Below are 112,067 nucleotides of genomic sequence, written 5' to 3' on the forward strand. Positions count from 1 at the left end.
CAGACGCGTTCGAGCAGCTGCGCGCCCACGTCCGCCAGCTTGCCGAGCAGGGCGTACAGCACGATAGCCACCACCACCACGTCGGTCTGCAGGAATTCACGGGCGTTCATCGCCAGATAGCCGATCCCCGAGTTGGCGGAAATGGTTTCGGCGACGATCAGCGTCAACCACATAAAGCCGAGGGCGAAACGCACCCCGACCATGATGGAGGGCAGCGCGCCGGGCAGCACCACCTGGGTAAACAGCCGGAAACCGCTCAGGCCGTAGCTGCGCGCCATCTCCAGCAGCCCGCGATCGATATTCTTGATGCCGTGATAGGTATTGAGGTAGATCGGGAACAGCGTACCGAGCGCCACCAGAAAGATCTTGGCGGACTCGTCGATGCCGAACCACAGTATCACCAGCGGGATCAGCGCCAGATGCGGCACGTTGCGGATCATCTGCACCGAGCTGTCGAGCAGGCGTTCGCCCCAGCGCGACAGGCCGGTGATAAAGCCGAGGATCAGGCCGATGCTGCCGCCGATGCTGAAGCCGATCAGCGCGCGCCAGCTGCTGATGGTCAGATGCTGCCACAGTTCACCGCTTTTGGTCAGTGACCAGAAGGCGGTGATTACCGCGCTGGGCGCCGGCAAGATGCGGTTGGAAAGCCAGCCGGCCTCAACGGAGATTTGCCAGATAACCACCAACGCCACCGGCAACGCCCAGGGCGCCAGCCGGTTCAGAATGCGTTGCGTATTTTTCGCCATCACGTTGCTCCTCAGCTTTGTGACACTTTTTGCGGGACGTAAATATTGGCCACCACTTCCCCCTGCGGCCGCAACGGACGCACCTGCGCCGGCGCTTCGTTTTTCACCAGATCGAGATGCGGGAACAGCAGCTCGCCGACGCGATAAGCCTCTTCCAAATGCGGGTAGCCGGAGAGAATAAAGGTGTCGATCCCCAGATCGGCGTATTCCTGCATCCGCGCCGCTACCGTTGGGCCATCGCCCACCAGCGCGGTGCCGGCGCCGCCGCGCACCAGGCCGACGCCGGCCCACAGGTTCGGACTGATCTCCAGATTGTCTTTCTTGCCGCCGTGCAGCTCGGCCATGCGCCGTTGCCCTACGGAATCGAAACGCGCAAAGGCCTGTTGGGCATTGGCGATGGTCTGGTCGTCCAGATTAGCGATCAGCCGGTCGGCGGCGCGCCAGGCTTCTTCGGTGGTTTCCCGCACGATCACGTGCAGACGAATGCCGAAGCGCACCTGGCGGCCTTTGGCCGCCGCTCTGGCGCGCACCTGCTCAATTTTCTCTTTAACCTGCGCCGGCGGCTCTCCCCAGGTGAGGTACATCTCTACCTGCTCGGCGGCCAGATCCTGCGCGGCATCGGAAGATCCGCCAAAATAGAGCGACGGGCGCGGCTGTTGCACCGGTGGGAACAGCAGCTTGGCGCCTTTCACCTGAATGTGTTTGCCGTTGAAATCAACGGTTTCCCCTTCCAATACCCGGCGCCATACCTGGGTAAACTCGGCCGAGGCCTCGTAACGCTCTTCGTGGTTGAGGTGCAGGCCTTCCGCCGCCAGCTCTTCCGGATCGCCGCCGGTCACCAGGTTAAACAGCGCGCGGCCGTTGGACAGGCGATCCAGCGTCGCGGCCTGCCGCGCCGCCAACGTGGGGGAAATAATGCCGGGGCGCAGCGCCACCAGGAATTTCAGCCGCTGGGTAACCGGGATCAGCGACGCGGCCACCAGCCAGGAGTCTTCGCAGGAGCGGCCGGTGGGGATCAGCACGCCGCCGAACCCCAGGCGGTCCGCCGCCTGGGCAATTTGTTGCAGGTAGCCGTGATCGACGCTACGCGCGCCTTCAGCGCTGCCCAGGTAGTGACCGTCACCGTGGGTGGGCAAAAACCAGAAAACGTTAAGGCTCATCGTTAGTTCTCCAAAATTATTGCGCGCTTGGGCGCCAGATGCGTTGCGAGATATCCACTTTCACCGGCACCAGGTGGTTGGCGTAAAACAGATCGGCGGTTTGTTGCTGGGCGGCGATGGTGTGCGCATCCAGCGGCGTGATGGCGGTCGGGGGGCGATGGTCCAGATAGCTGGCGATCACCTTTTCCGGCAGCCCCATGGCGTTGGCCAGCAGCGTGACGCTCTGCGCGCGGTCACTGCGGGTGAGCGCGTCGGCCTGGGTCAGCACGCCCAGTACCTGGCTGATAAAGGGGCCGTTGGCTTCGACGTAGGGGCGTACCGCCAGGTAGAAGGAACCGGTTTGGTTGAGATCGGTGCCGTCGCCGAGCACCCGCACGCCGCCCTGCAGCAGCGCGGCGGAATAGTAAGGATCCCAGATCGCCCAGGCATCGACGTTGCCCTGCTGAAATGCGGCGCGTGCGTCGGCCGGGGTCAGATAGACCGGTTGAATATCGGTGAATTTCAGCCCGGCCTTTTGCAGCGAACGCAGCAGCAGATTGTGTGAGCTGGAGCCCTTCTGGAAGGCAACCTTATGGCCTTTCAGTTCGGCGACGTTTTTGATCGGGCTGTTTTCCGGTACCAGGATCACTTCCGCCTTGGGTTTGGGCGGTTCGACGCCGACGTACAGCAGGTCGGCGCCGGCGGCCTGGGCGAAGATCGGCGGGATATCGCCGGTGCTGCCCAAATCGATGCTGCCGACGTTCAGCGCCTCCAGCATTTGCGGGCCGGCCGGGAATTCAATCCAGCTGATTTTTGTGGCGGGAAAACGCTTCTCCAGCAGCTGATGGCTTTTTGCCAGCACCAGGCTGACCGATCCTTTTTGGTAGCCAATACGGAACTGGGCGGGATCTTGTGCGCTGGCGGCGTTAGCCCACGCCAGCGACAGCAGGCCCATCAGGGCGGTGGCGCCAAACCAGTGCCGCAGAACAGATCGCTTCATATTGATGTCCTTTTCCGGGGCGTTTCAGGCGGTCTGTCTGGCCGACAGGGGGAGGGGGACCCTCAGAGAGGGCGGCTTGCGGCGGCCCAGCGCCAGGTAGAAGCTTTCCAGCGCCTCCTCCAGCCGGCCGGCGACGCCGTCCGACAACGTGACCTGTTCGCCGCTGAGCTGCACCTGGCTGTCATCGGCGAATACGCCGTGCAGCACTTCCTGCGCCTTCAGCGCCGCCAGTACCGGCTTCAGGGCGTAGTCCACCGCCAGCATATGGCCGACGGAACCGCCGGTGGCCAGCGGCAGCACCACCTTGTGGTCCAGCGCGCGCTCCGGCAGCAGATCCAGCAGGGTTTTCAACGCGCCGGAGAATGAGGCTTTATAGACCGGGGTGGAAATCAACAGGCCGTCCGCCTGCGCCAGCTGCTCGGTGAAGGCTTTGATAGCCGGGCTGTTAAAGTTGGCGTACAGCAGGTCTTCGGCATCGAAGTCGTGCAGGGTATAAGCGATCACCTCTACGCCTTGTTGCCGCAGCCAGTTCTGGCTTAGGGTAAGCAGGCCCGCCGAGCGCGACGGGATGCGTGGGCTGCCGGCCAGTGATATAACGCGCATTACCACTCCTTATAACTAAATGTTAGGTTTAATTAGAAAATGTTCAGGAAGTGTTTTAAAGCTAACAGCAAAGGGGCGCGTTTTTTAAATCTCATTTTTTGATTTTGATATGCGTAAAAGCGGATTTGCTTCAATTTCAGCGCAGGGCAAGAAAACGATTGCGTAAAAAGGCCTTTTTTTGCCTTTAATCAATTCCAATTGGGCCGGGGATACCGGATAATACGCCCCCGGTTTGCAACCGGGAAATCAGGAGAGTCCATGTACTACCCCATCATCAGGAAAGCGTTGTTCCAGCTCGATCCCGAGCGCGCGCATGAATTGACCTTTCGCCAGCTCAGCCGCGTTACCGGCACCCCATTAGAGTTTCTTGTTCGCCAGTCCGTGCCGACCAAACCGGTCAGCTGCATGGGGCTGTCGTTTAAAAACCCCCTGGGATTGGCCGCCGGTCTGGATAAAAACGGCGAGTGCATCGACGCGTTCGGCGCCATGGGTTTTGGCCATGTCGAAGTGGGCACCGTGACCCCGCGCCCGCAGCCGGGTAACGACAAACCGCGCCTGTTTCGGGTGGTGGAGGCCGAAGGCCTGATTAACCGCATGGGATTTAATAACCAGGGTGTAGACAATCTGGTTGAAAACGTTAAGAAATCTCATTTTGGCGGCATTCTTGGGATCAATATCGGCAAGAATAAAGACACCCCGGTCGAGCAGGGTAAAGACGATTATTTGATCTGCATGGATAAAGTTTATCCTTATGCCGGTTATATCGCGATTAACATTTCGTCACCCAATACCCCGGGTTTGCGATCCTTGCAGTATGGTGAAGCGCTGGACGATCTGTTAGCGGCGATTAAAAATAAGCAGCAGGAATTACATGCGCGCCATCACAAATATGTGCCGGTGGCGGTAAAGATCGCGCCGGATCTTTCTGAGGAAGAATTGATCCAAATAGCCGACAGCTTGGTGCGGCATAATATCGATGGAGTGATCGCCACCAATACCACGCTGGATCGTAAATTGATCCAGGGATTAAATTATTGCGAACAAACGGGCGGCCTCAGCGGGCGTCCGCTGCAGTCGCGCAGCACCGAAGTGATCCGTCGCCTGTCTACCGAGCTGCAGGGGCGCCTGCCGATTATTGGCGTGGGCGGGATTGACTCGCTGACGGCGGCGCGCGAAAAAATAGCGGCCGGGGCGACCCTGGTGCAAATTTATTCCGGGTTTATCTATCACGGCCCGCGTTTGATTAAAGATATCGTTACCCATATCTAATATTTTTCCTTTCATTTTATCTCGGGGGTTTATTTCTGCCCCCAGCTCGTCTATATTTTGTTCGTTAGCATAAATATCGTTCGCGGAATTATCCGATGTTTAAGCAACTTTATCGGTGATAAAATCACCTTTTAGGGTAAATACGGCGTTGGCATAGGCAGCGGGAAGGATAAGAGATGAAGATAAAACCTGACGATAATTGGCGTTGGTATTTCGACGCCGAACACGATCGGCTAATGCTGGATTTAGCCAATGGTATGATCTTTCGCTCGCGCTTCCCGGCCAAAATGTTAACGCCGGACGCCTTCGACGAATGCGCTTTCTGCGTTGACGACGCCGCGCTTTATTTCACCTATGAAGAACAGTGCAAGCAGGTCAAGCTCAGCCATGAACAGCGCGCCGAGCTGGTATTGAATGCGCTGGTCGCCTACCGCTTCCTCAAGCCGCTGATGCCGAAAAGCTGGCACTTCTCGCAGCAGCACTACCCGCTGCAGCCGAAGAACGGCGAGCTGGCGGCGGTGAAGGTGATGGAAAGCGGCGTCGAAGCCCGCCTGCTGGTGGTGGAAGCCGGCGATAACGCCAGCCTGTGCTTGTTGGCGCAAAATCAGCTGTCGGTGGCCGGCCGCACCATGGTGCTGGGCGATGCAATCAAGGTGATGCACGATCGTCTGAAGCCCTGCGCGCAGGACGAATCTTCCGCCCCGGCTTACGACAGGGCGGTATAAACAGATTACGCCAGCGTCAAATCGCTCTTCGGAATACAGCTGCAACAAAGAATGGTGCCGTCGTTGGCCAATGCGCTTTGTTTCAATGGCGCGACTTCGCCGCTGACCAACGTAATGCGGCAACTGCCGCAGATACCCGCCCGGCAAGAATAGGGCACGCGAATCCCCTGCTGTTCCAACTGTTCGAGTAATATTTGCTGGTTATTGCCGGTAAACACCTTGCCTTCATATTCAATGGTCAGGCTGTGCGCGCTGTCCTGCGGCGCGGCGACGCTTTCCACCACCATGCCGACGCCATACGGGCGGGGCGGCTTGGTCGACAATACCTCCACCGGATCGCCAACGCGGATAATGCCGCTGTTGCGCGCAATCATATTTTGGCCAAAGTCGATGTCGCCGTTATCGGCGGTGCGGAACTTCTGCAGCGTGCTCAGCGGTTCGCCGCTCGGGTGCTTGCGGCCGCGTTCGGTGCTGACGGTGGTCAGCACGCAGCGGCTGCAGGGCTTCACCAGCTCGAATATCACGTCGCCGACGCGGATCACCTGCCAACCGTCTTCGGCCCAGGCGCTGGCGCCGGTGACCACCAGATTGGGGCGAAACTGCTCCAGCTTGATGCTGCCGGGGCAACGTTGCTGCAGATCGTTGAACGAGGCCTGATTAATCAGCAGATAAGGATAGCCATCGGCGAACGACAGCGGAATTTCCGGGTGTTTCTTTACCCGGCGGGTGAGTTCCGGCCCCAGCCAGCGCAGCTGCACGTCGCGCTGGAAGTAGCCGCTCAGCCAGCGGTTGATCGCTTCCGGCGCAATCAGCGCGGTGAAATGGTTGCCCCACACCTCGGTAGGCTGCGCCTCGGCGGTGAAATCGCTGAAGCGGATGGCGGCGCTTTCGCCGTCCGGCGCGGTCAGGAACAGGCCGTCGGCCAGCAGCGCCGGGGTGAACAGCACCATCTGCGGGTATTGGCGCGCGGTAATAAAGGTGCCATCCGGCTCGGTGATCATAAAGGTGCGGTCGAAAGCCAGGCCGCTGCTGGAAACCTGTGCATGGGAAAGCTGCAAACCCCGCAGCGATTTAACCGGATGAACGTAGAGTCTGGAAAGCGTGATCACCCTTATCTCCGTGCGATTATTAAATAGAAGGGAGCAACTTTATGACAAGCGGTGCGGATTAGCTATAATGCGCAACAATTTTCTTTTTGGTGATAAGTACGATATGAACTCTCTGTTTGCCAGCACGGCGCGTGGACTGGAAGAACTGTTAAAAAGCGAGCTGGAGCTGCTTGGCGCTCACGACTGCAAAGTGGTGCAGGGCGGGGTACATTTTCAGGGTGACGATCGTCTTCTGTACCAAAGCCTGCTGTGGAGCCGCCTGGCCTCGCGCATTCTGCTGCCGCTGAACGAATTCCGCGTGCACAGCGATCTGGACCTGTACCTTGGCGTGCAGGCGATTGACTGGACCAGCATTTTTGGCGTGGATAAGACCTTCGCCGTACATTTCAGCGGCGTCAATGAAGAGATCCGCAACAGCCAATACGGCGCGCTGAAGGTTAAAGACGCCATCGTCGACAGCTTTACCCGCAAAATTGACCAGCGCCCGACGGTCGCCAAGCAGCAGCCGGATATTCGCGTCAACGTGTTCCTGCAGCGCGACATGGCCAGCGTGGCGCTCGATCTGAGCGGCGAAGGCCTGCATCAGCGCGGCTACCGCGATCTGACCGGCCAGGCGCCGCTGAAGGAAAACCTGGCGGCGGCCATCGTACAGCGTTCCGGCTGGCAGCCGGGCACGCCGATGCTCGATCCGATGTGCGGTTCAGGCACCTTGCTGATCGAAGCGGCGATGATCGCCTCCGATCGCGCGCCGGGCCTGCACCGCCAGCACTGGGGCTTTACCGCCTGGAACGGCCACAACGCCGAGCTGTGGCGCGAAGTGACCACCGAAGCGCAGGTTCGCGCGCGCCGCGGCCTGCAGGAAACCACCTCACGCTTCTTCGGTTCGGACATTGATCGCCGGGTGATCGAGATGGCGCGCGGCAACGCCCGCCGCGCCGGCATTGCCGAACTGATCACCTTCAACGTCAGCGACGTCGCCAAACTGACCAATCCGCTGCCGGAAGGCCCGGCGGGCACCGTGGTCAACAACCCGCCGTACGGCGAGCGTTTGGAAAGCGAACCGGCGCTGATCGCCCTGCACAACATGCTGGGCCGCATCATGAAGAGCGCCTTCGGCGGCTGGCAACTGTCTCTGTTCAGCGCCTCGCCGGAGCTGTTGAGCTGCCTGCAGCTGCGCGCCGAGCGGCAGTTCAAGGCCAAAAACGGCCCGTTGGACTGCGTGCAGAAAAACTATCAGCTGGCGGCCAATCCTCAGGGAGCCGGCGGCGTGCAGGTGGCGGAAGATTTCGCCAACCGCCTGCGCAAGAACCTGAAGAAGCTCGACAAATGGGCCAAGCAGCAGGGCATTGAATGCTACCGACTGTACGATGCCGATCTGCCAGAATACAACGTGGCGGTGGATCGCTACGGCAGCAAGGTGGTGGTGCAGGAATATGCGCCGCCGAAAACCGTCGATGCGCAGAAGGCGCGTCAGCGCCTGTTCGACGTAATCAACGCCACGCTGGCGGTGCTGGAATTGCCGTCCAACCAGTTGATCCTGAAGACCCGCGAACGGCAGAAGGGCAAAAACCAGTACGAAAAGCTGGCGCAGAAGGGCGAATTCCTGCTGGTGGAAGAGTTCAACGCCAAGCTGTGGGTTAACCTGACCGACTATCTCGACACCGGGCTGTTCCTCGATCACCGCATCGCGCGCCGCATGTTGGGCGAGATGAGCAAGGGCAAGGACTTCCTCAACCTGTTCGCCTATACCGGCACCGCCAGCGTGCACGCCGGGCTGGGCGGCGCGCGCAGCACCACTACGGTGGACATGTCGCGCACCTATCTGGAGTGGGCGGAGAAAAACCTGCGCGCCAACGGCCTGACCGGCCGTCAGCACCGGCTGATCCAGGCCGACTGCCTGTCGTGGCTGAGCAACGCCGACGAGCAGTTCGACGTGATCTTTATCGATCCGCCGACCTTCTCCAACTCCAAGCGAATGGAGAACAGCTTTGACGTACAGCGCGACCATCTGGCGCTGATGAAAGATTTGAAACGGTTGCTGCGCCGCAACGGGACCATCATGTTCTCGAACAACAAGCGCGGCTTCCAGATGGATCTGGCCGGTCTGAGCGCGCTGGGTCTGGAGGCGAAAGAGATCACCGCCCAGACGCTGTCGCAGGACTTTGCCCGTAACCGTCAGATTCACAACTGCTGGCTGGTCACCCACGCCGGCGAAGGAAAATAATTACTATGTCGTTAATCAGCATGTCCGGCGCCTGGCTGTCCTTCAGCGACGCGCCGCTTTTAGATAACACCGAAATTCATATTGAAGACAACGAACGCGTTTGCCTGGTGGGGCGCAACGGCGCCGGTAAATCCACCCTGCTGAAGATCCTCGGTAAAGAGATCCCGCTGGATGACGGCCGGGTGATTTATGAGCAGGATCTCATTGTGGCGCGCCTGCAGCAGGATCCGCCGCGCAACATCGGCGGCAGCGTGTTCGACTTCGTGGCCGAAGGCGTCGCCGAGCAGGCCGAGCACCTGAAGGCGTATCACGCGATTTCTCACCTGGTGGAAACCGACCCGAGCGAGAAAAACCTGACGCGCATGGCGCAGATTATGGAGATCCTCGACCATCAGGGCCTGTGGCAGCTCGACAGCCGCATCAGCGAAGTGCTGTTGCAGCTGGGGCTGAACGGCGACGCCGAGCTTTCTTCGCTTTCCGGCGGCTGGCTGCGCAAGGCGGCGTTGGGCCGCGCGCTGGTCAGTTCACCGCGTGTGCTGCTGCTCGACGAACCGACCAACCACCTGGATATCGAAACCATCGACTGGCTGGAAGGCTTCCTGAAAGAATTCCAGGGCAGCATCGTGTTCATCTCCCACGACCGTTCGTTTATCCGCAATATGGCGACGCGCATCGTCGATCTGGATCGCGGCAAGCTGGTGTCCTGGCCGGGCAACTATGACCTGTATTTGCTGAGCAAGGAAGAGGCGCTGCGGGTGGAAGAACTGCAGAACGCCGAATTCGACCGCAAGCTGGCGCAGGAAGAAGTGTGGATCCGCCAGGGCATCAAGGCGCGCCGCACCCGCAACGAAGGCCGAGTACGTGCGCTGAAAGCGTTGCGTACCGAACGCTCGGAGCGCCGGGAGGTGATGGGCACCGCCAAAATGCAGGTGGAAGAGGCGGTGCGTTCCGGCAAGATTGTGTTCGAGCTGGAAGACGTCAACTATCAGGTGGGTGACAAAGTGCTGGTGCGCGGCTTCTCCGCCCAGGTGCAGCGCGGCGACAAAATCGCGCTGGTGGGGCCGAACGGCTGCGGCAAAACCACGCTGCTGAAACTGATGCTCGGTCAGCTGAAGGCCGACAGCGGCCGCGTGCACTGCGGCACCAAGCTGGAGGTGGCCTACTTCGATCAGCACCGCGCCGATCTGGATCCGGAACGCACGGTGATGGATAACCTGGCGGAAGGCAAGCAAGAGGTGATGGTCAACGGCCGCGCCCGCCACGTGCTGGGCTACCTGCAAGACTTCCTGTTCCACCCGAAACGCGCGATGACGCCGGTGAAAGCGCTGTCGGGCGGCGAGCGTAATCGCCTGCTGTTGGCTAAGCTGTTTCTGAAACCCAGCAACCTGTTGATCCTCGATGAACCAACCAACGATCTCGACGTCGAAACGCTGGAATTGCTGGAAGAACTGATCGACGGCTATCAGGGTACCGTGCTGCTGGTCAGCCACGATCGTCAGTTTGTCGACAACTCGGTGACCGAGTGCTGGATCTTCGAAGGCAATGGTGCGATCAGCACCTTCGTCGGCGGTTATTACGACGCGCACCATCAGCGCGCTACCGCCAAACCGATCCGTCAGGCGGCGCCGAGCCAGAGCAAACCGGCCGCCGAGAAAAAAGCCGAGCAGCCGAAGAAACCGGCCGCCAAGCTGAGCTATAACCTGCTGCGCGAACTGGAACAGTTGCCGCAGCGTCTTGAGCAGTTGGAAGCGGAAATTGAGGCGCTGCAGGCGCAAATGAGCGATGCTGACTTCTTCACGCGCCCGCACAGCGAAACGCAGGGCGTGCTGACGGCGCTGGCTAATGCCGAACAGGCGCTGGAACAGGCGTTCGCCCGTTGGGAAGAGCTGGAAGCGATGAAGAACGGCTGACCGTTGTGAATGCCGCCCGCGCGCTGCTGCGGGCGGTATCGCCGTACCGGTGAGCAACGTTATTAAGGAGGAATATGGTGTGTTCCCACGAAAATCACAAGCAGCATAGCCCCAAGGTGCCCGGCGCACCGCGGCAGGATAACCTGATGCTGTGCCCGCAGTGCGACATGCTGGTGGCGTTGCCGCCCCTGGCGTTTGGCACCAAAGCGGTGTGCCCGCGCTGCAAAACGACCCTCAGCACCCGCTGGGAAGAGCCGCGCAAGCGGCCGATAGGCTACGCCCTCAGCGCGCTGTTCATGCTGCTGCTGGCCAATATTTTCCCGTTTATCAATATGCGCGTTGCCGGTCTTGGCAACGAAATCAGACTGATTCAAATTCCTCAGGTGATGGTGGCTGAAGATTATGCCAGCATGGCCACGCTGTTTATGGTGTTCGTGCAGCTGATCCCGGCGTTTTGCATGCTGGCGATCATTCTGCTGTGCGCCAAAGTGCGCATGCCGCTGGCGTTGAAAGAGTGGATGGCCAAGATGCTGTTCCAGTTTAAAACCTGGTGCATGGTGGAAATCTTCCTCGCCGGGGTGCTGGTCAGCTTCGTCAAGCTGATGGCCTACGGCGATATCGGCATCGGCAGCAGCTTTGTGCCTTACTGCCTGTTCTGCCTGCTGCAGGTGCGCGCCTTCCAGTGCGTGGACCGCCGCTGGCTGTGGCAGGACATCGAACCGGCGCCGAAGCTGGATAGCCCGCTGACCGTCGGGCTTACCGGCATGCGCCAGGGCGTGCGCTCCTGCCGCTGCTGCACGGCCATCCTGCCGGCTGACCTGACCCACTGCCCGCGCTGCCACACCAACGGCCACGTGCGCCGCCGCAACAGCCTGCAGTGGACGCTGGCGCTGCTGGTGACCTCGATCATGCTGTATATCCCGGCCAATCTGATGCCGATTATGGTCACCGAGGCGCTGGGCAACAAGATGAATTCGACCATCATGGCCGGGGTGATCCTGCTGTGGGGGGAGGGATCCTATCCGGTGGCGATGGTGATTTTCATCGCCAGCATCATGGTGCCGTCGCTGAAGATGCTGGCGATCGGCTGGCTGTGCTGGGACGCCAACGGCAAGGGGAAAAACCGCGCCGACAGCGAACGCATGCATCTGATTTATGAAGTCGTCGAATTCGTTGGCCGCTGGTCAATGATCGACGTGTTTGTCATCGCCGTACTCTCGGCGTTGGTACGTATGGGACAATTGATGAGCATCTATCCTGCAACCGGTGCGGTGCTGTTCGCCCTGGTGGTGATCCTCACCATGTTCGCCGCCATGACGTTCGATCCCCGGCTGACCTGGGATCGCGTAAATGACACAATAAAAAAGGAGCCGCAAGGTGACGGAAAATAATCATAGCGTCGCGGACGTTGAGAAGATCAAGCGCTGGTCGCCGGTGTGGATTATCCCCATCGTCACCGCCTTGATCGGCGCCTGGATCCTGTTTTACCACTTCAGCCATCAGGGGCCGGTGGTAACGCTGGTCACCACCACCGCCGAAGGGCTGGAAGCGGGCAAAACCAAAATCAAAAGCCGCAGCGTTGACGTTGGCGTCGTCGAGACCGTGACGCTGAGCGACGACCTGAGCAAGGTGATGGTGCAGGCGCGCCTTAATGCCGGCATGGATAAGCTGCTGCGGCAAGATACCGCCTTCTGGGTGGTGAAGCCGCAGATCGGCCGCGAAGGGGTTTCCGGCCTGGGTACGCTGTTGTCCGGCGCCTATATCGAGCTGCAGCCGGGCACCAAGGGCAAGGACGGCAAGGACGATTACCAACTGCTGGATGCGCCGCCGCTGGCCTCACCGGACGCCAAAGGGCTGCGCATCGTGCTCGACAGCGATAAATCGGGCCAGCTCAACGCCGGCGACCCGGTGCTGTTCCGCGGCTACCGCGTCGGCTCGGTGGAAACCAGCTATTTCGATCCTAAAGCGCGCGCCATGCGCTACCAGCTGTTTATCTCTGCGCCTTACGACCAACTGGTGACCAGCAACGTGCGTTTCTGGAAAGACAGCGGCGTGGCGTTCGACATGTCGGCACAGGGCATGCGCGTGGAAATGGGCTCGTTGGCGACCCTGTTCAGCGGCGGCGTGAGCTTTGACGTGCCGGAAGGTTGGGATCGCGGCGAACTGGCGAAAGAGAAGGCGGAGTACCAGCTGTTCGACAACCAGCGCAGCATTCAGGATTCGCTGTATACCGTACATAAAGACTACCTGATGTTCTTCTCCGACTCGATCCGCGGATTGCAGCCGGGCGCGCCGGTGGAGTTCCGCGGCATTCGCCTCGGTACGGTGGCGCAGGTGCCGTTCTATAAAGAAGGTATGGCACAGCGCCTGGACAACGATTACCGCATTCCGGTGCTTATCCGCATCGAGCCGGATCGCTTCCAGAAGCAGCTGGGCGGCAACTTCGATATCGAAGGCCACCTGAAAGACGCAGAATCCCGCGGCATGCGCGCTTCCCTGAAGTCTGCCAACCTGCTGACAGGCTCGTTGTACATCGATCTGGACTTCTATCCACAGGAGAAAGCCTGGAAGGGGCCGCGTGAGCTGTTCGGTTACCCGCTGATGCCAACCACCAGCGGTGGCCTGGCGCAGATCCAGCAGAAACTGATGCAGACGCTGGACAAGATCAACGCGATGCCGATCAATCCGATGATCAACGAAGCGACCAAAACGCTGGCGGAAAGCCAGAAAACCATGAAGTCGACCCAGCAGACCATGAAGTCGCTGAACGACATCATCTCCAGTAAAGAGATGCAGGCGCTGCCGCAGGACATGCAGAAAACGCTGCAGGAACTGAACCGCAGCATGAAAGGGTTCCAACCGGGGTCACCGGCCTACAACAAGATGGTAGGCGACATGCAACGTCTGGATCAGGTTCTGCGTGAACTGCAGCCGGTGCTGCGCACCCTGAATGAAAAGAGCAACGCGCTGGTGTTTGAAGCCGCCGGCAGCAATGACCCTCAGCCGAAGAAGGCCAATAAATGATGAAATGGATCCCGGTAGCCCTGGCGCTGTTGCTCAGCGCCTGTAGCAGTACGCCACAGAAAACCTATTATCAGTTGCCGGCGCTGGGCGTGCCGGCGCAGGTAAGCGGCAGCGGCGCTTCAACCCGCCAGCTGTGGCTGGAGCACGTTGGCGTGGCCGACTATCTGGCGCAAAACGGCGTGGTCTACCAGACCAACGACGTGCAATACGTGATTGGCCAGAACAACCTGTGGGCCAGCCCGCTCGACCAGCAGCTGCAGCAGACGCTGGTCACCAACCTGAGCAGCGCGCTGCCGGGTTGGGTGGTCTCCTCCCAGCCGATGAGCAGCGATCAGGATGTGCTCAACGTCACCATCAGCGGCTTCCACGGCCGCTTTGACGGCACGGCAATCATTCGCGGCGAATGGGTGCTGAATCACCAGGGCCGGCTTACCAAACGGCCGTTCAACCTGGAGCTGAAGCAGAGCGAGGACGGCTACGACGCACTGGTGCGCGCTCTGGCGCAGGGGTGGCAGCAGGAAGCTCAGGCCATTGCCGCGCAGGTCGGCAGCTTTTAGTCATAATTTGCTCTAAAATCGTCTAATCCCCGCCGGCGCGCAATATCGATATAGCGCGCCGGCGGGGATTTTTTATTGATATCAATAAATTAGTTATTTTCCGCCCTATCAGCCACTTAGCCTCTTCCTCGGATGTAGCTCACAAATATGACATTGGCGTGAATTTTGCGCATTGATCTTCACGCCATTTAGCGCTATTGCTTAATCGTGGCTGCGCAAAAAGCAGCCATTGTTTTCTTTCCACCAGACCAAAAATGAGGGAAACGAGGCATGAAGAGACAGAAACGCGATCGTCTGGAAAGGGCGCATTCGAGAGGGTATCAGGCAGGCATTTTAGGGCGTTCCAGGGAACATTGTCCCTACCAATCTTCGGTGGACGCCCGGTCTCAATGGCTGGGAGGTTGGCGAGAAGCCATGGAGGACAGGGCTGTGACCGCTTAAGCGGCTCTCTGTCAAAAAAAGGAACAACCTCCGCCACGCGCGGAGGTTTTTGTTTCAGCGGCCGTCACCCCTGCCAGCGTTTCAGCAAAATACTCGCGTTCACGCCGCCAAAACCGAAGCCATTGGACAGGGCATAGGTGATGCTCATCGGTTCCGCCTGCTTCGCCACCAGATGCAACCCTTCCGCCGCCGGATCGGGGTTATCCAGATTCAGCGTAGCGGGGGCGATTTGATCGCGCAGCGCCAACGCGGTGAAGATGGTTTCCAGCCCGCCGGCCGCACCCAGCAAATGACCGGTCGCCGATTTGGTCGAGCTCACCGCCACGCCGCCGTCCGCACCGAACAGATGCCTGATGGCGTTAATTTCCCCCAGATCGCCCACCGGCGTTGAGGTGGCGTGAGCATTCAGATGCTGAACTTCACCCGGCGTAACGCCCGCCTGCTTCAGCGCAATCTTCATCGCGCGGTAGGCGCCGTCGCCGTCTTCGGCGCCGGAGGTCATGTGATAGGCGTCGGCGCTGGTGCCATAACCGACGATTTCCGCCAGCGGCGTTGCCCCGCGCGCCAGAGCATGCTCCAGGGTTTCGATCACCAGCATGCCCGCGCCTTCACCCATCACGAAACCGTCACGCGCGCTGTCGAAAGGCCGCGAGGCTTTCGCCGCCTCATCCGCCGGGGCAGTGGACATGGCGCGCGCGGCGGCAAACCCCCCGAGGCTGACGGTATCAATCGCGGCCTCGGTGCCGCCGCACAGGGCGATATCGGCCTCGCCATTGCGGATGATGCGTACCGCGTCGCCGATGGCCTGCACGCCCGCCGCACAGGCGGTAACCGGGGCGCCTATCGGCCCTTTGAACTGATGCTTGATGGAAACGTGACCGGCAGCCAGATTAACCAGGAACGACGGAATGGTGAACGGCGACAGGCGCTTGGCGCCGCGGCTGTCGGTGGTACGCACCGCATGGGCGATAGCCGGGAACCCGCCGATGCCGGAGGCGATCACGGTAGCGGTACGTTCTTGCTTGTCTTCGCTATCGGCGGTCCAGCCGGCCTGGCGGATGGCCTCGTCGGCCGCCGCCATGGCGAACAGGATAAAGCGGTCCATTTTCTTTTGATCTTTGGGGGCGACCGATTGGTCAGGATCGAAACCCGCCTCGGGATCCTGCTCCAGCGAAGGCACCTGCCCACCGACTTTTACCGCCAGATCCGCGACAATGGCCTCCGGCAACGGCCGAATGCCTGATTGCCCCTGCAGCAGGCGCTGCCAGATGGCCTCGACACCGCACCCCAGTGGAGAAACGGCGCCCATGCCGGTAATGACGATACGACGACTGTTCATAGTGACTCCTTGGACGATTCAGGGAAAAGGGTAGCGTAATTTTGCTGCATCATGGCCGCGCGCTGGCGCATGCCTTCGCTGGCCGCCGGGCCGGCAGCCAGCGTGACGTGCTGCTGAGCGATCGGTTGTTGAGTAAGGCTGTCGATCAGTTGCACCTGAACCGGTTGCCCATTGCGGCGATCGACCAGTTGGGCGCTGATGCCGTCATCCGCCAGATGGGTATTGCCCCACTGGAACAGAGCGGCCAGCACCGGGAAAAAATCCCGGCCGCGTTCGGTCAGCAGGTACTGATAGCGTACCGGGCGCGTCTGGTAACGCTGCTTATGCAAAATGCCGCTGGCCACCAGGTCTTTCAGGCGGCGCGTCAGCAGGGTGGGCGACAGCCCCAGACTTTGCTGAAATTCATCAAACTTCGACAGCCCGTGGAACGCATCGCGCAGTATCAGAATGCTCCACCATTCGCCGACCCGGCCCAGCGATCGGGCAACCGGGCAGGGCGCAGTATCAAAACGGGTTTTTCGCATGTCGCACCTCACAGTTACTACATTTATTGTAGTAACTGGCTGGCCGTTATAAACCTGAGCGCTGCCGCTCAACAAAAAATAACGGCGGGGAAATAAAAACGGCGGCCGGGAAGGGCCGCCGTCGCTGCGGTTAGAACGCAGCAGTGTCCTTGAACAGGCCCACTTTCAGATCGCTGGCGGTGTAAATAACCTGGCCATCGACCAGCACTTCACCATCGGCCACGCCCATAATCAGCTTGCGGGTAATGACGCGTTTGAAGTTGATGCGGTAGGTGACCTTTTTCGCGGTCGGCAGCACCTGGCCGGTGAACTTGACCTCACCCACGCCGAGCGCGCGGCCTTTGCCTTCGCCGCCCAGCCAGCCGAGGTAGAACCCAACCAGCTGCCACATTGCGTCCAGGCCCAGACAGCCTGGCATCACAGGGTCGCCGATAAAGTGGCAACCGAAGAACCATAGATCCGGATTGATATCCAGTTCCGCTTCCACATAGCCTTTGTTGTGGGTACCACCGTCTTCGGTCATCTTGACCACGCGGTCCATCATCAACATGTTACCTGCCGGCAACGGCGGGCCACCGGCGCCAAACAGCTCGCCACGGCCGGATGCTTCGAGGTCTTCTTTCGTATAGGAGTCGCGTTTATCTACCATGTTCTCAGTAAGCCTTATTTTAATGAAGGACGCAGATTAGCTAACACGTGTACGCTGAACAAGTCCGATCAGCCGTGGTTGAACCAGTTGAGCCAACGAAGTGGCCACGGCCTGCGGCGTTCTTGCGGGTTCACCTGCGCGATTCGTTCCTGAATGGCAGCTAACAAATTCGGCTGCTGCTCATCAGAGTAGGGGTAACCCGTCAGTAATGGCAAGGCCTCTGCGGCGCTGTCGACGGCCCACAGATGGAATTGCCCTTCGCGGACTGCGTCGACCACGTCCTGACGCAGACACAGATGGCGCACGTTGGTGGCCGGCATGATAACGCCCTGTTTGCCGGTCAAACCGCGGCGCAGACAAACTTCAAAGAAGCCTTCAACCTTTTCGTTAACGCCGCCGATCGGCTGCACGTTGCCGAATTGGTCGACAGAGCCGGTAACGGCAACCTGTTGGGTGATAGGCTGCTGCGACAAGGCGCTTATCAACGCGCACAGCTCAGCCAGCGAGGCGCTGTCGCCATCCACTTCGCCATAGGACTGCTCGAATACGATCGAGGCGGAGAAGGGCAGCTGTTGATCCAGCTCCAGTTCGGAGATCAGGAAGGCCTGCATAATCATCATGCCTTTGGCATGCAGATTGCCCCCCAGCTCGGCTTTGCGCTCAACGTCGGTGAATTCGCCGTCGCCGAGGTGGACGACGCAGCTGATGCGCGACGGCTCGCCGAAGCTGCGCGGGTGGCCGGGGTAATCCAGTACGGAAAGCCCGTTAATCTGACCGACCACTTCACCCTCGGTTTCAATCAGGATTTGGCCCAATTCGATCTCGTCTTGCATCCGCTCGGCGAGATAGCTTTCGCGCCATTCGCGCGCATTCAACGCGGCTTCGAAGGCTTTGGCCGTGATCTGCTCCTCTTCGGCATACAACGCCGCTTCGGCCAGTTGTTGGCTAACCCACAGCGGAGACAGCGGCAGAATGCCCTGATCGCCGCTGTAGCGCACCGCCTGAATCATCAGTGGCGGCCAGGCATCGGCAGCCAACGGCGGCAGTTGCTGTTCGGCGATCACGCTGTTGACGTAACCGCACCATTGCGACATGTCTTCAGCCTCGGTGAGCTGCAGATCGTCTTCGTATTCGCCGTAGACCGCCTGTTCGCTGAGCTCGGGTTCGATATCGTGAAAATCGGCCAGGCCATGACGATCGCCCACCACGATCAGACGAAGTTCCAGCGGCATCGGAGGAATAGCCACCGGCAGCGGGCGCGTCTCATCCGGGGAAACCCAGTGGAACTGGCGTTGAGTGATCATCTGCTTCAACCGCAGCCACAGCAGCGGCTGCGCCAACAGAGAACGGGCCGAAAGGATCAGCACGCCGCCATTAGCCTGGTGTACCAGGCCTGGTTGCAGGCTGATTTCGCCGTTATGGATCCTGACGCAGCCAAACAGCTGTTCCGGCTCTACCCATTCCTGGAATACGCAGGCGCCGCCGGCGGCGAAAGGCTCAGCGCCAGTGGCGGCGGCTTCAACGCTGACGTTATTGCCCTGAATCACATAATGACTGCCTTTGAAGGCGGCGTTTTGCGGCTGCAGCTGCTGCACGGCGCGGGCGATGAGCGCCAGATATTCACGCGTCTCCTGCGCTTTGAGCAGCATGAAGCGCGGGGGCGACTGGGGGTGGCAAAATAGCGTCAGCGCGTTCTCCAGCCGAGGCTGGATAGCGGCAAAGGACACGGGTGCCAACTGAGCGGCGGTATCAAATATCGCCTGATAAGGCGTTACGTCCGGCAACAGAGATTGCCATTCAAGTCGGTTATTGGTCAAAGTGTTAGATGCAATCGTCAAAAAGGGAAAGGGCGATTATACAAGAATAACGCCAGCTTGATACATGCAGAGTGGCAGTTGGTGTCAGGGAGTTTGACATCGCGCGGCGACTGTGCAAAAAACAGTCTAAAAGGCGGTTTAATTGCCGGGGAAATTTGGCGTAAAGCTGTTATGCTTAATAAAGTTACGCGGTCACTGAAGAGCTCAAGATGAAATATCAGCAACTGGAAAATCTGGAGAGCGGTTGGAAATGGAAGTACCTGGTGAAGAAGCACCGGGAAGGGGAACTGATTACCCGCTACATTGAAAACAGCGCTGCTCAGGAAGCGGTGAATGAGCTGCTGAAGCTGGAAAATGAACCGGTAAAAGTTCTCGCATGGATCACTGCTCATATGAATCCGGAACTCGACAACCGGATGAAGCAAACAATCCGCGCTCGGCGTAAGCGTCATTTTAACGCAGAACATCAGCACACGCGAAAAAAATCTATCGACCTGGAGTTTTTGGTTTGGCAACGCTTGGCTGCGTTGGCCCGGCGCCGCGGGGCAACGCTATCAGAAACCGTAGTGCAGCTGATTGAAGATGCCGAACGCAAAGAGAAGTACGCCAGCCAAATGTCGTTGCTGAAAGAGGATCTCAAGGCGATCCTCGGTAAGGATCCGGAATAACCTGACCTCTTTTCGGTTTCCGCCCCGCAACGAATGCCTGCCGATGAGTTTTGTACAGGCAAAAAAAAACCCCGCTATGCGGGGTTTTTACTAAGAGTGGTCACTTAGCCCTGTGGCTGAGTCACAACGTCTTTGATACCTTTAACTTCGATCTCTACGCGACGATCTGGTGCCAGGCAAGCGATCTGTGCTTTGGTAGCGCGGCCAGATTTGTAGCCACAGGTGTTGCCAGTGACGGAATCAGCTTCGCCCATACCGCGTGCAGAGATTTTGTCTGACGGGATGCCTTTAGAAACCAGGTAGTCAACAACGCTTTGTGCGCGCTGCTCGGACAGTTTCTGGTTGTACTGGTCAGAACCAACTGCGTCGGTGTAACCCAGAACTACAACAGAACCGTCTTTAGGATCCATGGAGCTCAGCTGAGTGTACAGCTGGTCCAGAGCCTGTTGGCCTTCTGCTTTCAGAGTAGATTTGTTGAAGTTGAACAGCACGTCAGACTTCAGGGTGAAACGCTTGGTTTCAACAACTGGAGCCGGAGCCGGAGCTGGTGCTGGAGCAACAACATCATCCTGACCGAAACGGTAAGAAACACCAACGCTCAGCATGGTGTTGTCTGGGCGTGCGCCGACAGTACCTGCATCACCGATGTTGCTTACGAATTGGTAGTCCAGGCGAGTAGCCCAGTTTTTGGTCAGTGCGTATTCAACACCAACTGCTGCCAGCGGAGAAACGCCGGTGTCGTGGTTGCCGCCGTTAGAACCGACGCCATCACTGTCTGCACGCCATACCATGCCGCCCAGGCGGGTGTAGATGTCCAGATCGTCAACAATTGGGTAGCTCAGTTTAGCTGCCAGTTGAACGCCTTGAGCTTTGAAAGAACCAGTGTTAGCACCGGTGTATTTCATACGACCTAACCAGTCGTAACCCATTTCAAAGCCCAGGTATTGGTTCGCCTGATAACCCAGGAACGCACCAGCACCGATTTGGTCTTTACGTGCATCGTTATCTACGCGGTAACCGTTGCCGTAGAAACCAGTGTCATGGTACTGGGACCAGCCCAGTTTAGCACCGGTGTACCAGGTGTTATCTTTTGGGGCGGCTTGCGCTACGGTAGCGAAACCGGCCAGTGCCACTGCTAATGCGATAGCTGTCTTTTTCATTTTGCGCCTCGTTATCATCCAAATAGGCAATGAGCTTTAAAGCTGTTTTAAGCCCTTGGTTAAATTCCTTCGCCAAGGTTTGAGCCCTCTTTGTTACTCGGCCAGTTTTTCTGACGTTATAGAGCAACCTTGGCGATGTAAAGTCTACAACGTGGCGCGAAAGTTACAAGTGTGATGTGATAAAGCTCTAAAAAAAAACACAGAATTATACATATTCGCTAACGCCAATCGGCAAAAAACGGGGCGATTTATTGAGCGATTTTTTTCGGGAAACCGCAGCCGGACTAGCTTCGTGAAGGATCCCGCAAAGGTTCCCTCTGCGGGGGATAAAAATGATGGGAAAAATCCTAAATTTACTTAATGATACAAAGAAGAGTGAATTTTTAGGGTGGAACACTGTCCGTGGATCGGGTTTATGTCGCGTTGTGGACGCATAATAAAGCCGTACGCATTACCCAATTCTGCCGCACGCCCTAATTTTAGACGATCTTCCTCCGTCAGCTCGGGTAACCAGCCGAGAACCACGCTGTAATTGCCCGTCAGCAGTGCTTTTTCCATGGCTTCAACCGTTGCCATCGGGCTGATTTGGCTCAGCTGCACCATTTTCTCGACCGGCAACCCGGATTGCTGCAGCCATTGCTTGCTTAATTTTTGCTGCGGAGTGAGCCACAAGAGCCAGCGTGACTGCCTGCCGAGCTGCTGCAGCAGAGGCAGCAGTAATTGCGCGACTGCGGGCTGACGCTCATTGTAAACAAGTTCACTGATAAGGCCATTTTCGTTGCCGGCATCCGCGCGCTTGGCAGCATTGTTAACCGCGATCGCACCGCGGTTGAAATGGGGTTTGTAAAGTGATTGAGTACGCATAAAGTATCCCGCCTGCAGTGTTACTGTATGTTTATACAGTATACCCGCCAACCAATAAGATCAACCCAAATTTTCGTAGCACCTCGCATAATTGCGATCATTTTTTATACCGACGTTTTTTATCGTTGGCATGTTTGCAGATAGTGCGTATTTTCCTAATTAGTTGTTCACGTTACCTTTATTTCATTGATGTGAGAAATGATACGTCTATAACCTACAAGGGAGTTTCGTTATGAAAGGGATATCAGCAGGCAGGATCGCGCAGGCGAAAGCGTGTTTTTCCGCATTGGGGCGCATCACGACACGCTCACAGTTCGGCGGCTATGGGCTGCTGGCGGAAGGCGTGATGTTCGCGGTGATAGCGGAAGGCGAACTATACCTGCGCGCGACGGATGGCCTGGAACCCGCATTCCGCGCCCGCGGCATGGTGAATATGGTTTACTCCAAGCGAGGGGTGCCGATTACCATGCGTTACTACTGGGTGAATGAGCGGCTTTGGCGCGAAAAAAACGAACTGATTGGCCTGGCGTGGCAGGCCGTCAGGGAGGCGCGCCGTGAACAACGGGTCAAAACCGGCTGCCACGGGCGATTGAAAATGCTGCCCAATATTGACATCAATATGGAGCGCCAACTGTGGCGAGCGGGCATACGCAATGTCTACGATCTGCGGCTGCACGGTGCCAAACGCAGCTATCTGCGGCTGTTGCAGCAGCAAACCAATCTGGGGTTGCGGGTGCTGTTGTCGTTAGGCGGGGCCATCGCCGGATATCATCAGGCCGCTTTGCCCGCCGAGCTGCGCAGCGAGTTGATCGAATGGTTTGAGCATACGGCGGCGATGCGTCGTCATGGGCACGACCCCCTGATTAAGGGCCGCGGCCCGGCCCTTAATGATTAATCAGCCTTATTGATGCGGGTGTGCAGTGCGGTCAGCTCCGGCAGCAGTTCAAGCACTAAACCGATTTGTTGCAATACCAGTTGCTCTTTGCTTTCCGGTTCAGGTACGGCGTGCCGGATGCGTTCCGCGAGGTTTTCCAACGCCAGCGCAATGCGTGAACCGTTCTGTTCTTCCTGATGCAGCGCCCCGTCAACGTAGCAAACGGCATCATTCAGTAAATCCAGTATTGCGGGGTTGCTCAGGCGCTCACGGTGCGCGCCGAGCGCGGAGATATAGCTCAGCAGTGTGTGGTTGAGGCACAGCAGGCGGAAGGCGGCTTCCTGCAACGCTTTGTCTGCTTTGGGATCGGCGGACATATTAGAAATGACCGAGGCCAGTTCGGCGTCGCTGTTGTGCGCGTCCCGCCGCGCGATCCGGTAAGGCAGCCCGTTATCTTTGCCCTGATGGTATTGCACCAGAATGGCGTCCAGATAACGGCAGTTGGCGTTCAGCGTTTTATCAACCACGGCCGGCAGTTGGCGGAATTTCCAGTCCGGCCAGATAAAGCTGACCGCGGCCCAGGCAATGGCGCAGCCCAACAGGGTGTCGTAAACGCGCGGCGCCGCCACCTCGAAGCCTTCGCCCAGCAGGTTGAAACACAGCAGCACCAGCAGGGTGATAAACATGGTGGCGTGCGCATATTGCACGGTACGGAACGCGAAGAACAGCACGCCGGTGATAACGATCAACACCAATTGGCCTTCCAGAGAGGGCACAAAATAGAGGATCGGCAGGCCAATCAAGATGCCGGCCAGGGTGCCGATAATGCGCAACGCCAGGCGCCGGCGGGTTGCGTTGTAGTTTGGCTGGCAAACAAACAGGCTGGTCAGCAGGATCCAGTAACCATGCTGCATGCCGGTCAGCTGGATAAAAGCGTAGCCGATACACAGCACGGCCGACATGCGAATGGCATGGCGGAACAGGGCCGATTGCGGCGTCAGGTGGCGGCTGATGCGCAGCCGAATGTCGCTCCAGCCGGTCAGGCGATCGTCGGACAGGCTATTTTCTTCCGTTTGCCCATTAGCCAGCGCCTGCTCTGATTCGATATTGGCCAGTTGGGCGTCGATCGCGCGCAAATTTTTCAGCAGGTGCGCCAGCGCCTTGGCCAGCTCCGCGTTTTCCCGCGTGGCGGCGGCGCGTGCCAACGCGTCTTCGATGCGGTTGAACGCCGGTTCAAAGCGTGGGTTATGCTGGTATTTTTGCCTCAGCAGGATCGATTGCGCCAACTGACGACAAGCGCGCGCCTGCATGCTCAGCAAGCGCTGAAAGCGGAACAGGATATCGCTGTGGCGAAATTGCCGGCTCAGTGCCTGATACTGAACGTGAGAAGAACTGGCCCGCTCGTGAATATCTTGCGCGACAAAGTAATAATGCAGCGTGCGGCGGGTACCGCGCTGGCCGCGATCGCCTTTCAATCGCGTCAGCAACGAAGCCTTGGTCTGATTGAGCAGCGTCACCAACGCACTGTTGGCCATCGCGACCTCCATCCAGGGCAGATCGGCGTCGCGCTCGGCGTCGGGGTCGAACAGGTTGGCTTTGGCGTCCAGATAGTTCGCCAACTGATCGTAGCAGCGCGCCAGGTTCTCCTGCAGCGGGCGGATAGGGAAGATCACATGGCCGGTCAGCGTCAGCAGGTTGTACCACAGCGCGCCGATCACCAGCAGCATCGGCTGTTGGTACCAGGCGTCGTACATTGAGGCGCCGAGCATGGTGTATACCGCGATCAGCAATGCGCCGAAGGCGATGGTGGCGTAGCGTTGCCCCAGCGCGCCCAATAAAATAAAGCCGCAGGTGGAGGTGGTTAAACCGAGGGCGAACAGCCAGGGGTAAGGAAACAGCAGCTCAATTGAGGCGGCGGCGATAAAAAAGCACACCAGCGTGATCAGCAGATTGCGTAATCTGCCGGCCAGGCGATCGTCCAAATCGGTCAGGGCTGCGGCGACCACCCCCAGCGTCAGAGGGATGGTCAGCTTGGGTATTCCCAGCCACCATGGAACGGCAGCCGCCCCGGCCAGCGCAATGAAAATGCGTAAATGGTAAAGCAGGTTGCTGTTGTAGGCGTAGCGGCGCACTGCAGGTGCAAAAGAGAGCACGAAAAACTCCTCAAACGGAGAAAAAATTAACGCTGTTGATACTGGCGACGGGCATTTTCGGTACGGGCCTGCTGGGCCATTTCAACCGAGACCACGCGGCGGCCCACCGGCCACAGGGCGATGGCGGCGATTTTGAAGTTGGCGATGCCGACCGGAATGCCGATAATGGAAATACACTGCACGATGCCGGCTGCAATGTGCGACAAGCACAGCCACCAGCCGAACAGCACCAGCCATACGATGTTCAGCAGCGAACCACCGGCTGAGAGCAGCAGGTTGCTTTTTTCCGGGTAAAGCTCGTTGACGTGGATCGCTTCATTGCCGAAAGGCAAAAACGACAGCTTGGTAATCTCCCAGCAGGAGCGGGTCAATGGCAGGGTAAAGATCAACAGGACGCTGAACAGCGTGGCGATCAGCCAGCCCAGGGTGGTGAAAAAACCGCCTAATACAAAATTAAGAATATTCAGTACAGTACGCATAGTCGTCATTCTGCTCTAATGATGGCCAAACCGCGATGCGGTAGCGTTCGCTATCAAAACGCCAAATCTATTCTACCCTTTTTTTAGCGCTAGAGTGCCACTGCTTATCGCAGGTAAACTGGCAGACATCCGTTATTTATTCTCAACATAGTCATGGCGCGACGATATGGAACTTAAAGCGACATCGCTGGGCAAACACCTGGCTCAGCACCCTTACAACCGCGTGCGGTTGCTGCATGCCGGCGTTGAGGTAAGCGGCGAGAAGCATGAATACCTTATTCCGTTCAATCAACTGATACAGGTCCGGTGCAAACGCGGCATCGTTTGGGGCGAGCTGGAGTTCGAGCTGCCGGATGAGAAAGTGGTGCGGCTGCACGGCACCGAATGGCAGGAAACCCAGCGGTTTTATCACTATTTGCAGCAGGCCTGGCAACAGTGGAGCGCCGAGATGAGCGCAGTCAGCGCCGGCGTATTGCAACAGCAGGTAGAGCATATCCAGCGCATAGAGCAGCAGGATAAATGGTTCAAGAAGTCCGAGCTGGGCAAGCTGCAGCAGCAGATCCGCCAGTCTTTCGAGGCGTTGCCGATGCCGGTAGCGCGATTGGATGAATTCGACAGCTGCCGTGAAGATTATCGGCTATGCCTGCAGTGGCTGCAGCAGGGGCTGCGCAGCATTGAACGGCGCAACCGGCAGTGGACCGAGCGCATGCTGGAAACCCACCACGACTTTTTCCAGACGGTCGAAACCTCACCGCTTAATGACTCGCAGAGCCGGGCGGTGGTGAACGGTGAGGACTCGGTACTGGTGTTGGCGGGCGCCGGCAGCGGCAAAACCTCGGTGCTGGTGGCGCGCGCCGGCTGGTTGCTGCGCCGCCAGGAAGCCGAACCCGGGCAAATTTTGCTGCTGGCGTTTGGCCGCCAGGCGGCCGGCGAAATGAATGAGCGCATTAAAGAGCGGTTGGGGGACGTCGGCATTCAGGCCAAAACCTTCCATGCCCTGGCGCTGCAAATCATCCAGCAGGGCAATCGCAAGGTGCCGGCGATCAGTAAGCTGGAAACCGACAGTAAAGCGCGGCGCGCGCTGTTGATTGCCAACTGGCAGCAGCAGTGCGCGGAGAAAAAGGCGCAGGCCAAGGGCTGGCGCCAATGGTTGATCGAAGAGCTGGAGTGGGAAGTGCCGGAAGGTGACTTCTGGCAAGATAAACGCCTGGCCGATCGCCTGGCGAGCCGTCTCGAACGCTGGTTGGGGCTGATGCGCATGCACGGCGGCAGCCAGGCGGAAATGATCGAGCAGGCGGACGAAGAAATCCGCGATCTGTTTTCAAAGCGCATCCGTCTGATGGCCCCGTTGCTGAAAGCCTGGAAAAGCACGCTGAAAGAAGAAGGGGCGGTAGACTTTTCCGGCCTGATCCACCAGGCGGTCAATGTGTTGGAAAAAGGCCGCTTTGTCAGCCCGTGGAAGCATATTCTGGTCGATGAGTTCCAGGATATCTCACCGCAGCGCGCCCAGCTGCTGGCGGCGCTGCGTAAACAGAATAAGCAAAGTTGCCTGTTTGCGGTAGGGGACGACTGGCAGGCGATTTATCGCTTCAGCGGCGCCGAGTTAACGCTGACCACGGCCTTTGCCGCCAACTTCGGCGAAGGGGCGCAGTGCGCTCTGGATACCACCTATCGATTCAACGAGCGGATAGGCGAAGTGGCCAACGGCTTCGTGCTGCAGAACCCGCACCAGTTGAAAAAACCGCTGAACAGCCTGAGCAAAGGCAACAAAAAGTCGGTGGTTATCCTGCCGCAGGAACAGTTGGAAGCGCTGCTGGACAAACTGAGCGGCTACGCCAAACCGGACGAACGCATTCTGGTGTTGGCGCGTTATCACCACCTGAAGCCGGAGGCGCTGGCGAAGGCGGTTACCCGTTGGCCGAAACTGAACCTCGAGTTTATGACCATTCACGCCAGTAAGGGGCAACAGGCGGAATATGTGATTATTGCCGGCCTGCACGAAGGCAGCGATGGGTTCCCGGCGGTGGCGCGTGAGTCGGTGCTGGAGGATGCGCTGTTGCCGCAGCCGGAGGATTTTCCGGATGCCGAAGAGCGGCGTTTGCTGTACGTAGCGCTGACCCGCGCCAAACACCAGGTTTGGTTGCTGCAGGATCGCGAACGCCCCTCGGTATTTGTCGAACAGCTGCACGATCTGGGCGTGCCGCTGCAGAAAAAACCTTAAGGCAGGCCTGGCGCCCCAAGGCCAGGCCGCCGGCGTTACTTCAGGCGTTCCTGCAGATAACGCTGATAGTCGGGTATCGCGATATCCACGGCGTTTTTGAACAGCGGCGAGGCGATCAGGAAATCTGCGGTGGAGCGGTTGGTGGCGACCGGGATATTCCATACCGTCGCCAGTCGCAGCAGCGCTTTCACGTCCGGATCGTGCGGCACCGCATTCAGCGGATCCCAGAAGAAGATCAGCATGTCGATTTTACCTTCGGCGATCAGCGCGCCAACCTGCTGGTCCCCACCCATAGGGCCGCTCAGCATGCTTTGCACGGGAATGCCGCTGGCGCGCTGGATCAAATTGCCGGTGGTGCCGGTGGCGTACAGCTGATGTTCCGCCAGTATGGCCTTATGATCTTCAACCCACGCCAACAGCGCCTGTTTGCGGTGATCGTGCGCCACCAGCGCAATGTGCTTGCGCGCGGCGATAGTGCGGGTGGTGAATTCCATCATGGTGTCCTTCGCTCATCGGATGATGTGCGACAGATTACTGAAACTGCTTTTCACTGCCTAGCCTTTACACCGCAAAATGCGAATAAAGCGCGCCTTTAATCCGGCCAGGCGCGCTGGGGTTAACGGGCGGGTTGTTTATTGGCCCAGCGGAGAAAACGTTTTTGCGTTTCTTTATCCGCCTGCTGAAACCAGTATCGCAACATCTGTTCTGAAACGTTTTCGCCTTTCAGCGTCACTGTGGGGGCATTTAGCGGCGCGCCGGCCAGCGGTGCGCCCAGCGCGGCGGCGCGCGCCTGAGCAAAGGCCGGCACCGAAGCGGGGCGGTTTTGGCGATTGTAGTCCGACATCACCTTCTCCAGGTCGGTATTGAAGGTTACGCTGTCGGGGTGCAGTACGTCATGCCTCATGGGCAGATCGTTGCCTTTGGTATCGATTACCTGGTAGTTCAAGGTTCTGTCGAAGCGTTGGGCATCACGCTCGTTTTCTATCCGCGGCAGTGCGATCGCCACCGCACTGACGTTCTGGGTGTTGAAAGTCGCGATAAGCGGGAGGGAAACGTAGGCGATCTGATCTTGTTGACCGGAACGCACGGATTTGGTGACTTTAAACAGCAGCTGATGCTGCCCACCGTCCAGTTCGAGGCTGTCGGCGCCTTTTAACAACGAACCTGTCATTTTCTTGCCGTCGACCGCGAGCAGGTCGATGTCCGGGGAGAGTTTCAGGGTCGTAGCCGCGGCCGGCATGCTGATACTGAGTAATGCCGCAACCACCAGACCAAATTTCATCATTATCTCCTTATAAAGTGACATAGCCATAAGTGTTGAACAGGACACAGATTGTGTCAAAATTTTTCAATACGGCCCGCTGGTTTACATTTTTACATATTTAAACGCATTTAGACATATCAATGCCGTTCGCATCGTGATTGCCTCAGACCCTGAAATCAGCGCAGAGTTTCAGCCGCGCGGCATTTAGCCGTATCGGTTACACTCAGGTCAGAAAACTTTCGTTGATGACGAGGAGCAAACTATGCAAGACCATGAGATTGCTGAACTATTGCAACAGGTAAAAACCATCGCCCTGGTCGGCGCCAGCGATAATCCGGCGCGGCCAAGTTATGGCGTAATGGCCTATCTGCTGGCTCAGGGCTATCAGGTAACCCCGGTCAGCCCCAAGCTGGCGGGGCAAACGCTGTTGGGCCAGCCGGCGTATGCCAGGCTGGAGGATATTCCGCATCCGGTGGATATGGTGGACGTTTTCCGTAACTCGGAGGCGGCTTATGCCGTTGCGCAGGAGGCGATAGCTATTGGCGCCAAGGCGCTGTGGCTGCAAATCGGCGTGATCAACGAACAGGCCGAGGCGCTGGCCGCAGAGGCGGGGCTGAAGGTGGTGATGGATCGCTGCCCGAAAATCGAAATCCCGCGTCTGGGGTTGGAGCGCTGAATAAAAAAGCCTGGCGCGAGGCCAGGCTTTTCAGGTTTCTCAGGTCTTGGCGCATTTAGTTGCGCAGCCGTGGCGCCTGTAGCTGGTGGCGGATAGACTCCGCCAGTTCATCCAGCGATGGCTGTTCGGGGTGGGCGTCCTGGGGCTCGCCGTCCAGCTGGGCTTCCGCCAGATAGGTGTGCACCGGTTGGCCTTCCTCGTCCTCCATCACCACGTGGTACCAGGGGGCAAAACGCAGATCGGCGTTTGCCGCGATATCGTCAGCTTTAGGTTGTTCCAAAGAGTATTCAGGGTCGATATCAATAACCACCCCCAAATACCCCAGCAGTTTATGCCGAACCTGTTGTCCTATACCGAATTTGCTGGCAATCATGATGACCTCCTGAGAAACAGTGCCTTGCTCTCTATATGAGGGCAAAACAGCGTATTTCAAGTTACATCACCCGACACGCAAACCCTTTCAAGTACAGCCCTTCAGGATAAGTCGCGATAACCGGATGATCGGCAGCCTGTCGGAACTGCTCTATAAATTGTACATCACGCCCGGCATCTACAGCGGCGTCGGCCAAAATTTTCTGGAACAGATCGGTCGGCATCAGCCCGGAGCAAGAGAAGCTGAGCAAAATGCCGCCCGGGTTCAGCAGCTGCAGCGCCAACATGTTGATATCTTTGTAACCGCGGCAGGCGCTGGCCAGCTGGTTTTTGTTTTCGACGAACTTCGGCGGATCCATGATAATCAGATCGAATTTTTCGCCCTGGGTGCGGTAGTTGCGCAGCAGTTGGAACACGTCATCACGGACAAATTCCGCTTTGCTGAGATCCAACCGGTTCAGTTCGACGTTTTGTTTGGCGATATCCAGCGCGGCCTGCGAGGTATCTACGCTGATTACCTGCTCGCAGCCGCCCATCAGGGCCGACACGGCGAAGGCACCGGTGTAAGAGAAGCAGTTCAGCACCCGGCGGCCGGCGGAGTAATTGCGCGCGGCCAGGCGGCTGTCGCGTTGATCGAGGTAAAAACCGGTTTTATGGCCCTGTTGAATGTCCACCAACAGCTTCATGCCGTGCTCGGTGATAGGCAACAGATCGGGCGGCAGATCGCCCAACACCGGGCCTTGCGCCAGCGGCAGGCCTTCTTTTTTGCGCACCGCAACGTCGGAGCGATCGTAAATCGAACATTCCGGGTAGCAATGCTGCAGCGCGGAGAGCAGGGCGGCGCGTTGGTATTCTGCGCCGGCGGAGAGCAGCTGCAGCACCAGGAAATTCTGGAAACGATCGATGGTAACGCCCGGCATGCCGTCGGATTCGCCGGCGATCAGGCGATAACCGTCCAGGCCATCGCGCTGCGCCACCCAGTCGCGCCAGCTTTGCGCCTGCTGTAAACGGCGAATAAAGAAGTCGATGTTAACCTCTTCATCCTGCTGGAAGGTCCAGACGCGTGCGCGGATCTGCGACTCAGGGGAGTAGGCGCCGCGCGCCAGCCATTTGCCCTGGCTGTCATGAATATCGATGGTTTCACCGGAAAGGGCTTTACCCTCAACGCGTTGAACGGCACCGGAGAACACCCACGGGTGGCGACGAAGCAAGGATTTTTCACGTCCTTTGGCGAGATACAGGCGTACGGTCATAATTAAGAATGCTGCCAGCTAGATAAAAAGGGTGACACCGCCGTGCGGGCGCACGGAAAATGCCATAACGAAATTGATTAGGAGCGGATTATGACACAAGTTTGCATTGCTGCGTACGTGTATGGCGTCGTGCAGGGCGTGGGTTTCCGCTACAGCACCCAACATCAGGCCACGGCGCTGGGGCTAACCGGCTATGCGCGCAATCTCGATGACGGCAGCGTCGAAGTGGTGGCCTGCGGCGAGCGGCCGCAGGTGGACAAGCTGGTTGAATGGCTGAAGCAGGGCGGCCCGCGCAGCGCGCGCGTCGATCGCGTGCTGGTGGAGCCGCAGGGTGTTGCAGAGTATCAGGGGTTCAACATTCGCTATTAGCGGGTCAGATGCATTTCACCGGTTTCGGCAGGCCGGCGATCTTGGTGGCCTGTTTGGCTGGGCCTTTCGGGAACAAACGGTAGAGGTAGCGGCTATTGCCTTTTTCTTCGCCGTATTTTTGCGCCATCGCCTTGACCAGCATGCGGATCGCCGGCGAGGTATTAAACTCTTGGTAGAAGCCGCGGACAAAACGCACCACTTCCCAGTGCGCCTCGGTGAGTGCGATCTCTTCTTCGGCGGCCAGCAGCGGCGCCAAACCTTCATGCCAGTCCGCGCTGTTTTTCAGGTAGCCCTGCGCGTCGGTCTCGATAACCTGACCTTCAAACTCCAACATACTGCCTCGGTAACGGATAATTCGGAACGGCGGCCAGTTTAGCAAACTTTTAGCCTAGCCAAAAATAAAGCCCCGCCGGAGCGGGGCTTTGGAAACTGCGGTAGTGCGGGATCAGTTGCTGCGCGCGAAGCCCAGAATGCTCAGCAGGCTGATGAACATGTTGTAGAGCGAAACGTACAGGCTGACGGTAGCGCGGATGTAGTTAGTCTCGCCACCGTGAATGATGTTGCTGGTTTCCCACAGGATAGCGCCGGCGGAGAACAGGATGAACAGCGCGCTGATCGCCAGGTGCAGGGCCGGGATCTGCAGGAACAGGTTGGCGATAACCGCCACCAGCAGCACCACAAAGCCCGCCATCATCATCCCGGACAGGAACGACATGTCCTTACGGGTGGTCAGCACGTAGGCCGAGCAGCAGAAGAACACCGCCGCAGTGCCACCCAGCGCCAGCATGATCAGATCACCGGCGCCGGCATTCAGGAATGAGCTGAGGATCGGGCCCAGCGCGTAACCCATAAAGCCGGTCAGCGCGAAGGCGGCCAGAATGCCCGCCGGGCTGTTGGCCAGTTTGTGGGTCAGGAACATCAAGCCATAAAAGCCGACCAACATCAGCAGCAGGCCCGGCGCCGGCAGGCCCAGCATGGTGCTGGCGGTGGCGGTCAGGGCGGAGAAGGCCAGCGTCAAAGACAGCAGGAAATAGGTATTGCGCAGGACTTTATGCGTGCTGAGCAGCGAGTCGCGCGCGGAGGATGAGACGACAATGCGGTCCATAATGATCTCTCTTATCAGGTCATCACAAAATTAGCCCCGATGATAGGCAGCGCAAGCGTTTGATTAAAGATTGTTTACCAATCTTTACCCTTAGTTATCATTGCCGCAACGGCGAGCGCCGGGCGCCGATTTATTAAACGCTTGCGCGCCATGCGGTGGTTTTTCGCGCGGTTGAACAGCCTTGGGCTTTACAAGCGGATCCGCTCTGTTTATAGTTCGGCTCGTTGCGGAGGGGTGGCCGAGTGGCTGAAGGCAACGGTCTTGAAAACCGTCGACGGGAAACCGTTCCAGAGTTCGAATCTCTGCTCCTCCGCCATATATTCTGACCCCGCGCTCTTATGAGCGCGGGGTTTTTCGTTTGGGCGTTTTTTACCGCCGCCGATTTAAACGGCTGCGGTGTTAAAGAGGGCGTCACCCGCCGTAGCTCACCGCAGCGAAGGCCGCAGGGATCCTGCCGCTTTTTCGCATTTTGCCGGCAAGAAGTGGGATTCCCAACCGAAAATTTAGGGTATCATAGCCTCAGATGGGGCGGACGCCGCTCTTATCGTCTGCGCTTAACCCTTTCATGGAGATAGAGATGAACTGGTATCAAGTAGCATTGTGGACCATGATCTTTCTGAAGTCCGGTGCATTCCTGGTTTTCGTCTGGTGGTGGATGTTCAAACGCGCAACCAAGCCCTATGTTCGCCCGGAAGGGGTCGAGGTTGACGAAACGCCCTATGATGAAAAGCTGACGATGGACGAGGTCATGAAAAAACACGGGATTACTCGTGTTGAAAAACAACTTTGATACGGGCGCCTGCAAGGACGTTAACCCAATGCCCCGCGCTTTCTGAGCCCGGGGTTTTTTGTTGGCGCATGCCGACGGCGGCCAGTGGGACGTCATTCCACATCGATATATATCAATGGTCAGTTAAAAATATATACTTTCATTTAAATAAAAGTCTGTATTGAATCCTATTTGCGGCTGTGGCTATATCGGTGCGGTGAGATGTCATGGCTAGCCCGGTATCAAAAATTCAGAATAATTCAATCATTAGGGCAGTGTTAATATTTGCATGGATAGGTTTTATCTTATGTTGAATAACATCCATGATAACTCGAGATGACAAATAATTATTTATTGATTTTTAAGTGTTTTATGGGTTGTGTGGCGTTGTGAGCGCCGATGATCGTCTCTTGTTTTTTATATAAGACTTGCTGTACTTATATTGCCTGAAATTAAGCGAGGCAAAACGTATTGTCATTAAGTCTCTCAGGCGATGAGGCTAATTTCTCTTAGTCATTAATGAAAATTATTCCACTCCGTTGTTGCATTTTTTTAATCTTTAGAATTAATATGTGCTCATCAGATGACGATTAGGATTTTTCTGTTATCTGTTCTGTCTTTACATACACACTTAATTATATATAAAAGTATATATCATCATATATAAAAATCAGATAGCAGGATGCTGTCAATACTTTGCTATTGCCTACTCCTCTGCATATTCAGCCTGGTTTGTTGATATATACGGAAATATATATGCAATTTTAGCGTAGAAAGTAATGGAGTTAATTATGATTAAGCAAGGTATCTCCCTGGCGGTATTAGCTGCTGCTTTAAGCTCTGCCAGCGCAATGGCTGCGGATAATGCAGCCGGTGGCGTTATTTCATTTTCCGGTGCTGTCACCGATACCACCTGTACCATCAACGGCGGTAAAAGCGCTGATTTCACCGTGGCATTGAGCCCTATTTCAGTGACCGACGCCGGCACCGTCGTCGGTCCGATCACCAAGAATAAAAAATCGTTCTCACTGACATTCTCCGGCTGTACGCCGGCCGCCGGCACGGCAGGAACGCCGCTGAAGATCTATTTCTCCTCGGCGAATAACATCTCCACCGACGGTAAATACCTGCTGAACGGTTCGGTCAACGAAAGCGATGAGGCAGTAGCGAAAAACGTCGGTTTCTCGCTGGCCGAGCCGGGTTCTTCCACGCCAATTCCGTTAAATGTGCCTTATCTCACTAAAATCAAGGGAGATAAAACCGCACCTGAGTCCGAAACCCTGACGTTGGACGCCTACTATTACAAAACCAATGTCGCTGCCGCAAAGGTTGGCGAGCTGAGTTCCAACGTGACATACACCATTTCCTACCTGTAATTGCAATAACGCGCCAGGCCCGTTTAGGGCCTGGTCTTAGGGGTGATTATGAGACAGTACTTAATTTTTGCTGGGCTATTTCTCAGCAGCGCATGCGCTTACGCCAATATCGTCATCAATGGTACTCGTGTTATTTATCCTGAAAAGAACAGGGACGTTATCGTTCAGCTGGTGAACAATGGCAGCGATCCGTCACTGGTGCAGGCCTGGATTGACGACGGCGATATAAACTCCACCCCTGAAACGGCGAACGTGCCTTTTTTGCTCTCCCCACCGGTAGTGAAAGTTTCCGGAAATAATGGCCAGCAGCTGCGGATACAGAAGGTCGGCGCAGCGCTGCCCGGCGATCGCGAATCCGTGTTTTATTTGAATGTATTGGATATTCCGCCGACGCCGGAAAATTTACAGGGGAGCAATACGCTGCAGCTGGCGATAAAATCCCGCATCAAGCTGTTTTATCGCCCGACGGCGCTTAAACACAGCGTGAATGCCATCACCGACTTCATTGAGCTTCATGCTGAAGGGAGAGGATTTAAGGTAGTAAACAATAGCCCTTATTTCTTCACGCTGGCTAACGTAGATCAGGAAAATAAAAAGCATCTGCTGGTTGATTCCGTGATGGTCGCGCCTTTCTCAAGCGCATTTGCGGCCAGTAACGCAGCGGTCAGTAAGAATACCCTCTACACGCTGATGTATATCGACGACCTGGGGGCTTATAAATCCAGAGCCGTGACTTCGCACTAACGTGAATAAACAGAAATGAAGCTTAAAATAAAAGCGCTTTCGTTACTGGCAGCCTCTTCATTCTTGTCGCTTGATAAGGCATCTGCAATGAAATTCGATACCTCGCTATTGGCCGGCGCCTCCCGTGAATCAGATCTGTCACGTTTTTATATCAATAATGACGTGCCGGCGGGAAAACAGACGGTGGACATTTATGTCAATGACGGGTGGAAGGGCCGATTTACGCTGTTGTTTGGTGAGCGTCGGGATGATATCGGCATCGCGCGGCGCGACGCGGCGGCGCTCGGCATCGATATGTCATCACTGCCTGCCGAAACCGCAGGCGAATACATGCCGGTGCGTGCGCTGGTGCAGGGGGGAAGCTTCGATTTCGAGGTCGCTACGCTGAGCCTGCGGCTGACCGTACCGCAGTCGCATGTGAACCGCGTTGAGGCCGGCTATGTCGATCCCCGCTTTTGGGATCGGGGTGTACCGGCGCTTTTATTGGCCTACAACGCGACTTACTACAACGTGAAAACGCGCAATGGCGATAAAGGGTCGACCGACGACTTTTATACCGGTCTGGAGTCGGGCGTCAACCTGGCCGGCTGGCAGTTTCGCGACAGCAGTTCATTCAGAAAAAACTCGCGGCAGGGCAGCGACTGGCAAAACAATACGCGCTATCTGCAGCGCGGGTTCGCCGGCATCAAATCCAATCTGACGGCGGGGGATTTTTATTCACCGGGCGATCTCTTTGATTCGATCAGAGTGCGCGGCGGCGCGCTGGCCTCCGACATCAATATGCTGCCGAACTCTCAGCAAGGCTTTTCGCCGGTGGTGCACGGCGTTGCGCAGAGCAACGCCCTGGTCAAGGTGCTGCAAAACGGCAACGTCATTTATCAGGAGAACGTGCCGCCGGGGGCATTCACCCTCGACGGCATTTTGCCGACCGGTTCCGCCGGCGATCTGTTGGTGGTGGTGAAAGAGGCCGACGGCCATGAGCAGTCTTTCACCGTGCCGTTCTCCTCGGTTCCCAATATGTTGAAACAGGGCGTCAATAAATACAGCCTGTTGGCGGGCAAGGTGCACCAGGCGAACACCGCTTATGCGCCTTCTTTCGCGCAGGGCACGCTGCAATACGGTTTTAACAATCTGCTTACCGGCTATATCGGCACCATTATCAGCGATGACTATCGCGCTTACCTGCTCGGCAGCGGTTGGAACTTGCCGATTGGCGCGGTGTCGGTCGATGTGACCCAGGCGGCGACGCAATTGAGAGATCGCCGTGAAAACGGGCAGAGCTTTCGCGTTTCTTACAGCAAATTTCTCGACGCCACGGCCACCAACTTTACGCTGGCGGCCTACCGTTATTCGACCAAGGGGTATTACAGCTTTAACGACGCTATCTATAGCCACGAGGGCTATCGTCAGCTGGAGCAGCGCCTCCACGATGAGGAATACCCTCAGACCGGCGGCGCACCCGCCGAGCTGGACATGAATACCTGGGACGCCTTGCGTGCGGCGCGCCCGCGCAACACCTTCAACCTGAACCTGAATCAGCGCCTCGGCGAGGGCTGGGGAACGCTCTATTTTTCCGGCACGCAGCGCGATTACTGGTCGGATAATACGAAAAGCCGGGAGTATCAGCTCGGTTATTCAAACGCGTTCGGGCGCACCAGCTACAACCTTTCCGCCAGCCGGGTAAAAAACTCTCAGCGCGAGGAGGAAACGCGCTTTTATCTTTCTCTGAGCGTACCGCTGTCGATATTTGATAACAGCGCCTATCTCAGCGCGGGGTTGTCGGCCACCGGTTCGCATTACCAGCAAAGCACGGTGAGCCTGAGCGGCAATGCGCTCGAATCGAACCGCCTGAGCTATGCGCTCGCCGGCAGCAATCAAACCGGCGGCAACTCCATGGCGAGCGCCAACGCGGCCTACCGCACCCAGGCGTCAACGCTGGGCGCCTCATACAGCGAGTCTTCCGACTATCGCCAGACCGGTTTAAGCGGCCGCGGCAGCCTGGTGGCTATTCCCTGGCATCTGCTGGCGTCGAACGATATCGGCAACACCATGATGGTGGTGGATGCGCCAAAGGCCAAGGGGCTGATGGTGAACGGCGATGAGAGCATCGTCACCAATGCGGATGGGTTGGCGTTGGTGCCTTACGCCACGCCGTATCGGCAGAATTCGGTCACCTTGTCGGACACCGGCAACAGTTCCGGCGCCGAGATCGTCGGCAATATCGCCAACAGCGTGCCCTATGCCGGAGCGGTGAACTACCTGAAGTTCGAAACCGATCGGCGCCAGTCTTACACCCTGCGGGCTGTTAAACGCAACGGCGAACCTTTGCCGTTTGGCGCGGCGGTTGAGGATCAGGCGGGCCAACCGGTCGGTTTTGTCGGCCAGGCCAGCATGTTGTATCTGCGGGCGGAACGGCTGCCTGCATCGCTGGTGGTGCGCTTAAATGCCGGCCGCTGCCGGATAGCCGGCCCGCAAACAGCGCCGAGCGCCACCACGAATGTTTGCCAGTAAAAGGATAACGGAACGCCATGATCAGGATATTTTCTCTGTTGTTGTTATGCGGGTTGTTCAGCGGCTATGGCCATGCAAGTTGTTACGGTTCCGGCATTCAATATGCCTCGCCGATATTTGTCGATCTGTCGGACAAGCTGACCGAGCAAAACCCGGTCTGGCAGGGCAGTTTTTTCACCCAATACGCCGGGTCATTCAGCTGCTCCACCGGCAACAGCACCTTCGGCTACACCCGCATACTTTCCACCGACAGCAGCAAAGCCACCATATTGGGATTCAGCGACGGCAAGTACTGGGTGCGGGCGGAGATCACCAATAATGTGGACAACAAAGATCTCAAGGGGACGGGCAGGCACTCCGCCGCAGAACTGAACGTGCCGATGGATATCCGTTTTACCCTGGTGAATAAAACAGGTACATCGATAGCCGGCGACACCGCCAGGCTGAACGACGTGTTGTTCGTGACCGATCTTAGCGGCATGTCGCTATGGGAGATCATCCTTTGGCCGGCCAAGCAGTTACTGAAAATTTTAACCTGGCTGTTTAACGGTTTTAACTGGCCTTACGATCAGCGCGATATGTACGGGCAGCCGATGAACATCAAGTATGCGCCCAAGATGACCACCTGCTCATTTGACAACGCGGGGCTGGCGGTAAAACTGCCGACCGTGGGGCTGTCGCAGGTGGGGAAAAACAGCCGTACCGGGCTTACCCCCTTTACGTTGAATCTGAGCTGCCAGAACATGCGGGCAAACGGCACGTCGGATCGGGCGATCGACATGTTTTTATCCAGCAATAACCTGCAGGCGTCAGACAATACGGTGTTGATTGATAAAAATGCCGGCGCGGCAACGGGCATTGGCATTCGGCTGGTAAAAATGGATGCCCCCAATTTGCCGGTGATCATGTCGCTATCCAATATCGAACGCGGAAGCGCGACGTCATTATTCAATGTACCGGCGGGAGGCGCGCTGAACAGCCGTTTCACTATCGGCATGGCGGCTTATTACTATCCTTATAACCTTGCTGAAATGACGAGCGGTGCTATTAACTCATCAGCAACGCTAAATATTATCTATAAGTAATGAGCGATTTTACTTTTTATAATACAAAATGAGTTGTTACTTATACGAAAAATCTTAACATGATAAATGATGGCGAATATTATTACCTGCATAATATTATGTGTAATCCGGATGTCTATGTTGAGGATGAATTGTATGACGGAACAAATCCAGATCGGCGTTAAGGTTGAGAAATCGCTAAAAGATGAGGTTGACGTTATTTTGCGCGGTTTGGACATCAAGCCAACGACGGCGATAAATGGGCTTTACCAATATATTTTACAGCATAGGGAGCTTCCTTTTGTTATATCGACCAGCGTAAAAACGCCGAAGGATATTGCGGGTGAACTGTTTAAAAGCATATTTTCATTACGCAGCACGCTGAGCGTTTTTTTAGATAAAATAAACCTTAAGCAAGGAGTGAGAAGGGGAGAAGTGCTGATCGTCAGAGACATTGTTCACGATTTTATTCTTAGTTTTCGCCAGGGCAGTCAATACATTAACTCATCCCAGTTTGAACACCACGTGATATGGGGCGACGCGGTGCAGGCTGCCGAAGGCGCCTACGATATTTTGTTGAGAAATACCACCTTCACTGAAGATGACATGATGCAGCTCGACGATAAACACATTCGTTTGCTCTCCGATCTGCTGCTCTTATTGTACGGCGCGGTGAGATAGTTTCATTAACACTGGTGGATGGATGTCCGATGCAACAATGGACATCCTTATCGATATTTCCTCAAGCCAAAGGAATGGGCTATGCGCGTGGTGATTTTCACTGACGATTATTATTTGCTTTATGGCGCGAAAGCGCTCTTGAGAACGCTTGGCAGTCTTAAGGTCCTTGGCGTTTATACGCCGTCCGGCTATATCAATTCATCGGTGGAGTATAACGCGGATCTGATTGTCGTCTCTTTTTCATCCATGTTTCGGGTGATGAATTTGCTGTCAATCATGTTTGAGGACACGAATAAGGTGATGGTGCTGGCCGATGTGAAAACGGCGCGATTGCTCAATTTTAACTGTGTAAAGAAAAATATTGGCCGGCAGGCATTTATTGCCGAAATGAGAAGGCTGATTGCCTGCAACCGTGGGCGGAATCTGTCCCCCAGAGAGCTGTTAATTTTGGCCTTGCTGCTGAAAGGCGCGCCGAACACCGGTATTGCAAGGATGCTGGGCATTTCGGAAAAAACCGTCAGCCAGCACAAGGTGAACGCCATGAGAAAGCTGGACGTGAAACATGTTTGCCAATTAATTTGAGGCGATAGCCCACAATAAACCCGCCGCTGCGGGTTAAGGGCGATGCAGGATTTGCGCGCCGCAGCCTTGTTCACCCAACACATCGCCGGGGTTATACAAAGGACAATCCGTGAGCGACAGGCAGCCACAGCCAATGCAGCCATCCAAATGGTCGCGCAGCAGTTTCAGCCGCTGGATCCTTTCATCCAAATCTTCACGCCAGGTTAAAGACAGTTCTCTCCACTGGGCGGCGGTCAGCTTGCTGCCGATGGGAAAACGGCCGAGTGCGGCGCGGATCTCCTCCAACGGGATACCGGTGCGCTGCGCTATCTTGATGACGGCGATATAGCGTAAAACCACCGCAGGGTAGCGCCGCTGGTTGCCTTCGTTGCGCACCGCCTCAATCAACCCTTTGCTTTCATAAAAGTGCAATGTGGATACCGCCACGCCGCTGCGTTTCGCCACTTCGCCGACGGTCATCATCCGTTCGGGATCTTTCGGTTCATTTCTTGCCATTTTCATTCACCCGCTATTGACCTCAAGTTAACTTGAGGTTTTATAGTTCAGGCGGCCGGGTTTGGCAACCGGTATAAAAACGACCTCTGTTCCCGCCCTGGTGGGATGAAAGATGAATTTGGCCGCGAAATCAGGAAGAAAGCGTTATGAAGTACATGACCGAAAAAAAGGCGAAAGCGCCACTTGGCGCGCATCTGGCGCCGTTTACCGGCACCGCCGGCGGGGGCGCACAATGAAACGCGCAATCATTGTTGTGCTGCTGCTGGCGGCGATGGCGATAGCCGTTCTGGCGATGCGCTCCACCGGGCAGCAGGATAAAGGCGCAGCCTATCCGCCGGTGAAAGTGGCGTTGGCGCCGGCGCAGCGCGAGCAACGCGCGCGCAGCTTTGCCGGCGTGGGCGCGCTGGAGGCTGCGCGGCAGGTAGACGTCGCGGCGGAAGTTGGCGGGCGGGTGACGCGGATCCTGTTCGAGTCCGGGCAGCAGGTTAAGGAAGGGCAACTGTTGGTGCAGCTGAATGATGCGGTTGAGCAGGCGGAACTGCTGCGCCTGCAGGCGCAGCTGCGCAACGCCGAGCTGCTGCACGCCAGAATGCGCAAGCTGATGAATCTCAACGCCACGGCGCAACAGCAACTGGATGACGCCCAGGCTCAGCGTGATATGGCGCTGGGCGACGTGCGGCAGATGCAGGCGAAAATCGCGCAAAAAGCCATTCGCGCGCCTTTTTCCGGCGCAATAGGCATTCGCCGCGTGCATGAGGGGCAATACCTCAACGCCGCCGAGACGGTGGTGAACCTGGTGGATGCCGGCACGCTGCGCGTCAACTTCTCGCTGGACGAACAAACCAGCGCCGGGCTGGCCCTGGGGCAGGCGGTGGCGGTTCAGGTCGCCGCTTACCCGGATCGCGCCTTTCCCGCCGCGATTACCGCAATCGACCCGCTGATCGACAAATCGCGCACCGTGCAGGTGCAGGCGACGTTGGCCAACCCGGACGGCGCGCTGAAGGCCGGCATGTACGCCGGTATCCGCGTCACCCAGCGCCAGAGCGTGTCGGTGTTGACGGTACCGGAAACGGCGCTGACCTACACCGCCTATGGCGATACCGTTTTCCTGGCGCAGCAGAATGGCAAAGGCATGACGGTAAAACGCGTTTCGGTCACCGTGGGTGAACGCAACGACGGGCGAGTCGAGATCCTCCGCGGGCTGCGCGAGGGCGATCGCGTGGTGACCTCCGGCCAGCTCAAGCTCAGCGACGGCATGGCGGCCGAACCGGTGGCGCAGGATACCCTGAGCGCCGCACCCGCCGGTTCATCGGGAGATAAATGATGAAGTTCACCGATCTTTTTGTGCGCCGGCCGGTGCTGGCGCTGGTGGTCAGCACGTTGATCCTGCTGTTCGGCTGCCTGGCGCTCAGCAAGCTGCCGATCCGCCAATACCCGCTGCTGGAAAGCTCTACCATCAGCGTGACCACAGAATATCCCGGCGCTTCATCGGAGCTGATGCAAGGGTTTGTGACGCAGCCTATCGCTCAGTCGGTCTCGTCCATCGAGGGTATCGACTATCTGTCCTCCTCGTCGGTGCAGGGGCGCAGCGTGGTGACGGTGCGCATGGCGCTGAACCGCGACTCCAACCAGGCGCTGACCGAGGTGATGGCCAAGGTCAACCAGGTGCGCTACAAGCTGCCGGAGCAGGCTTACGACCCGGTGATCGAACGCTCCTCCGGCGAGGCCACGGCGGTGGCCTACGTCGGCTTTTCCAGCGATACGCTGCCGACGCCGGCGTTAAGCGAGTACCTGACGCGGGTGGTGGAACCGATGTTCACCACCATCGACGGCGTGGCCAAGGTCGAGGTGTTCGGCGGGCAGAAGATGGCGATGCGCCTGTGGCTGGACAGCGATCGCCTTGCGGGGCGCGGCCTGACCGCCGCCGACGTGGCCGACGCGGTGCGGCGCAATAACTACCAGGCGGCGCCGGGCAAGGTGAAGGGGCTGTATGTGGTATCCAACGTGCGGGTGAATACCGATCTCACCAGCGTGGAGGAGTTTCGCGATTTGGTGGTGCGCAACGACGGCAACGGCCTGGTGCGCCTGAAGGACGTGGGCACGGTGGAGCTGGGAGCGGCGGCCACCGAAACCAGCGCGCTGATGGACGGGCAGCCGGCGGTATTCCTCGGCATATTCCCTACGCCCACCGGCAATCCGCTGGTGATCGTCGACGGCATTAAAAAGTTGATGCCGGCGATCAACAAGATGCAGCCGCCCGGGGTCAAAATGGCGCTGGCGTTTGAGACCGCGCGTTTTATTCAGGCGTCGATCGACGAGGTGGTGCATACCCTGCTGGAAGCATTGGCGATAGTGGTGGCGGTGATCTACCTGTGCCTGGGATCGCTGCGCACCGTTTTGATCCCAGTGGTGACCATTCCGCTTTCCATCTTGGGGGCGGCGGGATTGATGCTGGCCTTCGGCTTCAGCGTCAATTTGCTGACGCTGCTGGCGATGGTGTTGGCGATCGGACTGGTGGTGGATGATGCCATTGTGGTGGTGGAGAACGTGCATCGCCATATTGAAGAGGGCAAGTCGCCGCTGGTGGCGGCGATGATCGGCGCGCGCGAAGTGGCGGGGCCGGTGATCGCCATGACGCTGACGTTGGCGGCGGTGTATGCGCCGATCGGCCTGATGGGCGGGTTGACCGGCGCGCTGTTCCGCGAGTTCGCTCTGACGCTGGCCGGCGCGGTGGTGGTTTCCGGCGTGGTGGCGCTGACGCTGTCGCCGGTAATGAGCTCCTTCCTGTTGCCGGCCAAACAGACCGAGGGGCGGGTGGCGCGCGCCGCCGAGTGGTTCTTCGGCGGGTTGACGCGGCGCTATGCGCGGGCGCTGGATTTCTCTCTGCATCACCGTTGGCTGACGGGCGGGCTGGCGCTGTTGGTGTTGGTCAGCCTGCCGCTGCTGTATCAACTGCCGCAGCGCGAATTGGCGCCGACCGAAGATCAGGCGATAGTGCTTACCGCCATCAAGGCGCCGCAGCACGCCAACCTGAACTATGTGGAACGCTTCGCCTACAAGCTGGATCAGGTTTATGCACGGTTACCGGAAACCGAGAACCGCTGGATCATCAACGGCAGCGACGGCACCGCATCCAGCATCGGCGGTATCAACCTGACGCTGTGGGAAGCGCGTCACCGTTCGGCGACGGCGGTGCAGGCCGATCTGCAGCAGGCGGTGAATGACGTAGAGGGCACCAGCATTTTCGCCTTCCAGCTGCCGGCCTTGCCGGGCTCGACCGGCGGCCTGCCGGTGCAGATGGTGTTGCGCAGCCCGCAGGAATACCCGCTGCTGTACCGCACCATGGAGGAGCTGAAACAAAGTGCGCGCAACAGCGGCCTGTTTATGGTGGTGGACAGCGATCTGGATTACAACAATCCGGTGGCGGAAGTGCGCATCGATCGGGCCAAGGCCAGCAGCCTGGGGATCCGCATGAGCGATATCGGTGAATCGCTGGCGGTATTGGTGGGAGAGAACTACCTCAACCGCTTCGGCATGGACGGCCGCGCTTACGATGTGATCCCGCAGAGCCTGCGCGAACAGCGGCTGACGCCGGAGGCGCTGGCGCGGCAGTACGTTCGCACCCAGGACAATACATTGGTGCCGCTGTCTACCCTGGTGCAGGTGTCGGTCCGGGTAGAACCGAACAAGCTGACCCAGTTTAATCAGCAGAACGCCGCCACGCTGCAAGCGATCCCGGCGCCGGGTGTCTCCATGGGGGACGCGGTGGCCTTCCTCGAACGCCAGGCCGATGCGCTGCCGGCCGGTTTCAGCTACGACTGGCAGGGTGATTCGCGCCAGTATACCCAGGAGGGCAATGCGCTGGCGTTCGCCTTTATGGCCGCGCTGGTGATCATCTATCTGGTGCTGGCTGCGCAGTACGAGAGCCTGAGGGATCCGCTGATTATCCTGATTACCGTACCGCTGTCGATCTGCGGCGCGCTGCTGCCGCTGGCGCTGGGTTACGCCACCATGAACATCTATACCCAGGTGGGATTGGTGACGCTGATTGGCCTGATCAGCAAGCACGGCATTTTGATGGTCGAATTCGCCAATGAGCTGCAGATGCATCAGGGGCTGCCGCGACGCGCCGCCATTCTGCAGGCGGCGCAGATCCGTCTGCGCCCGGTGCTGATGACTACGGCGGCGATGGTGTTCGGTCTGATACCGCTGCTGTTCGCCAGCGGCGCCGGCGCCAACAGCCGTTTTGGTCTGGGGCTGGTGATTGTATCCGGCATGTTGGTGGGGACGCTGTTCACGCTGTTCGTGCTGCCGACGGTCTACACGCTGCTGGCGCGCGATCATGCGGTGGCGTCGCCGCGCGAGCTGGCGTTGGCGGCAGGGGATCGCACGCCGTAATTTGCTTTGCCGCAGAGATAAAAAAACCCGCCTCGGCGGGTTTTTGTTGGGTTAATTCTTGCAGCCCATCAGCTCAGGCAGCACGCCTGGCTTGCTTTTCAGCGCCGCCTGCACGTCTTCCGGCAGACCGGCCCAGACGATCAGCCCGGTGCGCTTTTCAATCTCGCTCACCGTCACGCGATACTGGCAGAAGTCGGCACCCTTCGGCGTGTCCTGATCGAACAGGAAGGCCGCGTAGTGGTTCACCGCCGGGCTGTTATTGATGAAAATAATCTTCCAGTAGGCGCTGGGGATGGTATGCGGCTTTTGGGTGCCCGGCAGCTTGCCCATATCGCGTTCGAACAGCGGCCCGGTGACGGTATACACCGAGCTGACGTCGGCGCGGTCAATCAGCTTGCGTTCCTGATCTTCCAGCCGCGCCCAGGAGCCCTGGTTCAGATCGGACTTCTGCGGCGTGATGTTGGACAGGTAATTCAGCGACTCCCAGTCGGAAACGCCCGCCAGCGAGGCCAGCGGCGCCTGGTGGCCGCGGTCGACCTTCAGCGCCGCATTGGCGCCGGTGTAGTCGGCAGGCGCCAGGGTATCGGCGGGATTGAGCGCCGGATCGGTTTTCCAGTTGCGGTTTTTGCCGCTGGCCGGCGTCTCCTTGGTGATGTGATAGGCCACCCAGTTGGCGAACTTGGTGGTGCTGTTATTGTTCAACGTATAGGCATGGCGAACGATGGACACATTGCTGCTGCCGCCGGTTGGGCAGCCTACGGCGCAGTTGTCGATAGATTCGAGCGTTTCGGCCGACGCCTGTGCGGCAAACAGCAGGGCGGCCAGGGCCAACATCTTGTTAAAGCGCATATTCATATCCTCAATAAGTTAAAATACTGTATTTATATACAGTGAAATAAACTTATCGCAGTGAAATGAATACAACAATGCAACACATTCATGTTGTTAATGTGTCAGCCCTGGTACAGCCCGTAGCCGCAGGATGAGGCTACGGCGGGGTCACTCCAGCAGGTTATTGACGGTACGGCGCACGTACTGGGTCATTTGCGCCAGATCGTCCGGCGATACCGGGCCGCCGCCGGCGCGCATCACCTGCTGTTCTATCAGGGCGATTTCCTGTTCGACCTTGTTGGCTATCTGCACCTTGACGATTTTATCCACCGAAGACAGCAGCACCTTCAATACCACTTTCAGCGCAATGTTCTCGCAGAACGAGTCGTAGTGATGAACCGGCGGCGGCGGTGCCGGCTCGGGTGCGCGCGGGGCCATAGCCTTGAAACTGTCTACATTTTCAATAATAAGATCCATGTCTCTTATTAGTTCATCAAAATCTTTAGACACTGACTTATTTCCCTTCGCTATGCGCAAAAAACAGAACGCCCGTCCTCAGGGCACATGCCGCTGAGGACGGGCTGAACGAATTCGGACCCAGGCCACCAGAGGGGGCGTGGCGGGGCGAGCGGCATTTTAACCTTGCGGCGGGTCGGCAACAAGATGGGGCCGTGCGAATGCAGGGCCCGGATGGCGGTTAACGTGCGAGAACGGCTTGAATTTTCAGCCCGGTGGCCTGCTTCCCCGTGCCTTATTTGATGCCGGCCAGCGCCAGCAGCGCCCCAAAGGCGATCAGCAGGCCACCGAATGCGCGATCGATGCCTTTGCGCAGGCGCAGAAAACGGGCGTTGACGCCCGGCGCTGAAAACAGCAACGCAACGGCGCCGAACCACAGCACGTGCACCGCGGCGATAAATAGCCCGTAACCCAGCTGCACGCCGAGCGGCGTATGCGGGGCGACCACCTGCATAAACAGGCTGACGATAAAAATGGTGGTTTTCGGGTTCAGCACATTGGTCAGAAAGCCGGTTTTCAGCGCGGCAAGATCGCTGAGCGCAGCTTGCGGCGCACCGGGGCTAACGTCGTGCGTGGCGGCATTGCGCAGCAGCTTTACGCCGAGATAAATCAGGTAGGCGGCGCCAAGCCCTTTAATGAGGTTGAACAACCACAGGGATTGCTGGATCAACACCCCGACGCCGATCAGGGTGTAGCTTACGTGGATTAACACGCCGGCGCCGATGCCGCAGGCGGTCAGCACGCCTGCGCGGCGGGAAAGCAGCAGGCTGTTGCGCGACACCATGGCGAAATCCGGGCCCGGGCTGATGACGGCGAGTAAAGTGATGGTGACGACGGCGATGAGTTCGGTCATAGTTATCCTGTCAGAGAATCAGCAAAGAGTGACTGATTTATAAGGGTAATGACCGACGGTGACAAACGATGAAAACTGACCATATCGGTGAGAAAAACTCACGTAAAAACGACCGGCCCTTGCCGCTTGGCGGGCTGCGCTGTTTTGAAGCCGCGGCGCGGCTGGAAAGCTTCACCCAGGCGGCGCATAGCCTGAGCCTGACCCACGGCGCCGTCAGCCGGGCGGTGCGGGCGCTGGAAGAGGAGCTGGGTTGCGTGTTGTTTGAACGCCGGCACCGGCGCGTGTATCTCACTGCGGCTGGGCGTAAGTTGCTGCAGGCCGCGCAGCAGGCGTTCGGCGTTTTGGAAAGTGCCGCGCAGGAGCTGCGCCGGCAGGCCCAGGATGCGCCGTTGGTGCTCTCTTGTGAGCCGACGCTGCTGATGCGCTGGCTGATCCCGCGTTTGCCGGCGTTTCAACAGGCGCATCCGGAGATCAACCTGCAGCTGGTGGCGGGCGGCGGGCCGTTTTCTTTTCACGACGGCATCACGGCGGCGATTCGACGTAATGATTTTGAGTGGGGCGAGCAGGTACACAGCCTGATGCTGTTCGATGAACTGGTGGGGCCGGTGTGCAAGCCGGAGACGCAGCCGCGATGGCTATCGCAAACCGCAGGTTTGCAACGGTTGCGGGAAGATGCCGTGCTGCTGCATGCCGCTACGCGCCCTGACGCCTGGCGGCAATGGGCCCAGGCGCAGGGCGTCGCGCTCGAGGGACGGCCGGAGCAGCGCTTCGACCATTTTTATTTCAGCCTGCAGGCGGCGGTGGCCGGGATAGGCGTGGCCATCGGCCCGTGGCAGCAGGTGCGCGACGATCTGGCCGCCGGCGTGCTGAGCGCCCCCTTTGGCTTTATCCCGGACGGCAGCGGTTACTGTTTGCTGACGCAGCAGGAAATTCGGCCGGGCAGCAGCCTGGCCCGGCTGGCGGAATGGCTGCGGCTTACTGCGGGCGCCTGAGTTTTGCACTTGCGGCTGAAAACGCCGGGTACAGTGCAACAACGCGGGGTCGATTCAGAAGGTGACGTTGCGGATAAAAAGCAGCGGCTGGTCGCCGCGGTTGGCGTAGGCGTATTGTTGATCGCTGTTGAACACCTGGGTTTCACCGGCCGCCAGCGTCAGGGTGTGCTGTTCCAGCACCAGCGTCAGGGTGCCTGCAATGACGTAAATGATTTCACGCCAGCCTGCGGCGTCGGGCGCTGAATCGTAATGCTCGCCCGGCATCAGCGTCCATTGCCACAGCTCCACCCGCTGATGTGCCGGCACGCTGGCGACAAACAGCGCCTGGCTGGCCGGCTGAGCGCCTTGCCAGGCCAATTCGCCGACCAGGTGGTTGCCGCGCGCGTCCGGCGCCTGCACCAGATCGGTGAAGGAGAGATTCAGGGCGGCGGCGAGCTTGTCCAACACCGCCAGGCTAACGTTGCGATCGCCGGCCTCGATGCCCGCCAGCATGCGGCGGCTGACGCCGGAACGTTCGGCCAGCGCCATCTGGCTGAATCCGGCCTGCAGGCGATAGCCGCGCAGGTTGCTGCTGAGGTATTGCAGCACCTTGGGGGGATCGTTTTTCGCGTTATGCGCCATATTGCTCATTGGTAGGCTTTATCTCATACTGGCAGGATCTGTGCATTATATTGCACCCAGCAGGAAGGGCAAGCCGGTGTCAGCAGTAAAAAAATCCTTAATTTCCGTCATTAAGCCGCAGGAAGCGGTGTTGATCTTCATTACCATGATCTGGGGCGGCACCTTTTTGGCGGTGCAACATGCGATGCAGGTCAGCGGGCCGTTCTTTTTCGTCGGGCTGCGTTTCGCCGCCGCCACCCTGGTGCTGACGCTATTTTCCCTGCGCGTGCTGCGCGGCCTGACCTGGTACGAACTGAAGGCCGGCATGCTGATCGGCGTGTCTATCATGTACGGTTACGGCCTGCAAACCATGGGGTTGCAAACCATCACCAGCAGCCAGTCGGCGTTTATCACCGCCATGTACGTGCCGATCGTACCTTTGCTGCAGTGGCTGGTGCTGGGGCGTTTCCCCGGCATTATGTCCTGGATCGGCATTTTGCTGGCCTTCACCGGCCTGATGCTGCTGGCGGCGCCGAGCAGTGCGGACATGACGCTGAGCCTCGGTGAAATTCTGACGCTGGTCGGCACGCTGGGCATGGCCGCGGAGATTATTTTGATCGGCGCCTACGCCGGCAAGGTCAATATCCGGCGGGTGACCATCGTGCAGTTGGCGACCGCCTCGCTGGCTTCTTTCCTGATGATGGCGCCCACCGGTGAATCGCCGGCGGCCTATTCGGACCAGCTGCTGTACAGCGCCATCGGCCTGGGCCTGGCCAGCGCGATGATCCAACTGACCATGAACTGGGCGCAGCGCAGCGTGTCGCCCACGCGCGCGACGGTGATTTACGCCGGTGAACCGGTGTGGGCCGGCATCGTGGGGCGCATCGCCGGCGAACGTCTGCCGGGCGTGGCGCTGTTGGGGGGCGCGTTGATCGTGGTGGGGGTGGTGGTGAGCGAACTGCGGGTGCGTCGAAAAGGAAAAGCGGCGGCGGTGGAGGCGGAATAGGCCCGGCTGGCCGGGCCGCATTTGATTCAGGAGGTTGGGTTTTCCGCCAACGGCATCAGCCGGCGATTACGCAACAGCGCATTGAGGATAATGGCGCCGAAGGTAGCGGTGCCGATACCGCCCATGGTGAAGTTGCCGATGGTCAATGCAAAATCACCGGCGCCCAGCACCAGCGTCACCGCCACCATGATCAGGTTGCCGTTGTCGCTCAGATCCACCTTGTTTTGCACCCAGATGCGCGCGCCGGCGACGGCAATCAGGCCGAACACCACGACGGATGCGCCGCCCAGCACCGGCCCGGGAATGGTGTGGATCAGCGCGCCGAACTTCGGCGAGAAGCCCAGCAGGATGGCGGCGGCCGCCGCGGCGACAAACACCAGGGTCGAATAAACCTTGGTGACCGCCATCACGCCGATATTTTCCGCATAGGTGGTGACGCCGGTGCCGCCCACCGAGCCGGACAGCAGGGTCGCCAGCCCGTCGCCGACAAAGGCGCGGCCGATGTAGGGATCGAGATCCCGCCCGGTCATGCTCGCCACCGCCTTCACATGGCCAAGGTTTTCCGCCACCAGAATAATCGCCGCCGGTGCGATCAATAGCATGGCGTGCAGGTCGAAGACGGGGGCGGTGAACTGCGGCAGGCCGAACCAGGCCGCCTGGCTCAGCAGGGCATAATCGACCGGTTTGCCCAGCCCCATGCCGTTGGCCGCCGCCAGGTAAATCAGGTAGGCGGCGATCAGCCCAACCAGGATCAGCAACCGCTGCACCAGCCCACGGGTGAACACCGCCGCCGAGCCGATGCACAGGATAGTCACCACCGCCATCCAACTGTCGAACGGCGAGGCCGAGACGCTGCGCACCGCAATCGGCGCCAGGTTCAGACCGATGGCCATCACAACCGCCCCGGTCACCGCCGGCGGCATCAAGCGTTCGATCCAGCGCGTGCCGACGCGCATCACCACCAGCCCGATCAGCAGATAGACCAGGCCGCAGGCGACGATGCCGCCCAACGCCAGTGCGATATTGGGGTTGGCGCCCGACCCGCCGTAGCCGGTCAGGCCGATCACCAATCCGACGAAGGCCGCGCTGGAGCCGAGATAACTCGGCACGCGACCGCCCACCACCAGAAAGAACAGCAGGGTGCCGATGCCGGACATCAATATCGCCACATTGGCGTCGAAGCCCATCAGCAACGGCATCAACACGGTGGAGCCAAACATCGCCACCGCGTGCTGCAGCCCCATGATGAGGGTTTGCCCGAGCGGCAGCCGCTCATCGGGGGCGACCACCGTACCGTCCAGACTGCCTTGCCTGACGCGCCATTGAGGAAACCAGGTATTCGCCATCGTCATCTCCAGTGTGAGGGAATTATTGCGCGTCTGCCCGCCGCAGCGGGTGGTAGCGGCGGTCGAAATAGGCCAGCCCGTGGCCGCTTTCGCTGCATGCCAGCGCCACCACCCGACAGAACAGAATGTCGTGAGTGCCGACGCTGACGATCTGTTCGATCCGGCAGTCGAACGAGGCCAGGGCGCCGTGCAACAGCGGTGAACCGGTGGCCAGCGTCGACCAGCGTGCGGCGGAAAAACGCAGGTCCATCGGGGTTTTGCCGCCGAACAGGTTGGACAGCGATTCGTGTTCGGCCGCCAGCGTATTGACGCACAGCGTTTGATTTTGTTTGAACATGGCGTACACCGAAGCGGAACGGTTCAGACACACCAGCAGCGTCGGCGGCGTATCGGTGACGCTGCACACCGCCGAGGCGGTAAAGCCCGCACGGCCGGCGGGGCCGTCGGTGGTGATGATGTTGACCGCCGCGCCCAGGCGAGCCATGGCATCGCGAAAGTCCTGTTTTTCCACGCCTGGCGGCAATGAGGGGGTGCCGGCAAACAGAGCGGATGACTGCATGATGATCCTCCTGTGGGCTATCGGCTCTGCGGCGGTAACAGCCAGCCGAGCAGCATGCGGTTAAAGTTTTCGGGATCGGTGGCGCTCATCGCATGGCCGCCGTAATTCATCTGCGCCAGCTCGCCAAACGGCAGGGCTTGCGCCAGCTGCTGCGAGCAGGGGTAAGGCACCAGCAGATCGTCGCGCGCACACAGCGCCAGCGTCGGCGTGGCGATGTCCGCCAGATGCGGGCGGAAATCAGCGTTCATCAGCGCCCGCAGGCGGCGCAGCAGATTTTCCGTACCCTGGAAATGCGTCACCTGATGGCGCAGCTCTTCGTCCAGCAACGCCTCATGAGCCGAAAGCCAATCAGCGGGGAACAGAAACAGCGGCTGGGCGCGCACATAGGCCTCGACGCCGCTGTTGAGCAGCAGATCTTGCCGCACCCTGAAGCAGCGCCGGGTTTGGCTGTCCAGCGCAGCCCAGCCGTTGACCACCACCAGCTTTTCCACCCGCTGCGGGTGGGTAAGCGCCAGCTGCAGGCCGATCAGGCCGCCGAGGGCATGGCCGACGAAATGGCAGCGGGCAATCTCCAGTTTGTCCAGCAACTGCAGGACGTCATCGGCCATGTCGGCCATGCCGTAGCCTTCCGGCAGCTCTTCCTGGCTGCGGGCGGTGCCCCTGTGGTCATACATCACTACGCGAAAATGTTCGCCCAGCGCCGCCAGCTGCGGCTGCCAGAAGCTACCGGCGCCGCCCAACCCGGCGGAGAGCAGCAGCGTTGGGGCCTGCGGGCTGTCTTGACCCAAAATTTCTACGTGCATCGGCGGCTCCTGCTCAGCGCCCGATATGGGCTACGGTGGCTATCTCAATCAGCGCGTCCGGTTTCACCAGGCCGCACTGGATGCAGTAACGCGCCGGTTTATCGCCGGGGAAATATTCCGCATACACCTGGTTGATGGCGGCGTAGTGTTGCCAGTCGGTCAGGAATATCGAATTGAAGGTCACGTCGTCCATACTGCCGCCGGCGGTTTCGATCACGCTTTTGATGATTTCCAGCACGTGACGGGTTTGCGCCGCGGCGTCGCCGACGTGCACGACGTTATTGTCCCGATCGAACGCCAGCGTGCCCGAGACGTAAACCACGCCGTCGGCCAGGGTGCCGGGGACGAAGGGCGCCAGCGGTTTGCCGCTGCCCGGCGGCGTGATGATGGTTTTCGGCATAGCGTTGCTCCCGATATGAAAGGGGTTAAGCCGATTGGCTGAGCGCGGCGCAGAAGCTGTCGACGTCCGACACCCAACCGAAGAAGGTCTCGATGTTGTACAGCGCCGCCTGTTGCGCGAACGCCGGCCCAGCCTGGTGGGTGGCGTCGGCCAGCACTACGCCGAAATATTCCAGGAAGAAGCCGTCGCGCAGCGTGGACTCGACGCAGACGTTGGTGGCGATGCCGGTAAACACCAGATGGTGAATGCCGTAGCAGCGCAGCAGGCTGTCGAGCTGAGTATTGAAGAAGCCGCTGTAGCGCGGTTTCGGCAGCACGATATCGCCCGGCTGGGGCTGCAGTTCATCCACCAGCTGGTAGTCCCAGCCGCCTTTGGCCAACAGCTTGCCCATCAGCTCCGGGCGGCGGCGCATGGTTTTCAGCGCGTTGGATTTATGCCAGTTGGGAGAGCCCTGGCCACCGGCTTCGACGTACTGATTGTCCCAGCCGTTTTGAAAAAATATCACCCGGATGCCGGCGGCGCGCGCGGCGCGGATGGCGCGTTTGATATTGGCGATCACCGGCGCGGTGGCCGAGACGTCGAAGCCGGCGAGATCGAGGTAGCCGCCCTGCGAGGCATAGGCATTTTGCATATCGACCACGATCAACGCCGTTTCCTGCGGCGCAAACGCGATGGCTTCCGGGCGTGCGGCCAGGGTGACGGCGGGTGCGGCGTCCGGTGCGCCGCGGCGCACCACCGGCTGACTATCTACTGGTTTCATCAGGCCACCTCGCGTTTGGCTGCGGTTTGCGGGCAGACGTCGGCGCGGCTTTTCATCAGCGGCTGGATGCGCTCGCCAAAATCTTCCATACCCTTGATGAAATCGTCGAAGGTCAGCAGGACGCCCTCGGTGCCGGGCACGGCGGCGATCTCGTCCATCATGCGCGCCACGTTGGCGTAAGAACCGACCAGCGTGCCCATATTGATGTTCACCGCGGAGGTGGGATCGGCCATTTGCCGCACGTTGGTATCCGCCCCGGAGCGGGTGTCTTTGCCGCTTTGCTCGGTCAGCCAGGCCAGGGCTTCGGTATCTGCGCCGGCCTTGTAGCTTTCCCATTTGGCGCGGGCGGCTTCATCGGTTTCGTCGGCGACTATCATGAACAGTACGTAGCAGGCGACGCGACGGCCTTCGGCGTCGGCGGCGGCCTTCAGCCTCGCTGCGGTGGGCGCGAAGGCGGCCGGGGTGTTGACCCCTTTACCGAAGCAGAAGTTGTAGTCGGCGTATTTGGCCGAGAACGCCATGCCGGCATCGCTCTGGCCGGCGCAGATCACCTTGATGTCGGCCTGCGGCTGCGGGCTGACGCGGCAGTCGTTCATCTGGAAGAATTCCCCCTTGAAATCGGACTTGCCGCTGCCCCACAGATCGCGCAGCACCCGAACGTATTCCGCCAGGTAGTCGTAGCGGCGGCTGAAATACTCATCGCCTGGCCACATGCCCATTTGCTCGTACTCCGGCTTTTGCCAGCCGGTCACTACGTTCAGGCCAAACCGGCCGTTGGAAATGGAGTCGATGGTGGACGCCATGCGCGCCACTATCGCCGGCGGCATGGTCAGCGTGGCGGCGGTGGCGTAGATCTTGATGCGTGAGGTCACCGCCGCCAGCCCCGCCATCAGCGTGAAAGACTCCAGGTTGTGGTCCCAGAATTCTGTTTTGCCGCCGAAGCCGCGCAGCTTGATCATCGACAGGGCAAAGTCGAGGTTATAGTGCTCCGCCCGCTGCACGATGGTTTTGTTCAGTTCGAACGTCGGCTGGTACTGCGGCGCGGAGCTGGAAATCAGCCAACCGTTGTTGCCGATCGGGATAAATACGCCAATTTTCATGTGAACACCTCGGGTCTGCTAAGGGATGGTTTTTGGCGCTGCTTGAGTGCTTCCTGCGGGTTCCGAATTGCGCGGCGCTGGTGAAGGTATTGCAAACCCGGTGCCAGTTTTAAAAACGGATTATTTATCAGGTGTTTGCTTCGATTTGGTGATTTTACGCCGGAGCGGATGGTCCAAAACAGACCATTTGGTCAAAAATGGTTGCACAATAAACAGGCGATGCTGCGCGCAAAAGGTGCAGTTTCTCTGCCGGAGGGGCAGGCAAAAGCGTGGGTTTCACGCCGGGCTTTGCTATGCTGGCTGTCGAATTCGGTCATTACAGGGAGATGCAGTGAAGCCATCAGACGCCAAACCGCCAACGCGCCGTTCACGCGCGGTCGCCGCCAAACGCAGCACCATCATGGATGCGGCGCTGGAGTTTTTCTCGCTGTACGGCATTCACGGCACCAGCCTGGATCAGGTGGCGGAACGCGCGGACGTTTCCAAGACCAATCTGCTGTACTACTTCCCGTCAAAAGAAGAGCTGTATGTGGCGGTGTTAAAGGGCATTCTTGAGGTTTGGCTGGCGCCGTTGAAAGCGCTGCGCGCCGATCAGGAGCCGCTGCAGGCGATCCGCGACTACATTCGCCTGAAGCTGGACGTGTCGCGCCATCATCCCCAGGCCTCGCGGCTGTTCTGCCTGGAAATGATCCAGGGGGCGCCGTTGCTGAAGCGCGAGTTGCAGGGGGGGCTGAAGGCGCTGGTGGACGAAAAATCCGCCATTATTGAGCGTTGGGTCGCGGAAGGCCACATTGCCGCAGTGGAGCCGCACCATCTGATCTTCATGCTGTGGGCCACCACCCAGCACTATGCGGATTTTTGGGTGCAGGTGGAGGCGGTGACCGGCAAGACGTTGGCCGACGACGCCTTTTTCCAGCAAACGGTGGAGAACGTGCAGCGGGTGATTATCGATGGGATCCGGCCGCGTTAGGCTGCCTGAATAAAGGGGGGGCGGTTGCCCGCCCCCTGAAGCGTTATGCGGTTTTTTTCTTGCGCAGGAACAGATAGGACAGGCCAAGCACCACGAACCACAGCGGCGTGACGATCAGCGCCTGGCGGGTATCTTCACGCAGCGTCAGCAGCACCAGCACAAAGGCGAAGAACGCCATGCATACCCAGCACATCAGTTTGCCGGCCGGCATCTTGTAAATTGATTTCTGGTGCAGCGCCGGGCGCTGTTTGCGGTAAACCAGATAGGAACACAGGATGATGGTCCAGACGAACATGAACAGGATCGCCGAGACGGTGGTGACCAGCGTAAATACCGTCATCACGTTCGGGATCAGGTAAATCAACACCACGCCGCCCAGCAGGCAGATGCAGGAGAAGGTCAGGCCGTTGGCCGGCACCGCGCGCTTGGAGAGGTTGGCGAAGGATTTTGGCGCATCACCTTCCTGCGCCAGGCCGAACAGCATGCGGCTGGTGGAGAACACCCCGCTGTTGGCGGAAGAGGCGGCCGAGGTCAGCACCACGAAATTGATCACGCTGGCCGCCGCCGGCAGGCCGATCAGCACGAACAGCTCAACGAACGGGCTCTTGTCCGCCACCACCGAGCTCCACGGCGTCACCGACATGATGACGATCAGCGCGAACACGTAGAACATGATGATGCGGATGGGAATCGAGTTAATGGCGCGCGGCAGCACTTTTTCCGGATCTTTGGTTTCCGCCGCGGTGGTGCCCACCAGCTCGATGCCAACGAAGGCGAACACCGCGATCTGGAAGCCGGCGAAGAAGCCGCTGATGCCTTTCGGGAACATGCCGCCGTCATTCCACAGATGCGTGAACGAAGCAACGGTGCCCGACGGCGACTGGAACTGCATGGCGATCATCACCAGCCCGGCGACGATCAGCCCGACAATGGCGACGATCTTGATCATGGCAAACCAAAACTCCATCTCGCCGAACATCTTCACCGTGGCCAGGTTCAGGCCGAGCAGCAGCAATACGCACAGCAGCGAGGCGATCCATTGCGACAGCTCGGGGAACCAGAACTGCGCGTAGGCGGTGATCGCCACCACGTCGGCGATGCCGGTCACCACCCAACAGAACCAATAAGTCCAACCGGTAAAGAACCCGGCCCAGGGGCCAAGCAGATCCGCCGCGAAGTCGCTGAAGGATTTGTATTCCAGATTGGACAGCAGCAGCTCACCCATGGCGCGCATCACGAAGAACAGCATAAAGCCGATGATCATGTACACGAAGATGATGGAAGGGCCAGCCAGGCTGATGGTTTTGCCGGAGCCCATAAACAGACCCGTGCCGATGGCGCCGCCGATGGCGATCAGCTGAATATGCCGGTTGGTTAGGTTTCGCCGTAGATGATCTTCTGACGCGGGCGCGGCGTCGGTCGCTATTTTAGAATGATCTACCATCTGATGATGTCCTGTTTTACCTGTCATTGGTGAAATAGTGAGCTCTGAAGTGGCTCTTTTTTATACGTTTATCCGGCTATTCCGGCTTTAGTAAGGTAGTGCAATAACGCCACCTTTGTGCAACATGTTTACAACATTTATGCGAGGGATAAAAGTCGATTGTTCTTTACACAGCGGAGGTAAATCGGACGTTCAGGGAGCGGAAGATTACTCTTCAAAAAGGCAGATTAACAGACCTAATGCGGCTTATCTTGTTGATTAAACAGAGGGTTGATAATTTCGCATGAAAAAAAGTAATGAGTGTAAGCGTTTGAAGCCGCCGGTGCAGAAGAGAATAATTTAAGCCGCTGGGTCGTGAACTCAGCGGGTAGGGCAGCCGGTGCTTAATCAATGGGGCACAGCTTCGAACCCTGTACCACCCGCCAGCCAAATCAGCATGTTAGACCCCGTTTTTGCGTTGACGCCATTGCCTCTGCGGCATTTTGGGCGCGCGCTCAGTAAAAATTTCGGTGTTTTTTAATGGATGTTCAGAAAGGTGATCTGGCTCAAGCTAAGCGTATTAGCAGTGTCTTTGTGCTGTGGTTTACCCGGCTTGTCCTGCAAAATTCATAATGAAAAGTTTGATGAATCAGCTGGCTCATTCAGGCGTATCTCCCGGTTCGGCTACCAGGGCCGCGAATGCCAGTTCGTTTTCTCGCCGGCTTTCTGGCCGTATTTGGAGCCTTATACGCTTTCTTCACTACATAAGCAGGGTTGTGGGTCCATCTATTTTTTTTGAATCCTGTATCTATAACAACCTGCCCAGATATTTATATTAATAACACGATAAGCTAATAGCTGATTTTTGTGGGAAAAACTTCATCATCGGTTTTTAATTTATTATTTTTCTGCTGGCGCGAATCCGAAAAAATAAAACATCATGGAAAGTTTAATATCTGATGACTAGTATTAATTGCTTTGGCGAATTTTATAATCATTTACCTAAAGGAGTATGAAATGGCTAGTGATCCAGCTTATGAAACAGCAATTACGCGAGCGGGTTATATCCCCGTCAATTCTTTCGAGAATGGTTTTACTATAACTTTATCGGCCCAGGCATTATATCTAAACAAAAGTAATGAGTATTTTATCTGGAAAGGGGCTCTTCCTAAAGTTGTCCCCGTGGGGGCGACACCGGAAACATCCGGTGGCTTTGGTCCTACGGCCTGGACTGAAGTCAGTTATTTAGCCGTGAGTTCTGAGTACGGTGCGAAAGTTGTGGGGAGTGGCCAAACGACGGTGAACAATATTCTCACCGTCGATGTTCGTCAATTTGGCGCCAAAACCATTTCTGAAGACCCTGATTTTGACAGCGCCCCGGCTTTTCGTGCGGCCATTGGTTACGTCCACGCCAACGGCGGTGGGGTTGTCAACCTCGGCGAAGGGGAGTATCGATTGCTGTCGGCGGGCGAAACGAAATTTACCACACCGCACGACGATGCGACCGCCGCCCCAGGAATGACGGGGGATACGAAGATTGATGAGGATCCCGTGAAGGAGAACCTGTCCGTGATTTTGGATATCTCTTCTAATGTGCAGCTAAGGGCTAAGGGTAATTACAACACCACTATCAGCGGTCCTTGGTCACGCCACACTAGCCCTATTGATAAAAACCAGGCTGTAGGCATTGTATTTCGCACTCCTAACAATTCACGAATGACAGAATATATTGATAACGTCGGCTTGCATAATATTCATATTGCCAATTTTTTTATTGGTGTGATTGCGGACGGTATTCTATTCAGAGAATCAAGTTTTAGCAATGTGAGATTTAATGGTTGTGCTATGCCATTCTTAGCACTAGGCGCCGATAACATCACATTCCATGGTACAACATCCGTAGAAAACTGCTACTCGGGTATTGTGATTGGCGGATGGTGGACTCAGCGAAATAACACAACGGCAGGGGGCGTTTGGGTTCCTCCTTATGTGGCTGGAACTGATGTGTATTCCCTTGGTTGGGCCGATTTCGTTACCTTCGATAAAATTATAGCTTCGTATTCCGGCCAACCATTTGGGGATAAGCATCTTGAAGTCGACAACTTTTTCAATACCTACTTCTTCAAAGAGTCTTACAGCAAGAAATATAGTGCCGGAGGGCGGTTAACAAATGGAACTAATGGTTCCTCCGCCAGTTCGGACTTAACTGCTAATAAATTTCGCGGCATTGCACACAGGGCTTTAGTGAATTTCTCTCGCTATGGCCGTGGGAACTGTAACTTTCTCATTAAATCTGCAAAAACGTGGGGGTGCTCACGTGTTCCTTTCATGGGGCCAGTGATGCAGGGAGGGGATTATTACGGAGAAATTCGTGATGTGTATTCAGAAAATACAGGCTTCTTAGATCCATCACAGCCGTGGTCCGATGCTAATAACTTCTATAAGTCTGGTAGGGATCCGTATAATAAAGATCGTGCGGACTTACCGTGGGGAGTATCTGAGGGGGTGTTCGGCGTAGGTAGAGTTACTTACCAAGGAACAAAAAACAGAAATCCGTCTGAAATAGCATTAATCTCCAATGGTCGCACATGGCTTCAATTGGTGCCTAAAAATAACGCTGATATTTCTATATCGAATGGCGGAATCCAAACAGCCAATGCTATTCGTAAAATCAGCTCATACGACTCTACCGGGACTTATGTTGAAATTGAGTCGTTGGCAATTGGTCGATTTGAATCACAGCCAACGACTTGGGACCGCAGCGATCTTGATATTACGCACCTCTTCCGCCGTCGGGTGTTTGAAAATCTTAGTGATGTAGTGCTCCGGCATACACAGAACGGAATAACTACTAAGGTTGCAAATTTTGTTACCTCGATAGTTTATGAGGGCGGCCGAGTTAAAGTTTATATGAGGGTTAAAATACCGTCTAATGCTGCCACGTTATCCGGTGATATGAATGTTGCGTACATTCCAGTGCCTAATGATACCGCCAATTTCGGTACGGACTTTATTGAGCTCACGGTGTTGCAGGCTGATATCGTTGGAATACGAACAAATACAGTATATCAAATAGGTAGCAATAATATTGTTGGCGAAACAAGGCAGCCAAAACAATTTTTGGCTGTTGCGGGGGCTACTTCTCTCATGCGACTATATGAGGATTACCAGCGAAGCAGGCCACTAGCAATCAGTGATTTTAAACCTGAGAGCTATTTGGAGTTCTCTCTCGAATATAATGGCTTTTGGAATATATGGAACTCAGGGGGTTAACATGCGCATTTTAATTGAGAAAGAGAGATAATTTACACTTCCACACCTCGGACACCCACTGGCTGTCTGAGGTGTACACAAAACGCCATCTGCAACTCAAAATATCGAGCCCTATTTTTCAACCAGAAGTATGGCGTTATTTTCATTGCCTGTCGGCGATTGTGATGCTGTTCACTGGGGGGAACTCCAGGGATGATCGTGGAGTAATGGTTGCTGATGGTGGGACAAACTTGACACAGGGATGTTTTTACCTCTGTTGATAGGGTTTTTAAACTTTTTGAATTATGGGGCGTGCCAGCACTGCTTTATTCAGTAATGTAATGATATTATTGATAAATAATGCGGCTCTTAATCAATGTGGCCCAGGTTAGAACCCTGTACGACCATCCTCAGCGCAATTTTCCGCATGCAGGCGCTTGAGCGCCGCTGCCCGCCCAAGAATCTTTCAGGTCAAAACGAAGGAAGCAGATGGGCCACGGCCAGCAGCGCTACTGCCCAGAGGGCGGCCGAAAGCGTTGTAGTGAGATAAACCTGTTTGCGCGGCAGCGCAAGCATGCCGGCCACCAGGGGTACCGTGTAACGCAGTACCGCCAAAAAGCGTGAGGCGAACAGCAGCGGCATGCCTTTTTGCTGCAGGGCCAGCTGCGCCTTGCGCAGCGGCTCATGAAACCGGGCCGGCAGCCATGCCATAGGTTTGTTGCGGCATAACAGCGCGCCGCAGTGGAACGACAACAGGGAACCCAACGCAGCGCCCAGGGTAATGGCGGCCCAGAGGTGGCCGGCGGGCAACGCATGCTTGCTCGCCAGGATCCCCATCAGCAGCGTGACGGAGGCCGGGGGCAGCACGGAGGAAACGACGATCACCGACTTGCCCAATGAGAACAGGAAGATAATCAGCAACAGAAGCTCGGGATGCGGGCCGTATTTGGCAATAATCTGCGTTAATTCACCCATTAAGGCGCCTTCAGACAGGGGGTTTGACACCAGTGTCCCATCCGCAGGTTCAATAACGGCTAAATCATATTCCGTTCAGCCTGGCTTTCACCTCTGCGCACCAGCGGTTATGGTAGGTGCCAGGGCCATAAAAAAGAGGAAGGAACCATGCTGAAAGTGATTGCTGAAGATTTTATCAAGCCGGAACATATTGAAACGGTGATGCCGCTGTACCGGGAGCTGGTGGAAAAGACCCGCGAAGAACCGCGCTGTGTTTCCTATGAGTTGTTTATCGATGAAAAAGATCCCGGGCACTTTATCTTTGTCGAGAGTTGGCCGGATCGCGCCGCGTTGGATGAACATTGCCAAAGCGAGCATTTCAAACGGCTGGTTCCCGCGATCAACCAGCATCAGCGCAAAGCGTGCGATTTTCTGTTTATGCGGCCTTTCCCCACGGCGACGAACGAAAAATAAAAAAAAGCCCCGCAGGGGGGCGGGGTTAATGGCTTGTCTAGAATATCTTATCGTGAATAAAAAATAGGTGCGCAATGAGAATCATTCTCTAGGAATGCTCCGAAAGCCAGGGGCGGGTGGATTACGGCTGTTGTGCCGCAGGGGCGCTTTCGCAGGCGGTTTTGATGGCACGCAGCATGCGGCGGCGTATCAACCCGCTGACGAGGCGGATCGCATACCAGTATGGGGTAAAACGCAGCCGGCTGGCGCGATCCGGGCAGAAGATACGGGTTTCCGTCACCAGCCGGTTGCCGCCGCTGCTGGGGTGCACGGCATACCCCAGCGCCAGCTTGGCGACGCCGGGCTGGCGGTAGCCCAGAAAAGCCGGGCCATCGGCAATGTCCACCAGGCCGTAACTCGCCAGCCAGAAACGCCCGATCAGGCCATAAACCAACTCTTGCTCATTTCGCTCAAGCTGGCTGAAGTTCTGCTGGCCAAACGACGGCGCGGCTGTCTGGCGCTGCAGCAGGCGGGAAGGCAGCTCGCGCAGCGCAATCATGCGGCGAAAGAAAGGGTCCTGTCTGGGATCGTAAGCCGCGGCGGCTGCGATGATTTGAAACGCCGGCGCATTGATTTCAATAGCGTGACGCTCCGAGAATTGGTATTCCCCAAGATATTTATCCAGCAGCATGTCATCCATATTCCTTACGATGTCTTGCCATCAGAATAATCTTGGATATGGGGCCACGGCCAGCTGAAATTTAGCGTCCGGCTGCGGCGCGGCGAACCTGCTCCACCCAGCCTTGCTGATAGTCGAACGACGGCGCTTCGCGGTGCGCCAAACTCTGGCGCACAATAGCCTTCACCGCCTGGCTGGCGAAGGGATCCTTTTGCGCAATCTGCCGGGCCAGCTGCAGCGCGTCTTCCAACGCCGGGCCTTCGCTGAGGCGTGAAATGGCCCCGTGCCGCAGGGCCTCTTCCGCGCCGACTATTCTGCCGGTGAGCAGCCAGTCGAGCGCGATATAGGGCGAGATACGCGCCGGCAGCCGCGCGCAGCCGCCCTGGGCGGCCACCAGGCCGAGGCCGGTTTCCGGAAAGCTGAAACGGGCATGGCGCTGGGCGACAATCAGATCGCAGGCCAGCGCTATTTCAAAACCGCCGCCGAAAGCGATGCCGTCGACGGCGGCGACGATCACTTTGCTGAGCCGTGCGTGGATGATGCCGCCAAATCCGCCCGGCGCCACCACCGGCAGTTCCCCCTGGCGAAAAGCCTGCACGTCCATGCCGGCGGAAAACGCCTCCGGCTGGCCCGTCAGCACGATGACCCGCACCTTTTCATCCCGCTCGGCCCGTTGCAGGTGCATCTGAATCAGCTCGGCCATCCGCAGGTTGATGGCGTTCTTTTTTTCCGGCCGGTTGAGGGTGATAACGGCGATATGGTCGTCGTGGCGTTCATAGAGTACCGGCGGCAATTCACTCATCTATGGGCTCTCCCTGAAAAAACACCAGAGTCAGCAGCAGGGCGATAGCCCCCAGCGGCAGCGAGAACAGCGGCAGATAATGCGCCGGCAGGGCATAGAGCGTCAGGCCGCCCAACATGCCGCCGGCGGCGATGCCGGCGTACAGCACCGAGCTGTTCAGCGAGACGGTAAGCGCGCCAAAACGCTTGGATAGCGACAGCAGATGGTGCTGGATGGGCACCAGATACATCCAGCCGGTAATGCCCCACACCAGGAAGATGGCCAGCACCCACCAGGCGGAGGTGACATAAAAAGCGAGCAGGAACAGCGACGCAGTTTGGACGGACACCGAAAACAGCAGCACGAATTTGCTGCCGAGGGTGTCGGTCAGCAGGCCGGACACCAGGTTGCCGATCACCGCACCCACGCCGAACACCAGCAGCGCGATGGGCAAAATGGCGCTTGGCCCCAGCTGGGTGTTTTTCAACAACACGCTGACATAGCTGTAGACGATGTGCTCCGAACAGACGGCGAAGAAGGTGATCAGCAGCGTGGTCAACACCGTTTTTTGCCGCAGCGGGGCAAGGCGCTCTTTCAACGTGTGTTTACCCGGCGGCGCAATGGCGCGCAGCGCCAGTGAAAGCCCCAGCAACGCAAAGGCGCCGAGCAGGGCGATAAACAGGAAGATTTCCCGCCAGCCGATGAGTTTGGCGAGGAAGGTGCCGAAGGGAATGCCGAGGGCGATCGCCAGCGTCATGCCGCCATACACGATAGAGATAGCCAATCCCCGGCGTTTCTCCGCAACCAACCCGACGGCCGCCGCCGCGGCCTGCGGGGTGTAGCAGGCCGCGCCCAATGCGGCCAGCACGCGGCCGAGCGAAATCTGCAAATAGCTGGTGGCGAAGGCGCACGCCAGGTTGCCGGCGATAAACAGCACCAGGGCCATCTGCAGAATGCGTTTGCGATTGACGTTGCCCAACAGCCAGGCGGTCAGCGGGGCAAACAGCATATAGGCCAAGGCAAAGATTGAAATCAACTGCCCCGCCTGAGCGGGGCTGACGGCAAAGGTCTCTGAGATGTCGCTGAGCACGCCGGCGACAATAAACGCGTCGGTGCCGATGGCGAAGGTGCCGGTCGCCATCAGGCACAGCGTCAGAAAATGGCCGTTATAGTCCGCTAACCTCATCCTGCCCTCCGTAAGTCATTCGCCACCCAGACCTTGCTCAATGCCGCCAGGAATGCATCCACGTCGGCGTGGGAATGCGCCGAGGTGGGCGTCACGCGCAGCCGTTCGCTGCCGGCGGGCACCGTTGGCGCATTGACTGGCTGAACATAGATGGCGTACTCATCGAGCAAGACCTTGCTGATATGCTTGTTGCGATGGGGATCGCCTACCAGCACCGGCAGAATATGGCTGTCTTGCGACACCAGCGGAATACCGGCGGCGCGCAGCCCGGTTTTCAGATGCTCGACAATCGCCAGCAGGTGTTTGCGCTGGGTGTCATGTTCGAGATTATATTTGAAGCTGGCCAGCGCGGCGGCGACCACCGGCGCGGGAGACGAGGTGCTGAAAACGAACGCCGGCGCCCAGCTGCGCACCGCCTCGACCACGACCCGCGGCGCCGCAATATAGCCGCCCGCCGCGCCATAGGATTTGCCGAAGCCGCCCTGAATCACGGTAATTTTATCCAACAGCCCCAGCTGCTCGGCATAGCCCAGCCCACGCTCGCCGTAAACGCCGGCGGAGTGGATTTCGTCCAGATAGGTGAGCGCCTGATGTTTTTCCGCCAGCGCCACAATCTGCGCCAGCGGGGCAAAGTCGCCGTCCATCGAATAAAGCGATTCGAAGGCGATCAGCTTCGGCCGCGCCGGATCTTCCGCCGCCAGCAGTTCGGCGAGGTGTTCTACATCGTTGTGGCGAAAGATTTTTTTCTCCGCTTTGCTGTAGCGGATGCCATAGATCATCGACGCATGGTTCAACTCGTCGGAAAACACGATCAGATTGGGAATGGCGTCGCACAGCGTGGATAACGTGGCGTCGTTAGCGCCGAACCCAGTGGTGAACAGCAGGGCGGACTCCTTGCCGTAGGCGCTGGCCAGCAGGGTTTCCAGCTCGCCGTGATAGACCGAAGTGCCGGAAATGCTGCGCGCGCCACAGGTGCCCAACCCCACCCGGTTGACCGCCTCGGTGGTCGCCAACAGCACTTTGGGGTGATGGCTCATCGCCAGGTAGTCATTCGAGCACCAGACGTTGAGACGGCGTTCTCCCTGCTGCTCATGGCTGGTGGCCCAGGGCTTATCCTGCACGCCGCGTTCGAGGTTAAGGAATTCGCGGAATCGGCCCTGTTTCTTGGTTTCCGCCAGTTTTTCTTCGAGTATGTTCAATACGCTCATGGGATATTCCTTAACGTTAGAGGGCTTTAACAACCAATGACACACCCTGGCCGACACCGACACACAGGGTGACCAATGCATTGTTCAACTGCCGGGCATTCAGCTCCAGCGCGGCGGACAACACCAGACGCGCGCCGGACATGCCCAACGGATGGCCGAGGGCGATCGCGCCGCCGTTCGGATTGACTCGCGTATCGTCAGCGGCGATCCGCCAGTGTTTCAGCACCGCCACTACCTGCGCGGCGAAGGCTTCATTAATCTCGATCACATCGAAATCGTTCAGGGTAAAACCGCTGCGCTGCAGCAGCCGGTCAGTCGCCGCTATCGGACCCAGCCCCATCAGCGCCGGTGCCACGCCGGCGGTCGCGCTGTCGCCTATCTCCGCCAATGGCCGTAGCCCCTGACGTTTCACATAGCGGCCCGAGGCCAGCAGCAGCACGGCGGCGCCGTCGTTAATGCCGGAGGCGTTGCCGGCGGTGACGCTGCCGTCGGCGGCGAACGCCGGTTTCAGCGCCTGCAACTGCGGCAGCGTGCTGTGGCGCGGGAACTCATCCTGAGAAAATATCCCGGTGGTTTTTCTGCCGGTCGGCACTTCCAGCGGGGTGATTTCTTGTGCCAACCGGCCGCTGGCGATGGCGTTTTGGGTTTTCTGCTGCGACGCCAGAGCGAAAAGATCCTGTTCCTCGCGGGAAATACGCTGCTGCCGAGCCACGTTTTCCGCCGTGACGCCGAGTGGATCGCTGCCGTAGCGCTCCGCCAGCCGCGGGTTGACGAAGCGCCAGCCCAGGGTGGTGTCGTAAAGTTTTACCCCCTTGTCGAAGGGCGTTTCGCTTTTCGACAGCACATAGGGGGCGCGGCTCATGCTCTCTACCCCGCCGGCCAGCACCAGATCGCTGAGCCCGCTCTTAATTTTCGCGCCGGCGTAAATCACCGCATCCAATCCAGAGGCGCACAGCCGATTGAGGGTAATGGCCGGCACCGATTGTTCCAGCCCGGAAAGCAGCGCCGCCATGCGCGCGACGTTGCGATTATCTTCGCCTGCCTGATTGGCGCAGCCCAGAACCACTTCATCCACCTCTGCTTCAACCGCCGGATGCCGTTGCAGCAGGGCGCGGATCATGGCCGCCGCCATGTCGTCGGGGCGGGTTAGCGCCAGGCTGCCGCCGTAGGCGCCGATCGCCGTGCGGGTGCCGTCGATCAGGTAGACCCCGTCATCTTTCATCGTCATCATTTTTCCTTAGGGTGCGGTCGCCAGAGCGGGCCGGGGGACATTCAACAAAGAGTAATGCGGGTAGTAGCGCGCCGAATGCAGCAGCTGCGCCATGTTGTCCAGGAGGGTCTTGACGTTTTTTTGCCCCAACAGCGCCAGCCAGTCGAAGATGCCGTTGGCGTAGTTCACGCCGGCGACGGCGGCGATATCGATATCTTCCCGGCGGCACACGCCGCTCTCCACCATAATCACCGATTCATTGATCAGGCTGCCTATCACGCGGGCGACAATCAGGGCTGGCGAGTCTTTGATAAATTCAACCTGAGGGATCAGGCTGTGCAGCAGGTTTAAAAACAGCGACTTATTGGCTTGCCGGGCGTGCTGATTGTGCGCCGCCACCAGGTAGGGGGTATCGGCGTAGTCCAGTGCGGCATCAACCACGAAAACATCGAGCGCGCTGTGGTCGGCGAGCTGATTCGCCGTTCGGCCGTCGGTGACTTTAATGATAAAAGCCTCGTCGACCTGAATAAATGCGCCCAGCCCCGGCTGTTCCGGCTGGTGCTCCCAGCGCAACGCCGGCCTGACGGCCTGCGCGCTGCGTTGCAGTAAAGCGAACAGAGGATGGCTGCCGTGAAAGCGCAGCACGTCGGGAAACGCCTCAACGGCCGCTGGCGGGGTATGCGCCGCCGTGGCGGCGGTAAAGAACGAACGGCCGTTCTTCTTCCCCAACAAACCGGCATCCACCAGGGAACGCTGCAGGTGGCCGGGGGTATAGCGCGGATCATATTGCATATCCTGCCAAATCTGCCGGCTGACCTGATAGTTGATATCCTGGCCGATAAAGTCGGTCAGCTCCAGCGGCCCCATGCGAAAGCGCCCTCCGGCTTTAAGCGCGCTGTCTATCTGCGCCGCCTGCGCCACGTTTTCTTCCAGCAGGCGGAAACCCTCCAGATAAAAAGGGCGCGCCATCCGGTTAACGATAAAACCCGGTGTGGCTTTGCAAACCACAAACTGCTTGCCGATAGCTTCAACCAGGCGTTGGCAGCGCTGAATAGCGCTCTGGGAGGTGAAGTAGGCGGGGATGATCTCAATCAGCTTCATCAAAGGCGCCGGATTGAAAAAGTGCAGACCGATAAAACGTTCGCCGTGTGCCACGGCGGTCGCCAGCTTATTCAGTGACAGTGAGGACGTATTGGTGGCGATGATGGTCTCCGCCTTGACCCCGGCGGAGATAGCCGCCAAAATCTCGAGCTTGGTTTGCTCCTGTTCGGCGATGCTTTCAATCACCAGGTCACTGTCGGCGATGGCATCGAATTCGGCGGAGAAAATCAAATTGGCTAACACTTCGCCCTTTTTCTGTGGGCTTATTTTCCCCTGAGCGACCCTTTTATCCAGATCCTGAAGAATATATTCTCGCGCCTGACTGAGATTATTGCCGTTGCGGTTGTAAAGCACCGTTCGGATACCGCTCTGCGCCAAAAGGTAGGCAATGCCTCTGCCCATGGTGCCGGCGCCGATGACTGCCGCCGAATGAATGACTGAATTATTCTCTGCCATATAAAATCCCCGTGACTGTTTTATGCAATGCATAATTCGCAAATGCTTATAATCTATTCGGATTTAGAGCGACACCGGGTGCCTGTGGCGAAAGTAATTGGCGGGAACTTTCTTGTCCAACGGTAAAACTGACAGGTTTACAATATCGGGTCGTTATGCTATTCGCAGAATTACGCTAAACAGGGAGGGGAATTCGGTTATTTCCCGGATATTACCGTACTGATAGCTTTTTTTGTTATAGCCATTGTATTTTTTATTATATGAAACGGCTACTGACGCTCACCGCCTTACTCTATAGTTAACCTCACTAATAAATTGCCGGCGCAGCTATCTGGAGAGACCGTTTTATGGATTATCGCACTCAGGTTTTAATGGCGGAGATACTCGGCAGCTTGCCCGAGCGCGAGGCGTTTTTACGCCAGCTGGCGCCCAGCGCCCGGGCGCTGGGCTTTGAGTACTTTTCTTATATCGTGTTTTCCTGCTACCCCGCCAGCCGGCCAAAAATGCTTATCGAAGGCAACTTCCCGGCGGAATATATGGATGACTATCGCAAATTGCGCATCTATCTGCAGGATCCGGTGATTGAACAGGCTCACCATTCGACGCTGCAGTTCCGCTGGGATGAACCCTTTTACCGCGACAGGCCAGAGCTGTGGTGGCGTATGGCGCAATTCGGCATACGGGAGGGGTGGTCACAGTCCATTAAGGATTGTTATGGCCGGTTGGGTATTCTCACTTTCGCCGGTGAGAGAGTTCCGCAGCAGGATCCGGCAGCCAGTGCGGCTAACGAGACCTTTTTCCTGTGGCTGGCCCAGACCGCCCATAAGACGCTGAGGGAAGGGCTGATATCGGTTAACGACGAGGCGATAAAAGACGTGCTGACGCTGCGCGAGAAGGACATTCTACGCTGGTGCAGCGAAGGGAAAACCTCGGAGGAAATTGCGCTGTTGATGGGGTTAAGCGAGCGTACGGTGAATTTCCATATTGCCAACGCCATTAAAAAACTCTCGGTCGCCAATAAAACCGCCGCGACCGCCAAGGCAGTTTATTTGCAGCTTATTTAATCACGGGTGAAAAATAATTAATTGCCTATCGGTTAACCTTGCTATGTTTATATTTTGTTAAAATATCAATTGCCTGCTGCAGTATTTATCCCCCGATCACAAAAGCGCGATAAAGCGGTTCACCCCATGCATGCCCGGCAGTACCCTGTAGGCACCCCGGTTTTACATAAAAAGGACGTGATATGTACAAGACTATTTTAGTGCCGATAGATATTGAAGAGGATTTGCTGACTGAACATGCGCTCCAGCACGTGGAATATCTGGCGAAGATGTCCGGCGCCAAAGTGCATTTTTTCCACGCGCTGCCGGATGCATCGGCGTTTGTCACCGCCTATTCGTTTGGCATCAAAGAGTTTGAAAACCAGGCGGAAGTTAAAGCGGTGGATAAACTCAAGAAAATCATGTCGGAAATCGATATCCCGCTCGATCGCCTCAATTACACCATCAGCTTTGGTTCACCGCGCGATCAGGTGCTGCAGCTGGCCGAAGAGATTGACGCCGATCTCATTATCATTGGCTCGCGCCGCCCGAGCGTGAAAACCTATCTGCTGGGTTCTAATGCGGCGGCTATCGTCCGCCACGCCAACATCTCGGTGATGGTGGTTCGCTAATCCAGGCAGAGCAGGCCGCCGCCCGGCGGCCTGCTGCCGTTAACGGCACAGCGCTGCAATCTCGTCATACAGCCCTGTGGGTATCTCGATCCCCGATAGTTCACTCTGTTGCCGTCGCTGATAGCGCCTCTCTCCCGGAATACGCGCCCCTTGCGCCTGCATGTCGGCAAACATCGCCTCCGCCCGGGCGAAATACTTTGCCCTGTCCGCGCCGAGAAAGCGCTCGGGATCCAGGGCGATAACCAGTTCACCGCCGTAGGGCGAGGAGCCGGTCCGTTCGTCGTAGGCCAACGACTCCTTGCTGGTGAGGTCGCCGATCAGCGGCCCGGCCAGCAGTTCCACCATGGCCGCCAACGCCGAACCCTTATGCCCGCCAAAGGTCAGCATTGCGCCTTCCAGCACGCTGACGGGGTCGGTGCTGGGGTTGCCGGCGCTGTCGATACCCCAGCCTTCTGGCAGCGGGGTACCGGCGCGGCGGTGCAGCTCAATTTCGCCGCGCGCCGCCGCGCTGGTTGCCATATCGAATAAAAACGGCGGCCGCCCGGGCCGTGGCCAGCCGAAGGCGATGGGGTTGGTGCCGAACAGCGGGCGGCTGCCCCCGGCCGGCGTCACCCAGGCATGGCTCGGCGTGCAGGCCAGCGCCACCAGGCCCTTTTCGGTCAGGGGCTCGATGTCGGCCCACAGGGCGGAAAAGTGCACGCAGCGGTTAATCGCCAGCGCGGCGATGCCGTTGGCGCGCACCTTATCGATAAAGTCCGGCAGCGCGCGGCGATAGGCCAGCAGCGAGAAGGCGCCACCGGCATCCACCTGCAGGATTGCCGGGGCGCGATCGTTAAGCTTCGGCTGCGCGTCGGCGGAAACTTTGCCGGCGTGCAGTGAGCGGATGCAGCCCAGCAGGCGGTACAGGCCGTGCGAGGCGCAGCCGTCGCGCTCGCCGTGGGTGACGTTCTGCGCCACCGCTTCGGCGTGCGCCTGGCTGAAGCCATTGTTGAGCAGGGCGCTCAGCGCCAGCTGATAGGCTTGATCCAGCGACAGATTGCGGGTTTGCGTCATCTCGGCTTCCTCCTTGGTTATCACTCTTCTTCATCTCCGACGAAATTCGCCTGAGGTAAACAGGTATAGGCGCCCCAGTAGTAAATCACCAGTGCGATTACCGCTACCGTGATGGTGTCCCAGGGGTGGCCGATGGCGCCGATGCCGCCGAAGCTGCTGAGGTAAGAGACGGCGATCAGCAAGGCATAGAAGGCGATCAGCCATAGCGATGACCAAATCTGTTGCTTCAGGCTGACGGCATGCGTCGGCACCTGGTTTTTAAACAGGATATAGACCACGAACATCAGAATTTGCAGCCCAAGCAGCCAGGATACGGTGCTCCAACCCGACCAGAAGACGATCAGCGCCGAGATGATAAACGACAGCGGGCCGAGCACGCAGAACCCGCGCACCCGGAATGGGCGAGGCAGGTCAGGGGCGTTGCGCCGCAGGCCGGCGGCGGTCACCGGCGCAATGGCGTAGCTCAGCACCAGCGCGGCAGACACAACGCCGATCAATTTCTCCCAGGAAGGGAAAGGCAGCGTCCAGAATACCGACAGGGCGAAGGTCAGCCACAGCGCCGGGCGCGGGATGCCGGACTCGCCGTCTACGCGGGTGAAAATTTTAAAGAAGGTGCCGGCGCGCGCCCAGCCGTAGATCACGCGCGGCGTAGCGTTCATATAGATATTGCCGGTGCCGCTTGGCGAAACGATAGCGTCGCTGACGACCAGAAATGCCAGCCAGCCCATGCCCAGCGTGATGGCGATATCGCGGAACGGCAGCGAAAACTGCTGGCCGATGCCGGCCCAACCGCCGCTCAACAGGCTGCTGGGGATGCTGCCGAGGAAGGCGATTTGCAGCAGCACATAGATGATGGTGGACAGCACCACCGATAGGATCAGTGCGATGGGAATAGTGCGCTGTGGTTTTTGCACCTCGCTGGCGACCGAGATGATCGGTGTCAGGCCCAGGTAGGCGAAGATGATGCCGCCGGCGGAAATGGCGGCTTCAACGCCGGCGGAACCAAAGGGCGCGAAGCCCTGGCTGTGCAGATTCTCCGGCTGGAAGAAGCTGAACAGCACTACGATCACCAGCAGCGGCACCAGGAACTTCAGCACGCTGATCAGGTTGTTGGATTTGGCGAAGGTTTTCACGCTGTAGTAATTGAGCGCGAAGAAAAAGCACAATAGCGCCAGCTGCACCAGCCAGCCAAGCAGCGTCGGGTCGCCGGAGCCGGGCTGGCTGAGGAAAGGGAACCAGGCGGCGGCGTATTGACGCGCCGCCACCACCTCGATGGCGATCAGACTGGAGAAGGCGATAAGCGTGATAAAACCCAGCAGGTAGCCCATCAATTCACCGTGTGAAAACACCGGGTAGCGAATGATGCCGCCGGCGCGCGGCAGCGCCGCGCCCAGCTCGCAGTAAACGATGCCGAGCAGCAGCACCGCCAGGCCGCCGATCAGCCAGGAGTAAATGCCGGCGGGGCCGGCGATGGAAGAAACGTGGCTGGCGGCGAACAGCCAGCCGGAACCGAAAATTGCGCCCAGGCCGATAAACGTTAGATCGGTGAGCGTGAGCTGCTTCTTGAATTTGCCTTGGGTTGTCATGGTATTGCCCTTTTGTTATTGGATGGCATACAGATGCGGCCGGGCTAGTTTTTGGCAGATGGTTCCATGGGCTCTCTGGTGTAGACGCCGTTAACCAACCGCAGCAGGTTGAGCGGGTTGGCGTCTTGCAACGGAGGGGGCAGCAGCGCCGCGGGGTAATTTTGCAGGCAGACCGGGCGCAGGAAACGCTCGATGGCCAACGTGCCCACCGAGGTGCCGCGCGCATCGCTGGTGGCCGGGTAGGGCCCGCCGTGCACCATGGCGTCGCACACTTCCACGCCGGTCGGGTAGCCATTGCACAGCACCCGGCCAGCCTTGCGGGCGAGTAACTGGGCCAGGCCGGCGGCGTCGGCAAGCTCGTCGTCATCCGCCAGCAACGTGGCGGTCAGTTGCCCCTGTAAAGCCTCCAGCGCCGCCTGCAGCTGCTCGGTGGTATCGGCCTCCACCAAAATCGCGACGGGGCCAAATACCTCTTGCTGCAACAGCGGGTCGCCCTGCAGCAGCAGCGCGACATCGGCCTGGTACAGCTGCGCGGCGGCAAGATAGGGCGCTCTTTGGCGCTGGCCGGCCAGGTGACGGATGCCCTGATGTGCGTCCAGCGCCTGCAACCCCAGGTGATAGTGTTCCAGCGTGCCGGGATTCAGCATCGGCTGCGGGGCAGTGGCGTTGACCCTGGCGGCGAGTTCGTCGATCAACCGGCTTAACGCCGGGCCGCGTCGGCCGATAATCAGCCCCGGTTTGGTGCAAAACTGGCCGCAGCCCAGGGTGAAGGACGCCACCAGCTCCTGGGCGATTTGCTGCCCACGCCGCGCCAGCGCCTGCGGCAGGATCACCACCGGGTTGATGCTCGACATCTCGGCGAACACCGGGATCGGTTGAGGGCGACGCATCGCCAGATCGAACAGGGTTCTGCCGCCCTTCAAGGATCCGGTAAAGCCCACGGCCTGAATAGCCGGATGCTGCACCAATTCGGCCCCCACGCGGTCGCCGAAAATCATGTTGAACACCCCAGGCGGAATGTTTTGCCGCTCTCTGGCCCGTTCTATGGCCTGCGCCGTCAGCTCTGCGGTGATCATGTGGCCGGTGTGCGCCTTGAACACCACCGGGCAGCCGGCGGCCAGCGCGGCGGCGGTGTCACCGCCCGCGGTGGAGAACGCCAACGGGAAATTGCTGGCGCCAAACACCGCCACCGGGCCAAGCGCGGTGCGGTATTGCCGCAGGTCCGGGCGCGGCAAGGGCGTGCGTTCCGGCAGCGCGGAGTCGATGCGTGCGGCGTGCACGTCGCCGCGGCGCAGCAGTTTGGCGAACAGCCGCATCTGGCCGCTGGTTCTGGCGCGTTCGCTGCTCAGGCGAGCCAGCGGTAATGCGGTTTCCTGCGTAGCTAAGGCGAAAAAGTCTTCCCCCAGCGCATCGAGCTGTTCGGCGATGGCGTCAAGAAAATCGGCGCGGCGGTCGGTGCTGAGTTGTGAATAGGCGGCAAAGGCGCGCGCGGCGCACTCTGCGGCGGCGGCGGTTTCGGCCGGTGTGGCCGAATGAAAGCGGTAGCCGGTGGGCTGGCCGTTGTCGGCGCGCAGGCTGACCAGCTCGGCTTCGCCGCTGGCGCAGCGACGGCCGCCGATAAACTGTTGGCCGCGAATGGCGGCGCAGTGGTCGTTGGGCATAGGAACCCCCGATAGTCAAAAGACGGCGCCCGGCCAGGCCGGGCGAGGAATGGGATTACAGGCCGACGTTCGGCAGCGTTGGGCGGTTGGCCAGCGCTTTTTCGACCACGGCGGTCACCTCCGCCAGCGTCTCGCCCTGCAGCGCCAGGCGTGGCGGGCGGGTGACGGCGCTGCCGCGGCCTACCAGCTGTTCGCACAGCTTGATGCACTGGACCAGATCCGGACGCGCATCCAGGTGCAGCAGCGGCATAAACCAGCGGTACAACGCCAGCGCCTCTTCGAAGCGCTTTTCTTGCGCCAGGCGGAACAGGGTTTCTCCCTCGCGCGGGAAGGCGTTGGACATGCCGGAAATCCAGCCCTGCGCGCCGACGGCGACGCTTTCCAGCACCACGTCGTCCAGCCCGGCGAACAGCACGAAGCGATCGCCGACTTCGTTGCGCAGATCGATAAAGCGACGGGTGTCGCCCGAGGAGTCCTTAAAACAGACGATGTTGTCGCAGTCGACCAGCGAGGTCAGGATGTCGGGCGTGACGTCATTTTTGTAGATCGGCGGATTGTTGTAGACCATGATCGGCAGGTCGGTGGCGCCGGCGACGCTGCGAAAGTGCGCGGCGGTTTCATGGGGTTTGGCGGAATACACCAGCGCCGGCATCACCATAATGCCGTCGACGCCGACCTTCTGCGCTTCGCGCGCCATATTCTGCGCAAAGGCGGTGGTGAATTCGGCTATGCCGGCGATGACCGGCACTTTACCTTCTGCGGCGTCTTTGGCCACTTCGATCACCGCCAGCTTTTCCTGCACCGTCATTGACGTGTTTTCACCGACGGTGCCGCAAACCACCAGGCCCGACACGCCGTCGTGGACCAGGTTTCTGATCACCCTGTGGGTGGCGTCGAGATCCAGCGAAAAATCGCTGCGGAACTGGGTGCTGACCGCCGGAAATACGCCGCTCCAGCTGATGGCTTGTTGGCTCATAAATGTTTTCCTGTCGTCCAATATTGTTAATGAATGGTGAACTATTGGTGAATTTCACTAACAGATTGACCGGTATTGCTCGCTGGGGCTTGACGGTTTTCGCCGATTGCCATGACGAAATTGGCACAGTGGCGGCAGAATGCAAACGTGAAAAAAATCGGCGCGGCGCGCGCCGGTGATGAAGGTTTTTTCCAAAATAAATCAGTTGATTAAACTGAAAGCGTCAGGCGGAAGTCGCGCGGCGTGGAGCCGGTCATCGCCTTGAATTGGCGGCTGAAGGCGCTGTGATCGGTATAGCCGCACAGCAGGGCGATGTCGGTGATCGGCAGATCGCCTGCCAGCAGTTCGGTGGCCTTTTCCAGCCGCACCTTATGGATCATTTGGCGCGGCGTGAGGTGGAATATGCGCTTACAGTAACGCTCGATCTGCGCCACCGACAGCCCGGTGAGCGCGGTCAGCTCCTCAAGGGCGATGGGCCGGGCGTAATGGCGGCGGATATGAATGTCGATCGCCGCCAACCGCTGATAGGCGGGATGGTTGGCTTTGGCCTCCTGCAGATCGTGCGAAATGCCCGCCATGCCGATGATCTTGCCCTGTGCGTCGCACAGCGCCAGCTTTTGCGTCAGGCACCAGCCGGTCTCCCGGCCGTTGTACAGGTGCATTTCCAGCTGGTCCTGGATCACCACGCCGTGGCGCAGTACGCGCAAATCTTGCTCGGTATAGCCGGAGCCGAGCTGCGCCGGGAACACGTCGGCGGAGGTTTTGCCCAGCAGCGGCGCGACAGTTTTAAACCCGCAGCGTCTGGCCAGCGTCAGGTTGGCCAGCAGGTAACGAGCCTGCACATCCTTGATGAAAAACACCACGTTGGGGATGGCGTTGAGCAACGGTGCGATCAGCGCCAGCGCGTTCAGCAGATCGTTCAGGCTGCCTGGGCGCTGCTGCGCCAGCCCGTCGCACAGCCGCGAGAGGTGCTCAACGGCGAAAATGTCATCTTCCGGCAGCCCGATAACCGGCGGAGGGGAAGAAGAAACCTGATGGTCTGGGGTTAATCGCATAGCAATACCTTTTCGGCCGTTTGCCGCAGAGTCTGAAGTTCAGGTTGGCGCTTCCGCATCAATATTAACTTTTATGTAACTTATCAAGCGCTATTTCCCGGCGGCTGCCAAATATGCGGATTGCCGCATACTTTTGCCGAACAACGCAGGCGGCTTTTCCGCGAACTGCGGCGCTTTACGCAAGATTTCGGTCTGTCACATAAATAACTAAATGATAAATAAGGTTATTTTTATGACGTCTTTTGAAAAGAGGGAGGCGTTCGATTTTGCTGGGTTAATGACACTATGCTGATTTCTCCATCCGCTTCGCCGAAAAACATCAAGCCGCGGCGGGCGTATTCGGTCAGGCTAGCGCCATTGGTAACATTCCGTTAACCCAGGAGACGCCGATGGCACTTTCTTCGCACATTACCGCTTTGCGGGCGATCGATTCCCATACTGGCGGGGAGCCGACCCGCCTGATCATTGACGGATTTCCCGATCTGGGCGACGGCAGCATGGCGGAGCGAAAGGCGCGGTTTGCGCTGCATTATGACGACTGGCGCGGCGCGCTAATCCTTGAACCGCGCGGCAACGATGTGCTGGTCGGCGCGCTGCTGTGCCAGCCGAGCTCGCCGTTGGCTACCGCCGGGGTGATCTTTTTCAATAACGCCGGCTATTTGGGCATGTGCGGCCACGGCACTATCGGATTGGTGGCCTCGCTGGCCTACCTGGGCCGTATCGAGGCCGGGCGCCATGTGATCGAAACGCCGGTCGGTACGGTCAACGCCACGCTGCACGATGACGGCAGCGTCACGGTGGAGAACGTCGCGGCCTATCGTTACCGCCGGCAGGTGCAGGTTGAGGTCAGCGGCTATGGCCCGGTGGTGGGCGATATCGCCTGGGGCGGCAACTGGTTCTTCCTGATCGGTGAAACGCCTCTGGCGATCGACACCGACAACCTGGACGCCCTGACCGCCTTTAGCTGGGCGGTGCGGCAGGCGCTTGAACTGGCGGGCATTTGCGGAGCAGACGGCGGGGTGATCGATCATATCGAGCTTTTCGCCGACGACGAGCGTGCCGACAGCCGCAATTTCGTGCTGTGCCCCGGCAAAGCCTACGACAGATCGCCGTGCGGCACCGGCACCAGCGCCAAGCTGGCCTGCCTGGCGGCGGACGGCAAGCTGCAGCCGGATGAAATTTGGCGGCAGGCCAGCGTGATTGGCAGCGAATTCAGCGCTTACTATCGCCGCAGCGGCGATCGGGTAACGCCTTTTATTCGTGGCCAGGCTTATGTATGCGCCGACAGCCGGCTGTTGCTGGATGAACGCGATCCTTTCGTTTGGGGGATTCGCTGATGTCCGGCGGCCAGGTGGCGGACGTGATTGTGGTGGGGGCCGGTATTATCGGCGCCGCCTGCGCCTGGCGACTGGCGCACGAAGGCTACCGCGTGCGGGTGGTGGATAACCGGCGCCCGGGGGCGACCGCCGCAGGCATGGGGCACCTGGTGTGCATGGATGACAACCCCGCCGAACTGGCGCTGAGCGCCTACTCGCTGCAGCTGTGGCGCGGCGTGACTGAACGCATGCCGGCGCACTGCGCCTGGCGCGGCTGCGGCACGCTGTGGTTGGCGGAAAAGCCGGAAGAAATGGCCGTTGCCGCGCTGAAACGAGCGCGGCTGGCGGAGTATGGCGTGGTGGCGGAGGCATTAAGCTCCGCCCAGATCGCCGAGCGTGAACCCATGTTGCGAACCGGTCTGGCGGGCGGTCTGCAGGTGCCCGGCGACGGCATTCTGTACGCGCCCAACGTGGCGCGGTGGCTGCTGGCGGATGCCGGTGATGCGGTCAGCGTCAGCATTGGCGAAGCCTCGGCGCTGGAAGAGGGGGCGGTGCTGTTGCGCGAAGGGGAGCGGCTGGCGGCGCCGCGGGTGGTGCTGGCCTGTGGCCTGCAGGCGGACCGCCTGCTGGCGCGGCCGCTGCTGAAGGCCAAAAAAGGGCATTTGGCGATCACTGACCGTTATCCGCAGCGGGTCCGGCATCAGCTGGTGGAACTGGGCTACGGCGCCAGCGCACACGCCAGCGATGGCACCTCGGTCGCGTTCAATGTGCAGGCGCGGCCAACCGGGCAGCTGTTGATCGGTTCTTCCCGCCAGTTTGATTCTCCTGGCGGCGCGCTGGATATGTCGGTGCTGGCGGCCATGCTCGCACGCGCGCAGCGCTTTCTTCCCGCCCTGGCGCAGATGAACATCATCCGCTGTTGGACCGGCCAGCGCGCCGCTTCTTCAGACGGGCTGCCGCTGTTGGGGCCGCATCCGCAGCATCCGTGGCTTTGGCTGGCGCTGGGCCATGAAGGGCTGGGAGTGACGACCGCGTTGGGCAGCGCCGCGTTAATTGCGGCGCAGATCGGCCGGCGGCGGCCGGAGATCGATGATACCCCCTATCTGGCGGCGCGGATGTTCGCCACAGAAGGCGGTCGTCATGAATGAGAAACGGGTGATGTTGTCGCTGACTATCGATGGTGACGTTTGCAAGGTGCCGGCGGGCATCAGCGTGGCGGCGGCGCTTAGCCTCAGCGGAAATGACTGCAGCCGGCTGTCGGTCAGCCACATGCCGCGCGCGCCTTATTGCGGCATGGGCATTTGCCAGGAGTGCCGGGTGAGCGTTGACGGTTTGCGGCGCCTGGCGTGCCAGACCCTGTGCCAGCCGGAGATGCGTATCGAGAGGATTGGCGATGAGTGATTTTCACTGCGAGGTGCTGATTGTCGGCGCGGGGCCTGCCGGGCTGGCGGCGGCGCGCGCGGCGGCGGAAAGCGGGCTGCGGATACGGGTGCTGGACGATAACCCGCGCCCCGGCGGGCAAATCTGGCGTGATGGGCCGCAGGTCAGGTTGCCTGCTCTGGCGCGCGAATATCGACAGCGCGTTGAAGCCCTGCCTAATGTGGCGCTGCAGAGCAGTTGCAAGGTGGTGGCGCTGCGAAAACCTGGGCAACTGATTTATGAGGACGCGGCGGGCTGTGGCACCATCAGCTACCGCCAGTTGATTTTATGCTGCGGCGCGCGGGAGCTGCTGCTGCCTTTTCCGGGATGGACGCTGCCGGGCGTTACCGGCGCCGGCGGGCTGCAGGCGCAAATCAAGCACGGGCTGCAGGTGGCGGGGGAACGGGTGGCGATTGCCGGCAGCGGCCCTTTGCTGCTGGCGGTAGCGGATTGCGTGATCCGCGCCGGCGGGGAGGTGGTAATGGTGGCGGAACAGGCGCCATTGGGCCGTCTTGCGGGCTTTGCCGGCGGGCTGTGGCGGTGGCCGGCGAAGCTGCGGCAATCTTTCTCGCTGTTTAATCGCCGCTACCGTGCGAGCAGCCATGTACTGGAAGCGGTGGGCGCACAGCGGCTTGAAGCTGTGCGGGTCATTCAAAACGGCCGTATAAAGAACATCGCCTGCGAGCGGCTGGCCTGCGGTTTTGGGCTGGTGGCGAACATTGAATTGGCGATGCTGCTGGGATGCCGTATTGCCGGCGACGCTATCGCCGTGGATCGCCAGCAGAAAACCAGCCTGCCGCAGGTTTATGCCGCCGGAGAATGCACCGGCGTCGGCGGCAGCGAGCTGTCATTGGCCGAGGGCGCGATTGCCGGCTATGCCGCGACGGGAAACCGTGAACGGGTAGCGGCGCTGCTGGCGCAGCGCGATAAATGGCGGCTGTTCGCCGGTTCTGTGGCGCGCACCTTTGCGCTTGGCCCGCAGCTGGCGGCGCTCGCCACGCCGGAGACCCTGCTGTGCCGTTGCGAAGACGTGGCGATGGCGCAACTTACCGGGCAGCCAAATTGGAGCGCGGCAAAGTTGGCCAGCCGCTGCGGTATGGGAGCCTGCCAGGGAAAGATCTGCGCGACTGCGGCGCGGCAGCTGTTTGGCTGGCCGCTGCCTTCGCCGAGGGTGCCGCTAACGCCGGTGCGCACTGAAACGCTGGCCAGCCTGGGGAGGGCAGAGGCCGAGGGCGAATAGCGTTTTCCGGCGGGCGGAGGGAACCCCGGTATGGCGCAGGGCGCCGGTTGCATTACCACTGCGGCCAGTAATAGGTTTTTTCGTGCCAGCCTTTGCCGTACATGCAGGCTTCGATAGTCGCATCTCTGGCGGCGGCGTTGCGGTCGTTTTGCACCGTTTTAAACGATGGTCGTTTCTCATAACGATAGCCTGAGGGGCAGTCGTGCTTATTCTTTTCGCAGCCGACGTATTCATTCTCGTAGGCGAACTCAACGTCTCTCACCATATCGGGTGGAAAACGATCGTAGCCGCGGCTGCGGCACTCGGCATATTCCATGTCACGGGTGCTCTTCACTGCACCGGGCTTCTCCCATTGGGTGCACGCAGCCAGCATCAATAAGGGTAATACGATCAAATAGCGGTAAATCTTCATGGTGTCCCTAACTCTTCCTAATCCATCACAAGCGATCTTTACTAGGGATATTCCTAGTTAGCGATCGAGGGGGAGTGTAATAAACTGGGCTCTTAATTGGAAATGATAATGGTTATTGTTTAGCTGCGATTGAGGTCGCGGCGGTGCGCGTCATCCCCATTCGCCGCCCAGTGGCCGGTGATGCAGGGCACCGCGGGATGCTTCGAGCCGCTGCCTGTACAGGCTGTTCGGGAGAGATGTGCCATTGTGTCTTCCAATCTGTAATAGAGAGATGTTAATCGGAACTTAGATTTATCTTATTTGGCGGGGCCGTAACTTATATTTCAGATATTCGCCTGGCCATAATATTTAACCGCAAGGTTTCGCCTGCATTTTTATGTCGTTATATTTTCAGTAAACCAGGCCCTTAATAATCGGCTAATGCATTAGATACGAAGATTTGCCGCTTAGCGGGTTTTTTAGGCCAGGCCCAGGGGGCAAGAGGCGGGAAGTTATCCTATTTTCCCGCCTTTGGCGTATGAGCGCTACAGTTGCAGGCTATTCTCTTGCTACTATAAAAACTGATTTTTTTCAGGAGCTCAGAATGAAGCATTACGCCGCGTTATTTCTTGCCTCTGCATTGCTGACGGGCTGCGCCACTCAGGCTACGCCGCCTCAGCAAGCGGAACTGCCGCCACCCAGCCGCTTATTGCTTTATCAGAATGTCCCGCAAACGCCTTATGCCACGGTGGTCGTGGTGCGCGATAGCGGCATGCTGGCCGGCAGCTGCCGCACCGGCGTCTACATCAATGGGGAGTTCGCCGCCTCTTTGGCCGCTAAAGAAAAAGCGGAGTTCCGCGTGCCGGTGGGCAATAACGAAGTGAGCATCGGGCAGGATATGATTGAAAACAGCCTGTGCATCTGGCGCGACACTAACGGCAAATTGCCGATGACGTTGCGTGCGGGAGAAAACCGTTATTTCCGCATAGCGGGGGATATGCAGCGCGGTTTCGTTTTGCAGGCGGGCAGGCCCTAACCCTCTCTCGGCATGGGGCGTTTAGCGCCCCTGCCACCATCCCCATAGCGTGATTAACAGCCATGCCGCGGCAACCCAGCAGAGTACCGCCGCACCAAGCGCCAGCGAAAGCCGCAGGCTATTGACCAAAAAATACAGTGAAATCAAATACACCAGGTAGGGCAAGACGGCCCACATGCCAAAAATAAGCGTGGTTTTCAGGGCGGCGACAGAGCGCTCGTTGCCGACGATGTAATGGGCGATGAGAGCAAAAGTGGGGAACAGAGGCACTAAACCGGCGATGTAGTAGTTGCGGGTTTTGGCGAGTATGCCGATCAATACGACCACCAGAGCGCCGATCAACGCTTTGACAAGGATGCCCATAAGCTCCTCAGAGCAAAAGAAAATACACTGCCTGAAAGCACGTGCAAGATCAATCGCCCGCGCTGCGCGAGAGGGGAAAGCAGACCTGCGGAAACGGCAGATCTGCTGTGCGGCGGATTATTGGCGGTAGGCGTGCTTAATCTGCTGGATGCTGTTTTTGAAGACTTCAGCCTGGGCCGGATCCTCGATCTGGGCGATAAAGCGTTCCATGTTGATAATGACCTTCCCGGCATCAGCCTGGCCGATCGATTTCAGAATCAGCGTCAGCGTCGCTTTAAGGCAGGCAACCTCGGTGGCCAGCGTTTCCGGGTTTGCAGACGTAGTGAAATCAACGTTGCTCATTTTCTCTCCTGATATGTGAGGCCGAAGCCTGAAGCAAAGTGCATTTTGGTGCGCATCCGCGGCGCTCTTGAACCGCCGGGCGCGCGGAGGCGTATTTAACTGGGCGCGGAGTATAGCATAGCATGGGGCGGCCATCTGCACCGCGCGGCGTTAGCGGTGGGGCGCAGCGGGGCATAATGGCGCGCTGCGTTTGAATAATAGGCGAGTTATTTCGGCCTGGTTAATAAGTATTTGCCCGCCAGGAAATTGTTAAACATCCGGCATTATTTTAATTGCCAACCTTGCATTTTTCCCTTTTCGCGGGGGTTACTCTGAATAATTGTTTTTTTTCGCAGCGTTCGAGCGGTCAGGGGGATGGGGCTTCTGACTGGGCTTTAAATTTCAATAGATTACAAAAACAGCAGGCTCGTGCTAATATTATTCATGTCGTGATTGCTTACACTGATTTTCCCGCAGTTGTGTGATTGCCGCAGTATCATATGGTGTTAGTCGTACCCTAAGGTTATTTTTATCGACTCGTTTTCGGCGGCATAGACGGCTAGAATTGAAAAATCAGCTCTGCTCCGCAAAGTTAATCGGGAGTATGTATTAATCTGTATTCATTCTTGGCTGAAAAACCAGTAATATCTCTGGCGAAAACAGAGGCTGATTGCATTACTCCCTTTTTTTGGAGATTTTTCCTTGATTAGCGTTCTTCTTGTTGATGACCACGAACTGGTGCGCGCAGGGATACGACGCATTCTCGAAGATATCAAAGGCATAAAAGTTGTTGGTGAGGCCCAATGCGGTGAAGACGCCGTAAAATGGTGCCGTGGCAACGCCGTCGATATCGTGTTGATGGATATGAATATGCCGGGCATTGGCGGGCTGGAAGCCACGCGCAAAATTGTGCGTTATGCGCCGGATGTCAAGGTCATCATGTTGACTATACATACAGAAAATCCGTTGCCCGCAAAAGTGATGCAAGCGGGAGCCGCCGGTTACCTGAGCAAGGGCGCCGCGCCGCAGGAAGTGATCAACGCTTTGCGCTCGGTGCATGCCGGGCAGCGCTATATCGCGTCTGACATCGCCCAGCAAATGGCGCTAAGCCAGCTGGAGCCGCAGACCGAAACGCCGTTCAGCTGTTTGTCCGAACGCGAGCTGCAGATCATGTTGATGATTACCAAAGGCAAAAAGGTCAATGAGATCTCAGAACAGCTGAGCCTCAGCCCGAAAACGGTGAACAGTTATCGCTATCGCATGTTCAGCAAGTTGAACATCAGCGGCGATGTCGAACTGACCCACCTGGCTATCAGACACGGATTGTTCAATGCGGAGACGTTGTTAAGCAGTGAGTGATCGTTTTGATTCCAAAGCCTTTCTGAGCACCGTAACCAGCCAGCCCGGCGTCTATCGCATGTATGACGCCACGGGCACGGTTATCTACGTCGGCAAAGCCAAAGACCTGAAAAAACGTCTCGCCAGCTACTTCCGCCAGCAGGTTGGCAGCCGCAAAACAGAGACCCTGGTTAAAAATATTGCGCAAATAGACGTAACTGTTACCCATACCGAAACAGAAGCGCTGTTGCTGGAACATAACTACATTAAGTTGTACCAGCCGCGATATAATGTTCTTTTACGTGACGATAAATCTTATCCGCTGATTTTCCTCAGCGCGGACAGCCATCCGCGGCTGGCGGTGCATCGGGGGGCCAAGCACGCCAAAGGCGAGTACTTCGGGCCTTTCCCCAATTCCTACGCCGTGCGCGAGACGCTGGCACTGCTGCAAAAGCTGTTCCCGATCCGCCAGTGTGAAAACAGCGTATACCGCAATCGTTCGCGCCCGTGTCTGCAGTATCAGATTGGCCGCTGTCTGGGGCCCTGTGTCGCCGGCCTGGTGAGCGAAGAGGAATATCGGCAACAGGTAGACTATGTGCGCCTGTTCTTGTCCGGCAAGGATCAGCAGGTGTTGCACCAGCTGATTGAGCGAATGGAAAACGCCAGCAAGCTGCTGAATTTCGAAGAGGCGGCGCGCATACGCGATCAGATCCAGGCGGTGCGGCGCGTCACGGAACGGCAGTTCGTCTCTGGCGACAGCGACGATCTGGACGTGATTGGCGTAGCCTTTGACGCCGGTATGGCCTGCCTGCACGTGTTGTTCATTCGCCAGGGCAAGGTGCTGGGCAGCCGCAGCTATTTCCCGAAAGTGCCGGGCGGCACGGAAATGGCGGAAGTGGTGCAGACTTTCGTCGGCCAATTCTACCTGCAGGGCAGCCAGGCGCGCACCCTGCCAGGGGAGATCCTGCTGGATTTCACCCTGCCGGAAAAAGATCTGTTGGCCGAATCGCTTTCTGAGCTGGCGGGCCGCAAGATTCAGATTCAGAGCAAACCGCGCGGCGATCGCGCCCGCTATTTGAAGCTGGCGCGCACCAACGCGGCAACGGCTCTGACCACCAAACTCTCGCAGCAGTCGACGATTCACCAACGGCTGGCGGCGCTGGAGAAAGTGCTTAACCTGTCCGAAATCAATCGGATGGAGTGTTTCGACATCAGCCATACGATGGGGGAGCAGACGGTCGCTTCCTGCGTGGTGTTCGACGGCAACGGACCGCTGCGTTCGGAATATCGGCGCTACAATATCACCGGCATTACGCCGGGCGATGACTACGCCGCCATGGCGCAGGTGCTGAAACGCCGCTATGGCAAGGCGTTGGAAGAGAAAAAAATTCCAGACGTTATTTTTATCGACGGCGGCAAAGGCCAGCTCGGCATGGCGATCGAGGTGTTCAACTCGTTGAACGTCAGTTGGGATAAAAACAAGCCGTTGCTGATTGGCATCGCGAAGGGCGCCGATCGCAAGGCCGGGTTGGAAACGCTGTTCTTTGTGCCGGAAGGTGAGGGGATATCGCTGCCGCCGGATTCGCCGGCGCTGCATGTGATCCAGCATATCCGCGACGACTCGCACAATCATGCGATCACCGGGCACCGCCAGAGAAGGGCAAAAGTCAGAAATACCAGCGCGTTGGAACTGATCGAAGGCGTTGGGCCAAAACGGCGACAGGTGCTGTTGAAGTATATGGGTGGACTTCAACCATTATTGAACGCCAGCGTTGAGGAAATTGCAAAAGTGCCGGGTATTTCACAAGCATTGGCAGAAAAGATCTACAATGCATTGAAACACTGAGGGCAATGTAGCAACATACTCTTAATTCCCACTCCAGCCAGATAGTTAGCGTAGCATTATGCAATTGAATATACCGACGTGGCTTACCCTGTTTCGCGTAGTATTGATCCCGTTTTTTGTGTTGGCATTTTATCTGCCGTTCACCTGGGCTCCGATGGTTTGCGCCATCATCTTTGTGTTTGCTGCTGTAACCGACTGGTTTGACGGCTTTTTAGCCCGTCGTTGGAAGCAAACCACTCGCTTTGGGGCGTTTCTCGATCCGGTGGCGGACAAAGTGATGGTTGCCGTGGCGCTGGTGTTGGTGGCGGAACACTATCACAGCTGGTGGATCACGCTGCCGGCGGCCACCATGATCGCCCGTGAAATTATCATTTCGTCGCTGCGCGAGTGGATGGCGGAAATCGGTAAGCGCAGCAGCGTGGCGGTATCGTGGATTGGTAAAGTGAAGACCATGGCGCAGATGATGTCGCTGGTCGGGCTGCTGTGGCGCCCCGATCGTTCCGTTGAATATGTGGCGTTTGGCCTGCTGTACATCGCTGCGGTGCTGACTTTCTGGTCGATGTTCCAATATTTGAACGCTGCGCGAAACGATCTGCTTGAACCCTGATCAAAGCGCTGCAAAAATCGGCAAACGAACGTAATGAGCCAACAATTTTATTGACTCATTACGTCAGGCAAGTAGAATGCATCGCATCAGACGGCAGCGACGAATCGCCGAAAGATAGTAAAAAAATCAGCAAGTTCTGATTAATGCGGGAATAGCTCAGTTGGTAGAGCACGACCTTGCCAAGGTCGGGGTCGCGAGTTCGAGTCTCGTTTCCCGCTCCAAATTTGATGAAGTTGGCGTTTTTCCGACTTCAGCCTGAAAAGGCAAACAGAATTAAGGCGCGTTAACAAAGCGGTTATGTAGCGGATTGCAAATCCGTCTAGTCCGGTTCGACTCCGGAACGCGCCTCCAATTTTCCCGAGCCCGGGTGGTGAAATCGGTAGACACAAGGGATTTAAAATCCCTCGGCTTATGGCTGTGCGGGTTCAAGTCCCGCCCCGGGTACCAGGGAATAAAAATACCGAATAATCAAAGCAATAAGCAGTAATGTCGTAGCCGCCGAGAGGCGGTTTTTTTGTGCCTGAAGATCCTTTCCCCAATATCACTTTTATTCTGTGCGTCGGCACCAGAGCTCCGCTCGGGGAATACCGCGCTTATCAGTTCTATCGCCGCCTGCCATTGCTATGTCTTGCTCTCTGGCTAGGCTATAATCTTGCTTGATACGAAAATTCTTATAGCAACCGTAACTATAAAGGCGCTGCCGCGATTTAATGCGCCATGTTCACCTGTCAGACATCTAGCTGGGGATGATATGCGGGATTTCGAAGCGGAAGATTGGCTCATCAGGTTAAAAAAGCTCTACCCGGATATAGCGATAAAAGAGGTTGTTGCCTATAGAAAGGGGTTTCGTGTCATGTTTGGGGACGATGAGACTTTGTCGTTGCAAGATTTCCAACGCAAATTCTACAAGGTGAAAAAGAAAGAAATCTAATGCCGCTGTAGATATGGATAACAGGGCAAAAATCCCCGTATGCGCGCGATGGCGCAGCGCGGTAGGAAAGCCCGCGTCTGTGGCAATTATCTGCCGGCTGCATGCGAAATACGGCATTCTGGTCTAGTATTCGTGGGTGAAAATTTACTGAGGTGGTTATGTATTCGAATAAACCCATTGAGTTTGATGAAGAAATTTGTCTGGCAATCGGCAAGGCCGTATTAGAAGTGGTTAAACTTGGTGGGGAAACCAGCGCGCCGGCACTCATGGATGCGATAGAGAAGGCCGTGGAACAGCAGGATATGACCGATAACGCAGTTGCGGCTGCAGATGACGCTCTGGATTTAATCGCCCGCCTCTTGCAATGAGGCGGGCCCGTTAAATATCAGATCCTCAAATCCCTGGCGGCTATTTAAAACCGCCTGCGCGTATAAAATCGAGCCCGGCGGCGGTTATTTTCGTTTGATGCGGGTCGATATCATAATTATTTTCGTCGATATCGCTCATCACGTAGGCCTGTATCAGCCCTTTGGCCTGCAAATAGGCGAAGGGATCGGCGAAGGCGTGCGGGCTGGTCGCATCCTGTTTCCAATATTCGTAGGTTTTTGCGTCCAGCGCGTCGGGGTGGTTGGCGGCCAGCCTGGCCAATATCTGGTTGCAGAATACGTAGTCGGTCATTTCATCATCCTTTTCGCGGCGTCTGTTGCACTTTGCTAATTGTAGATGACTCTTTGTCTTCCGGCGGCGCGCGCCGACTAATCCGCCGCCTGAGCGTTCAGGCTTTCGGGCAGCAGCTGGGCCAGCAGCAGATCGATCGCCAGCATCAGCCCATAGCGCGCCGCGCTGCCGTTGCCGATGGGCAACAGGCTGTCCGCCAGCCCGGCCAAGGTGCTGCCGGCGGGCGCCAGGGCGATGCTGTAGGCGCCACTGGCGGCGGTCAACCTGGCGGCGTTGAGCAAATCGCTGTTTTCGCCGCTGCCAGACAGCAAGATGACGCTTTGCGGCGTGCTCAGGGTTGAGGCGGTCATGCGCATCAGCGCCGGATCCAGACAGGTGAAGGCCGGGCATCCCATACCCACCAGGCGCTGCTGCAGGTCGTTGACGTACAGCGTCATGCCGCCAACGCCGAAAATATGCACGCTTTTCGACTGGCTCAACCGCTGGCAGATGCCGATCACCGCGGCGTGATCCAACTGTTGGAGCTGCTGCCGCAGCGTGCTTTCCACATCGTTTACCCGCTGCAGCCACAGGCGCGGCCCGTTGCCGTCTTGCGGCTGCGCGCCGCCCAGATAGCGCGAACCCGCCACGCTGGCCTGCGCCAGCTTCATGCGCAGGTCGCGGATGTCGTCGCAGCCCAGGGTTTTGGCGAAGCGGGTAATGGTGGCCGGGCTAACCCCCGCCTGGGCCGCCAACTGTTCGATGGTTGCGGAAGAGGCGAAGGCGATGTCTTCCAATATGGTCTGCGCTACCTTGGCTTCCTGTTGGCTAAGGTGATTTTGCTGTGCGCGAATTTGGTAGACGATGTCGGCAATATCTTCACAACCGATAGATTTGCCGAAGCGGCTGAGCGTCGCCTGGTTGACGCCGGGCAGCTTGCCTATCTCGGCGGCCGATGCGAAGGCGATGTCCATCCCTCCCAACACCGGTTGCGCCACTGCGGCTTGTTGCTGCAATGCCGCCGGTTGGCCGCGCATCAGGCCGATAAAGTCGTTGAGATCCTGGCAGCCCAGCGATTTGGCAAAGTGGCCGACGATTTCGGTGCTGACGCCGGCACGCGCCGCCAGTTGCTCAATGGTGGCGGTGGCGGCAAACGCCGGGTTGTCCAGCAGCGCGCGGGCGACCTTCGCCTCCTGGCGGCTGAACGGATTTTGCCTGAACTGAATGTGGTAAACGAGATCCATGACTGCAGCGTCCCTTTGTTGCGCCAAGCGGCGGCTTCACTCTTTGCCAAACTAGCCTGTTTTTCATTCGGCATAAAGACTTAACCAACAGAATAAATTAATGAAAAAAATTTTCAATTTAATCGGGATAAAAATCTCGACGTCGTCGCAATCTTTTTTAACCATTTAATATTGTTATTCTTTTAAGTGGGTAAAAATATCCGCTTTCATTGCTCTTAGAAAGAATCCGATCGCCGATCACAGTGTTGAAAAAAATTTTCATGAAGTGATTTTGTTAACCGGTTGTTTTATATGATTTAAGTGCGAATCATAATTAAATCGTATGCAATTAAGGTATTTACAAGCGTGTTGCAGGGCTGTTTTATGTTTGTACAGCCGACGTGGCTTCACCACAGGGTCAATCAAACATGCAACGAATCGTCTTATGCTGCGCCGCAGGCATGTCTACCAGCATGCTGGTGCAAAAAATGAAAACCGAAGCGCAAAAGCGCGCGCTGGATATCGAGATTGACGCAGTGCCGGTGGCAGAGTTTGCACGGGCGATCGCGCAGGCGGACATCGTGCTGCTGGGGCCGCAGGTAAAGTATGAACATGCCCGCCTGTCCGAACTGGCGGCGCCATTGGGCAAAACCGTCGCGGTGATCGACATGATGGATTACGGCACCCTGCGCGGCGATAAAGTGCTGGATAAGGCGCTGGGCCTGCTGGCTTAAAGCAACACGCGGGGCGAGTTCCCCGGCATATTTTATTTATCGATTTCCGCGGGTTATTTCCTTAACCCGCTGCGGCATGGCTATGCCTGAAACCAGGCGGCGGGGGGATATGTGGATCTGGAAACCAGCGTAATGGAGTTATTGGTGCAGGCCGGCAGCGCGCGCAGCGCACTGCTTTCTGCGCTGCAACAGGCGCGCCGCGGCGAGTTTGATGCCGCCGCTGCGCTGCTGGCGGAGGCCAACGCGGCGATAGGACGCGCGCATGGCATGCAGACGGAGCTGATAGGCATGGATGAGGGCGTGGGGAAAATACCGGTCAGCCTCATTTTGGTGCATGCGCAGGATCATTTAATGAACGCCATGCTGATTCAGGATCTGGCCACCGACATGATCGAACTTTATCGCCGTTTAGCGCGGGGAGCAGACAATGACTAAGATAGCCGTAATTGGCGGGGGCAGCAGCTATACGCCGGAGCTGGTCGAAGGGCTGATTGCCCATTATCAGGATGTTCCTTTAAGCGAACTGGCGCTGGTGGATGTAGAGAGCGGCCGGGATAAAGTGACGACGATCGCCGAGCTGACCAAAAGAATGCTTAAACGCAGCGGCCTGGAGCAGGTAAAAGTCTCGGTGCACTTTACGCTGGAACCGGCGATTCGCGGCGCCGACTTTGTTCTGACTCAGCTGCGGGTGGGGCAACTGGCGGCCAGGGCCGCCGATGAACGGTTAGGGCTGAAATACCGCCGGCTGGGCCAGGAAACCACCGGCGTTGGCGGTTTCGCCAAGGCGTTGCGCACCATCCCGGTGATGCTGGAGGTGGCGCGCGTGGTGGAGGCGGTGGCGCCAGACGCCTGGATTATCAATTTTACCAACCCGGCGGGCATCGTGACCGAAGCGGTGTCCCGTTACAGCAAGGCGAAGATTATCGGCCTGTGCAACGTGCCGATCACCATGCACCACAGGATCGCCAATATGCTGAAAGCGCCCTACGAGCAGGTCGAGCTGCGTTTCGCCGGGCTCAATCATATGGTGTGGGTGCATCAGGTGACGCAAAGCGGCGAGGACGTGACCGGCCAGGTGCTGGAGATGCTGAGCAACGGCGAAACGCTGTCGATGAACAACATCAAAGAGTTGCCGTGGCCGCCGGCTTTTTTGCGGGCGTTGGGCGCCATTCCTTGCCCGTACCACCGCTATTTCTACCAGACGGCCGGCATGCTGGAAGAGGAGATCGAGGCTGCGGCCGCGCAGGGCACCCGCGCCGAGCAGGTGATGAAGGTGGAAGCGGAGCTGTTCGCACTCTATGCCGATCCGGCGCTGGATAAAAAACCCGAGCAGCTGAGTTTCCGCGGCGGCGCTTTCTACTCCGAAGTGGCGGTCGATCTGATCCGCGCAATTCATAACAACAGCGGCAAGGCGATGGTGGTCAATACCCGCAACAACGGGGCGATCCGCGGGCTGCCGGATGACGCGGTGATTGAAACCAACTGCGTGATCGACGCGCAGGGCGCGCACCCGCTGGCCTTTGGGGCCCTGCCGCCGGCGATGAACGGGCTGACCCAGCAGGTGAAAGACTTCGAGCGGCTGACCATTGAGGCGGCGGTGCATGGCGATCGCCGCAGCGCGCTGCTGGCGCTGGTGGTGAACCCGCTGATCGGCGGCGTCGGCATCGCCGAACCCCTGCTCGACGAGGTGCTGAGGCTGAACCAGGCGTATTTGCCGCAGTTCAACTGAGTTGCAATTCCATAAAAACAATCGCAAATGATGATGGCCGGCGCTGCCGGACAGGGGGGAATGATGGCGGGACTCAATAGTGTTTTGGAGCGGTACGTATTGCCGGCGGCGCTGAAAATCGCCGGGCAAAGGCATATTTTGTCGGTGCGTGACGGCATTATCCTGAATATGCCGTTCATGTTGATCGGGTCGTTCTTTTTGATCTTCGCCTACCTGCCTATCCCCAGCTACGCCGGGTTGATGAGCGAGGCGTTCGGCGCCGCCTGGCGCGACAAGCTGCTGTATCCGGTCAAGGCGACCTACGACATTATGGCGATCATCTCCAGCTTCGGCATCGCCTACCGGCTGGCGGAGAAGTACCGCGGCATGGATCCGCTCAGTACCGGCGCGGTGTCGCTGGTGGCGTTTATCATGACCATCCCTCAGCATACGCTGTTCGCACCGGTGCAGGGGGCGGCGGAACAGATCGTCAAAGGGGTGCTGCCGATGAACTTTATCGGCAGTCAGGGGCTGTTTGTGGCCATTGTGGTGGCGCTGCTGTCGACGGAAATTTACCGTTTCGTGCACAACCGCAATCTGGTGATCAATATGCCGGAAGGGGTGCCGCCGGCGGTGGCCAAGTCATTCCTGGCGTTGATCCCCGGTTTCTGCGTGCTGGCGGTGATCCTGGTGCTGCGTCTGATCGTCGAGGCGACGCCCTTTGGCGACATCAACACCATGATTTCCACAGTGATCGGCATTCCGATGCATCACGTCGGCGGCACGTTGCCGGGGATGATTTTCTCGGTGATCCTGATCGGGCTGTTGTGGACGCTGGGGCTGCATGGCGACGCCATCGTATTGGTGTTTATCCAGCCGGTCTGGCTGGCCAACATGTCGGAAAACCTGGTGGCGTTTCAGAACAACCAGCCGATCCCGCATATCATCACCCAGCAGTTTTATGACCTCTGGATCGCCCCCGGCGGCACCGGCGCGTTGCTGGGGTTGGTGATCTTTATGCTGATCCGCAGCCGCAGCGCGCAGATGAAGCAACTGGGTAAAATCGCCGCGCCGGGTTGCCTGTTTAACATCAGCGAGCCGATGGTGTTCGGCATTCCGTTGGTGATGAACCCCTATTTCTTCCTGCCGTTTATTCTGACGCCGGTGGTGCTGGTGATTGTCACCTACAGCGCCATGGCCACCGGGCTGGTGACGCCGCCGGTAGGGATTGCGCTGCCGTTTACCACGCCGATTTTCATCAGCGGTTATCTGGCGACCGGCGGCCATATTTCCGGCACGGTGATCCAGGTGGTGAACTTGTTGATCTCCATGGCGATCTACTACCCGTTCTTCCGCGCCTGGGACAAGCAGAAATACCGTGAAGAGCAGCAGGCGGCGCAGCCGGCCGAGCATGCGGTCGGTACGGGAACGCCGCTGTCGTCCTAGCCATGCCGCACCCGGAGCGGCAGGGCAACGCCGTCGCTCCGGGTTTGCACATGAATTGTTACACTATCACAACATTAAACCGCATTATTTCAGCAACGCACGGCCAAATTGCCTGTCTGACATCCATTCATTAAACAGCAGGGTGGGAGCACGCCTCTCAACAACCTGTGTCAGTAATCGGCTATTAGCTACTTTGGCGGGAATGGTATCAAATAATGCAGAAACTCCGATGTTGGACCCAGTTACAGGTCTCCTTCTTCATTGCGTTCTATCTGGGTGTACTCCTCAATATCCCTATCTTTTATCGTCGTTATCAGCAGCTTCGCTATGACAATTTACTGTCCGTTGGCGTCGAGGTGCTGGCGGCCTTTTGCCTGGTCTGTTTTGTCACGCTGTTGATCTCTTTCCTTGGAAGGCGGGTGTTTCGCATTTTGGCGACGCTGCTGGTACTGATCTCGGTGGCCGCCAGCTATTACATGGTGCTGTTCCACGTTGATATCGGCTACGGCATTTTGGCGGCGGTGATGACGACGGACATCGATCTGTCGAAAGAGTCGGTGGGTTGGCATTTTGGCGTATGGATGCTGTTGGTCAGCCTGTTGCCGCTGCTGCTCATCTGGCTGGCACCGATGCCGGAGGCGGCGCTGCGGCTCAGCAACCGTTGGGCGATGCTGAAGAAAGGCGGGGTGATGCTGGCCGCCGGGCTGTGCTGTTGGCTGCCGCTCAAACTGATGGGGCAGGTGCAGGACCAGCATGACAGACAAAACAACCAGCTGATGGCCAGCTACGGAGGCGTAGTGGCCGGCAGCTATTCGCCGTCCAACTGGCTGTCCGCCCTGGGGCTGTTCACCTACAGCGCTTACGCCCAGGCGGAAGACAGCCGTAACCTGTTCGATCCGGCGGCGCATTTTACCTATCAACCGCCGAAGGACGTCGACGATCTCTACGTGGTGTTCGTTATCGGTGAAAGCGCACGCCGCGATCATATGGGTATTTACGGCTACCAGCGCGACAACACGCCTTATCTGGATAAGGAAAAGAACCTGGCGGTGCTGCAGGGCTACTCTTGCGACACCTCGACCAAGCTTTCGCTGCGTTGCATGTTTGTGCGTGAAGGCGGCGCCTCGGAAGCGCCGCAGCGCACGCTGAAGGAAATGAACGTGTTCTCGGTGCTGAAAAAGCAGGGGTTCTCTTCGGAGCTGTTTTCGATGCAAAGCGAGGCCTGGTTCTATAATAAGGCGCAGGCGGATGACTATGCGCTGCGGGAAACCATTCAGGCGGAAAAACGCAACGCCGGCAAACCCGTCGACGACATGGCGCTGATAGACGAACTGCAGGATTCTCTGGGCCGCCATCCGCAGGGCAAACATTTGGTGATCCTGCATAGCAAAGGCTCGCACTATATGTATACCGAGCGCTACCCGCGCGCCTTCGCCCGCTATCAGCCGGAATGCCAGGGTATAGACGACACCTGCTCTACCGAAGAGATGGTCAATTCGTATGACAACAGCCTGCTGTACACCGACTATTTCCTGGAGCAGGTGTTCAACCAGCTGCGCAACCGCAACGCCATCGTGTTCTACGCTTCGGATCACGGCGAGTCGATCTCCGAGAACCTGCATTTCCACGGCACGCCGCGCGATCGCGCGCCCAAAGAGCAGCGCACCATTCCGATCATGGTATGGGCGTCGGATAAGTTTCTCAGCCAACCCGATCATCAGGCGGCTTTCGAGCGGCTGAAGGCGCTGCAGCAGGCGAAAACGCCGGTGTTCCATGAGAAGCTGTTCGACAGCGTATTGGGCTGCATCGGCTACAGTTCGCCGGACGGCGGCATCGTGAAGCAGCACAACTGGTGTCAGGTGAACTGACCGGCGCAGGTGAAAAAGCAAACCGCCGTCAGGCGGTTTTTTACTGCCCGCGCTGGCTTTCGAGCCAGTGGAAAAAGCGTGAAATGCTGAGGGTGATGTCGCCGATGTTGAAGGCAACGCCGACCCACAGCGCAATCATAATGACGACTCCAATGATGACGGGCAGATCCATTTTGCTCATTGGTGATATTCTTCAGTCGGTTAGGGTTGGTCTGCAGAGTAACATCAATTTATCGCGGCATAAAATGCGCGCCTAATCATTTCAGCCTGACCGTTCTGAGCCAATAAAAAAGCCACCCGCAGGTGGCTTTGTCCGTCAGATGACCTTAGTCCAGCTTCGGATGCTGATCGATCAGCGTCTGTTTTTTCTTTTCCAGCTCGGCGATCTGCGCATTGATGTCCTCGACCTTCTGTTCGATGTTGTCGTAGGTTTCCTGCAGCAGTTCTTTGGCTTCCGCGCGGTCCGAGGCGGCCGGAGTGGCGCCGCGCAGCGGTTTGTTGGCGGTTTCTTTCATATACAGGCCGGTGATCAGGCCGATCACCGCCACCACCATCAGGTAGTAGGCCGGCATGTACAGGTTGCCGGTCGACTCAACCAGCCAGGCGGCGACCGTTGGCGTGGCGCCGGCGACCAGCACCGAGATATTGAACGAAATCGCCAGGGCGCTGTAGCGGATGTGCGTCGGGAACATCGCCGGCAGGATGGAGGCCATCACGCCGGTAAAGGAGTTCAGCAGCACCGCCAGCACCAGCAGGCCGACAAAGATCAGGCCAATCACGTTGCTGTTGATCAAGATGAAACACGGAATGGCCAGCGCCAACAGACCGATGCTGCCGCCGATGATAAACGGCTTACGGCCGATGCGGTCGCTGGTCAGGCCGATCACCGGCTGCACGAACAGCATGCCTATCATGATGGCGATGATGATCAGTACGCCGTGATCTTCCGAGTAGTGCAGGTTATGCGACAGATAGCTCGGCATATAGGTCAGCAACATGTAATAGGTCACGTTGGTGGAGATAACGATACCGACGCACACCAACAGGCTTTTCCAGTGTTTGGACGCGATCTCTTTGAACGAGGTCTTCGGCGGATTCTCGATGGCGCTGCGATCGTCCTTTTCCATCTTTTCCACGTGCTGCTGGAACGCCGGGGTTTCTTCCAACGCATGGCGCAGGTAGAGACCAATCAGGCCCAGCGGTGCGGCGATGAAGAACGGAATGCGCCAGCCCCAGTCGAGGAAGTTGGCTTCGCCGACGATGCTGGAGATCAACACCACTACGCCCGCACCCAACACGAACCCGGCGATGGAGCCGAAATCAAGCCAGCTGCCCATAAAGCCGCGTTTGCGGTCCGGGGAGTATTCGGCCACGAAGATTGCCGCGCCGGAATATTCGCCGCCGACGGAGAAGCCCTGCGCCAGTTTGGCCAGCAGCAGCAGGATCGGCGCCCAGATGCCGATCGAGGCGTAGGACGGGATCAGGCCGATACAGAAGGTGCTCACCGCCATGATGATGATGGTGATGGAAAGGACTTTTTGGCGGCCAAACTTGTCGCCCATGGCGCCAAAGAACAGGCCGCCGAGCGGGCGCACCAGGAAAGGCACCGAGAAGGTGGCCAGTGCGGCGATCATCTGTACGCCGGGAGAGGCGCCGGGAAAGAAGACTTGCCCAAGGGCGTAGGCTACGAAGCCGTATACGCCGAAGTCGAACCACTCCATCGCGTTGCCTAATGCGGCCGCGGTGATCGCTTTCTTCAGCTTGCTGTCGTCGATGATGGTGATGTCATTAATGTGCATCGGTTTATGACGTTTTCTTCTTAACTTCATATAATCATCCCTTAATGAATTTTTAGTTGTTGGTGAATTCGTAATCCCCGTTCACTTTTCTTGTTGAGCCATCAGTTTGGCTAATCATATTGCTGTTTCAGGTTGCTAGCCTCCACTCTTTTCATGAGATGTGGATCACAAAACAAAGTCGTTTTAGCCCGAGTTATGTCATATAGGTGACTAATTATTTTGCATCTATAGCTTAACGTTATATCCTGCGGCGATCAAATTTAGCAGTTTATCTTATGTGTATGCACCGAAATAGTGCGTTTTTAGGTGGGTTATTGTTCAGATTGGCGGTTTTTTGTCTGATTTGCGGTGGTTGAAGCATAGGCGTTGCCGGTACGAATACGGGCAAAATTAATGCATTTTCGCACGCAGAATGACCGGCCTGGCGTAAGGGCCAGGCCGGTAGATTAGGGGTAGGTTAGGGCGCCGAGCCGCCAAATTCCTGATAAATTTTTGCCAAATTCTGGTACTGATTGAAGCGGTTGTCGTCCAGCGCCAGTTCCGTCTGGCGGCGTTGCTCTTGCGCATCCAGCCAGAAGGTGATGGGCACGGCGCCCTGCCGATAACGCACCTCGTTCAGCCGCTCCGATTTGCGCGCCAGCGCCAGCGCCGCGCGCAGATGCGTTTCCTGTGCCATCAGCTGTGCACGCAGCGAAAGGGCGTCATCTACGCCGGCCATGGCTTTGTACAACGCCTGTTTGAATTCCAGCACCCGCTGTTCATAGTCGTTGCGGGCAATGTTGATGTCTACGTTCATCTGCCGCCATTCGAGGAACGGCAGCGACAGGCTAGCGCCCACCGAACCGATCGGGTTGCGCAGGAACTCCAACAGCGCGGTGCTGCTGGTGCCCAGGGAACCCGTCAGATTAAAGGCCGGGTAATACTCGGCGCGCTTGATATCGACGTTGGCCAGCGCGGCGCGCAGCCGCAGCTCCCTGGCGATGATGTCTGGCCGCTGGCTCAGCACGCTGGCCGGAATGCCGCCGTTGATTTGCGGCAGCGGCGCGCTTGGCAGGCGAGTGGGTTCGACCACGGCCCGGCCCGGCGCCGTTCCCAGCAATACCGCCTGTTCGTTCAACGCCTGCAGGCGTTCACGCTGCAACGCCAGCAGGCGGTTTTCCTGAGTCAACAGGCTTTGTTCAGCGTTCACCACGTCCAGCGCCGAGGAGCCGCCGGCGTCAAAACGGGCTTTGGCCAGCCGCAGCGTGTCTTTGGCGTAGGCAATGCTTTGTTGAATGACGCCGATTTGTTGATTGATAAAGCCGATCCGCCAGTAGTTGTTGCTGGCTTCGCTCAGCAACGTCAGGCGAAACGCCTGCAGATCCTGTTCGCTTGCCTGGCTGGCCCACTCGGCGGCATCGCGCTGGCGGGCAATTTTGCCCCACAGGTCGAGTTCATAGCCGGTGCTGAGGCTGGCGCTGCTGCTTTTGTTCCAGGGCGAAGATGCGGACAATGACCTGCTGCTGCCGGCGTTCAGCGCGGCGCCAAGGCTGGGGCTGCTGCTGATGCCGACCCTTTCGGCATCCAGCCGGGCGCGGTAGACCCGCAGCGCCGCAGCGGCCAGATCGTTGTTGCCGGCCATCACCTGCTGCAGCCAACGGTCAAGTTGCGGATCCTGAAAATCGCGCCAGTCAAACGGCGGCGGAACGGCGCCGTCATTCTGACGCCAGTGGGCCGGGTAGTTCACCTGCGGCGCCCGGTAATCGCTTTTCAATGCATTGCCGCAGCCTGCGCCGAGCAGAGCGGCGAGGCATACAGCCAGGGGGGATAAAATTTTCATGGGTTACTCGCTGGCCAATGAGATGACCGGATCCATCCGTGCCGCCTTGCGGGCGGGGAGATAACCGAAGATCATGCCGATTAAGGTGGAGCAGAAAAACGCCGTGGCGGCGGCCTGCCAGGAATAGATGGCGGTGAGCATGCCGCCCGCCAGCGCGGTGAACAGCGATCCGGCGGCGAACGACAGCGCAATGCCCAATGCGCCGCCAATCAGGCACACCAGCACCGCTTCAATCATAAACTGCTGCATGATGTCGCTGCGCCGCGCGCCCACCGCCATGCGCACGCCAATTTCATGCGTACGCTCGGTGACGGAAACCAGCATGATGTTCATTACGCCCAAGCTGCCGATCACCAGCGAGATCGACGCAACCATCAGGATCAACAGGCTAAGCGTCATCGAGGTATGTTCGATGGATTTGCGATACTGATCGCGGTTGAACAGCATGAAGTCCTTCACGCCGTGGCGCTGGGTCAGCAGTTGGGTAATGGCGCTGACGGCCGCCGCGTTGTCGACGTCGTCTTTCAGCCGCAGGCTGATGCTGCTCAGCACCGGCTTGCCGACCATGCGATACATCACAGTGCTGTAGGGCATCCATACGCTTATGCGGTTGGGGGCGTAGTCGCGGTTGCTTTTGACGACGCCTATCACCCGCGCGGGGACGGAGCCGAGAAACACGATCTGGCCGAGCGGCTCTACGCCGAAGTCGCCGAACAGCGCCTGCCGCGCATTGTCGTCGATGATCGCTTCCTGCAACGCATTGCGATCGTCGCGGAAGGTGGAACCTTGCACCAGAGCAATGCCGTTGACGCGGAAGTAGTCGCGCCCGACGCCAGTGATCGACGCGGTGGCCGATTTGCTGCGAAAGCGAATGCTGTCCGAAGCGCTGACCTCGGGGCTGACGCTGTCGACAAAGCTTTGTTTGGCGAGCGCCTCGGCGTCGGCCGGCACCAGGGTGCGGATGCTATCGATGGCGTCGTCGAAGAAATCGCGGCCAGGGTAAATGCTGACCACGTTGGTGCCCAGCCCTTTGATATTTTCCAGCGTGCGCTGTTTGGCGCCTTCACCCAGCGCGACTACCGTCACCACCGCGGCGATGCCGAAAATAATGCCGGTCATGGTCAGCGCGGTGCGCAGCCGGTGGGCATTCATCGCTTTCAGCGCCATTTGCAGCGATTCGCGGGTGCGATCGAGCAGGCTCTGCCAGCCGCGTTGCCTGCTGCGGTTGGGCGGTGGCAGCGCGCCGCCGCCGCCGGGGGGGCTGCCGCTGTCGGCGACGATCTCGCCGTCTCGCAGCTCGATAATGCGCCGGGCGTGCTGCGCCACCTTCATGTCGTGAGTGACGATCACCACCGTGTGCCCGCGCTGGTTAAGTTCGCTGAGGATCGCCAGCACTTCCTGGCCGGACTGCGAGTCCAGCGCGCCAGTGGGTTCGTCCGCCAGAATGATCTCTCCGCCGTTGATCAGCGAGCGGGCGATGCTGACGCGCTGCTGTTGGCCGCCGGAAAGTTCACCGGGCTTGTGATGCTCGCGGCCTGCCAGCCCCAACCGGGCAAGCAGCCGGGCCGCGTGTTGGCGGCGCCGGTCGCGCTGGGTATTGGCGTAAATCGCCGGGATCTCGACGTTGCCCAGCGCGCTAAGATCGGGCATCAGATGGTAGCGCTGGAAAATAAACCCGATGTGCTCGCGGCGTAGCCTGGCCAGTTCGTCCGGCGACAGGTGGGCGGCGTTTTGGCCGCCGATGTAATAGTCGCCGCGATCCGGCACGTCGAGACAGCCCATGATGTTCATCAGCGTCGACTTGCCGGAGCCGGAGGTGCCGATGATCGCCACCAGTTCGCCGGCGGCGATGGTCAGGTTGATCTCCTTCAGCACCCTCAGGGCCTGCCCGCCGTTGGTATAGGTGCGGCTGATATTTTTTAGCTCGATGAGATTGTTCACAGGAAGATGCCGTCCTCGGCCGATTTGGCGCCTGGCTGCGACAACACCACGGTTTCTCCAGCTTCCAGCCCACCGAGGATCTGAATATCGACGTTGTTGGTGATGCCGGTTTTCACCTCGCGGGTTTCCAGCCGGTTATCTTTGGTCAACACCTGCACCTGCTGTTTTTTGCCATCGATTTTATGCACCGCCTGGATCGGTACCAGCAGCGCGTTTTTGGCTTCGCCAAGCAGCAGCGAAACCTGCGCGGTCATGGCGATGCGCAGCCGGTTTTCCGGGTTCGGCACGTCCAGCAGCGCGTTGTAATATACCGAAGCGTTCGAGGTGCCGGAGCCGGAGGCGGAGCTGCCGGCGCCCAGCGAGTCGTCTTTCATTACCGATTCCGGCGCCAGCTCGACGGTGCGTAAGGTGGCGTCATAGCGCTTGTCCGGCTCCGAGAAAATGGTGAAGTAGGCTTTTTGCCCGGCGGATATATGGGTGATGTCGGCTTCGGAGATCTGGGCCTTGATGGTCATGACGTCCAGCCGCGCCAGTTTGATGATGGTTGGCGCGCTCTGGCTGGAGTTGACCGTCTGGCCCTGCTGGGTGACCACGGCGATGACGATGCCGTCCATCGGCGCCAGCACGCGGGTGTAGCTCAGATCGACCTTTTTCTTCTCCACTTCTATCTGCGTCTGCACCAGACGGGCGTTCAGGGACAACAGCTCGGCGCGGGTGGTGGCGAGCGTGGCTTCGGCGGATTCAAAGTCCTCGCGCGAGCCGGCCTCGTCGTTCAGCATGCGCCGCTGGCGTTTGAAGCGGGATTCTGCCTGTTTCAGCAGCGCCTGTTTGGCCTGCAGATCGGCCTTGACCTGGTTGAGCGCCGATTCGGCGAGGCGCAGATCGTTGCGCTGCGGCAGGTCGTCGATGTCGGCGATCGGCTGCCCTTTGGTGACGCGGTCGCCCAGTTTCACCTTCAGCGATTTCACCTGCCCGGAAACTTGCGCACCGACGTTGACGCGTTCTATGGCGTCGAGCCGCCCGGTGGCCAGAACGGCATTTTCGATGTCGCCCAGGCGGGCCGGTGCGGTGACATAGGCCGGCAGCGGCGGGCGTTGCAGAAAGAACGCCAGCGCGGCGACGAGAATAATGAGTGAAACGGCGGCGATAATCGCCAGGCGGCGAGGTGTGAATTTCATTAGCGGTATGCCCAGGTTTTCCATAACGATAAAAACGGCGGTGCCAGCTAGCCATAATGACAGCGTTAGCCTTAACTGGCGGTAAACGCCCGGCGTTTCCCGCCAGTTAGGGCGATAGTAATGATTTTTTTGCTAAATATCACGGTAAGTCATGGCCAGGTCGCAGCATGCATTTTGCGCAAAATGGCGTTATACTGGATAAAAAACCATGTATCCTTGTTCAGCAAGCGCGTAATGTTCTTATGATGCCAAATCGTCTCGAGCCGGAGCTCGATATTTATCAGTATCCGCAACACCTGCGTGGCTGCCTGGAGCAACTGCCCAGGGCGCCGGGTGTTTATCTGTTTCATGGCCAGAGTGAAACTCTGCCGCTGTACATCGGTAAAAGCGTCAATATTCGCAGCCGCGTCATGGCGCATTTTCGCGCTCAGAATGAAGCCAAACTGCTGCGACAGACTCAGCGCATCAGTTGGATCGCCACTGCGGGGGAGCTGGGCGCGCTGCTGCTGGAAGCGCAACTGATCAAGCAGCGGCAACCGTTGTTCAATAAGCGGCTGCGGCGTTCGAAGCAGCTGTGTTCGCTGCGTTTGAGCGATGAACGCGTCGAGATTGCGCATGCCGAAGACATCGATTTTTCCACTACGCCCAATCTGTATGGCCTGTTCGCCAACCGCAGCGCCGCGTTGGAAAAACTGCGAACCATCGCCGACGAGCAGCGGCTGTGTTACGGCAAATTGGGCATCGACAAGCTGCCTGCCGGCAGGGCCTGTTTTCGCTTCAGCCTGCGCAAATGCGCCGGCGCCTGTTGCGGCGCCGAATCCGGGTTGCAACACCATCAGCGCCTGGCGGCCGCGCTGGAACAAACCCGCCTTACCTGTTGGCCCTATGCGGGCCGGGTTGCGTTGGAAGAGCAGGGGGAAGGCCGGCGCCAGTATCATGTGATCCATAATTGGTTTTATCTGGGCTCGGTTGGCAGCCTGGAGCAGGTCGATACCCTGCAGCGTGCCGCGAGCCATTTCGACAGCGACGGTTACAAGATCTTGTGCCGGCCGCTGCTGGGCGGCAACTACCGGATTATTGAACTGCCCGGTTAGGATAAGTCGGAGATTAAGGTGAGATTTATCTGCAAAACCAGGGGATCGTGCTTTCGTTGCTTGAAGCCATAGCCTTAATATGGATAATGACGCCCCGAAGCGAAGGAGCGCGCTATTAACTCAGTTGGCAGAGTGATTGGTTTTATAATGGCTTGTTTTGGCTAGAAATTGATAGACGCGGGTTCGAGTCCTGCATAGCGCGCCAGCTTTCTCCTTGCACTGCGGTTAAGCTAAAGCGCACCCGGGTTGATTTGCACTATCGGCTCCTCGTTGGGATTTTCGGGTGCGCTTTACCCTAACCGCGGCACCTTCCTCGCTTTTCCATCATCGATCCTTTGCTAAACTGTAAACAGGCAGGTTTGCTGCCCGGCAACAGGAGGTCGATATGTCTCATCCCGATCAACTGCAAGAGCTCTTGCAACGCGTCGCCGCCCTTGAGGCGAGAGAGAAGTCTTTGACCGCCGCTTCCAATGCCTATCAGGCGATTATCACCACCATGCTTGGCAATCTGGAGAAAAGCGATCGCGATCGGATCATCGCGATGATTGACCAGGCGCATGAGATTGCCTATGCCCGTGCCATCCAGCGCAGCGATGAACCGAAGAAGCAGAGAATCAAACAGGCGGACGATATCGCCCAGCGCATGTTTATGTTCGCGCAGGGCAAAGCCTCGCAGCCACGCTGAACGGCCGACTATAACAGTTGCCCATTTTTAAGTGGTTAACTGATCTACCTGGCCAAACTGTACCTGTGGTAGTTTGAGGAATGATTTTTGATGGCAATAATGCTTTCGGCATAAGGTTGTAAAGATGGACGCGATTAAAAGCATCTTGGTTAAAGAAATAGAAGGGATCAATCGGCGGGAAGGGCGTGACGGCAAGCCGCGTTTCAACAGCGAATTCGCCCGTACTCACCGCTATTTGTGCCTCGCCATGTTCGCCGGTTATTTCGCCGTGATTGGCGTGATGTATCCGGTGCCCTATATGGGGTTCTATGCTTTCCTCGGCTTTACCGCCTTTGTGCTGTTTATGTTCGCCATGCTGTTGATTGAGATCCGGCCGGTGTATCGCTTCGAAGACATTGGCGTGCTGGATTTGCGGGTGTGTTACAACGGCGAGTGGTATTTCACCCGTGAACTCTCCCCCCAGGCGGTGCAGCAACTGCTGGAAGAGCCGTCTATCGGCGCGGCGTTGAAGGCGCGCATGCGGGAAATCATCGCCAACAAAGGCGAAATCGACTTTTACGACGTTTACGATATGGCGTATGGCAAAAAGCCGCAGGAGAGCCAACCGCAGGTCGCGGCGCTTAACTGAGGGTTTCCGCCTGCGCGCTTGTCGATTATACTCACAGCTTGTACTGCGTTAAGCCTGAGGACCGAGCAATGAGTGATGATATTTTCGATTTTGATATCGATGCCGAGTTAGCCAAAGCAGAAGAAAAAGCGGCGGAGAAAGTAAAAGAAGTCCCTGAGATCCTCGAGGATGAAGCGGACTGCGAAGGATGTAAAATCTGAGCGCACAACGCCATTAAAAACCGCTGCGGCGGTTTTTTTATGTCTGGCAAAAGGCAAAAAAAAGCCCGTTTCAGGCGGGCCAACACTTTAAGTAGTATGAGGGTTTGTTATTTACTTATTCCATGTTTGTTTAGCATACGCTCAACCCGCGGCTTGAGAAGCAGCAACATTGTAACAAAATGAGCCTGAGCACGGTTAGTCCAGGACGAACCCCCAGATTAACAGCCCGGCCACGGTGAGCAGGCACAGCGCCGATACCGTTACCAGAATTTTTCCCAGAATGTCTTTCTCTTGTTCCTGCTGTGTCACGTTAAGATTATCCAATCAAAAGCCTATGGACCAAATCGGCGATGCCCAGATCCAGCACCGCAACCGCCAGCGCCATTATCACCGTCACCGAAAGAAATCGAGTTTTGTTGTTCACATCCCGACCTTATTGCCACCGCCGTTCAACAATCGGCATAAATAAATATATCAATAAGATATAAGGAATCAGGGGGGGCCCTATCAATAGTTACAGAAATTAAGAACCTTCCGCTGGCAATAAGTTCCGTATGCGGGGATAACCCGCCGCGGAAGGCCGCGCGGCGGGGAAGAGGGCGCTCAGTCGGTGACGATCCTTACGCCGATTTTGCTGACCTGCTTGCCGTCCATTTCGGCGATGGTCCAGGTCAGACCGTCCCATTCCACCTGATCGCCGATCACCGGTTCGCCGCCAATCAGTTGAATGACGAACTGGCCGAGCGTCTGCTGATCGTCCACGTCATCCTGCAGGTTCAGGCCGTACACCTGCGAGATATCGCTCAGGCGGGCGTCCGACTGCAGGATAAAGTCACCGAAGAAGCGCTCGTCGAGGGTCACGGCCGGCGCCTGGCTGAACAGCTTGCCGAGGATCGGCAAGTCATGCTCATGGCCGATTACGCACAGAATATCGTTCTCGCGCAGCCGGGTGCTGCCGCTGGGGTGCAGCAGTTCTTTGCCACGGAACAAGGCGGCGATACGGGTATTGGGCGGCATTTTCAGCTCGCGCAACGCCGCACCGACGCACCAGTTTTCCGCCGATAGCTGATAAACGAACTGTTCCCACTGGTTTTCCGGGTGAACGTCCAGCCCAACCCGCGATATCGGCTTCAGCGCCGGCGGCACTATCACCTTGGCTTTACGGGCGGCGAAGGACAGCGTGGTGCCCTGCAGCAGCAGGGAAACCAGTACGACAAAGAAGGCCACGTTGAAGAACAGTTGCGCATTCGGCAAACCGGCCATCATCGGGAACACCGCCAGGATCACCGGCACGGCGCCGCGCAGACCGACCCAGGAAATAAAACCGCGTTCGCGCAGGGTGAAGCTGCGAAACGGCAGCAGGCCGATAAACACCGAAAGCGGGCGGGCGAACAGGATCATCCACAGCGACAGCAGCAGGGCGGGGATGGCGATCGGCAGCAGCTCATGCGGGTTGAGCAACAGCCCCAGCACCAGGAACATGCCGATCTGGCTCAGCCAGGCCAGGCCGTCGAAGGTTTGCACGATGCCGTGCCGGTTGCGGATTGGCCGGTTGCCCAGCAGCAGGCCGCACAGGTACACCGCCAGAATGCCGCTGCCGTCCAGCGCCGTGGTCAGGGCGAAAATCAATATGCCGCCGCTTACCGCCAGCAGTGGATACAGGCCTTCGGCCAGTTTGATGTGGTTGATCAGCGCCAACAGCAACCAACCGCCGCCGAGGCCGAAGAAGATGCCCATGCCGAACTGCTGCATCAGGTGCAGCGGGAACATCCAGCTCAGGGTAGTTTCACCGGCGGCGATCATCGCTATCAGGGTGATGGTGAGAAATACCGCCATAGGATCGTTGCTGCCGGATTCGATTTCCAGCGTGGCGCTGACGCGCTCATTGAGGCCCTTGCCGCCCAACAGCGAGAACACCGCGGCGGCGTCGGTGGAGCCGATGATGGCGCCAATCAACAGGCCCTGCAGCAGATCGAGATTGAACAGCCAGGCGGCGGCCATGCCGGTCAGCCCAGCGGTAATCACCACGCCGAGGGTGGCGAGCGACAGCGCCGGCCACAGGGCGACGCGGAACGAGCTGACGCGGGTGCGCATGCCGCCGTCGAGCAGGATCACCGCCAGCGCCAGGTTACTCACCAGATAGGCCACCGGGTAATTGCTGAAAACGATGCCGCCCGGCCCGTCGACGCCGGCCAGCATGCCGATCGCCAGAAATATCACCAGGATCGGGATGCCGAGGCGCGAAGAAAACGAGCTTAGCAGAATACTTGCTCCCACCAGCACGGCACCGATGACGAACAGACTGTTAATGGCGCTGGCATCCAAAATAACGTTCTCCTGAGGTTGGGCTGGGGGCGGCGCGTAAGCGCAATGAACCCGATGATGATAGCGTGTTTAGTGGGTAAAACGCCAAGGCTGATTGATAAAACAATCTGGCCTTTATTCTCGTTTGGTCAGGAAGCGATGAGCAATGGCGGGGAATCGATGGAATTCTTACTTTTATCTATAGTTATCAGGCTACTGTATTTTATCTTTGGCAATAATCCCCGCTTCCGGCACGCGGGAAAAACCATTAAGCCCCCGCCGGGAGGCTTAATGGTTTGCTGACGGGGGATTAATGGTCGAGTGATTGCAAGGCGCGCTTGATCAGCTCGGCGGCCAGCTTCCTTTCCGCCTCTGAGATGCCGTCCAGATTGAAGTTGGAAAGTTCGGTTACCAGAATGCTGCGCTCTTTGCCGCTGATCGACGTGTCCAGCGCAGACAGCAGCCTGCCGAGGATCTTCAGCAGCGTGGCGTTTTCTGGCACGGCTTCCGGCGCCGCGGTGTCTTTGTCGGTCATTAAAAATCCTCTCTGTCGTGACGGAAGGGAGATACGGCTAACGTGCTTACCTAAGTAAACGCGCATTCCCTCAGGGTTCATTGAGCCCAATCGCTACCGTAAGGCAGGGATGTGGATTTCCACTTATTCATTACAGTTATAACAACTCACTGCAATATGCTCCAGCATAACTTTGCCCTAACTTGGAAGCCGGGGCTGAGCAATGCGTGCTCTGTATGCAAAGTGAATTATATGCGCTCTGGCGATCGGGCGTAGGACGGGAAAAACCCTGCAAATACTGATGATTTGCAGGGCGAGGGGTTTATTGCGGTTTGCCGGAGAACAGGAAACGCAGTACGGGAACCCGCTTGTGCAGTTCATATAATCCGAAGGCCAACGTGAAGACAAACAGCAGGCCCAGCAGGAATCCCAGCAGATTGTTACCGATATAAGGTGTCACAAAAGCGCCATATATCAGGGTGAGCGGATGGTGCACCAGATATATAAACAGCGAGGCATTGACCAGATAAGTGATTCGTGGCGAGTGGTAGTTCAGCAGGCTGTGGCCGAATGAGAACACCAGATTAGCCATCAGGATCCCCAATAGGGATTTGATCACCACTTCCAGTTCAAACATATAGCTGCTGTGGGCCAACAGCTTCTGGTTCAGCATGTAAGCGATGAACAGCAACAGCGCGCCCAGCAGCGCCAGCGGCGAACGGCGCAGAAAAATTTCCTTCAACCACACATACTTAAACGCGTAAGCGCCCAGGATGAAGAACGGCAGATAGAACATCGTCTCCATCACCACGAAGTTGAACAGACCGTTGGATAATAACTGAGGGGCAAAAATTAAAATAATACGGTGCGCGGCCGAATAGAATAACGCATAAATAAGAAAGAGCAGTGAGATGTTTCCTAATCCTGTCATCTTATTTATTAGCGCCGGCACCTGGGCGCTTTTTTGCGCCTTAATTTTTCTGAACAGGTAAAAGCATACGCTGGTCAATAACGTGAGCGTTAATAAAAACCACAGATGAGAAACCAGCTCCCAAACTGTTACATTTATTTTCTGATAGAGAGAAAAATTATCCCAGCCGTTCAGCTTATCGGTGAAGTATTTCAGCATGAAAAACTGCGGCACGGTTATTAATGGGATGGAACTCAGCAACGGGATCGCCACGCGTTCCAGCCGCACCTTCAGCCACTGGCGGCGCTCGTAGCGCTGGTAGAGCATGTAGGAGAAGTAGCCGGATATCACGAAGAACACCTGCATGCGGAAAGCGTGGATGAAGTCGTTCAGCACCGTAAGCGAAAAGGAGGGGGTGGCGCTGTTCACCGCCCAGGCGTGGCTGGAATAGATCAGGGAGAGGTGAAAAGGGACACCGAGCAACATCAAATAGGCCCGGATTGAATCGAGAAAAAACTCGCGTTGGTTGCTGCCGTTAGTCATAGGTTACCGCTGGTGATTTAATCGGATGATCATTAACACGCTTAATAAGTCGTCAAGGGTTAAATCGTTATCTGAAACCCTACTATACCGATTCACATTTTTCCATAGCGTCTTGTTGCGCGGCTTGCTACGCTGGTGTTTCGCCAGCTGCTTAAACAATGAGCCGCAAATATGAACCATCCATTTATCATGTTGTCGGAAAGCTGAATAATCCATTAATATGGATTTAAATGTTTTGAGCACACGAATAGGGGGGGATGTGCTAGTTAATATATTGTCCGGACAACCACGCGCGGCGAGCGTTCGTTGGTTAGGCGCTACCGTATTGTTCACGCTGTTTACTTCGCAGGCTTGGGCTTTTTCCATCGATGATGTGGCCAAGCAGGCGCAGGATCTGGCAGGGAAAGGCTTCGAAGCGCCGAAGAGCAACCTTCCTTCTCAGTTCCGCGAGATGAAGTTCGCGGACTATCAGCAGATTCAGTTCAATCACGATAAAGCCTATTGGAGTAAGCTGAAAACCCCTTTCAAGCTTGAGTTTTATCATCAGGGGATGTACTTCGACACGCCGGTGAAGATCAATGAAGTCACCACCACCAGCGTAAAAGAGATCAAGTACAGCCCGGACTACTTTAACTTCGGTTCGGTCAAGCACGATCCGGATTCGGTGAAGAACCTCGGCTTTGCCGGCTTCAAGGTGCTGTATCCGATCAACAGTGCGGACAAGAACGACGAGATTATGAGCCTGCTGGGCGCGAGCTACTTCCGCGTGGTGGGTAAAGGGCAGGTATACGGGCTTTCGGCCCGCGGCCTGGCGATTGACACCGCTTTGCCGTCTGGCGAAGAGTTCCCGCGTTTCCGCGAGTTCTGGGTCGAGCGTCCGAAGCAGGGCGACAAACACCTGGTTATCTACGCGCTGCTGGATTCGCCGCGCGCGACCGGCGCTTACCGCTTTGTGGTTTATCCGGGCCGCGACAGCACGGTGGACGTCGAGTCCAAAGTGTTCCTGCGCGACAAGGTCGGCAAACTGGGCATGGCGCCGTTGACCAGCATGTATCTGTTTGGGCCGAGCCAGCCTTCGCCGACGCTGAACTACCGCCCGGCGCTGCATGACTCCAACGGCCTGTCGATCCACGCCGGCAACGGTGAATGGATCTGGCGCCCGCTGAACAACCCGAAACATCTTTCCGTCAGCACCTACACCGTCGAGAATCCGAAAGGCTTCGGCCTGCTGCAGCGCGGCCGCAACTTCCGCGATTACGAAGATCTGGACGATCGTTACGATCTGCGCCCAAGCGCCTGGATCGAACCGCGCGGCGACTGGGGCAAGGGCAAGGTTGAGCTGGTGGAAATCCCGACGGCGGACGAAACCAACGACAACATCGTCGCCTTCTGGACGCCGGACGTGCTGCCGGATGCCAAAAAGCCGCTGGCGCTGAGCTACCGTCTGCACTTCACCCGCGATGAAGACAAGCTGCATTCGCAGGATATCGCCTATGTCAGCAAGACCATGCGTTCAACCGGCGACGTGAAACAGTCGAACCTGATCCGCGAGCCTGACGGCAGCGTGGCGTTCCTGGTTGACTTCGTCGGCCCGGTGCTGAAAGGCCTGGACGCCAACGCGCCGATCGCCTCTCAGGTGAGCGTCGGTGATAACGGTGAGATGGTGGAAAACAATGTCCGCTATAATCCGGTGACCAAAGGCTGGCGCCTGACGCTGCGTCTGAAAGTGAAAGACGACAAGAAGCCGGTGGAAATGCGCGCGGCGCTGGTCAATGGTGATAAGACCCTGTCGGAAACCTGGAGCTATCAGCTACCTGCCAATGAATAAGCCTACTCAACCCGCCCAGGATTATCTTGCGGCGATGCCTCTGACCGCTGAGCGGTCGGAGGCGCTTAAATCACAGCCGGCGGCGGATGACGCCCTGGCGCTGGAGGCGCTGCATCGTCAGATGGGCGCCGCCGACGCCAACGTCAACAGCCTGCCGGCGGACGACGTGGCGCTGGCCTCGGTCAAGGCGCGTATTGAAAACGCCTGGCCGGACGCGGTCAGCGATGAAGACTTCGATACCGACCCGGAAGGGCGCACCATTCTCAAGGCGACGCCGCCGGTGAAACGCACCAGCATGTTCCCCGAAGCCTGGCGCACCAACCCGGTGGCGCGCTTCTGGGATTCGTTGCTGGGCCGTACCCCGCATAGCCGCCATGCCTCCAAAGAGGAAGCCGAAGCGGAAAATCGCTGGCGCGCGGTCGGCTCGATGCGCCGCTACGTGCTGCTGGTATTGATGCTGGTGCAGACCGGCATCGCCACCTGGTACATGAAAACCATTCTGCCTTATCAGGGATGGGCGCTGATCGATCCGCTCGCCATGTGGGACCAGGATGTGATGCAGTCGGTGCTGCAGTTGCTGCCTTATGTGCTGCAAACCGGCATCCTGATCCTGTTCGCCATCCTGTTCTGCTGGGTGTCCGCCGGTTTCTGGACCGCGCTGATGGGCTTCCTGCAGCTGCTGATCGGCAAAGACAAATACAGCATCTCCTCCACCATCAAGGGCGATGAGCCGATCGATCCGGCGCACCGCACCGCCTTGATCATGCCTATCTGCAACGAAGACGTCGAACGGGTGTTCGCCGGCCTGCGTGCGACCTACGAATCCGTCGCCGCCACCGGCCAGCTGGAACACTTCGATATCTACGTGCTGAGCGACAGCTACGACCCGGATATCTGCGTGGCGGAGCAAAAGGCCTGGATGGAGCTGTGCCGCGACGTCGACGGCCACGGCCGCATTTTCTATCGCCGCCGCCGCCGCCGCGTGAAGCGTAAAAGCGGCAACATCGACGACTTCTGCCGTCGCTGGGGTGGGGAATACAGCTACATGGTGATCCTGGACGCCGACAGCGTGATGAGCGGTGAATGCCTCACCGGTCTGGTGCGCCTGATGGAAGCCAACCCGAACGCCGGGATTATCCAGTCGGCGCCGAAGGCCTCCGGCATGGACACCCTGTACGCGCGCGTGCAGCAGTTCGCCACCCGGGTGTACGGGCCGCTGTTTACCGCCGGCCTGCATTTCTGGCAGTTGGGCGAATCGCACTACTGGGGCCACAACGCGATCATCCGCGTGAAGCCGTTTATCGAACACTGTGCGCTGGCGCCGCTGCCGGGCGAGGGCTCCTTCGCCGGCTCGATTTTGTCGCATGACTTCGTCGAGGCTGCGCTGATGCGCCGCGCCGGTTGGGGCGTGTGGATCGCCTATGATCTGCCTGGCAGCTACGAAGAATTGCCGCCTAACTTGCTGGACGAGCTGAAGCGCGACCGCCGCTGGTGCCACGGCAACCTGATGAACTTCCGCCTGTTCCTGGTGAAGGGCATGCACCCGGTGCACCGTGCGGTGTTCCTGACCGGCGTGATGTC

The 112,067-nt window shown here is 58.0% G+C and carries 107 protein-coding genes and 5 tRNA genes (2 of these 112 only partly in view); 55 read left to right on the top strand and 57 right to left on the bottom strand.

From position 1 onward, the window contains the following. The 4 genes from ssuC to ssuE form a co-directional block, all read right to left on the bottom strand. Window positions 1–746, bottom strand: the 5' portion of a protein-coding gene (gene ssuC, locus KHA73_RS08830; RefSeq protein WP_234590363.1) for an aliphatic sulfonate ABC transporter permease SsuC. 49 nt of this gene lie to the left of the window's left edge; the window shows 746 of its 795 coding nt (coding positions 1–746); the start codon lies at window positions 744–746; its stop codon lies off the left edge, out of view. Window positions 747–757: 11 nt separating this feature from the next. Further along, window positions 758–1,906: an FMNH2-dependent alkanesulfonate monooxygenase gene (gene ssuD / locus KHA73_RS08835; RefSeq protein ID WP_234590364.1), complete on the bottom strand. Its 1,149-nt coding sequence runs from the start codon at window positions 1,904–1,906 to the stop codon at window positions 758–760. A gap of 16 nt (window positions 1,907–1,922) precedes the next feature. Next, on the bottom strand, window positions 1,923–2,840 hold the full coding sequence (locus KHA73_RS08840) for a sulfonate ABC transporter substrate-binding protein (RefSeq protein ID WP_380738314.1): 918 nt from the start codon (window positions 2,838–2,840) through the stop codon (window positions 1,923–1,925). 69 nt (window positions 2,841–2,909) lie between these two features. Continuing rightward, window positions 2,910–3,488: an NADPH-dependent FMN reductase gene (gene ssuE, locus KHA73_RS08845; protein ID WP_234590366.1), complete on the bottom strand. Its 579-nt coding sequence runs from the start codon at window positions 3,486–3,488 to the stop codon at window positions 2,910–2,912. Window positions 3,489–3,746: 258 nt separating this feature from the next. On the opposite strand from ssuE, the gene pyrD reads away from it, so the two are divergent. Both pyrD and KHA73_RS08855 read left to right on the top strand, forming a co-directional pair. Next, a complete protein-coding gene (gene pyrD, locus KHA73_RS08850) occupies window positions 3,747–4,757 on the top strand; it encodes a quinone-dependent dihydroorotate dehydrogenase (RefSeq protein WP_234590367.1) in 1,011 nt (336 codons plus the stop codon). Window positions 4,758–4,933: 176 nt separating this feature from the next. Then, window positions 4,934–5,482 (top strand): cell division protein ZapC, encoded by a 549-nt coding sequence (locus KHA73_RS08855; RefSeq protein ID WP_234590368.1) that lies wholly within the window; start codon window positions 4,934–4,936, stop codon window positions 5,480–5,482. A 5-nt stretch (window positions 5,483–5,487) separates the two neighbouring features. On the opposite strand, the gene KHA73_RS08860 is transcribed toward KHA73_RS08855, so the two are convergent. Continuing rightward, window positions 5,488–6,591, bottom strand: coding sequence for a YcbX family protein (locus KHA73_RS08860; protein WP_234590369.1), 1,104 nt, complete (start codon window positions 6,589–6,591; stop codon window positions 5,488–5,490). A gap of 103 nt (window positions 6,592–6,694) precedes the next feature. Between KHA73_RS08860 and rlmKL the strand changes: the two genes are divergently transcribed. From rlmKL to rmf, 6 genes are all read left to right on the top strand, one after another. Continuing rightward, window positions 6,695–8,815, top strand: coding sequence for a bifunctional 23S rRNA (guanine(2069)-N(7))-methyltransferase RlmK/23S rRNA (guanine(2445)-N(2))-methyltransferase RlmL (gene rlmKL, locus KHA73_RS08865; RefSeq protein WP_234590370.1), 2,121 nt, complete (start codon window positions 6,695–6,697; stop codon window positions 8,813–8,815). Between the two features lie 5 nt (window positions 8,816–8,820). After that, window positions 8,821–10,725: an ABC transporter ATP-binding protein gene (locus KHA73_RS08870; protein ID WP_234590372.1), complete on the top strand. Its 1,905-nt coding sequence runs from the start codon at window positions 8,821–8,823 to the stop codon at window positions 10,723–10,725. Window positions 10,726–10,802: 77 nt separating this feature from the next. Beyond that, a complete protein-coding gene (pqiA, locus tag KHA73_RS08875; RefSeq protein WP_380738311.1) occupies window positions 10,803–12,116 on the top strand; it encodes a membrane integrity-associated transporter subunit PqiA in 1,314 nt (437 codons plus the stop codon). Then, window positions 12,103–13,749 carry an intermembrane transport protein PqiB gene (pqiB, locus tag KHA73_RS08880; RefSeq protein WP_234590374.1) on the top strand — a complete coding sequence of 549 codons (1,647 nt, stop codon included), beginning with the start codon at window positions 12,103–12,105 and terminating at the stop codon, window positions 13,747–13,749. The genes pqiA and pqiB overlap by 14 nt, the downstream gene beginning before the upstream one ends. Further along, window positions 13,746–14,306, top strand: a complete 561-nt coding sequence (gene pqiC, locus KHA73_RS08885; RefSeq protein WP_234590375.1) for a membrane integrity-associated transporter subunit PqiC — start codon at window positions 13,746–13,748, stop codon at window positions 14,304–14,306. Before pqiB ends, pqiC begins: the two co-directional genes overlap by 4 nt. Before the next feature lie 270 nt (window positions 14,307–14,576). Next, entirely contained in the window at window positions 14,577–14,747 is a 171-nt protein-coding gene (rmf, locus tag KHA73_RS08890; RefSeq protein ID WP_004928150.1) for a ribosome modulation factor, read from the top strand. A 64-nt stretch (window positions 14,748–14,811) separates the two neighbouring features. Here the strand turns inward: rmf and fabF are convergent, their stop codons facing one another. The 4 genes from fabF to KHA73_RS08910 all read right to left on the bottom strand — a co-directional run bounded on the left by fabF (window position 14,812) and on the right by KHA73_RS08910 (window position 19,076). Further along, entirely contained in the window at window positions 14,812–16,086 is a 1,275-nt protein-coding gene (gene fabF / locus KHA73_RS08895; protein WP_234590376.1) for a beta-ketoacyl-ACP synthase II, read from the bottom strand. Then, a complete protein-coding gene (locus KHA73_RS08900; protein ID WP_234590377.1) occupies window positions 16,083–16,610 on the bottom strand; it encodes a winged helix-turn-helix transcriptional regulator in 528 nt (175 codons plus the stop codon). Before KHA73_RS08900 ends, fabF begins: the two co-directional genes overlap by 4 nt. A 130-nt stretch (window positions 16,611–16,740) precedes the next feature. Further along, window positions 16,741–17,259, bottom strand: a complete 519-nt coding sequence (gene fabA / locus KHA73_RS08905) for a bifunctional 3-hydroxydecanoyl-ACP dehydratase/trans-2-decenoyl-ACP isomerase (protein WP_061798005.1) — start codon at window positions 17,257–17,259, stop codon at window positions 16,741–16,743. Between the two features lie 68 nt (window positions 17,260–17,327). After that, window positions 17,328–19,076, bottom strand: coding sequence for an AAA family ATPase (locus KHA73_RS08910; protein WP_234590378.1), 1,749 nt, complete (start codon window positions 19,074–19,076; stop codon window positions 17,328–17,330). Between the two features lie 209 nt (window positions 19,077–19,285). Between KHA73_RS08910 and matP the strand changes: the two genes are divergently transcribed. Then, on the top strand, window positions 19,286–19,744 hold the full coding sequence (gene matP / locus KHA73_RS08915; RefSeq protein WP_234590379.1) for a macrodomain Ter protein MatP: 459 nt from the start codon (window positions 19,286–19,288) through the stop codon (window positions 19,742–19,744). A 104-nt stretch (window positions 19,745–19,848) separates the two neighbouring features. Here matP and ompA read toward each other — a convergent pair whose 3' ends face one another. Both ompA and sulA read right to left on the bottom strand, forming a co-directional pair. Then, window positions 19,849–20,904, bottom strand: a complete 1,056-nt coding sequence (ompA, locus tag KHA73_RS08920; RefSeq protein WP_234590380.1) for a porin OmpA — start codon at window positions 20,902–20,904, stop codon at window positions 19,849–19,851. 357 nt (window positions 20,905–21,261) lie between these two features. Continuing rightward, a complete protein-coding gene (sulA, locus tag KHA73_RS08925; RefSeq protein WP_234590381.1) occupies window positions 21,262–21,768 on the bottom strand; it encodes an SOS-induced cell division inhibitor SulA in 507 nt (168 codons plus the stop codon). Window positions 21,769–22,000: 232 nt separating this feature from the next. Here sulA and KHA73_RS08930 point away from each other — a divergent pair, with 232 nt between their 5' ends. Continuing rightward, window positions 22,001–22,663 carry a TfoX/Sxy family DNA transformation protein gene (locus KHA73_RS08930; RefSeq protein WP_234590382.1) on the top strand — a complete coding sequence of 221 codons (663 nt, stop codon included), beginning with the start codon at window positions 22,001–22,003 and terminating at the stop codon, window positions 22,661–22,663. Here the strand turns inward: KHA73_RS08930 and yccS are convergent. Together yccS and KHA73_RS08940 are read right to left on the bottom strand one after the other, a co-directional pair. Continuing rightward, the gene (gene yccS, locus KHA73_RS08935) at window positions 22,660–24,795 is read right to left on the bottom strand and encodes a YccS family putative transporter (protein ID WP_234590383.1); all 2,136 of its coding nucleotides are present in this window, start codon (window positions 24,793–24,795) and stop codon (window positions 22,660–22,662) included. The two genes, KHA73_RS08930 and yccS, sit on opposite strands and share 4 nt — an antisense overlap. A gap of 26 nt (window positions 24,796–24,821) precedes the next feature. Further along, entirely contained in the window at window positions 24,822–25,274 is a 453-nt protein-coding gene (locus KHA73_RS08940; protein ID WP_234590384.1) for a YccF domain-containing protein, read from the bottom strand. 166 nt (window positions 25,275–25,440) lie between these two features. Between KHA73_RS08940 and helD the strand changes: the two genes are divergently transcribed. Beyond that, window positions 25,441–27,495, top strand: a complete 2,055-nt coding sequence (helD, locus tag KHA73_RS08945) for a DNA helicase IV (RefSeq protein ID WP_234590385.1) — start codon at window positions 25,441–25,443, stop codon at window positions 27,493–27,495. A 35-nt stretch (window positions 27,496–27,530) separates the two neighbouring features. Here the strand turns inward: helD and KHA73_RS08950 are convergent, their stop codons facing one another. Together KHA73_RS08950 and KHA73_RS08955 are read right to left on the bottom strand one after the other, a co-directional pair. Then, on the bottom strand, window positions 27,531–27,989 hold the full coding sequence (locus tag KHA73_RS08950; protein WP_234591227.1) for a methylglyoxal synthase: 459 nt from the start codon (window positions 27,987–27,989) through the stop codon (window positions 27,531–27,533). Between the two features lie 122 nt (window positions 27,990–28,111). Further along, complete coding sequence (locus KHA73_RS08955) at window positions 28,112–28,777, bottom strand: DUF2057 family protein (protein ID WP_234590387.1); 666 nt, start codon at window positions 28,775–28,777, stop codon at window positions 28,112–28,114. A 244-nt stretch (window positions 28,778–29,021) separates the two neighbouring features. Here KHA73_RS08955 and KHA73_RS08960 point away from each other — a divergent pair, with 244 nt between their 5' ends. Continuing rightward, on the top strand, window positions 29,022–29,435 hold the full coding sequence (locus KHA73_RS08960) for a CoA-binding protein (protein WP_234590389.1): 414 nt from the start codon (window positions 29,022–29,024) through the stop codon (window positions 29,433–29,435). A gap of 55 nt (window positions 29,436–29,490) precedes the next feature. On the opposite strand, the gene hspQ is transcribed toward KHA73_RS08960, so the two are convergent. Both hspQ and rlmI read right to left on the bottom strand, forming a co-directional pair. Next, a complete protein-coding gene (hspQ, locus tag KHA73_RS08965) occupies window positions 29,491–29,808 on the bottom strand; it encodes a heat shock protein HspQ (RefSeq protein WP_234590390.1) in 318 nt (105 codons plus the stop codon). A 61-nt stretch (window positions 29,809–29,869) separates the two neighbouring features. Beyond that, window positions 29,870–31,060: a 23S rRNA (cytosine(1962)-C(5))-methyltransferase RlmI gene (rlmI, locus tag KHA73_RS08970; protein WP_234590392.1), complete on the bottom strand. Its 1,191-nt coding sequence runs from the start codon at window positions 31,058–31,060 to the stop codon at window positions 29,870–29,872. A gap of 90 nt (window positions 31,061–31,150) precedes the next feature. On the opposite strand from rlmI, the gene yccX reads away from it, so the two are divergent. Beyond that, complete coding sequence (gene yccX, locus KHA73_RS08975) at window positions 31,151–31,429, top strand: acylphosphatase (protein WP_234590394.1); 279 nt, start codon at window positions 31,151–31,153, stop codon at window positions 31,427–31,429. A gap of 4 nt (window positions 31,430–31,433) precedes the next feature. Here yccX and tusE read toward each other — a convergent pair whose 3' ends face one another. After that, window positions 31,434–31,763, bottom strand: a complete 330-nt coding sequence (gene tusE, locus KHA73_RS08980) for a sulfurtransferase TusE (protein ID WP_234590395.1) — start codon at window positions 31,761–31,763, stop codon at window positions 31,434–31,436. Window positions 31,764–31,874: 111 nt separating this feature from the next. After that, window positions 31,875–32,534: an FtsH protease modulator YccA gene (gene yccA / locus KHA73_RS08985; RefSeq protein ID WP_061797988.1), complete on the bottom strand. Its 660-nt coding sequence runs from the start codon at window positions 32,532–32,534 to the stop codon at window positions 31,875–31,877. A 228-nt stretch (window positions 32,535–32,762) separates the two neighbouring features. Between yccA and KHA73_RS08990 the strand changes: the two genes are divergently transcribed. From KHA73_RS08990 to KHA73_RS09025, 8 genes are all read left to right on the top strand, one after another. Next, window positions 32,763–32,850 (top strand) — tRNA-Ser (locus KHA73_RS08990). Window positions 32,851–33,111: 261 nt separating this feature from the next. Continuing rightward, complete coding sequence (locus tag KHA73_RS08995; RefSeq protein ID WP_234590397.1) at window positions 33,112–33,324, top strand: hypothetical protein; 213 nt, start codon at window positions 33,112–33,114, stop codon at window positions 33,322–33,324. A 758-nt stretch (window positions 33,325–34,082) separates the two neighbouring features. After that, complete coding sequence (locus KHA73_RS09000; protein ID WP_380738135.1) at window positions 34,083–34,679, top strand: fimbrial protein; 597 nt, start codon at window positions 34,083–34,085, stop codon at window positions 34,677–34,679. A gap of 48 nt (window positions 34,680–34,727) precedes the next feature. After that, the gene (locus KHA73_RS09005; RefSeq protein ID WP_234590400.1) at window positions 34,728–35,423 is read left to right on the top strand and encodes a fimbrial biogenesis chaperone; all 696 of its coding nucleotides are present in this window, start codon (window positions 34,728–34,730) and stop codon (window positions 35,421–35,423) included. Window positions 35,424–35,438: 15 nt separating this feature from the next. Further along, window positions 35,439–37,934 (top strand): fimbria/pilus outer membrane usher protein, encoded by a 2,496-nt coding sequence (locus KHA73_RS09010; protein WP_234590401.1) that lies wholly within the window; start codon window positions 35,439–35,441, stop codon window positions 37,932–37,934. Between the two features lie 17 nt (window positions 37,935–37,951). Then, on the top strand, window positions 37,952–39,019 hold the full coding sequence (locus KHA73_RS09015) for a fimbrial protein (RefSeq protein ID WP_234590403.1): 1,068 nt from the start codon (window positions 37,952–37,954) through the stop codon (window positions 39,017–39,019). Window positions 39,020–39,154: 135 nt separating this feature from the next. Further along, window positions 39,155–39,679, top strand: a complete 525-nt coding sequence (locus KHA73_RS09020; RefSeq protein ID WP_234590405.1) for a hypothetical protein — start codon at window positions 39,155–39,157, stop codon at window positions 39,677–39,679. 81 nt (window positions 39,680–39,760) lie between these two features. Beyond that, a complete protein-coding gene (locus KHA73_RS09025; protein WP_234590406.1) occupies window positions 39,761–40,261 on the top strand; it encodes a helix-turn-helix domain-containing protein in 501 nt (166 codons plus the stop codon). Between the two features lie 33 nt (window positions 40,262–40,294). On the opposite strand, the gene soxR is transcribed toward KHA73_RS09025, so the two are convergent. Next, window positions 40,295–40,756, bottom strand: a complete 462-nt coding sequence (gene soxR / locus KHA73_RS09030; protein ID WP_234590408.1) for a redox-sensitive transcriptional activator SoxR — start codon at window positions 40,754–40,756, stop codon at window positions 40,295–40,297. Window positions 40,757–40,988: 232 nt separating this feature from the next. Here soxR and KHA73_RS09035 point away from each other — a divergent pair, with 232 nt between their 5' ends. Further along, window positions 40,989–42,080 carry an efflux RND transporter periplasmic adaptor subunit gene (locus tag KHA73_RS09035; protein ID WP_234590409.1) on the top strand — a complete coding sequence of 364 codons (1,092 nt, stop codon included), beginning with the start codon at window positions 40,989–40,991 and terminating at the stop codon, window positions 42,078–42,080. Then, window positions 42,080–45,154 carry a MexW/MexI family multidrug efflux RND transporter permease subunit gene (locus KHA73_RS09040; protein WP_234591229.1) on the top strand — a complete coding sequence of 1,025 codons (3,075 nt, stop codon included), beginning with the start codon at window positions 42,080–42,082 and terminating at the stop codon, window positions 45,152–45,154. The genes KHA73_RS09035 and KHA73_RS09040 overlap by 1 nt, the downstream gene beginning before the upstream one ends. A 51-nt stretch (window positions 45,155–45,205) precedes the next feature. Here the strand turns inward: KHA73_RS09040 and KHA73_RS09045 are convergent, their stop codons facing one another. The 3 genes from KHA73_RS09045 to KHA73_RS09055 form a co-directional block, all read right to left on the bottom strand. Continuing rightward, window positions 45,206–46,003 (bottom strand): DNA/RNA non-specific endonuclease, encoded by a 798-nt coding sequence (locus KHA73_RS09045; RefSeq protein WP_234590411.1) that lies wholly within the window; start codon window positions 46,001–46,003, stop codon window positions 45,206–45,208. 150 nt (window positions 46,004–46,153) lie between these two features. Then, the gene (locus KHA73_RS09050; protein ID WP_234590413.1) at window positions 46,154–46,462 is read right to left on the bottom strand and encodes a hypothetical protein; all 309 of its coding nucleotides are present in this window, start codon (window positions 46,460–46,462) and stop codon (window positions 46,154–46,156) included. Window positions 46,463–46,736: 274 nt separating this feature from the next. Next, window positions 46,737–47,354: a LysE family transporter gene (locus KHA73_RS09055; protein WP_234590414.1), complete on the bottom strand. Its 618-nt coding sequence runs from the start codon at window positions 47,352–47,354 to the stop codon at window positions 46,737–46,739. A gap of 68 nt (window positions 47,355–47,422) precedes the next feature. Here KHA73_RS09055 and KHA73_RS09060 point away from each other — a divergent pair, with 68 nt between their 5' ends. Continuing rightward, the gene (locus KHA73_RS09060; protein ID WP_234590416.1) at window positions 47,423–48,346 is read left to right on the top strand and encodes a LysR family transcriptional regulator; all 924 of its coding nucleotides are present in this window, start codon (window positions 47,423–47,425) and stop codon (window positions 48,344–48,346) included. Window positions 48,347–48,400: 54 nt separating this feature from the next. Here the strand turns inward: KHA73_RS09060 and KHA73_RS09065 are convergent, their stop codons facing one another. After that, window positions 48,401–48,976: a helix-turn-helix domain-containing protein gene (locus tag KHA73_RS09065; RefSeq protein WP_234590418.1), complete on the bottom strand. Its 576-nt coding sequence runs from the start codon at window positions 48,974–48,976 to the stop codon at window positions 48,401–48,403. A 67-nt stretch (window positions 48,977–49,043) separates the two neighbouring features. Here KHA73_RS09065 and KHA73_RS09070 point away from each other — a divergent pair, with 67 nt between their 5' ends. Then, window positions 49,044–49,952 carry a DMT family transporter gene (locus tag KHA73_RS09070; protein ID WP_234590419.1) on the top strand — a complete coding sequence of 303 codons (909 nt, stop codon included), beginning with the start codon at window positions 49,044–49,046 and terminating at the stop codon, window positions 49,950–49,952. Window positions 49,953–49,978: 26 nt separating this feature from the next. On the opposite strand, the gene rutG is transcribed toward KHA73_RS09070, so the two are convergent. Genes rutG through rutA form a run of 6 tightly spaced genes read right to left on the bottom strand, consistent with a single transcriptional unit; the run spans window position 49,979 to window position 54,920 of the window. Then, window positions 49,979–51,298, bottom strand: coding sequence for a pyrimidine utilization transport protein G (gene rutG, locus KHA73_RS09075; protein WP_234590420.1), 1,320 nt, complete (start codon window positions 51,296–51,298; stop codon window positions 49,979–49,981). Window positions 51,299–51,320: 22 nt separating this feature from the next. After that, window positions 51,321–51,857: an NADH-dependent FMN reductase RutF gene (rutF, locus tag KHA73_RS09080; RefSeq protein ID WP_234590421.1), complete on the bottom strand. Its 537-nt coding sequence runs from the start codon at window positions 51,855–51,857 to the stop codon at window positions 51,321–51,323. 17 nt (window positions 51,858–51,874) lie between these two features. Continuing rightward, window positions 51,875–52,660, bottom strand: coding sequence for a pyrimidine utilization protein D (gene rutD, locus KHA73_RS09085; RefSeq protein WP_234590422.1), 786 nt, complete (start codon window positions 52,658–52,660; stop codon window positions 51,875–51,877). A gap of 13 nt (window positions 52,661–52,673) precedes the next feature. Further along, entirely contained in the window at window positions 52,674–53,060 is a 387-nt protein-coding gene (gene rutC, locus KHA73_RS09090) for a pyrimidine utilization protein C (protein ID WP_234590423.1), read from the bottom strand. Between the two features lie 25 nt (window positions 53,061–53,085). After that, complete coding sequence (rutB, locus tag KHA73_RS09095) at window positions 53,086–53,820, bottom strand: pyrimidine utilization protein B (RefSeq protein ID WP_234590424.1); 735 nt, start codon at window positions 53,818–53,820, stop codon at window positions 53,086–53,088. Beyond that, on the bottom strand, window positions 53,820–54,920 hold the full coding sequence (gene rutA, locus KHA73_RS09100) for a pyrimidine utilization protein A (RefSeq protein ID WP_234590425.1): 1,101 nt from the start codon (window positions 54,918–54,920) through the stop codon (window positions 53,820–53,822). The genes rutB and rutA overlap by 1 nt, the downstream gene beginning before the upstream one ends. A 331-nt stretch (window positions 54,921–55,251) precedes the next feature. Between rutA and rutR the strand changes: the two genes are divergently transcribed. Continuing rightward, on the top strand, window positions 55,252–55,890 hold the full coding sequence (rutR, locus tag KHA73_RS09105) for an HTH-type transcriptional regulator RutR (protein ID WP_234590426.1): 639 nt from the start codon (window positions 55,252–55,254) through the stop codon (window positions 55,888–55,890). A gap of 43 nt (window positions 55,891–55,933) precedes the next feature. On the opposite strand, the gene cycA is transcribed toward rutR, so the two are convergent. Further along, window positions 55,934–57,334 carry a D-serine/D-alanine/glycine transporter gene (gene cycA / locus KHA73_RS09110; RefSeq protein ID WP_234590427.1) on the bottom strand — a complete coding sequence of 467 codons (1,401 nt, stop codon included), beginning with the start codon at window positions 57,332–57,334 and terminating at the stop codon, window positions 55,934–55,936. A 996-nt stretch (window positions 57,335–58,330) separates the two neighbouring features. Here cycA and KHA73_RS09115 point away from each other — a divergent pair. After that, window positions 58,331–60,586, top strand: a complete 2,256-nt coding sequence (locus KHA73_RS09115; RefSeq protein ID WP_234590428.1) for a tail fiber/spike domain-containing protein — start codon at window positions 58,331–58,333, stop codon at window positions 60,584–60,586. A gap of 450 nt (window positions 60,587–61,036) precedes the next feature. On the opposite strand, the gene KHA73_RS09120 is transcribed toward KHA73_RS09115, so the two are convergent. Next, window positions 61,037–61,540: a DedA family protein gene (locus KHA73_RS09120; RefSeq protein WP_234590429.1), complete on the bottom strand. Its 504-nt coding sequence runs from the start codon at window positions 61,538–61,540 to the stop codon at window positions 61,037–61,039. 147 nt (window positions 61,541–61,687) lie between these two features. Here KHA73_RS09120 and KHA73_RS09125 point away from each other — a divergent pair, with 147 nt between their 5' ends. Continuing rightward, window positions 61,688–61,993, top strand: coding sequence for a putative quinol monooxygenase (locus KHA73_RS09125; protein WP_234590431.1), 306 nt, complete (start codon window positions 61,688–61,690; stop codon window positions 61,991–61,993). Window positions 61,994–62,114: 121 nt separating this feature from the next. Here KHA73_RS09125 and KHA73_RS09130 read toward each other — a convergent pair whose 3' ends face one another. The 6 genes from KHA73_RS09130 to KHA73_RS09155 form a co-directional block, all read right to left on the bottom strand. Next, window positions 62,115–62,663, bottom strand: coding sequence for a hypothetical protein (locus KHA73_RS09130; protein WP_234590432.1), 549 nt, complete (start codon window positions 62,661–62,663; stop codon window positions 62,115–62,117). A gap of 70 nt (window positions 62,664–62,733) precedes the next feature. Next, window positions 62,734–63,453, bottom strand: coding sequence for an enoyl-CoA hydratase-related protein (locus tag KHA73_RS09135; protein WP_234590434.1), 720 nt, complete (start codon window positions 63,451–63,453; stop codon window positions 62,734–62,736). After that, entirely contained in the window at window positions 63,446–64,618 is a 1,173-nt protein-coding gene (locus KHA73_RS09140) for an MFS transporter (RefSeq protein WP_234590436.1), read from the bottom strand. Before KHA73_RS09140 ends, KHA73_RS09135 begins: the two co-directional genes overlap by 8 nt. Next, on the bottom strand, window positions 64,615–65,826 hold the full coding sequence (hemA, locus tag KHA73_RS09145) for a 5-aminolevulinate synthase (protein WP_234590437.1): 1,212 nt from the start codon (window positions 65,824–65,826) through the stop codon (window positions 64,615–64,617). The genes KHA73_RS09140 and hemA overlap by 4 nt, the downstream gene beginning before the upstream one ends. 16 nt (window positions 65,827–65,842) lie before the next feature. Continuing rightward, complete coding sequence (locus KHA73_RS09150) at window positions 65,843–67,054, bottom strand: acetyl-CoA C-acyltransferase (RefSeq protein WP_314725574.1); 1,212 nt, start codon at window positions 67,052–67,054, stop codon at window positions 65,843–65,845. Window positions 67,055–67,063: 9 nt separating this feature from the next. Then, window positions 67,064–68,593 (bottom strand): 3-hydroxyacyl-CoA dehydrogenase NAD-binding domain-containing protein, encoded by a 1,530-nt coding sequence (locus KHA73_RS09155; protein ID WP_234590439.1) that lies wholly within the window; start codon window positions 68,591–68,593, stop codon window positions 67,064–67,066. 347 nt (window positions 68,594–68,940) lie between these two features. On the opposite strand from KHA73_RS09155, the gene KHA73_RS09160 reads away from it, so the two are divergent. Together KHA73_RS09160 and KHA73_RS09165 are read left to right on the top strand one after the other, a co-directional pair. Beyond that, window positions 68,941–69,657: a LuxR family transcriptional regulator gene (locus KHA73_RS09160; protein ID WP_234590441.1), complete on the top strand. Its 717-nt coding sequence runs from the start codon at window positions 68,941–68,943 to the stop codon at window positions 69,655–69,657. A gap of 182 nt (window positions 69,658–69,839) precedes the next feature. Then, window positions 69,840–70,268: a universal stress protein gene (locus tag KHA73_RS09165; RefSeq protein WP_234590443.1), complete on the top strand. Its 429-nt coding sequence runs from the start codon at window positions 69,840–69,842 to the stop codon at window positions 70,266–70,268. Window positions 70,269–70,307: 39 nt separating this feature from the next. On the opposite strand, the gene KHA73_RS09170 is transcribed toward KHA73_RS09165, so the two are convergent. The 5 genes from KHA73_RS09170 to KHA73_RS09190 all read right to left on the bottom strand — a co-directional run bounded on the left by KHA73_RS09170 (window position 70,308) and on the right by KHA73_RS09190 (window position 76,599). After that, entirely contained in the window at window positions 70,308–71,321 is a 1,014-nt protein-coding gene (locus KHA73_RS09170; RefSeq protein WP_234590445.1) for an Ldh family oxidoreductase, read from the bottom strand. Between the two features lie 20 nt (window positions 71,322–71,341). Further along, complete coding sequence (locus tag KHA73_RS09175) at window positions 71,342–72,907, bottom strand: APC family permease (RefSeq protein WP_234590447.1); 1,566 nt, start codon at window positions 72,905–72,907, stop codon at window positions 71,342–71,344. Window positions 72,908–72,951: 44 nt separating this feature from the next. Then, window positions 72,952–74,568, bottom strand: a complete 1,617-nt coding sequence (locus KHA73_RS09180; RefSeq protein WP_234590448.1) for an aldehyde dehydrogenase (NADP(+)) — start codon at window positions 74,566–74,568, stop codon at window positions 72,952–72,954. Between the two features lie 55 nt (window positions 74,569–74,623). Next, the gene (locus KHA73_RS09185; protein WP_234590450.1) at window positions 74,624–75,544 is read right to left on the bottom strand and encodes a dihydrodipicolinate synthase family protein; all 921 of its coding nucleotides are present in this window, start codon (window positions 75,542–75,544) and stop codon (window positions 74,624–74,626) included. A 209-nt stretch (window positions 75,545–75,753) separates the two neighbouring features. Next, on the bottom strand, window positions 75,754–76,599 hold the full coding sequence (locus KHA73_RS09190; protein WP_234590452.1) for an AraC family transcriptional regulator: 846 nt from the start codon (window positions 76,597–76,599) through the stop codon (window positions 75,754–75,756). Between the two features lie 389 nt (window positions 76,600–76,988). Between KHA73_RS09190 and KHA73_RS09195 the strand changes: the two genes are divergently transcribed. From KHA73_RS09195 to KHA73_RS09210, 4 genes are read left to right on the top strand one after another with little or no spacing between them, the layout of a single operon-like run. Continuing rightward, window positions 76,989–77,936: a 4-hydroxyproline epimerase gene (locus KHA73_RS09195; protein ID WP_234590454.1), complete on the top strand. Its 948-nt coding sequence runs from the start codon at window positions 76,989–76,991 to the stop codon at window positions 77,934–77,936. Continuing rightward, entirely contained in the window at window positions 77,936–79,063 is a 1,128-nt protein-coding gene (locus tag KHA73_RS09200) for an NAD(P)/FAD-dependent oxidoreductase (RefSeq protein ID WP_234590456.1), read from the top strand. The genes KHA73_RS09195 and KHA73_RS09200 overlap by 1 nt, the downstream gene beginning before the upstream one ends. After that, window positions 79,056–79,316, top strand: coding sequence for a (2Fe-2S)-binding protein (locus tag KHA73_RS09205; RefSeq protein ID WP_234590457.1), 261 nt, complete (start codon window positions 79,056–79,058; stop codon window positions 79,314–79,316). The genes KHA73_RS09200 and KHA73_RS09205 overlap by 8 nt, the downstream gene beginning before the upstream one ends. Continuing rightward, the gene (locus KHA73_RS09210; protein ID WP_234590458.1) at window positions 79,309–80,574 is read left to right on the top strand and encodes an NAD(P)/FAD-dependent oxidoreductase; all 1,266 of its coding nucleotides are present in this window, start codon (window positions 79,309–79,311) and stop codon (window positions 80,572–80,574) included. The genes KHA73_RS09205 and KHA73_RS09210 overlap by 8 nt, the downstream gene beginning before the upstream one ends. Window positions 80,575–80,626: 52 nt before the next feature. On the opposite strand, the gene KHA73_RS09215 is transcribed toward KHA73_RS09210, so the two are convergent. After that, a complete protein-coding gene (locus KHA73_RS09215; RefSeq protein WP_252961725.1) occupies window positions 80,627–80,986 on the bottom strand; it encodes a hypothetical protein in 360 nt (119 codons plus the stop codon). A 583-nt stretch (window positions 80,987–81,569) separates the two neighbouring features. Here KHA73_RS09215 and KHA73_RS09220 point away from each other — a divergent pair. Next, window positions 81,570–82,001 carry a hypothetical protein gene (locus KHA73_RS09220; RefSeq protein ID WP_234590460.1) on the top strand — a complete coding sequence of 144 codons (432 nt, stop codon included), beginning with the start codon at window positions 81,570–81,572 and terminating at the stop codon, window positions 81,999–82,001. Window positions 82,002–82,022: 21 nt separating this feature from the next. On the opposite strand, the gene KHA73_RS09225 is transcribed toward KHA73_RS09220, so the two are convergent. Both KHA73_RS09225 and KHA73_RS09230 read right to left on the bottom strand, forming a co-directional pair. Beyond that, the gene (locus KHA73_RS09225) at window positions 82,023–82,364 is read right to left on the bottom strand and encodes a GlpM family protein (protein WP_234590461.1); all 342 of its coding nucleotides are present in this window, start codon (window positions 82,362–82,364) and stop codon (window positions 82,023–82,025) included. A 117-nt stretch (window positions 82,365–82,481) separates the two neighbouring features. Beyond that, complete coding sequence (locus KHA73_RS09230) at window positions 82,482–82,706, bottom strand: DUF2594 family protein (RefSeq protein ID WP_234590462.1); 225 nt, start codon at window positions 82,704–82,706, stop codon at window positions 82,482–82,484. Window positions 82,707–83,387: 681 nt separating this feature from the next. On the opposite strand from KHA73_RS09230, the gene uvrY reads away from it, so the two are divergent. From uvrY to KHA73_RS09270, 8 genes are all read left to right on the top strand, one after another. Continuing rightward, window positions 83,388–84,044, top strand: a complete 657-nt coding sequence (uvrY, locus tag KHA73_RS09235; RefSeq protein WP_061798271.1) for a UvrY/SirA/GacA family response regulator transcription factor — start codon at window positions 83,388–83,390, stop codon at window positions 84,042–84,044. Next, entirely contained in the window at window positions 84,037–85,869 is a 1,833-nt protein-coding gene (uvrC, locus tag KHA73_RS09240; RefSeq protein ID WP_234590463.1) for an excinuclease ABC subunit UvrC, read from the top strand. Before uvrY ends, uvrC begins: the two co-directional genes overlap by 8 nt. Window positions 85,870–85,927: 58 nt before the next feature. Continuing rightward, window positions 85,928–86,476 (top strand): CDP-diacylglycerol--glycerol-3-phosphate 3-phosphatidyltransferase, encoded by a 549-nt coding sequence (gene pgsA / locus KHA73_RS09245; protein WP_234590464.1) that lies wholly within the window; start codon window positions 85,928–85,930, stop codon window positions 86,474–86,476. Between the two features lie 145 nt (window positions 86,477–86,621). After that, window positions 86,622–86,697: transfer RNA gene (locus tag KHA73_RS09250), tRNA-Gly, on the top strand. A gap of 56 nt (window positions 86,698–86,753) precedes the next feature. Continuing rightward, window positions 86,754–86,827, top strand: a tRNA-Cys gene (locus tag KHA73_RS09255). A 10-nt stretch (window positions 86,828–86,837) separates the two neighbouring features. After that, window positions 86,838–86,923, top strand: a tRNA-Leu gene (locus KHA73_RS09260). 304 nt (window positions 86,924–87,227) lie between these two features. Continuing rightward, complete coding sequence (locus KHA73_RS09265) at window positions 87,228–87,407, top strand: hypothetical protein (RefSeq protein WP_234590465.1); 180 nt, start codon at window positions 87,228–87,230, stop codon at window positions 87,405–87,407. Between the two features lie 158 nt (window positions 87,408–87,565). Beyond that, window positions 87,566–87,775 (top strand): hypothetical protein, encoded by a 210-nt coding sequence (locus tag KHA73_RS09270; protein WP_234590466.1) that lies wholly within the window; start codon window positions 87,566–87,568, stop codon window positions 87,773–87,775. A 40-nt stretch (window positions 87,776–87,815) separates the two neighbouring features. Here KHA73_RS09270 and KHA73_RS09275 read toward each other — a convergent pair whose 3' ends face one another. Continuing rightward, complete coding sequence (locus KHA73_RS09275) at window positions 87,816–88,085, bottom strand: hypothetical protein (protein WP_234590467.1); 270 nt, start codon at window positions 88,083–88,085, stop codon at window positions 87,816–87,818. Between the two features lie 77 nt (window positions 88,086–88,162). Continuing rightward, window positions 88,163–89,308 carry a MurR/RpiR family transcriptional regulator gene (locus tag KHA73_RS09280; protein WP_234590468.1) on the bottom strand — a complete coding sequence of 382 codons (1,146 nt, stop codon included), beginning with the start codon at window positions 89,306–89,308 and terminating at the stop codon, window positions 88,163–88,165. 407 nt (window positions 89,309–89,715) lie between these two features. Between KHA73_RS09280 and KHA73_RS09285 the strand changes: the two genes are divergently transcribed. The 5 genes from KHA73_RS09285 (at window position 89,716) to eptB (ending at window position 95,043) form a co-directional block, all read left to right on the top strand. Next, window positions 89,716–90,021: a PTS sugar transporter subunit IIB gene (locus tag KHA73_RS09285; RefSeq protein WP_234590469.1), complete on the top strand. Its 306-nt coding sequence runs from the start codon at window positions 89,716–89,718 to the stop codon at window positions 90,019–90,021. A gap of 132 nt (window positions 90,022–90,153) precedes the next feature. After that, window positions 90,154–90,456 carry a PTS lactose/cellobiose transporter subunit IIA gene (locus tag KHA73_RS09290; protein WP_234591232.1) on the top strand — a complete coding sequence of 101 codons (303 nt, stop codon included), beginning with the start codon at window positions 90,154–90,156 and terminating at the stop codon, window positions 90,454–90,456. Continuing rightward, window positions 90,449–91,750, top strand: coding sequence for a 6-phospho-beta-glucosidase (locus KHA73_RS09295; protein WP_234590470.1), 1,302 nt, complete (start codon window positions 90,449–90,451; stop codon window positions 91,748–91,750). Before KHA73_RS09290 ends, KHA73_RS09295 begins: the two co-directional genes overlap by 8 nt. A 63-nt stretch (window positions 91,751–91,813) precedes the next feature. Beyond that, window positions 91,814–93,175, top strand: coding sequence for a PTS cellobiose transporter subunit IIC (gene celB / locus KHA73_RS09300; protein WP_234590471.1), 1,362 nt, complete (start codon window positions 91,814–91,816; stop codon window positions 93,173–93,175). A 215-nt stretch (window positions 93,176–93,390) separates the two neighbouring features. Then, window positions 93,391–95,043 (top strand): kdo(2)-lipid A phosphoethanolamine 7''-transferase, encoded by a 1,653-nt coding sequence (gene eptB / locus KHA73_RS09305; RefSeq protein ID WP_234590473.1) that lies wholly within the window; start codon window positions 93,391–93,393, stop codon window positions 95,041–95,043. A gap of 40 nt (window positions 95,044–95,083) precedes the next feature. Here eptB and KHA73_RS09310 read toward each other — a convergent pair whose 3' ends face one another. The 5 genes from KHA73_RS09310 to KHA73_RS09330 form a co-directional block, all read right to left on the bottom strand. After that, window positions 95,084–95,224, bottom strand: a complete 141-nt coding sequence (locus KHA73_RS09310; protein ID WP_234590475.1) for a hypothetical protein — start codon at window positions 95,222–95,224, stop codon at window positions 95,084–95,086. Between the two features lie 145 nt (window positions 95,225–95,369). Beyond that, entirely contained in the window at window positions 95,370–96,872 is a 1,503-nt protein-coding gene (proP, locus tag KHA73_RS09315) for a glycine betaine/L-proline transporter ProP (RefSeq protein WP_234590477.1), read from the bottom strand. A gap of 427 nt (window positions 96,873–97,299) precedes the next feature. Continuing rightward, complete coding sequence (locus KHA73_RS09320) at window positions 97,300–98,661, bottom strand: macrolide efflux RND transporter outer membrane subunit EtsC (protein ID WP_234590479.1); 1,362 nt, start codon at window positions 98,659–98,661, stop codon at window positions 97,300–97,302. 3 nt (window positions 98,662–98,664) lie between these two features. Continuing rightward, window positions 98,665–100,602: a MacB family efflux pump subunit gene (locus tag KHA73_RS09325; RefSeq protein WP_234590481.1), complete on the bottom strand. Its 1,938-nt coding sequence runs from the start codon at window positions 100,600–100,602 to the stop codon at window positions 98,665–98,667. Further along, window positions 100,599–101,780 (bottom strand): macrolide efflux RND transporter periplasmic adaptor subunit EtsA, encoded by a 1,182-nt coding sequence (locus KHA73_RS09330; protein ID WP_234590483.1) that lies wholly within the window; start codon window positions 101,778–101,780, stop codon window positions 100,599–100,601. The genes KHA73_RS09325 and KHA73_RS09330 overlap by 4 nt, the downstream gene beginning before the upstream one ends. Window positions 101,781–102,022: 242 nt before the next feature. On the opposite strand from KHA73_RS09330, the gene cho reads away from it, so the two are divergent. The 5 genes from cho to KHA73_RS24535 all read left to right on the top strand — a co-directional run bounded on the left by cho (window position 102,023) and on the right by KHA73_RS24535 (window position 104,387). Continuing rightward, window positions 102,023–102,874 carry an excinuclease Cho gene (gene cho, locus KHA73_RS09335; protein ID WP_234590484.1) on the top strand — a complete coding sequence of 284 codons (852 nt, stop codon included), beginning with the start codon at window positions 102,023–102,025 and terminating at the stop codon, window positions 102,872–102,874. 109 nt (window positions 102,875–102,983) lie between these two features. Then, window positions 102,984–103,079 (top strand) — tRNA-OTHER (locus KHA73_RS09340). 180 nt (window positions 103,080–103,259) lie between these two features. Further along, a complete protein-coding gene (locus KHA73_RS09345) occupies window positions 103,260–103,559 on the top strand; it encodes a sigma-S stabilization anti-adapter protein IraP (RefSeq protein WP_234590485.1) in 300 nt (99 codons plus the stop codon). Window positions 103,560–103,683: 124 nt separating this feature from the next. Then, the gene (locus KHA73_RS09350; protein ID WP_234590486.1) at window positions 103,684–104,187 is read left to right on the top strand and encodes a YlaC family protein; all 504 of its coding nucleotides are present in this window, start codon (window positions 103,684–103,686) and stop codon (window positions 104,185–104,187) included. 68 nt (window positions 104,188–104,255) lie between these two features. Continuing rightward, window positions 104,256–104,387 (top strand): hypothetical protein, encoded by a 132-nt coding sequence (locus KHA73_RS24535; protein WP_255211566.1) that lies wholly within the window; start codon window positions 104,256–104,258, stop codon window positions 104,385–104,387. Window positions 104,388–104,582: 195 nt separating this feature from the next. Here the strand turns inward: KHA73_RS24535 and KHA73_RS24540 are convergent, their stop codons facing one another. The 4 genes from KHA73_RS24540 to mdoC form a co-directional block, all read right to left on the bottom strand. Next, a complete protein-coding gene (locus tag KHA73_RS24540) occupies window positions 104,583–104,711 on the bottom strand; it encodes a hypothetical protein (RefSeq protein WP_261081444.1) in 129 nt (42 codons plus the stop codon). 279 nt (window positions 104,712–104,990) lie between these two features. Next, window positions 104,991–106,712, bottom strand: coding sequence for a potassium/proton antiporter (locus KHA73_RS09355; RefSeq protein WP_234590487.1), 1,722 nt, complete (start codon window positions 106,710–106,712; stop codon window positions 104,991–104,993). Between the two features lie 289 nt (window positions 106,713–107,001). Beyond that, window positions 107,002–107,226: a hypothetical protein gene (locus KHA73_RS09360; protein WP_234590488.1), complete on the bottom strand. Its 225-nt coding sequence runs from the start codon at window positions 107,224–107,226 to the stop codon at window positions 107,002–107,004. 301 nt (window positions 107,227–107,527) lie between these two features. Then, window positions 107,528–108,658, bottom strand: coding sequence for a glucans biosynthesis protein MdoC (gene mdoC / locus KHA73_RS09365; protein WP_234590489.1), 1,131 nt, complete (start codon window positions 108,656–108,658; stop codon window positions 107,528–107,530). Window positions 108,659–108,917: 259 nt separating this feature from the next. Here mdoC and KHA73_RS09370 point away from each other — a divergent pair, with 259 nt between their 5' ends. Together KHA73_RS09370 and mdoH are read left to right on the top strand one after the other, a co-directional pair. After that, window positions 108,918–110,486 carry a glucan biosynthesis protein G gene (locus KHA73_RS09370; RefSeq protein ID WP_234590490.1) on the top strand — a complete coding sequence of 523 codons (1,569 nt, stop codon included), beginning with the start codon at window positions 108,918–108,920 and terminating at the stop codon, window positions 110,484–110,486. Further along, window positions 110,479–112,067, top strand: partial view of a glucans biosynthesis glucosyltransferase MdoH gene (gene mdoH, locus KHA73_RS09375; RefSeq protein ID WP_234590491.1) — the 5' portion only. It continues 973 nt past the right edge of the window; the window shows 1,589 of its 2,562 coding nt (coding positions 1–1,589); it begins with the start codon at window positions 110,479–110,481; the stop codon falls past the right edge of the window. Before KHA73_RS09370 ends, mdoH begins: the two co-directional genes overlap by 8 nt.

Origin of the sequence: Serratia entomophila (genome assembly GCF_021462285.1) — a bacterium.
Taxonomy (GTDB): Bacteria; Pseudomonadota; Gammaproteobacteria; order Enterobacterales; family Enterobacteriaceae; genus Serratia; species Serratia entomophila.

What these genes read in the sequence shown, in the direction of transcription:
- rlmI (WP_234590392.1), bottom strand. Translation starts at nt 31,060, where the DNA reads ATGACCGTACGCCTGTATCTCGCCAAAGGACGTGAAAAATCCTTGCTT.
- yccA (WP_061797988.1), bottom strand. Translation starts at nt 32,534, where the DNA reads ATGGACCGCATTGTCGTCTCATCCTCCGCGCGCGACTCGCTGCTCAGC.
- KHA73_RS09050 (WP_234590413.1), bottom strand. Translation starts at nt 46,462, where the DNA reads ATGGATCTTATTATTGAAAATGTAGACAGTTTCAAGGCTATGGCCCCG.
- KHA73_RS09130 (WP_234590432.1), bottom strand. Translation starts at nt 62,663, where the DNA reads ATGCTGCTGGATAAATATCTTGGGGAATACCAATTCTCGGAGCGTCAC.
- KHA73_RS08955 (WP_234590387.1), bottom strand. Translation starts at nt 28,777, where the DNA reads ATGAAATTTGGTCTGGTGGTTGCGGCATTACTCAGTATCAGCATGCCG.
- KHA73_RS09150 (WP_314725574.1), bottom strand. Translation starts at nt 67,054, where the DNA reads ATGACGATGAAAGATGACGGGGTCTACCTGATCGACGGCACCCGCACG.
- rutC (WP_234590423.1), bottom strand. Translation starts at nt 53,060, where the DNA reads ATGCCGAAAACCATCATCACGCCGCCGGGCAGCGGCAAACCGCTGGCG.
- pqiC (WP_234590375.1), top strand. Translation starts at nt 13,746, where the DNA reads ATGATGAAATGGATCCCGGTAGCCCTGGCGCTGTTGCTCAGCGCCTGT.
- KHA73_RS09175 (WP_234590447.1), bottom strand. Translation starts at nt 72,907, where the DNA reads ATGACAACCCAAGGCAAATTCAAGAAGCAGCTCACGCTCACCGATCTA.
- KHA73_RS09310 (WP_234590475.1), bottom strand. Translation starts at nt 95,224, where the DNA reads ATGAGCAAAATGGATCTGCCCGTCATCATTGGAGTCGTCATTATGATT.
- cycA (WP_234590427.1), bottom strand. Translation starts at nt 57,334, where the DNA reads ATGGTAGATCATTCTAAAATAGCGACCGACGCCGCGCCCGCGTCAGAA.
- rmf (WP_004928150.1), top strand. Translation starts at nt 14,577, where the DNA reads ATGAAGAGACAGAAACGCGATCGTCTGGAAAGGGCGCATTCGAGAGGG.
- tusE (WP_234590395.1), bottom strand. Translation starts at nt 31,763, where the DNA reads ATGTTGGAGTTTGAAGGTCAGGTTATCGAGACCGACGCGCAGGGCTAC.
- eptB (WP_234590473.1), top strand. Translation starts at nt 93,391, where the DNA reads ATGCAGAAACTCCGATGTTGGACCCAGTTACAGGTCTCCTTCTTCATT.
- KHA73_RS09165 (WP_234590443.1), top strand. Translation starts at nt 69,840, where the DNA reads ATGTACAAGACTATTTTAGTGCCGATAGATATTGAAGAGGATTTGCTG.
- KHA73_RS08930 (WP_234590382.1), top strand. Translation starts at nt 22,001, where the DNA reads ATGAAAGGGATATCAGCAGGCAGGATCGCGCAGGCGAAAGCGTGTTTT.
- rutF (WP_234590421.1), bottom strand. Translation starts at nt 51,857, where the DNA reads ATGCAGTCATCCGCTCTGTTTGCCGGCACCCCCTCATTGCCGCCAGGC.
- KHA73_RS24535 (WP_255211566.1), top strand. Translation starts at nt 104,256, where the DNA reads ATGAGTGATGATATTTTCGATTTTGATATCGATGCCGAGTTAGCCAAA.
- rutG (WP_234590420.1), bottom strand. Translation starts at nt 51,298, where the DNA reads ATGGCGAATACCTGGTTTCCTCAATGGCGCGTCAGGCAAGGCAGTCTG.
- soxR (WP_234590408.1), bottom strand. Translation starts at nt 40,756, where the DNA reads ATGGCAAGAAATGAACCGAAAGATCCCGAACGGATGATGACCGTCGGC.
- KHA73_RS09220 (WP_234590460.1), top strand. Translation starts at nt 81,570, where the DNA reads ATGAAGCATTACGCCGCGTTATTTCTTGCCTCTGCATTGCTGACGGGC.
- KHA73_RS09000 (WP_380738135.1), top strand. Translation starts at nt 34,083, where the DNA reads ATGGAGTTAATTATGATTAAGCAAGGTATCTCCCTGGCGGTATTAGCT.
- KHA73_RS08960 (WP_234590389.1), top strand. Translation starts at nt 29,022, where the DNA reads ATGCAAGACCATGAGATTGCTGAACTATTGCAACAGGTAAAAACCATC.
- KHA73_RS09295 (WP_234590470.1), top strand. Translation starts at nt 90,449, where the DNA reads ATGACTAAGATAGCCGTAATTGGCGGGGGCAGCAGCTATACGCCGGAG.
- KHA73_RS09155 (WP_234590439.1), bottom strand. Translation starts at nt 68,593, where the DNA reads ATGGCAGAGAATAATTCAGTCATTCATTCGGCGGCAGTCATCGGCGCC.
- rutD (WP_234590422.1), bottom strand. Translation starts at nt 52,660, where the DNA reads ATGCACGTAGAAATTTTGGGTCAAGACAGCCCGCAGGCCCCAACGCTG.
- KHA73_RS09140 (WP_234590436.1), bottom strand. Translation starts at nt 64,618, where the DNA reads ATGAGGTTAGCGGACTATAACGGCCATTTTCTGACGCTGTGCCTGATG.
- KHA73_RS09275 (WP_234590467.1), bottom strand. Translation starts at nt 88,085, where the DNA reads ATGACCGACTACGTATTCTGCAACCAGATATTGGCCAGGCTGGCCGCC.
- KHA73_RS09160 (WP_234590441.1), top strand. Translation starts at nt 68,941, where the DNA reads ATGGATTATCGCACTCAGGTTTTAATGGCGGAGATACTCGGCAGCTTG.
- rutA (WP_234590425.1), bottom strand. Translation starts at nt 54,920, where the DNA reads ATGAAAATTGGCGTATTTATCCCGATCGGCAACAACGGTTGGCTGATT.
- KHA73_RS09185 (WP_234590450.1), bottom strand. Translation starts at nt 75,544, where the DNA reads ATGAGCCAACAAGCCATCAGCTGGAGCGGCGTATTTCCGGCGGTCAGC.
- yccX (WP_234590394.1), top strand. Translation starts at nt 31,151, where the DNA reads ATGACACAAGTTTGCATTGCTGCGTACGTGTATGGCGTCGTGCAGGGC.
- KHA73_RS09265 (WP_234590465.1), top strand. Translation starts at nt 87,228, where the DNA reads ATGCGGGATTTCGAAGCGGAAGATTGGCTCATCAGGTTAAAAAAGCTC.
- KHA73_RS09020 (WP_234590405.1), top strand. Translation starts at nt 39,155, where the DNA reads ATGACGGAACAAATCCAGATCGGCGTTAAGGTTGAGAAATCGCTAAAA.
- hemA (WP_234590437.1), bottom strand. Translation starts at nt 65,826, where the DNA reads ATGAGCGTATTGAACATACTCGAAGAAAAACTGGCGGAAACCAAGAAA.
- KHA73_RS09010 (WP_234590401.1), top strand. Translation starts at nt 35,439, where the DNA reads ATGAAGCTTAAAATAAAAGCGCTTTCGTTACTGGCAGCCTCTTCATTC.
- KHA73_RS08950 (WP_234591227.1), bottom strand. Translation starts at nt 27,989, where the DNA reads ATGGAATTCACCACCCGCACTATCGCCGCGCGCAAGCACATTGCGCTG.
- KHA73_RS09345 (WP_234590485.1), top strand. Translation starts at nt 103,260, where the DNA reads ATGTCTCATCCCGATCAACTGCAAGAGCTCTTGCAACGCGTCGCCGCC.
- pgsA (WP_234590464.1), top strand. Translation starts at nt 85,928, where the DNA reads ATGCAATTGAATATACCGACGTGGCTTACCCTGTTTCGCGTAGTATTG.
- hspQ (WP_234590390.1), bottom strand. Translation starts at nt 29,808, where the DNA reads ATGATTGCCAGCAAATTCGGTATAGGACAACAGGTTCGGCATAAACTG.
- KHA73_RS09190 (WP_234590452.1), bottom strand. Translation starts at nt 76,599, where the DNA reads ATGCGATTAACCCCAGACCATCAGGTTTCTTCTTCCCCTCCGCCGGTT.
- KHA73_RS08870 (WP_234590372.1), top strand. Translation starts at nt 8,821, where the DNA reads ATGTCGTTAATCAGCATGTCCGGCGCCTGGCTGTCCTTCAGCGACGCG.
- proP (WP_234590477.1), bottom strand. Translation starts at nt 96,872, where the DNA reads ATGAAGTTAAGAAGAAAACGTCATAAACCGATGCACATTAATGACATC.
- helD (WP_234590385.1), top strand. Translation starts at nt 25,441, where the DNA reads ATGGAACTTAAAGCGACATCGCTGGGCAAACACCTGGCTCAGCACCCT.
- KHA73_RS09035 (WP_234590409.1), top strand. Translation starts at nt 40,989, where the DNA reads ATGAAACGCGCAATCATTGTTGTGCTGCTGCTGGCGGCGATGGCGATA.
- KHA73_RS09215 (WP_252961725.1), bottom strand. Translation starts at nt 80,986, where the DNA reads ATGAAGATTTACCGCTATTTGATCGTATTACCCTTATTGATGCTGGCT.
- KHA73_RS09205 (WP_234590457.1), top strand. Translation starts at nt 79,056, where the DNA reads ATGAATGAGAAACGGGTGATGTTGTCGCTGACTATCGATGGTGACGTT.
- cho (WP_234590484.1), top strand. Translation starts at nt 102,023, where the DNA reads ATGATGCCAAATCGTCTCGAGCCGGAGCTCGATATTTATCAGTATCCG.
- fabF (WP_234590376.1), bottom strand. Translation starts at nt 16,086, where the DNA reads ATGAACAGTCGTCGTATCGTCATTACCGGCATGGGCGCCGTTTCTCCA.
- ssuE (WP_234590366.1), bottom strand. Translation starts at nt 3,488, where the DNA reads ATGCGCGTTATATCACTGGCCGGCAGCCCACGCATCCCGTCGCGCTCG.
- KHA73_RS09210 (WP_234590458.1), top strand. Translation starts at nt 79,309, where the DNA reads ATGAGTGATTTTCACTGCGAGGTGCTGATTGTCGGCGCGGGGCCTGCC.
- KHA73_RS09320 (WP_234590479.1), bottom strand. Translation starts at nt 98,661, where the DNA reads ATGAAAATTTTATCCCCCCTGGCTGTATGCCTCGCCGCTCTGCTCGGC.
- pyrD (WP_234590367.1), top strand. Translation starts at nt 3,747, where the DNA reads ATGTACTACCCCATCATCAGGAAAGCGTTGTTCCAGCTCGATCCCGAG.
- KHA73_RS09270 (WP_234590466.1), top strand. Translation starts at nt 87,566, where the DNA reads ATGTATTCGAATAAACCCATTGAGTTTGATGAAGAAATTTGTCTGGCA.
- ompA (WP_234590380.1), bottom strand. Translation starts at nt 20,904, where the DNA reads ATGAAAAAGACAGCTATCGCATTAGCAGTGGCACTGGCCGGTTTCGCT.
- KHA73_RS09290 (WP_234591232.1), top strand. Translation starts at nt 90,154, where the DNA reads ATGGAGTTATTGGTGCAGGCCGGCAGCGCGCGCAGCGCACTGCTTTCT.
- KHA73_RS09055 (WP_234590414.1), bottom strand. Translation starts at nt 47,354, where the DNA reads ATGACCGAACTCATCGCCGTCGTCACCATCACTTTACTCGCCGTCATC.
- ssuD (WP_234590364.1), bottom strand. Translation starts at nt 1,906, where the DNA reads ATGAGCCTTAACGTTTTCTGGTTTTTGCCCACCCACGGTGACGGTCAC.
- KHA73_RS09225 (WP_234590461.1), bottom strand. Translation starts at nt 82,364, where the DNA reads ATGGGCATCCTTGTCAAAGCGTTGATCGGCGCTCTGGTGGTCGTATTG.
- KHA73_RS09230 (WP_234590462.1), bottom strand. Translation starts at nt 82,706, where the DNA reads ATGAGCAACGTTGATTTCACTACGTCTGCAAACCCGGAAACGCTGGCC.
- matP (WP_234590379.1), top strand. Translation starts at nt 19,286, where the DNA reads ATGAAATATCAGCAACTGGAAAATCTGGAGAGCGGTTGGAAATGGAAG.
- KHA73_RS09200 (WP_234590456.1), top strand. Translation starts at nt 77,936, where the DNA reads ATGTCCGGCGGCCAGGTGGCGGACGTGATTGTGGTGGGGGCCGGTATT.
- KHA73_RS08855 (WP_234590368.1), top strand. Translation starts at nt 4,934, where the DNA reads ATGAAGATAAAACCTGACGATAATTGGCGTTGGTATTTCGACGCCGAA.
- KHA73_RS09015 (WP_234590403.1), top strand. Translation starts at nt 37,952, where the DNA reads ATGATCAGGATATTTTCTCTGTTGTTGTTATGCGGGTTGTTCAGCGGC.
- KHA73_RS09065 (WP_234590418.1), bottom strand. Translation starts at nt 48,976, where the DNA reads ATGAGCAATATGGCGCATAACGCGAAAAACGATCCCCCCAAGGTGCTG.
- KHA73_RS09135 (WP_234590434.1), bottom strand. Translation starts at nt 63,453, where the DNA reads ATGAGTGAATTGCCGCCGGTACTCTATGAACGCCACGACGACCATATC.
- KHA73_RS09195 (WP_234590454.1), top strand. Translation starts at nt 76,989, where the DNA reads ATGGCACTTTCTTCGCACATTACCGCTTTGCGGGCGATCGATTCCCAT.
- fabA (WP_061798005.1), bottom strand. Translation starts at nt 17,259, where the DNA reads ATGGTAGATAAACGCGACTCCTATACGAAAGAAGACCTCGAAGCATCC.
- KHA73_RS09280 (WP_234590468.1), bottom strand. Translation starts at nt 89,308, where the DNA reads ATGGATCTCGTTTACCACATTCAGTTCAGGCAAAATCCGTTCAGCCGC.
- sulA (WP_234590381.1), bottom strand. Translation starts at nt 21,768, where the DNA reads ATGCGTACTCAATCACTTTACAAACCCCATTTCAACCGCGGTGCGATC.
- KHA73_RS09170 (WP_234590445.1), bottom strand. Translation starts at nt 71,321, where the DNA reads ATGACGCAAACCCGCAATCTGTCGCTGGATCAAGCCTATCAGCTGGCG.
- KHA73_RS09125 (WP_234590431.1), top strand. Translation starts at nt 61,688, where the DNA reads ATGCTGAAAGTGATTGCTGAAGATTTTATCAAGCCGGAACATATTGAA.
- KHA73_RS09060 (WP_234590416.1), top strand. Translation starts at nt 47,423, where the DNA reads ATGAAAACTGACCATATCGGTGAGAAAAACTCACGTAAAAACGACCGG.
- KHA73_RS09045 (WP_234590411.1), bottom strand. Translation starts at nt 46,003, where the DNA reads ATGCGCTTTAACAAGATGTTGGCCCTGGCCGCCCTGCTGTTTGCCGCA.
- KHA73_RS09005 (WP_234590400.1), top strand. Translation starts at nt 34,728, where the DNA reads ATGAGACAGTACTTAATTTTTGCTGGGCTATTTCTCAGCAGCGCATGC.
- KHA73_RS09120 (WP_234590429.1), bottom strand. Translation starts at nt 61,540, where the DNA reads ATGGGTGAATTAACGCAGATTATTGCCAAATACGGCCCGCATCCCGAG.
- KHA73_RS09285 (WP_234590469.1), top strand. Translation starts at nt 89,716, where the DNA reads ATGCAACGAATCGTCTTATGCTGCGCCGCAGGCATGTCTACCAGCATG.
- celB (WP_234590471.1), top strand. Translation starts at nt 91,814, where the DNA reads ATGGCGGGACTCAATAGTGTTTTGGAGCGGTACGTATTGCCGGCGGCG.
- KHA73_RS08900 (WP_234590377.1), bottom strand. Translation starts at nt 16,610, where the DNA reads ATGCGAAAAACCCGTTTTGATACTGCGCCCTGCCCGGTTGCCCGATCG.
- KHA73_RS08995 (WP_234590397.1), top strand. Translation starts at nt 33,112, where the DNA reads ATGAACTGGTATCAAGTAGCATTGTGGACCATGATCTTTCTGAAGTCC.
- KHA73_RS08840 (WP_380738314.1), bottom strand. Translation starts at nt 2,840, where the DNA reads ATGGGCCTGCTGTCGCTGGCGTGGGCTAACGCCGCCAGCGCACAAGAT.
- mdoC (WP_234590489.1), bottom strand. Translation starts at nt 108,658, where the DNA reads ATGACTAACGGCAGCAACCAACGCGAGTTTTTTCTCGATTCAATCCGG.
- KHA73_RS09180 (WP_234590448.1), bottom strand. Translation starts at nt 74,568, where the DNA reads ATGCCCAACGACCACTGCGCCGCCATTCGCGGCCAACAGTTTATCGGC.
- KHA73_RS09360 (WP_234590488.1), bottom strand. Translation starts at nt 107,226, where the DNA reads ATGACCGACAAAGACACCGCGGCGCCGGAAGCCGTGCCAGAAAACGCC.
- KHA73_RS09040 (WP_234591229.1), top strand. Translation starts at nt 42,080, where the DNA reads ATGAAGTTCACCGATCTTTTTGTGCGCCGGCCGGTGCTGGCGCTGGTG.
- KHA73_RS09025 (WP_234590406.1), top strand. Translation starts at nt 39,761, where the DNA reads ATGCGCGTGGTGATTTTCACTGACGATTATTATTTGCTTTATGGCGCG.
- KHA73_RS09115 (WP_234590428.1), top strand. Translation starts at nt 58,331, where the DNA reads ATGGCTAGTGATCCAGCTTATGAAACAGCAATTACGCGAGCGGGTTAT.
- rutB (WP_234590424.1), bottom strand. Translation starts at nt 53,820, where the DNA reads ATGAAACCAGTAGATAGTCAGCCGGTGGTGCGCCGCGGCGCACCGGAC.
- rlmKL (WP_234590370.1), top strand. Translation starts at nt 6,695, where the DNA reads ATGAACTCTCTGTTTGCCAGCACGGCGCGTGGACTGGAAGAACTGTTA.
- KHA73_RS09350 (WP_234590486.1), top strand. Translation starts at nt 103,684, where the DNA reads ATGGACGCGATTAAAAGCATCTTGGTTAAAGAAATAGAAGGGATCAAT.
- KHA73_RS09330 (WP_234590483.1), bottom strand. Translation starts at nt 101,780, where the DNA reads ATGAAATTCACACCTCGCCGCCTGGCGATTATCGCCGCCGTTTCACTC.
- KHA73_RS08940 (WP_234590384.1), bottom strand. Translation starts at nt 25,274, where the DNA reads ATGCGTACTGTACTGAATATTCTTAATTTTGTATTAGGCGGTTTTTTC.